109 protein-coding genes and 1 other annotated feature (2 of these 110 running past the window's edge) are annotated in these 114,403 nt (G+C 58.4%); of the genes, 59 read left to right on the top strand and 50 right to left on the bottom strand.

What is annotated here, in order from left to right; all coding sequences use genetic code 11:
• Positions 1–91: the 3' portion of an outer membrane protein assembly factor BamE gene (locus HWX89_RS00890; RefSeq protein ID WP_138795637.1), read on the top strand. The gene continues 440 nt to the left of window position 1, outside the view; only the last 91 of its 531 coding nucleotides appear in the window; the start codon falls outside the window, past its left edge; it ends in the stop codon at positions 89–91.
• A gap of 77 nt (positions 92–168) precedes the next feature.
• On the opposite strand, the gene HWX89_RS00885 is transcribed toward HWX89_RS00890, so the two are convergent.
• The 12 genes from HWX89_RS00885 to HWX89_RS00830 all read right to left on the bottom strand — a co-directional run bounded on the left by HWX89_RS00885 (position 169) and on the right by HWX89_RS00830 (position 12,033).
• Complete coding sequence (locus tag HWX89_RS00885; protein ID WP_138795638.1) at positions 169–2,307, bottom strand: sodium-translocating pyrophosphatase; 2,139 nt, start codon at positions 2,305–2,307, stop codon at positions 169–171.
• 194 nt (positions 2,308–2,501) lie between these two features.
• The gene (locus HWX89_RS00880) at positions 2,502–3,725 is read right to left on the bottom strand and encodes an MFS transporter (RefSeq protein ID WP_138795639.1); all 1,224 of its coding nucleotides are present in this window, start codon (positions 3,723–3,725) and stop codon (positions 2,502–2,504) included.
• A gap of 21 nt (positions 3,726–3,746) precedes the next feature.
• Positions 3,747–4,244, bottom strand: a complete 498-nt coding sequence (nusB, locus tag HWX89_RS00875; RefSeq protein ID WP_138795640.1) for a transcription antitermination factor NusB — start codon at positions 4,242–4,244, stop codon at positions 3,747–3,749.
• 4 nt (positions 4,245–4,248) lie between these two features.
• Positions 4,249–4,695 carry a 6,7-dimethyl-8-ribityllumazine synthase gene (ribH, locus tag HWX89_RS00870; RefSeq protein ID WP_246705070.1) on the bottom strand — a complete coding sequence of 149 codons (447 nt, stop codon included), beginning with the start codon at positions 4,693–4,695 and terminating at the stop codon, positions 4,249–4,251.
• Between the two features lie 151 nt (positions 4,696–4,846).
• Positions 4,847–5,479, bottom strand: a complete 633-nt coding sequence (locus tag HWX89_RS00865) for a LysE family translocator (protein WP_138795641.1) — start codon at positions 5,477–5,479, stop codon at positions 4,847–4,849.
• 59 nt (positions 5,480–5,538) lie between these two features.
• Entirely contained in the window at positions 5,539–6,150 is a 612-nt protein-coding gene (locus tag HWX89_RS00860) for a riboflavin synthase (RefSeq protein WP_138795642.1), read from the bottom strand.
• Positions 6,150–7,223 carry a bifunctional diaminohydroxyphosphoribosylaminopyrimidine deaminase/5-amino-6-(5-phosphoribosylamino)uracil reductase RibD gene (gene ribD, locus HWX89_RS00855; RefSeq protein WP_138795643.1) on the bottom strand — a complete coding sequence of 358 codons (1,074 nt, stop codon included), beginning with the start codon at positions 7,221–7,223 and terminating at the stop codon, positions 6,150–6,152. Before ribD ends, HWX89_RS00860 begins: the two co-directional genes overlap by 1 nt.
• 2 nt (positions 7,224–7,225) lie before the next feature.
• Positions 7,226–7,705 carry a transcriptional regulator NrdR gene (nrdR, locus tag HWX89_RS00850; RefSeq protein ID WP_138795644.1) on the bottom strand — a complete coding sequence of 160 codons (480 nt, stop codon included), beginning with the start codon at positions 7,703–7,705 and terminating at the stop codon, positions 7,226–7,228.
• 12 nt (positions 7,706–7,717) lie between these two features.
• Positions 7,718–9,007 carry a serine hydroxymethyltransferase gene (gene glyA, locus HWX89_RS00845; RefSeq protein WP_138795645.1) on the bottom strand — a complete coding sequence of 430 codons (1,290 nt, stop codon included), beginning with the start codon at positions 9,005–9,007 and terminating at the stop codon, positions 7,718–7,720.
• Between the two features lie 195 nt (positions 9,008–9,202).
• On the bottom strand, positions 9,203–10,534 hold the full coding sequence (locus HWX89_RS00840) for a L,D-transpeptidase family protein (protein WP_138795647.1): 1,332 nt from the start codon (positions 10,532–10,534) through the stop codon (positions 9,203–9,205).
• Between the two features lie 318 nt (positions 10,535–10,852).
• A complete protein-coding gene (gene ldtR, locus HWX89_RS00835) occupies positions 10,853–11,362 on the bottom strand; it encodes a transcriptional regulator LdtR (protein ID WP_400964400.1) in 510 nt (169 codons plus the stop codon).
• A 233-nt stretch (positions 11,363–11,595) separates the two neighbouring features.
• Positions 11,596–12,033, bottom strand: coding sequence for a DUF6163 family protein (locus HWX89_RS00830; protein WP_178340573.1), 438 nt, complete (start codon positions 12,031–12,033; stop codon positions 11,596–11,598).
• A 158-nt stretch (positions 12,034–12,191) separates the two neighbouring features.
• Between HWX89_RS00830 and hemB the strand changes: the two genes are divergently transcribed.
• From hemB to HWX89_RS00805, 5 genes are all read left to right on the top strand, one after another.
• Positions 12,192–13,205, top strand: a complete 1,014-nt coding sequence (gene hemB / locus HWX89_RS00825; RefSeq protein WP_138795650.1) for a porphobilinogen synthase — start codon at positions 12,192–12,194, stop codon at positions 13,203–13,205.
• Positions 13,206–13,280: 75 nt separating this feature from the next.
• A complete protein-coding gene (locus HWX89_RS00820; protein WP_138795651.1) occupies positions 13,281–13,739 on the top strand; it encodes an RDD family protein in 459 nt (152 codons plus the stop codon).
• A gap of 117 nt (positions 13,740–13,856) precedes the next feature.
• On the top strand, positions 13,857–14,624 hold the full coding sequence (locus HWX89_RS00815) for an arginyltransferase (RefSeq protein ID WP_138795652.1): 768 nt from the start codon (positions 13,857–13,859) through the stop codon (positions 14,622–14,624).
• 79 nt (positions 14,625–14,703) lie between these two features.
• The gene (locus tag HWX89_RS00810; protein WP_138795653.1) at positions 14,704–14,925 is read left to right on the top strand and encodes an AbrB/MazE/SpoVT family DNA-binding domain-containing protein; all 222 of its coding nucleotides are present in this window, start codon (positions 14,704–14,706) and stop codon (positions 14,923–14,925) included.
• On the top strand, positions 14,922–15,311 hold the full coding sequence (locus tag HWX89_RS00805) for a type II toxin-antitoxin system death-on-curing family toxin (protein WP_138795654.1): 390 nt from the start codon (positions 14,922–14,924) through the stop codon (positions 15,309–15,311). Before HWX89_RS00810 ends, HWX89_RS00805 begins: the two co-directional genes overlap by 4 nt.
• Before the next feature lie 58 nt (positions 15,312–15,369).
• On the opposite strand, the gene parC is transcribed toward HWX89_RS00805, so the two are convergent.
• Positions 15,370–17,622, bottom strand: coding sequence for a DNA topoisomerase IV subunit A (gene parC, locus HWX89_RS00800; RefSeq protein WP_138795655.1), 2,253 nt, complete (start codon positions 17,620–17,622; stop codon positions 15,370–15,372).
• Positions 17,623–17,852: 230 nt separating this feature from the next.
• Between parC and HWX89_RS00795 the strand changes: the two genes are divergently transcribed.
• Positions 17,853–19,043: an aq_1923 C-terminal domain gene (locus HWX89_RS00795; RefSeq protein WP_138795656.1), complete on the top strand. Its 1,191-nt coding sequence runs from the start codon at positions 17,853–17,855 to the stop codon at positions 19,041–19,043.
• 47 nt (positions 19,044–19,090) lie between these two features.
• Here HWX89_RS00795 and HWX89_RS00790 read toward each other — a convergent pair whose 3' ends face one another.
• The 5 genes from HWX89_RS00790 to aspS form a co-directional block, all read right to left on the bottom strand.
• On the bottom strand, positions 19,091–20,572 hold the full coding sequence (locus tag HWX89_RS00790; protein ID WP_138795657.1) for a SulP family inorganic anion transporter: 1,482 nt from the start codon (positions 20,570–20,572) through the stop codon (positions 19,091–19,093).
• Positions 20,573–20,645: 73 nt separating this feature from the next.
• Positions 20,646–20,701, bottom strand: a sequence feature (sul1 is cis-regulatory element that is thought to sense ions involved in sulfur or methionine metabolism; They are found in Alphaproteobacteria).
• Between the two features lie 78 nt (positions 20,702–20,779).
• Complete coding sequence (locus HWX89_RS00785) at positions 20,780–22,885, bottom strand: methyl-accepting chemotaxis protein (protein WP_138795658.1); 2,106 nt, start codon at positions 22,883–22,885, stop codon at positions 20,780–20,782.
• Positions 22,886–23,020: 135 nt separating this feature from the next.
• Positions 23,021–23,491, bottom strand: coding sequence for an FUSC family protein (locus HWX89_RS00780; RefSeq protein WP_138795659.1), 471 nt, complete (start codon positions 23,489–23,491; stop codon positions 23,021–23,023).
• A 123-nt stretch (positions 23,492–23,614) separates the two neighbouring features.
• The gene (gene creD, locus HWX89_RS00775; RefSeq protein WP_138795660.1) at positions 23,615–25,045 is read right to left on the bottom strand and encodes a cell envelope integrity protein CreD; all 1,431 of its coding nucleotides are present in this window, start codon (positions 25,043–25,045) and stop codon (positions 23,615–23,617) included.
• Between the two features lie 271 nt (positions 25,046–25,316).
• Positions 25,317–27,104, bottom strand: a complete 1,788-nt coding sequence (aspS, locus tag HWX89_RS00770) for an aspartate--tRNA ligase (protein WP_138795661.1) — start codon at positions 27,102–27,104, stop codon at positions 25,317–25,319.
• A gap of 68 nt (positions 27,105–27,172) precedes the next feature.
• On the opposite strand from aspS, the gene HWX89_RS00765 reads away from it, so the two are divergent.
• The 4 genes from HWX89_RS00765 to HWX89_RS00750 all read left to right on the top strand — a co-directional run bounded on the left by HWX89_RS00765 (position 27,173) and on the right by HWX89_RS00750 (position 32,566).
• Positions 27,173–28,582: an MFS transporter gene (locus HWX89_RS00765; protein ID WP_246705069.1), complete on the top strand. Its 1,410-nt coding sequence runs from the start codon at positions 27,173–27,175 to the stop codon at positions 28,580–28,582.
• 83 nt (positions 28,583–28,665) lie between these two features.
• Positions 28,666–29,817 carry a ribonuclease D gene (rnd, locus tag HWX89_RS00760; RefSeq protein ID WP_138795662.1) on the top strand — a complete coding sequence of 384 codons (1,152 nt, stop codon included), beginning with the start codon at positions 28,666–28,668 and terminating at the stop codon, positions 29,815–29,817.
• 247 nt (positions 29,818–30,064) lie between these two features.
• Positions 30,065–31,111, top strand: coding sequence for an adenylate/guanylate cyclase domain-containing protein (locus HWX89_RS00755; protein WP_138795663.1), 1,047 nt, complete (start codon positions 30,065–30,067; stop codon positions 31,109–31,111).
• 96 nt (positions 31,112–31,207) lie between these two features.
• Complete coding sequence (locus tag HWX89_RS00750) at positions 31,208–32,566, top strand: esterase-like activity of phytase family protein (protein ID WP_138795664.1); 1,359 nt, start codon at positions 31,208–31,210, stop codon at positions 32,564–32,566.
• An 85-nt stretch (positions 32,567–32,651) separates the two neighbouring features.
• On the opposite strand, the gene HWX89_RS00745 is transcribed toward HWX89_RS00750, so the two are convergent.
• From HWX89_RS00745 to HWX89_RS00720, 6 genes are all read right to left on the bottom strand, one after another.
• On the bottom strand, positions 32,652–32,960 hold the full coding sequence (locus tag HWX89_RS00745) for an antitoxin YezG family protein (protein ID WP_138795665.1): 309 nt from the start codon (positions 32,958–32,960) through the stop codon (positions 32,652–32,654).
• The gene (locus tag HWX89_RS00740; RefSeq protein WP_138795666.1) at positions 32,947–33,375 is read right to left on the bottom strand and encodes a hypothetical protein; all 429 of its coding nucleotides are present in this window, start codon (positions 33,373–33,375) and stop codon (positions 32,947–32,949) included. The genes HWX89_RS00745 and HWX89_RS00740 overlap by 14 nt, the downstream gene beginning before the upstream one ends.
• Positions 33,376–33,709: 334 nt before the next feature.
• Positions 33,710–35,233, bottom strand: a complete 1,524-nt coding sequence (gene ppx, locus HWX89_RS00735) for an exopolyphosphatase (RefSeq protein ID WP_138795667.1) — start codon at positions 35,231–35,233, stop codon at positions 33,710–33,712.
• Complete coding sequence (locus HWX89_RS00730; protein WP_422646293.1) at positions 35,230–37,497, bottom strand: RNA degradosome polyphosphate kinase; 2,268 nt, start codon at positions 37,495–37,497, stop codon at positions 35,230–35,232. Before HWX89_RS00730 ends, ppx begins: the two co-directional genes overlap by 4 nt.
• 10 nt (positions 37,498–37,507) lie before the next feature.
• A complete protein-coding gene (gene hdaA / locus HWX89_RS00725; protein ID WP_138795669.1) occupies positions 37,508–38,221 on the bottom strand; it encodes a DnaA regulatory inactivator HdaA in 714 nt (237 codons plus the stop codon).
• A 3-nt stretch (positions 38,222–38,224) separates the two neighbouring features.
• Complete coding sequence (locus tag HWX89_RS00720) at positions 38,225–39,364, bottom strand: AI-2E family transporter (protein ID WP_138795670.1); 1,140 nt, start codon at positions 39,362–39,364, stop codon at positions 38,225–38,227.
• Between the two features lie 201 nt (positions 39,365–39,565).
• Between HWX89_RS00720 and HWX89_RS00715 the strand changes: the two genes are divergently transcribed.
• From HWX89_RS00715 to purN, 3 genes are all read left to right on the top strand, one after another.
• Complete coding sequence (locus HWX89_RS00715; RefSeq protein ID WP_138795671.1) at positions 39,566–40,354, top strand: class I SAM-dependent DNA methyltransferase; 789 nt, start codon at positions 39,566–39,568, stop codon at positions 40,352–40,354.
• 127 nt (positions 40,355–40,481) lie between these two features.
• Positions 40,482–41,555, top strand: coding sequence for a phosphoribosylformylglycinamidine cyclo-ligase (purM, locus tag HWX89_RS00710; protein ID WP_138795672.1), 1,074 nt, complete (start codon positions 40,482–40,484; stop codon positions 41,553–41,555).
• Entirely contained in the window at positions 41,552–42,220 is a 669-nt protein-coding gene (gene purN / locus HWX89_RS00705; protein ID WP_138795673.1) for a phosphoribosylglycinamide formyltransferase, read from the top strand. The genes purM and purN overlap by 4 nt, the downstream gene beginning before the upstream one ends.
• A 62-nt stretch (positions 42,221–42,282) precedes the next feature.
• Here purN and HWX89_RS00700 read toward each other — a convergent pair whose 3' ends face one another.
• The 3 genes from HWX89_RS00700 to HWX89_RS00690 are packed head-to-tail and all read right to left on the bottom strand — an operon-like array spanning position 42,283 to position 45,728.
• Entirely contained in the window at positions 42,283–42,903 is a 621-nt protein-coding gene (locus tag HWX89_RS00700; RefSeq protein ID WP_138795674.1) for an NUDIX domain-containing protein, read from the bottom strand.
• 26 nt (positions 42,904–42,929) lie between these two features.
• On the bottom strand, positions 42,930–43,526 hold the full coding sequence (locus tag HWX89_RS00695) for an NUDIX domain-containing protein (protein WP_138795675.1): 597 nt from the start codon (positions 43,524–43,526) through the stop codon (positions 42,930–42,932).
• On the bottom strand, positions 43,527–45,728 hold the full coding sequence (locus tag HWX89_RS00690) for a molybdopterin-containing oxidoreductase family protein (RefSeq protein WP_178340588.1): 2,202 nt from the start codon (positions 45,726–45,728) through the stop codon (positions 43,527–43,529).
• 28 nt (positions 45,729–45,756) lie between these two features.
• Between HWX89_RS00690 and HWX89_RS00685 the strand changes: the two genes are divergently transcribed.
• A complete protein-coding gene (locus HWX89_RS00685; protein WP_138795676.1) occupies positions 45,757–46,620 on the top strand; it encodes a 23S rRNA (adenine(2030)-N(6))-methyltransferase RlmJ in 864 nt (287 codons plus the stop codon).
• Between the two features lie 3 nt (positions 46,621–46,623).
• Here the strand turns inward: HWX89_RS00685 and HWX89_RS00680 are convergent, their stop codons facing one another.
• Positions 46,624–47,571, bottom strand: coding sequence for a lysylphosphatidylglycerol synthase domain-containing protein (locus HWX89_RS00680; protein ID WP_138795677.1), 948 nt, complete (start codon positions 47,569–47,571; stop codon positions 46,624–46,626).
• 201 nt (positions 47,572–47,772) lie between these two features.
• Between HWX89_RS00680 and HWX89_RS00675 the strand changes: the two genes are divergently transcribed.
• Together HWX89_RS00675 and HWX89_RS00670 are read left to right on the top strand one after the other, a co-directional pair.
• Positions 47,773–48,531 carry a ribonuclease T2 family protein gene (locus tag HWX89_RS00675; protein ID WP_138795678.1) on the top strand — a complete coding sequence of 253 codons (759 nt, stop codon included), beginning with the start codon at positions 47,773–47,775 and terminating at the stop codon, positions 48,529–48,531.
• A 19-nt stretch (positions 48,532–48,550) separates the two neighbouring features.
• On the top strand, positions 48,551–49,147 hold the full coding sequence (locus tag HWX89_RS00670) for a glutathione S-transferase (protein ID WP_138795679.1): 597 nt from the start codon (positions 48,551–48,553) through the stop codon (positions 49,145–49,147).
• A gap of 85 nt (positions 49,148–49,232) precedes the next feature.
• Here the strand turns inward: HWX89_RS00670 and HWX89_RS00665 are convergent, their stop codons facing one another.
• Positions 49,233–49,889: an outer membrane protein gene (locus tag HWX89_RS00665; protein WP_138795680.1), complete on the bottom strand. Its 657-nt coding sequence runs from the start codon at positions 49,887–49,889 to the stop codon at positions 49,233–49,235.
• A gap of 350 nt (positions 49,890–50,239) precedes the next feature.
• On the opposite strand from HWX89_RS00665, the gene HWX89_RS00660 reads away from it, so the two are divergent.
• The 5 genes from HWX89_RS00660 to HWX89_RS00640 all read left to right on the top strand — a co-directional run bounded on the left by HWX89_RS00660 (position 50,240) and on the right by HWX89_RS00640 (position 54,481).
• Positions 50,240–51,028, top strand: a complete 789-nt coding sequence (locus tag HWX89_RS00660; RefSeq protein ID WP_138795681.1) for an SDR family oxidoreductase — start codon at positions 50,240–50,242, stop codon at positions 51,026–51,028.
• Positions 51,025–53,067 (top strand): excinuclease ABC subunit UvrC, encoded by a 2,043-nt coding sequence (gene uvrC / locus HWX89_RS00655; protein ID WP_178340572.1) that lies wholly within the window; start codon positions 51,025–51,027, stop codon positions 53,065–53,067. The genes HWX89_RS00660 and uvrC overlap by 4 nt, the downstream gene beginning before the upstream one ends.
• Before the next feature lie 100 nt (positions 53,068–53,167).
• On the top strand, positions 53,168–53,755 hold the full coding sequence (gene pgsA, locus HWX89_RS00650) for a CDP-diacylglycerol--glycerol-3-phosphate 3-phosphatidyltransferase (protein ID WP_138795682.1): 588 nt from the start codon (positions 53,168–53,170) through the stop codon (positions 53,753–53,755).
• Entirely contained in the window at positions 53,755–54,009 is a 255-nt protein-coding gene (gene moaD, locus HWX89_RS00645; RefSeq protein ID WP_138795683.1) for a molybdopterin converting factor subunit 1, read from the top strand. The genes pgsA and moaD overlap by 1 nt, the downstream gene beginning before the upstream one ends.
• Before the next feature lie 4 nt (positions 54,010–54,013).
• The gene (locus tag HWX89_RS00640; RefSeq protein WP_138795684.1) at positions 54,014–54,481 is read left to right on the top strand and encodes a molybdenum cofactor biosynthesis protein MoaE; all 468 of its coding nucleotides are present in this window, start codon (positions 54,014–54,016) and stop codon (positions 54,479–54,481) included.
• Positions 54,482–54,484: 3 nt separating this feature from the next.
• Here the strand turns inward: HWX89_RS00640 and HWX89_RS00635 are convergent, their stop codons facing one another.
• The gene (locus tag HWX89_RS00635) at positions 54,485–55,381 is read right to left on the bottom strand and encodes a branched-chain amino acid ABC transporter permease (protein WP_138795685.1); all 897 of its coding nucleotides are present in this window, start codon (positions 55,379–55,381) and stop codon (positions 54,485–54,487) included.
• A 59-nt stretch (positions 55,382–55,440) separates the two neighbouring features.
• On the opposite strand from HWX89_RS00635, the gene HWX89_RS00630 reads away from it, so the two are divergent.
• Together HWX89_RS00630 and HWX89_RS00625 are read left to right on the top strand one after the other, a co-directional pair.
• Entirely contained in the window at positions 55,441–55,992 is a 552-nt protein-coding gene (locus tag HWX89_RS00630) for a CGNR zinc finger domain-containing protein (RefSeq protein ID WP_138795686.1), read from the top strand.
• Positions 55,989–56,492 carry a hypothetical protein gene (locus HWX89_RS00625; protein WP_138795687.1) on the top strand — a complete coding sequence of 168 codons (504 nt, stop codon included), beginning with the start codon at positions 55,989–55,991 and terminating at the stop codon, positions 56,490–56,492. Before HWX89_RS00630 ends, HWX89_RS00625 begins: the two co-directional genes overlap by 4 nt.
• Before the next feature lie 102 nt (positions 56,493–56,594).
• On the opposite strand, the gene ndk is transcribed toward HWX89_RS00625, so the two are convergent.
• Both ndk and HWX89_RS00615 read right to left on the bottom strand, forming a co-directional pair.
• The gene (gene ndk, locus HWX89_RS00620) at positions 56,595–57,017 is read right to left on the bottom strand and encodes a nucleoside-diphosphate kinase (RefSeq protein WP_138795688.1); all 423 of its coding nucleotides are present in this window, start codon (positions 57,015–57,017) and stop codon (positions 56,595–56,597) included.
• A gap of 103 nt (positions 57,018–57,120) precedes the next feature.
• Positions 57,121–57,816: a glutathione S-transferase family protein gene (locus HWX89_RS00615; RefSeq protein ID WP_138795689.1), complete on the bottom strand. Its 696-nt coding sequence runs from the start codon at positions 57,814–57,816 to the stop codon at positions 57,121–57,123.
• Positions 57,817–58,081: 265 nt separating this feature from the next.
• Here HWX89_RS00615 and HWX89_RS00610 point away from each other — a divergent pair, with 265 nt between their 5' ends.
• From HWX89_RS00610 to HWX89_RS00595, 4 genes are all read left to right on the top strand, one after another.
• Positions 58,082–59,110 (top strand): GGDEF domain-containing protein, encoded by a 1,029-nt coding sequence (locus HWX89_RS00610; RefSeq protein WP_178340571.1) that lies wholly within the window; start codon positions 58,082–58,084, stop codon positions 59,108–59,110.
• 59 nt (positions 59,111–59,169) lie between these two features.
• Complete coding sequence (locus HWX89_RS00605) at positions 59,170–61,053, top strand: ABC-F family ATP-binding cassette domain-containing protein (protein WP_138795690.1); 1,884 nt, start codon at positions 59,170–59,172, stop codon at positions 61,051–61,053.
• Positions 61,054–61,147: 94 nt separating this feature from the next.
• A complete protein-coding gene (locus HWX89_RS00600; RefSeq protein WP_138795691.1) occupies positions 61,148–61,993 on the top strand; it encodes a polysaccharide deacetylase family protein in 846 nt (281 codons plus the stop codon).
• Between the two features lie 111 nt (positions 61,994–62,104).
• Entirely contained in the window at positions 62,105–63,031 is a 927-nt protein-coding gene (locus HWX89_RS00595) for a Gfo/Idh/MocA family protein (RefSeq protein ID WP_138795692.1), read from the top strand.
• Positions 63,032–63,037: 6 nt separating this feature from the next.
• On the opposite strand, the gene HWX89_RS00590 is transcribed toward HWX89_RS00595, so the two are convergent.
• The 3 genes from HWX89_RS00590 to HWX89_RS00580 all read right to left on the bottom strand — a co-directional run bounded on the left by HWX89_RS00590 (position 63,038) and on the right by HWX89_RS00580 (position 66,379).
• Positions 63,038–64,066 (bottom strand): sensor domain-containing diguanylate cyclase, encoded by a 1,029-nt coding sequence (locus HWX89_RS00590; protein ID WP_138795693.1) that lies wholly within the window; start codon positions 64,064–64,066, stop codon positions 63,038–63,040.
• A 316-nt stretch (positions 64,067–64,382) separates the two neighbouring features.
• Positions 64,383–64,832 carry a DNA polymerase III subunit chi gene (locus HWX89_RS00585; RefSeq protein WP_138795694.1) on the bottom strand — a complete coding sequence of 150 codons (450 nt, stop codon included), beginning with the start codon at positions 64,830–64,832 and terminating at the stop codon, positions 64,383–64,385.
• A 53-nt stretch (positions 64,833–64,885) separates the two neighbouring features.
• Positions 64,886–66,379 (bottom strand): leucyl aminopeptidase, encoded by a 1,494-nt coding sequence (locus HWX89_RS00580; RefSeq protein WP_138795695.1) that lies wholly within the window; start codon positions 66,377–66,379, stop codon positions 64,886–64,888.
• A gap of 292 nt (positions 66,380–66,671) precedes the next feature.
• Here HWX89_RS00580 and HWX89_RS00575 point away from each other — a divergent pair, with 292 nt between their 5' ends.
• The 7 genes from HWX89_RS00575 to HWX89_RS00545 all read left to right on the top strand — a co-directional run bounded on the left by HWX89_RS00575 (position 66,672) and on the right by HWX89_RS00545 (position 75,093).
• Positions 66,672–67,841, top strand: a complete 1,170-nt coding sequence (locus tag HWX89_RS00575) for an LptF/LptG family permease (protein WP_138795696.1) — start codon at positions 66,672–66,674, stop codon at positions 67,839–67,841.
• Positions 67,838–68,926, top strand: a complete 1,089-nt coding sequence (gene lptG / locus HWX89_RS00570) for an LPS export ABC transporter permease LptG (protein WP_138795697.1) — start codon at positions 67,838–67,840, stop codon at positions 68,924–68,926. The genes HWX89_RS00575 and lptG overlap by 4 nt, the downstream gene beginning before the upstream one ends.
• A complete protein-coding gene (locus tag HWX89_RS00565; protein ID WP_138795698.1) occupies positions 68,926–71,307 on the top strand; it encodes an LPS-assembly protein LptD in 2,382 nt (793 codons plus the stop codon). Before lptG ends, HWX89_RS00565 begins: the two co-directional genes overlap by 1 nt.
• A gap of 308 nt (positions 71,308–71,615) precedes the next feature.
• On the top strand, positions 71,616–72,563 hold the full coding sequence (locus HWX89_RS00560) for a SurA N-terminal domain-containing protein (protein ID WP_138795699.1): 948 nt from the start codon (positions 71,616–71,618) through the stop codon (positions 72,561–72,563).
• Positions 72,564–72,581: 18 nt separating this feature from the next.
• Positions 72,582–73,604: a 4-hydroxythreonine-4-phosphate dehydrogenase PdxA gene (pdxA, locus tag HWX89_RS00555; protein ID WP_138795700.1), complete on the top strand. Its 1,023-nt coding sequence runs from the start codon at positions 72,582–72,584 to the stop codon at positions 73,602–73,604.
• Positions 73,604–74,434: a 16S rRNA (adenine(1518)-N(6)/adenine(1519)-N(6))-dimethyltransferase RsmA gene (gene rsmA, locus HWX89_RS00550; protein WP_138795701.1), complete on the top strand. Its 831-nt coding sequence runs from the start codon at positions 73,604–73,606 to the stop codon at positions 74,432–74,434. Before pdxA ends, rsmA begins: the two co-directional genes overlap by 1 nt.
• Positions 74,435–74,478: 44 nt before the next feature.
• Positions 74,479–75,093, top strand: coding sequence for an alpha/beta hydrolase (locus tag HWX89_RS00545; RefSeq protein ID WP_138795702.1), 615 nt, complete (start codon positions 74,479–74,481; stop codon positions 75,091–75,093).
• Between the two features lie 28 nt (positions 75,094–75,121).
• On the opposite strand, the gene gmk is transcribed toward HWX89_RS00545, so the two are convergent.
• The 7 genes from gmk to fabD form a co-directional block, all read right to left on the bottom strand.
• A complete protein-coding gene (gene gmk / locus HWX89_RS00540) occupies positions 75,122–75,784 on the bottom strand; it encodes a guanylate kinase (RefSeq protein ID WP_138795703.1) in 663 nt (220 codons plus the stop codon).
• A 3-nt stretch (positions 75,785–75,787) separates the two neighbouring features.
• Positions 75,788–76,675 carry a YicC/YloC family endoribonuclease gene (locus tag HWX89_RS00535; protein WP_138795704.1) on the bottom strand — a complete coding sequence of 296 codons (888 nt, stop codon included), beginning with the start codon at positions 76,673–76,675 and terminating at the stop codon, positions 75,788–75,790.
• Between the two features lie 64 nt (positions 76,676–76,739).
• A complete protein-coding gene (mltG, locus tag HWX89_RS00530) occupies positions 76,740–77,960 on the bottom strand; it encodes an endolytic transglycosylase MltG (protein ID WP_138795705.1) in 1,221 nt (406 codons plus the stop codon).
• A 281-nt stretch (positions 77,961–78,241) separates the two neighbouring features.
• Positions 78,242–79,504, bottom strand: a complete 1,263-nt coding sequence (gene fabF / locus HWX89_RS00525; RefSeq protein ID WP_138795706.1) for a beta-ketoacyl-ACP synthase II — start codon at positions 79,502–79,504, stop codon at positions 78,242–78,244.
• Positions 79,505–79,749: 245 nt separating this feature from the next.
• Positions 79,750–79,986, bottom strand: a complete 237-nt coding sequence (locus HWX89_RS00520; RefSeq protein WP_003502080.1) for an acyl carrier protein — start codon at positions 79,984–79,986, stop codon at positions 79,750–79,752.
• Positions 79,987–80,360: 374 nt separating this feature from the next.
• A complete protein-coding gene (gene fabG, locus HWX89_RS00515; RefSeq protein ID WP_138795707.1) occupies positions 80,361–81,098 on the bottom strand; it encodes a 3-oxoacyl-[acyl-carrier-protein] reductase in 738 nt (245 codons plus the stop codon).
• A 36-nt stretch (positions 81,099–81,134) separates the two neighbouring features.
• On the bottom strand, positions 81,135–82,079 hold the full coding sequence (fabD, locus tag HWX89_RS00510; protein WP_138795708.1) for an ACP S-malonyltransferase: 945 nt from the start codon (positions 82,077–82,079) through the stop codon (positions 81,135–81,137).
• A 211-nt stretch (positions 82,080–82,290) separates the two neighbouring features.
• On the opposite strand from fabD, the gene HWX89_RS00505 reads away from it, so the two are divergent.
• The 6 genes from HWX89_RS00505 (at position 82,291) to rplI (ending at position 86,896) form a co-directional block, all read left to right on the top strand.
• Positions 82,291–83,334: an aldo/keto reductase gene (locus HWX89_RS00505; RefSeq protein WP_138795709.1), complete on the top strand. Its 1,044-nt coding sequence runs from the start codon at positions 82,291–82,293 to the stop codon at positions 83,332–83,334.
• 120 nt (positions 83,335–83,454) lie between these two features.
• Positions 83,455–84,207 carry an alpha/beta fold hydrolase gene (locus HWX89_RS00500; protein ID WP_138795710.1) on the top strand — a complete coding sequence of 251 codons (753 nt, stop codon included), beginning with the start codon at positions 83,455–83,457 and terminating at the stop codon, positions 84,205–84,207.
• Between the two features lie 281 nt (positions 84,208–84,488).
• A complete protein-coding gene (rpsF, locus tag HWX89_RS00495) occupies positions 84,489–84,917 on the top strand; it encodes a 30S ribosomal protein S6 (protein ID WP_138795711.1) in 429 nt (142 codons plus the stop codon).
• Positions 84,918–84,933: 16 nt separating this feature from the next.
• Positions 84,934–85,182 (top strand): 30S ribosomal protein S18, encoded by a 249-nt coding sequence (rpsR, locus tag HWX89_RS00490; protein WP_099057306.1) that lies wholly within the window; start codon positions 84,934–84,936, stop codon positions 85,180–85,182.
• A 143-nt stretch (positions 85,183–85,325) separates the two neighbouring features.
• Positions 85,326–86,300, top strand: coding sequence for a YybS family protein (locus tag HWX89_RS00485; RefSeq protein WP_138795712.1), 975 nt, complete (start codon positions 85,326–85,328; stop codon positions 86,298–86,300).
• 20 nt (positions 86,301–86,320) lie between these two features.
• The gene (gene rplI / locus HWX89_RS00480) at positions 86,321–86,896 is read left to right on the top strand and encodes a 50S ribosomal protein L9 (protein WP_138795713.1); all 576 of its coding nucleotides are present in this window, start codon (positions 86,321–86,323) and stop codon (positions 86,894–86,896) included.
• Positions 86,897–86,981: 85 nt separating this feature from the next.
• Here rplI and HWX89_RS00475 read toward each other — a convergent pair whose 3' ends face one another.
• From HWX89_RS00475 to HWX89_RS00465, 3 genes are read right to left on the bottom strand one after another with little or no spacing between them, the layout of a single operon-like run.
• Positions 86,982–88,049 (bottom strand): HlyD family secretion protein, encoded by a 1,068-nt coding sequence (locus tag HWX89_RS00475; protein WP_138795714.1) that lies wholly within the window; start codon positions 88,047–88,049, stop codon positions 86,982–86,984.
• A 19-nt stretch (positions 88,050–88,068) separates the two neighbouring features.
• Positions 88,069–89,766, bottom strand: coding sequence for an MFS transporter (locus HWX89_RS00470; RefSeq protein WP_178340570.1), 1,698 nt, complete (start codon positions 89,764–89,766; stop codon positions 88,069–88,071).
• Entirely contained in the window at positions 89,763–90,218 is a 456-nt protein-coding gene (locus HWX89_RS00465) for a MarR family winged helix-turn-helix transcriptional regulator (protein WP_138795715.1), read from the bottom strand. The genes HWX89_RS00470 and HWX89_RS00465 overlap by 4 nt, the downstream gene beginning before the upstream one ends.
• A 314-nt stretch (positions 90,219–90,532) precedes the next feature.
• On the opposite strand from HWX89_RS00465, the gene HWX89_RS00460 reads away from it, so the two are divergent.
• A complete protein-coding gene (locus HWX89_RS00460) occupies positions 90,533–92,029 on the top strand; it encodes a replicative DNA helicase (RefSeq protein ID WP_138795716.1) in 1,497 nt (498 codons plus the stop codon).
• A gap of 68 nt (positions 92,030–92,097) precedes the next feature.
• Here the strand turns inward: HWX89_RS00460 and HWX89_RS00455 are convergent, their stop codons facing one another.
• The 3 genes from HWX89_RS00455 to HWX89_RS00445 all read right to left on the bottom strand — a co-directional run bounded on the left by HWX89_RS00455 (position 92,098) and on the right by HWX89_RS00445 (position 94,049).
• Positions 92,098–92,400: an AzlD family protein gene (locus tag HWX89_RS00455; protein ID WP_138795717.1), complete on the bottom strand. Its 303-nt coding sequence runs from the start codon at positions 92,398–92,400 to the stop codon at positions 92,098–92,100.
• Entirely contained in the window at positions 92,397–93,101 is a 705-nt protein-coding gene (locus HWX89_RS00450; RefSeq protein ID WP_138795718.1) for an AzlC family ABC transporter permease, read from the bottom strand. Before HWX89_RS00450 ends, HWX89_RS00455 begins: the two co-directional genes overlap by 4 nt.
• Before the next feature lie 90 nt (positions 93,102–93,191).
• Positions 93,192–94,049, bottom strand: a complete 858-nt coding sequence (locus HWX89_RS00445) for an AraC family transcriptional regulator (protein ID WP_178340569.1) — start codon at positions 94,047–94,049, stop codon at positions 93,192–93,194.
• Between the two features lie 168 nt (positions 94,050–94,217).
• Between HWX89_RS00445 and alr the strand changes: the two genes are divergently transcribed.
• The 11 genes from alr (at position 94,218) to rarD (ending at position 105,257) form a co-directional block, all read left to right on the top strand.
• A complete protein-coding gene (gene alr / locus HWX89_RS00440) occupies positions 94,218–95,393 on the top strand; it encodes an alanine racemase (protein WP_138795719.1) in 1,176 nt (391 codons plus the stop codon).
• Positions 95,394–95,509: 116 nt separating this feature from the next.
• Positions 95,510–96,916: a DNA repair protein RadA gene (gene radA, locus HWX89_RS00435; RefSeq protein ID WP_138795720.1), complete on the top strand. Its 1,407-nt coding sequence runs from the start codon at positions 95,510–95,512 to the stop codon at positions 96,914–96,916.
• Between the two features lie 89 nt (positions 96,917–97,005).
• Positions 97,006–97,593 (top strand): CvpA family protein, encoded by a 588-nt coding sequence (locus HWX89_RS00430; RefSeq protein WP_138795721.1) that lies wholly within the window; start codon positions 97,006–97,008, stop codon positions 97,591–97,593.
• Positions 97,594–97,731: 138 nt separating this feature from the next.
• Positions 97,732–99,225: an amidophosphoribosyltransferase gene (gene purF / locus HWX89_RS00425; protein WP_138795722.1), complete on the top strand. Its 1,494-nt coding sequence runs from the start codon at positions 97,732–97,734 to the stop codon at positions 99,223–99,225.
• A 146-nt stretch (positions 99,226–99,371) separates the two neighbouring features.
• Positions 99,372–100,112, top strand: coding sequence for an SDR family NAD(P)-dependent oxidoreductase (locus HWX89_RS00420; protein WP_138795723.1), 741 nt, complete (start codon positions 99,372–99,374; stop codon positions 100,110–100,112).
• Positions 100,113–100,319: 207 nt separating this feature from the next.
• Positions 100,320–101,705 carry a cysteine--tRNA ligase gene (gene cysS / locus HWX89_RS00415; protein ID WP_138795724.1) on the top strand — a complete coding sequence of 462 codons (1,386 nt, stop codon included), beginning with the start codon at positions 100,320–100,322 and terminating at the stop codon, positions 101,703–101,705.
• A 75-nt stretch (positions 101,706–101,780) separates the two neighbouring features.
• A complete protein-coding gene (locus tag HWX89_RS00410; RefSeq protein ID WP_138795725.1) occupies positions 101,781–102,257 on the top strand; it encodes a GFA family protein in 477 nt (158 codons plus the stop codon).
• Entirely contained in the window at positions 102,254–102,718 is a 465-nt protein-coding gene (locus tag HWX89_RS00405; RefSeq protein ID WP_138795726.1) for a GFA family protein, read from the top strand. The genes HWX89_RS00410 and HWX89_RS00405 overlap by 4 nt, the downstream gene beginning before the upstream one ends.
• Entirely contained in the window at positions 102,715–103,200 is a 486-nt protein-coding gene (locus tag HWX89_RS00400) for a GFA family protein (protein WP_138795727.1), read from the top strand. The genes HWX89_RS00405 and HWX89_RS00400 overlap by 4 nt, the downstream gene beginning before the upstream one ends.
• Positions 103,197–104,156: a prolyl aminopeptidase gene (pip, locus tag HWX89_RS00395; protein ID WP_138795728.1), complete on the top strand. Its 960-nt coding sequence runs from the start codon at positions 103,197–103,199 to the stop codon at positions 104,154–104,156. The genes HWX89_RS00400 and pip overlap by 4 nt, the downstream gene beginning before the upstream one ends.
• A gap of 189 nt (positions 104,157–104,345) precedes the next feature.
• Positions 104,346–105,257 (top strand): EamA family transporter RarD, encoded by a 912-nt coding sequence (gene rarD / locus HWX89_RS00390; protein WP_138795729.1) that lies wholly within the window; start codon positions 104,346–104,348, stop codon positions 105,255–105,257.
• Positions 105,258–105,267: 10 nt separating this feature from the next.
• Here rarD and HWX89_RS00385 read toward each other — a convergent pair whose 3' ends face one another.
• Entirely contained in the window at positions 105,268–105,888 is a 621-nt protein-coding gene (locus HWX89_RS00385; RefSeq protein ID WP_178340568.1) for an LOG family protein, read from the bottom strand.
• 155 nt (positions 105,889–106,043) lie between these two features.
• Here HWX89_RS00385 and HWX89_RS00380 point away from each other — a divergent pair, with 155 nt between their 5' ends.
• The 6 genes from HWX89_RS00380 (at position 106,044) to HWX89_RS00360 (ending at position 113,737) form a co-directional block, all read left to right on the top strand.
• A complete protein-coding gene (locus HWX89_RS00380) occupies positions 106,044–108,017 on the top strand; it encodes a LysM peptidoglycan-binding domain-containing protein (RefSeq protein WP_138795731.1) in 1,974 nt (657 codons plus the stop codon).
• A 107-nt stretch (positions 108,018–108,124) separates the two neighbouring features.
• Positions 108,125–110,011, top strand: a complete 1,887-nt coding sequence (locus HWX89_RS00375) for an ABCB family ABC transporter ATP-binding protein/permease (protein ID WP_138795732.1) — start codon at positions 108,125–108,127, stop codon at positions 110,009–110,011.
• Positions 110,012–110,164: 153 nt separating this feature from the next.
• The gene (locus HWX89_RS00370) at positions 110,165–110,863 is read left to right on the top strand and encodes a phosphatidylserine decarboxylase (RefSeq protein ID WP_138795733.1); all 699 of its coding nucleotides are present in this window, start codon (positions 110,165–110,167) and stop codon (positions 110,861–110,863) included.
• Positions 110,864–110,885: 22 nt separating this feature from the next.
• Positions 110,886–111,749 carry a CDP-diacylglycerol--serine O-phosphatidyltransferase gene (pssA, locus tag HWX89_RS00365; RefSeq protein WP_138795734.1) on the top strand — a complete coding sequence of 288 codons (864 nt, stop codon included), beginning with the start codon at positions 110,886–110,888 and terminating at the stop codon, positions 111,747–111,749.
• A 162-nt stretch (positions 111,750–111,911) separates the two neighbouring features.
• Positions 111,912–112,043, top strand: a complete 132-nt coding sequence (locus tag HWX89_RS26405; RefSeq protein ID WP_262525137.1) for a hypothetical protein — start codon at positions 111,912–111,914, stop codon at positions 112,041–112,043.
• A 401-nt stretch (positions 112,044–112,444) separates the two neighbouring features.
• Complete coding sequence (locus HWX89_RS00360; RefSeq protein ID WP_138795735.1) at positions 112,445–113,737, top strand: GGDEF domain-containing response regulator; 1,293 nt, start codon at positions 112,445–112,447, stop codon at positions 113,735–113,737.
• Positions 113,738–113,754: 17 nt separating this feature from the next.
• Here HWX89_RS00360 and HWX89_RS00355 read toward each other — a convergent pair whose 3' ends face one another.
• On the bottom strand, positions 113,755–114,403 hold the 3' portion of the coding sequence (locus HWX89_RS00355; protein ID WP_138795736.1) for an SOS response-associated peptidase. Its footprint extends 113 nt past the window's final position; 649 of the gene's 762 nt are visible here — the last part of the coding sequence; the start codon falls outside the window, past its right edge; its stop codon occupies positions 113,755–113,757.

Genomic DNA, 114,403 nt, shown 5'->3' with positions numbered 1-114,403 from the left:
CCTCACCTTCCTGCAGCAGCTTCTTTCGGGCGGCACGTCCGGCGCCAACATCGCCAAGAGCATTCTGGGTGCGGAAAGCAATACGCCGTAAAGGGCAAAACCCATCCCAAAATAACAAGGCCCGTGGAGCGATCCACGGGCCTTTCTTGTTGCGGGACTTTCGAGGCTTCAGCCGGCGAGAATCGCCAGAAGCAGCAGGGCCACGATATTGGTGATCTTGATGGCCGGATTGACGGCGGGACCGGCGGTATCCTTGTAAGGGTCGCCCACCGTGTCGCCTGTTACGGATGCCTTGTGCGCATCCGAACCCTTGACGTGACGCACGCCATCCTTGTCAACGAAACCGTCTTCAAAGCTTTTCTTGGCGTTGTCCCAGGCACCACCGCCCGATGTCATGGAAATGGCGACGAACAGGCCGTTGATGATGACGCCCAGCAGGGAAGCGCCAAGTGCTGCGAAGGCGGACGCCTTGGAGCCGGAAATCAGCAGCACACCGAAGTAGACGACGATGGGTGCGAGAACCGGGAGTAGCGAGGGAATGACCATTTCCCGGATCGCCGCCTTGGTCAGAAGATCAACAGCCTTGCCGTAATCCGGCTTTTCCGTACCGGCCATGATGCCGGGCTTTTCGCGGAACTGGCGACGAACCTCTTCCACGATCGAGCTTGCAGCCTTGCCAACCGCCGTCATGGCAATGCCACCGAACAGATAGGGAATAAGGCCGCCAAACAGCAGGCCTGCGACGACGTAAGGGTTGGAAAGGCTGAAGGAGATTTCCCCGACATCCTTGAAGTAGGGATAGGTCTCGCCATTGGCGGCGAAGTAGGACAGGTCGTTCGAATAGGCGGCAAACAGCACCAGCGCACCAAGACCGGCAGAGCCGATCGCGTAACCCTTGGTCACCGCCTTGGTGGTGTTACCTACGGCATCCAGCGCGTCAGTCGCCTTGCGCACATCCGGATCGAGACCGGCCATTTCCGCGATACCGCCGGCGTTATCGGTGACGGGACCGAAGGCATCGAGCGCTACGATCATGCCGGCAAGACCGAGCATGGCCGTAACCGCAATACCGGTACCGAAAAGGCCACCGAGCTGATAGGTGGTGATGATGCCACCGACGATGACGATGGCTGGCAGCGCGGTCGATTCCAGCGACACGGCAAGTCCCTGAATGACGTTGGTGCCATGACCGGTGACGGAGGCTTGCGCAATGGAATTGACCGGGCGCTTGTTGGTGCCGGTGTAATATTCGGTAATCACCACGATCAAGGCCGTCACGACCAGACCGATGATGCCGCAGAAGAACAGGTTTGTGCCCGTCACCTCCATGCCGGCGACCGTGCCGATCGGACCCCAGCCGATTGTGCCGAAAGTTGCGACGGCGAGACCGGCAATCGAAAAGATGCCGGTTGCGATCAGTCCCTTGTAGAGTGCGCCCATGATGGAGTTGTTGGTGCCGAGCTTGACGAAAAAGGTTCCGGCAACCGAGGTCAGGATGCAGGCGCCGCAGATCGCCAGGGGATAGGCCATGGCGCTTTCCAGCACCGGCGTTCCCGCAAAGAATATGGCCGCAAGAACCATGGTTGCGACGACCGAAACGGCATAGGTTTCAAAAAGGTCGGCCGCCATGCCGGCGCAGTCGCCGACATTGTCACCGACGTTGTCGGCAATGGTTGCCGGGTTGCGTGGATCATCTTCGGGAATGCCCGCTTCCACCTTGCCGACGAGGTCGCCACCGACATCCGCACCCTTGGTGAAGATGCCGCCGCCGAGACGGGCGAAGATCGAGATCAGCGATGCGCCAAAACCGAGCGACACGAGCGAATCGATCACTTCACGCGAACCTGCCGGATGGCCCATCACCGATGTGAGGATGAAATAATAGATCGACACGCCCAAGAGAGCGAGGCCAGCCACGAGCATGCCGGTGATCGCACCCGACTTGAAGGCGATGTCGAGACCGGACGAAAGGCTGTGGGATGCGGCCTGCGCGGTGCGCAGGTTGGCCCGCACCGAGACGTGCATGCCGACGAAACCGGCAGCGCCTGACAGCACGGCGCCGATGATGAAGCCGATGGCCGCCATGGCCGACAGGAGATACCAGGCAAGGACTGCAACAATCAGCCCGACGATGGCAATGGTGAGATACTGACGAGTGAGATAAGCCTGCGCACCCTCGCGGATATAACCCGCTATTTCCCGCATACGCTCGTTGCCTTCATCGGCATCGAGAACGCTTTTGGTCGCCCATGCCGCGTAAACCACGGACAGGAAACCGCATAAAATTACAATGGGTATTACGGTCATGCGCACTTACCTCCCAAAAGGCCGGGTCTCACTCCCTCCCCGGCGCGGCGAAACCATGTGCTGCGGCAATTTGTTCCCCTCCCAAGGAAAAAATGCCTGCACGTCGAGATTGCGTTGCCGGAAGGCGCGGCGTCAACCCCTACATTTGATTTGGAATTTACCCAGTTCAGCGTGGCGCAAGCTGCGCGGGGCCGTCACGCGGTCTTTTTTCTGCCGCTCAGCAAAAGCGAAAGGACCAGCAGAAGGCAAAGCCCCGCGACAGGCCAGATGACGAGGTTCATGACCGACCAGCCCCAGGCCGTGAACACCTTGCCGGACGAGAAGGACGAGAGCGCCACAGTGCCAAACAGCACGATATCGTGGAAACCCTGCACCTTGTCGGCCTCATGCGGGCGATAGCAGGAGGTGATGATCGAGGTCGCGCCGATGAAACCGAAGTTCCAGCCGAGGCCAAGCAGAATGAGCGCCGCCCAGAAGTTCCAAAGCTCAATGCCCATATGCGCAACGATGGCGCAGCCCATCAGCACGATCAGACCGGTGGCGACGATCTTCTCCGCGCCAAAGCGGGAAATCAGCATGCCGGTAAAAAAGCTCGGCCCGAACATGGCAATCACATGCCACTGGATGCCAAGCGTGGCGAGTTCGGAAGGAAAACCGCAACCGATGACCATGGCAAGCGGCGCACCGGTCATCATGAAGGTCATGAGCGCATAACTGCCAATACCGCAGACCATGCCGGTAATGAAACGATGCGAGCTGACGATTTCCGAAAGCGGGCGCGCAGGTTCCGCCGCGCCGGCCGAGGCTTTCAGATCCGGCAGTTTCAGGAAGGCAAGAACGGCGATGGCGGCAAGGCCGAGCGGCACCAGCGCCAGAAAGGCTCCGGCAAAGGTCACGGGGGCCAGAATATCCTTGCCGAAAATCGCAAGCTGCGGCCCGACGATGGCGGAAACGATGCCGCCGCCCAAAATCCACGAGATGGCCTTGGGCTTGTAAAAGGATGGAGAGGCGTCGGCCGCGGCAAAGCGGATCTTCTGGGTAAAGCCACCGGAAATACCGATCAGCAGCAGGCCGAATGCGAAAAGCCAGAATTCCGAACGGAAAAGTGCCAATGCCGCTACCGCGCCGCCTGTCGAGGACATCAGCGCGCCAACGATAAAGCCCGCCTTGCGTCCCAGAAAGCGGGAGGCGAAGGCAACGCAGATGGCGCCAAGTGCCACACCGAGATTGAAGCCGGTGAGCGGCGCTGTTGCCAGCGATTTGTCCGCTCCGAGAAGCTGGTAGCCGGCAAGGCCCCCCACCGCAAAACTCAAAGGCGCAGCCGATCCCATGATCGCCTGCGCCACAGTCAGCAGAAAGACATTCCGCTTCGCCGCAACCAGTTGAGTCTCAAGTCCGGTGGCGGGTACTGCGCTCATGTCTTCCTCACATTCTCATAGTCAGCGTTTTGTCTCGCCGCGAACCTGCTTGGCAATACGGTCAAGCACCGCATTGACGAGCTTCGGCTCGTCTTCCGCAAAAAAGGCGCGGGCGATTTCAACATATTCGGTCACGACAACGGCAACCGGCACATCCTTGCGCTCAAGAATCTCGAAAGCGCCGGCGCGAAGGATGGCGCGCACCGTGGCGTCGAGACGCGACAACGGCCAGTCTTCCAGAAGGGCGGAGCGAACGATCGGATCGATCTTCGTCTGGTCGCGAACGACGCCTGATACGATCGAGCGGAACCAGGACGGGTCAGCCTTGAGGTAGGTGTCGCCATCGACTTCCTGGCCGAGACGATGCGCCTCGTATTCCGCGACGACCTCCATCACGCCGGTGCCACCGACATCCATCTGGTAGAGCGCCTGCACAGCAGCAAGACGCGCAGCGCCACGCTGGTTGACGGGCTTGACCGAAGGCTGGCGCGGTGCGCCGCCGTTTTCAACGTTCGACATGCGTTCAGCCACCCAGTTTTTTCTTGAGTTCGATCATGGTCAGCGCGGCGCGAGCGGCAAAACCACCCTTGTCCTTGTCGGAACGGCGAACGCGAGCCCAGGCCTGATCGTCGTTTTCGACGGTCATGATGCCGTTGCCGATGGCGAGAGATTCGCTGACAGCGAGGTCCATCAGGGCGCGGGACGACTCGTTCGAAACGATGTCGAAGTGGTAGGTTTCGCCACGGATGACCATGCCGAGAGCAACGAAGCCGTCATATTCCGTGCCTTCATTGTCCGCCGCGTCGAGCGCCATGGCGATTGCCGGCGGGATTTCGAGAGCACCGGGAACGGTGATGATGTCATAGGTCGCACCGGCTTCATCGAGCGCAAACTTGGCGCCATCGAGAAGAGCATCGGACATATCATCATAAAAACGTGCTTCCACGATGAGAAGATGAGGCTTGGACATGGGATTTTCCTGAAAAGGTTCGCGCCGGATCAAACCGGCTTTTGGGGCGGTCAAACCACGGCTTGCCGTTCTTGGCAAGTATTTTTAACGCATGGCTGCCCCACCCGGCAGCTTTGCGGGGACATTGCAGGCCAGGTTTTGACCGTTTCGATCAGCTTTTCTGGAAGGCCAGATGAACGCCAAGCCCCATCAGAACCGTTCCGGCCGCACGTTTGGCGAACCTTTGAACCGCACTCGAACGCTTCAACCGTCCGACCATTGCGCCAGCCAGAAGCACACCAACCAGATCGGCAGAAGAGAAGATGAAATTGACGGCGATGCCGAGGATCAGGAATTGCAGCCAGACAGGAAAAGCAGCCGAGGGATCAACGAACTGCGGCAGGAAAGCCAGGAAGAACAGCGCAGTCTTGGGGTTCAGAACATCGACGATGATGCTGTCGATGAAGGCGCGTCTCGCCGATTTCGGCTCGATGGCAAGATTGACGTTTTCACCTTCAAGCTTGCTGCGCAGCATCGAGAAACCGAGCCAGATCAGGTACAGGGCGCCACCCAACTTGACCGCCAGATAGAGCCATGGAACCGCCTGAAACAGGACGGACAGACCGGCGGATGCCGCAAAAATGTGGAAGTAGCAGCCGACATGGATGCCGAGAACCGCCATCAGCCCGGCAAAACGTCCGCGTGCCATGGTCTGCGCCGCCGCATAAAGCATGGCGGGACCTGGAATATAGGCGAACAAGGCGGTGGTGACAAAAAACGCAGTCAGCACTTCCAATGACGGCATGTCGAAATCCCCTCTCCTCGACCGTACTCACGTCGCGCCGCTGAACGGCACCATTCCCGTCAGTTCGACGGGAATTCGGCCAGACGTGCGGCGTAACGTGCCATGGTGTCGACTTCGAAATTGACGAAATCGCCCGGCTGGCGCTCGCCCCAGGTGGTGACGGCCAGCGTGTGACGGATCAAAAGAACGTCGAAATCGGCACCCTCGACCGCGTTGACGGTCAGCGAGGTGCCGTCGAGCGCGACAGAACCTTTGGGCGCCACGAACTTTGCGAGATGTTCGGGCGCACGAAGACGAATGCGAACCGCTTCACCTTCCGATTCGACCGACAGAATTTCCGCCTTGCCATCGACATGGCCGGAAACAATGTGGCCGCCAAGTTCGTCGCCGATCTTCAGCGCGCGTTCCAGGTTGACATGCGTACCCTTCTGCCAGCTTGCGATCGTCGTCAGGCGCAGGGCTTCTTCCCAGGCTTCGACTTCATACCAGCGCTCATTACTGCCGGTGTCGGGCAGTTTCGTTACCGTCAGGCAAACGCCACCATGCGAAATGGATGCGCCCATGTCGATGGTCTTGGGGTCGTAATTGGTCGCCACGCGAAGGCGCACACCTTCGGGCAGGGCCTCAAGTTCGGACACGGTTCCAACGTCGGTGACAATTCCGGTAAACATCAAAGCGGCCTTTCAAAATCGAAGCAGCGGTCGGCGCCATAGGCGGTTTCACTGACAAGCAGATAATCGTCCGGGATATCGGCACGACGAAGCGGCGTTTCAACCCCGTTTTCGCCCACCACCACCGGGCTTTCGAACAGCATGATACGGTCGACGAGACCAGCCTCGAGAAATGCGCGAGCGACAGAGGCGCCGCCTTCGACCAGCAGTTCCGACATGCCCCGTTCCGCTAAAGCGTGAAGAAGGTCATCAAGCGTCGAGGCTTGCTGGATTTCAACGCCTGCACCTCGAAGGGCGACGGATGCATTGAGGGATCCCTCGGGTGTCACCGCAATCACCGGCGCGTTCCCCGCCGTTTTCACAAGCTTTGAGGTCAACGGCAACTCAAGCCGGCGATCGAGAACGATACGAACGGGCGAGCGCTGCTCAAGGCCCTCGATACGCACGGTCAGTTCGGGATCGTCGGCCAACGCCGTGCCGATGCCGACAAGGATCGCGTCGCAACGCGCCCTCAGTTCATGCACGGCGCGGCGCGATTCCGGGCCGGTGATCGCCACCTGTCCGTCGCCCCGACGGCCGATCATGCCATCGGCAGAAACCGCAAGCTTCAGAATCACATGCGGGCGATTTTTAATCTTGCGTGTGAGGTAACCTGCAAGTGCGCGCTCGCCTTCTTCACGCAGCAGACCCGTTTCGACCACGATACCGGCGGCGCGCAGAATTTGGTAGCCGCGGCCCGATACACGCTCGTCGGGATCATCAACGGCAACGACGACACGGGCCACGCCATAGTCAACCAGCGCATTGGCGCATGGCGGTGTCTTGCCCCAGTGCGAGCAGGGTTCGAGAGTGACATAGGCCGTCGCACCCCGCGCCGCCTCGCCTGCCAGTTCAAGCGCCTGACGCTCGGCATGCGGACGGCCGCTGATTGCGGTGACGGCCTCGGCAATGATCTGGCCGTCCTTGACGAGGACACAGCCGACAGAGGGATTGGTTTCGGTCTGACCCTGATGGCGCAGCGAAACGTCGATCGCCCGCGCCATGAATCTTTCGTCATCGGCACGGGTCGTCACGTTCAGACCCCGCCTTCCGTATCACGCGCAATCTTCGCGTTGATCTCGGCAATGACGTTTTCGAAGTCTTCGGCGTGGCTGAAATCGCGATAGACCGAGGCGTACCGCACGAAGGCGACATCATCGAGGCTTTTCAGCGCTTCGAGAACCTGCAAGCCGATTTCTTCCGATGGGATTTCCGTCTCGCCGGAGCTTTCCAGACGACGGGCGATGCCGGAGACGGCACGTTCGATCCGGTCGCGATCAACCGGGCGTTTGCGCAGCGCGATCTCGAAAGATCGCACCAGCTTTTCCCGGTCGAACGGCAGCTTGCGGCCGCTTTTCTTGATGACCATCAGCTCGCGCAATTGCACACGCTCATAGGTCGTAAAGCGGCCGCCGCAATCGGGGCAGATGCGCCGCCGGCGAATGGAGGTGTTGTCCTCCGCCGGACGAGAGTCCTTGACCTGCGTGTCTTCAGAACCGCAAAAAGGGCAGCGCATCTCGTTCCTCTCTTACATGTACGGGTACATGGGGAAGCGATCGGTCAAAGCAACGACCTTCTCGCGTACGGAAGCCTCAACGGCAGAATTGCCTTCATCCGAATTGGCAACCTTGAGACCGTCGAGAACCTCAACGATCAGCTTGCCGATTTCACGGAATTCAGCTTCCTTGAAGCCGCGCGTCGTGCCGGCCGGTGCGCCAAGACGAACACCCGACGTCACGAAAGGCTTTTCAGGGTCGAACGGAATGCCGTTCTTGTTGCAGGTGATGTAGGCGCGGCCGAGGGCTGCTTCCGCACGCTTGCCGGTTGCGTTCTTCTTGCGAAGGTCGACCAGCATCAGGTGGTTGTCGGTGCCGCCGGAAACGACATCGAGACCGCCAGCGATCAGCGTTTCTGCCAGTGCCTTGGCGTTCTTGACGATCTGCGCGGCGTAGTCCTTGAATTCCGGCTGCAGCGCTTCACCGAAGGCAACAGCCTTGGCGGCGATGATGTGCATCAGCGGACCGCCCTGGAGGCCCGGGAAGACAGCCGAGTTGAACTTCTTGGCCAGATCTTCGTCATTGGTCAGGATAACGCCACCGCGCGGGCCGCGGAGCGACTTGTGCGTCGTCGTCGTGGCAACGTGGCAATGCGGGAACGGCGACGGATGCTGGCCACCGGCAACCAGACCGGCGATGTGCGCCATGTCGACCATCAGGTAAGCGCCGACTTCATCAGCGATCTCGCGGAAACGCTTCCAGTCCCAGATACGGGAGTAGGCCGTGCCGCCGGCGATGATGAGCTTCGGCTTGTGGGTACGAGCCTTTTCAGCAACGTCGTCCATGTCGAGCAGGTTGTCGCCTTCGCGCACGCCGTAAGACACGACGTTGAACCACTTGCCAGACATGTTGACCGGCGAACCGTGCGTCAGGTGACCACCCGAGTTCAGATCGAGACCCATGAAGGTATCACCCGGCTGGAGAAGCGCGAGGAACACCGCCTGGTTCATCTGCGAACCGGAGTTCGGCTGGACGTTGGCGAAATTGACGCCGAACAGCTTCTTGGCGCGTTCAATCGCCAGCTCTTCCGCGATGTCAACGAACTGACATCCGCCGTAATAACGCTTGCCCGGATAACCTTCAGCGTATTTGTTGGTCATGATCGAACCCTGCGCTTCAAGCACAGCGCGGGAGACGATATTTTCCGAGGCGATCAGTTCGATCTCGTGGCGCTGGCGACCGAGTTCCTTCTCAATCGCGCCGAAAATTTCCGGATCGACATCGGCAAGCGGACGGGAGAAGAAAGCATCTGTGTTCGACATGGTGAAGGCTCCTGAAACAGTAATGCGAAGGCGTCTTAGCGCCCTCCCCCTTCAAGAGCAATACGGACAGCGAGATTTGCCCGTCAAACTGCGACGTGACCGCAAAAAACGACATTTCCTTTCGGCGAAATCGGCCGCACAAACAAAAAACCGCGCCGGAAGGGCGCGGTCTTTTCAAACTCAGGCGAAATTCGCTTAGTTGCGCGGCAGCAGATCGTCGTCCACGGAACCGGCAGGCTGTTCCATGCCGCTCGTGGTGTTAAGCGCCAGTTCGGCATTGCCATCCTTGCCGTAGATGTCGTCGCGGAACTGAACAACGCCGTCCTTCGCCGACCAAGCGGTGATGTACACGAAATAAACCGGCACTTCCTGTGCGAGCTTGATCGGCGTGCTGACGCGCGATGCGATGACGCGTTCCATTTCCTGACGCGACCAGCCTGCCGTGTCTCGCAGCAGCCAGGAGGTCAGGTCGCGAACGTTCTGTACGCGGACGCAGCCGGACGATTCGAAACGCATCAGCTTGTTGAACAGGCCCTGCTGTGGCGTGTCGTGCATGTATTCGTTGTTGGGGTTGTGGAAGTTGATCTTCGTCGAGGACATGGCGTTGATCTTGCCCGGGTCCTGACGGAACATCAGGTTCGGAGCCTTCGGCGCGAACCAGTCGACCGTCGTCGGCGAAACTTCCTGTCCCTTGCCATCGATGAGGCGGATGTTGTTCCGCTCCAGATAGGTCGGGTCCTTCTGCATCAACGGCACGATGTCCTTTTCGACGATCGAGCGCGGCGCAGTCCAGTAAGGGTTGAGGATAACCTCGTAGATCTTGGAATTGATGACGTGCGTCGGGCGGCTGGCGCGGCCGACAACGGCCGTGTTGCGCAGAACGACGCGGCCATTTTCCACGGCTTCAATGGACGCAGCCGGAATATTGACCATCAGGTGACGCTGGCCGAGATCGCCCGACATGGAATCGATGCGCACCAGGTTGGTCTGAAGCTGCGCCAGACGGATCTGTGCGGAAACATTCAGAGCCTTCGTGGTGTATTCGCCGATCACGCCATCTGCCGGCAGACCGTGACGAGCCTGGAAACGCTTCAGCGCGCCATCCACATAGGAATCGAATGCGCTGGAGATGCCGGCTTCACGCGGCAGATCGCCGGAAACCATCAGACGCTGACGCAGGATCTGAACGGAAGGATCGCTGACGCCGATCTGGAGACGCTGCTGGCTTGTCGGAACGTCAGGCCAGCCGCCGTTCTGAACGATCTGCTGATACTGCATGATCGCCTGCTGCATGTAGATCGGCGCTTCCGAACCGAGAACCGGATTGTTGGAAACAACGCCAACCGCCGAACGCGAGGTGTTGGCGTCGAACTGGTCGTCCCAGTTGCCACGACGGGAAGAACCCATCAGGTCGTTCAGCGCATCCTGCGCCAAAGCAGGCGCAGCCAGCGCAACAGCGCCAACGGAAACGGCCGAGCGCAGAAGCGCGCGACGGGACACGGGATCGGAAACGGATTTCTTTGTCATTTTACCTACCAGCCACTCTATCAGGCAATCTGAACGATGCCTAAAGCAATATGATTAACAAACACGTACAACGCGTCTGCCGGCCGGAAATACTCGTTACGCTCTTGCCTTCGATAACGGTCAGACACGACAATCGGGCCATGCCGAGAAAACAGGAGAAACCGCCGGCTCCTTCGTCTTTGCCGGTCCCATATCAATATGGCCAATTCGTGTCACCAACCCTTTTCTCACGAAGCTGTGTGCACTGTAAAACAAGGCGAAACGCAAAGCCGGACGCAATCGCCTTGCGTCCGGCTTTGAAGAAAACTGCAATCGAAATTACAGGCGATATGCGATCGAGTCGTTCCAGAAACGGTCGAGGCGCTGCAGCAGCTTGTTCATTTCGGCGAATTCGCCGGTGCCGATGCCGCCGACCTTTTCGATCGAGCCGACGTGGCGTTCATAAAGGCGGGCAACGGTTTCGGCGATCTGCTGGCCCTTTTCGGTCAGGCTGATGCGAACCGAGCGACGGTCGACACGCGAACGCTGGTGGTTGATGAGACCGAGGTCGACCAGCTTCTTGACGTTGTAGGAAACGTTCGAGCCGAGGTAGTAACCGCGCGAACGCAGTTCACCGGCGGTCAGTTCGGAGTTGCCGATGTTGAACAGAAGGAGTGCCTGGACTGCGTTGACGTCATCGCGACCCTGACGATCGAACTCGTCCTTGATAACATCGAGCAGACGGCGGTGAAGACGCTCAACCAGGTGCAGCGACTCCATGTAGAGCGAACGGATGGTTTCTTCCTGTACGTCAGCGACGATAGCCTGCGGCTTTGCTTTGGTATTGATCATAACTGCCTCACTGTTTTGTTTGGCGGTGTGTTTGTTTGTTCCCGCCTTGAGTGAGAACCTAAGCAATGCGCATAAAATTCTACTTAAAACGTACGATTAACAAATGCTTACCTGCATTGTTCAGATCGCACCGAACTTGTGGCAATCCTGGACCGCCCTAGCTAGAACCTATAAAAATCAAATACTTAAGACAGAAAATTGCCTTAAAAACGGGCCAAATTGCTTTCTTTTTATGGTAAATCAATTCTTGCGCGTTCTTCGTTCTGACGCGCATCCAGCCAGAAAGCGACCAGAAATAGTATATAAACGGTTGCCACGAGGCCGTGCAAAACAGGAACGAGAGTGTTTGCACCGAAGATATGCGGCCACACCTTATACATGGCGATCTGAGTACCGGCGCCGATGACCCACATGGCCGCTCCCCAGGAGGCACCAAGCCAGAGCCCAAGTGCAGCGACCGGGAAAACCATGGCAAGTCCGGTGCCGGCCACGCGCCAGGGAAGGTTCAGAAGATCAAAGCGTCCGTGACCGCCGAGCGAATAGCCGGTGAGCATTGCCCAATATTGCAGGCCGAACCAAAAACACGAAACGGCGACCAGTCGCATGAAGACCAGGTAGAGTATCCCGGTAAGCGGGCGTTTCGGCTGTGGTTGAGAATCAGGTTCCATGGCCGGAAGATACGGTCTCAATAAGCGGGCGAACAGCCCATATTGTTTCTTTGCCCATGCCTTGTCAAAAACATCCGCTCAACCGGGATCGATTGTCGCATTCGCACGGCGCGTCCTTCGTGTTATGGAGCAGTCCGGATTTGGAAGGACATTCTCTCATGCAGGACAAAACCCATCTGGTCGACGAGATTACCGGCCACCGCCGCATGCGGCGCAATCGCAAGGCCGACTGGACACGCCGTATGGTTCAGGAAAACCGCCTGACGGTCGACGATCTGATCTGGCCGGTGTTTATCATTCCGGGTACGGGCATCGTGGACCCCATCCCTGCCATGCCTGGCGTCAACCGCATGAGCGTCGACAAACTTGTCGAGGCCGCCAAGGAAGCAGCCGATCTCGGCATCCCGGCCATTGCAACATTCCCCAACATTGAAATGGAACTGCGCGACGAGACCGGTTCCAACGCCCTTCTCGCCAACAACCTGATCAATCAGGCCACGGCTGCCGTCAAGAAAGCCGTGCCGAACATCGGCATGATTACAGATGTGGCGCTCGACCCCTTCACCAGCCACGGCCATGACGGCATCCTTCGCGGCGACGAGATCGTCAATGACGAAACCGTCGAACAGGTCGTCAAGGCTGCCATTCTTCAGGCCGATGCCGGATCGGACATTATCTCTCCATCCGAAATGATGGATGGCCGTGTCGGTGCGATCCGTCGCGGACTGGATGCGGCTGGCCACCAGGGCGTTGGCATCATGTCCTACGCGACCAAGTTCTCGTCGGGTTATTATGGTCCCTATCGCGAGGCGATTTCGACCGCCGGCCTGCTGAAGGGCGACAAGAACAGCTATTACATCAACCCGGCCAACGGCACGGAAGCGATGCGCGACGCGGCCCTCGACGTCGAGGAAGGCGCCGATATGCTGATGGTCAAACCCGGCCTGCCCTATCTCGATATCTGTTGGCGGCTGAAAGAGGCGTTCGGTCTTCCGACCTTCGCCTATCAGGTCTCCGGCGAATATTCGCAGATCAAAGCCGCAGCAATGAACGGCTGGATCGACGGCGACCGCGTCATGATGGAAACACTGCTTTGTTTCAAGCGCGCCGGATGCGACGGCATTTTGACCTACTTCGCCGTTGAGGCGGCACGCAAACTGGCCAGGAGCTGACGGCACGGCGGGCTTATTGTATTCGGCGGTTTCGTCCCCATATTGTTTGCTGACATTATCAGGAGACAACCGCCGATGAGCCTTGAACAGAATCCCACCTATATCGCACCGGACGACTGGCGCGCATATAGCGGCGTGCTGAGCAGGCGTGTGTTTGCGTTTCTGATCGATTACGCCATCGTGCTGCTTCTTTGCATTCCCGCGGCGGTGATCGTGTTCTTTCTTGGCGTCATCACACTCGGCCTCGGATGGTTCCTCTATCCGGCACTGTTCGTGATCGTTGCCGTGCTCTATTTCGGCATCTCGCTTGGTGGCCTGTCGCAGGCAACGCCCGGCATGCGCGCTATGGGCATTGCCATGGCGCGGCTGGACGGTCGGCGAATCGACTTCCTGCTTGCCACGGTTCACATCGTGCTTTTCTGGGTCATCAACTCGGTTCTGACGCCGCTGATCCTGCTTGCGGGCCTGTTTACCGAGCGCTCCAGACTGGTTCACGACTTCCTTTTGGGCACCGTTGTCGTCAGAACCCGTTAAAACCCGTAAAATCACGGCGTTCAAATAGGCTTGATGCCGCATCTCGTGGTTGACGTTTTGCGGCATTTTGCCATTCTGTGACACTATGTGACAGGCGAAGGAGGCGATCACGGTTCGATGAACACGCAGACGACGCCCTCTCCTCAATTTTATCTGACGGCACCGGCCACCTGCCCATATCTGCCAAATCAGATGGAGCGAAAGGTCTTCACCCATCTGGTGGGACCGCGCGCCTCGGAAATGAACGACCTGTTGACCCAAGGCGGCTTCAGGCGCTCCCAGAACATCGCCTATCGCCCGGCCTGCGAAAACTGCCGGGCATGCGTCTCGGTCCGCATTCTGACGGCAGAGTTTCAGCCGACGAAATCGATGCGGCGTGTCCTGTCCGCCAACAGCGATATTGTTGCCACGGTCCATCCCGCGGAACCGTCCACCGAACAGTTTGCCCTGTTCCGCCGTTATCTCGACAGCCGCCACCAGTCGGGTGGCATGTCAGATATGTCGGCGCTCGATTATGCGATCATGGTCGAGGATACCCACGTCAACACCCGCATCATCGAATATCGCCTGCGCGAACCGGGGTCTGGCATCGATTCCAGCAAGCGCGGAGAACTGCTGGCTGTCGCCCTCAGCGACGTGATGAGCGACGGACTGTCGATGGTCTATTCGTTCTTCAATCCTGCCCTGGAGAAGCGCTCGCTCGGCACCTTCATGATCCTCGACCACGTCGAGCGCACCCGTACACTTGGCCTGCCGCATGTCTATCTCGGCTACTGGGTCGATGGTTCGGAGAAGATGGGCTACAAAACCCGCTATCATCCGCAGGAACACCTGACCCCGCGCGGTTGGGAACGCTACACGCCGCCGACTGAGCAGGCGGAATAGAGTTCATCGAGCTTGAAGGGGGCTGATTGAGCCTCCCTGTCGGTCGTGTTATAACGGCGTTATAACCGGAGCTTTCGTCATGAACGTCACAATCCGCAAGATCGGCAATTCGGAGGGTATCATTATCCCGAAAGAGGTTCTTGAACGCATGGGCCTTAAGGCTGGCGATACTTTCGAACTGAAAGAATCTTCTGGCAGTATTGAACTCGTGCCGGAGCAAGAGGATCTTGGCGAACAACTTGAGGCAGCGCGACGTGGTATGAAGAAGTACCATGTCGCCTTGAAAGAACTGGCCAAGTGACCAAGGTCAAATGGCTGTCGCGTGCCGCCATTGAAATCATGCATAGGGAACAGATCTCCGAACATGGCGGCCTGCCGGGATTAAAGGATGCGAATGCCCTGGAAGCGGCTCTGGCTCGTCCGTTGCATAAGGCAGCCTATGGTGAGAGCGATATTGTCAAGCTGGGCGCAGCCTATCTCTACGGCCTAGCGCGCAATCATCCATTTTCTGATGGCAACAAGCGTATCGCGTTCCTGGCCGCCTACACTTTCCTTTTTATCAACGGCTACGAGATCGTGGCCGAACAAGCAGATATCGTGGCTTTTGTCCTGGATATCGCTGCTGGAAAGATTGATGAAGAAGGTGCGACGCGGTTTCTTAGGGATCATACCTTACCGGTGAAATGAAAAACGCCGCATATCCTGGATATGCGGCGCCTTTTAACGATATGATGAGGTCTGGCTCTTACCCGCCGAACTTGCCGCTGCGCGGGAAGCCCTTTGGTACAGTGCGACCGGCGGTGGCGCGATCTGCCAGCCATTCGCGCAATTCTTCGCCGACCTTGGTGAAGACGCGGCCGGCACTGTCCGACCAGCTCAGGCCATCGGCCAGCGCAAAGCACTTCACATCGACCACGCCGCCGTCCTTGTAACGCTGCAGGCGAACACCCTTGCCGCGCGACATTTCCGGAACCTGTGAAAGCGGGAACGCCAAGAGCTTGCGGTTTTCACCGACAACAGCAACATGGTCACCCGTCACAGGCACAATCAGATGCGCCTCATCCGGCATGGAGACATTCATGATTTGCTTGCCCTTGCGGGTATTGGCGATCATTTCCGTCTCCGGCACGATAAAGCCGTTACCCGCCGTCGAGACGAGCAGCAGCTTGCGCGATGGATCGTGCACGAAGGCGGTCAGGATATCCTGATCGTTCTCCATATCGACCATGATGCGGATCGGTTCGCCGTGGCCGCGACCGCCCGGCAGCTTGTCCGCGCCGAGCGTATAGGCCTTGCCACCCGTCGTCAGCAGCAGAAGCTTGTCGGTAGTCTGGGCCGGGAATGCCACCTTCAGTGCGTCGCCTTCCTTGAAGGTCAGCGAAGACGTGTCGGCAATGTGACCCTTCAGCGCCCTGATCCAGCCCTTTTCCGAAATGACGATGGTTACAGGCTCTTTTTCGATCATAGCCTGCTGGATGGCTTCGATGTCGGCATCCGGCGCATCGGCAAACTGCGTGCGGCGACGGCCGATTTCGGTTGCCTTGGCGTATTTCTTTTTAACTTCGCCGATTTCCCAGGCGATCGTCTGCCACTGCTTTTCATCCGAACCGAGCAAAGCTTCGATTTCCGCCTTCTCGTTGCTGAGTTCGTCGAACTCCTTGCGGATTTCGAACTCCTCGAGCTTGCGCAGATTGCGCAGGCGCATGTTGAGGATGGCTTCAGCCTGAAGGTCGGTGAGCGACCACTTGGCCATCATCACCTGCTTCGGCTCGTCTTCCTCGCGGATGATGCGGATCACCTCATCAAGATTGAGGTAGGCGACCAGCAGACCGCCAAGAATTTCAAGGCGGCGGTCAATCGCGGCAAGCCGGTGGCGCGAACGGCGGATCAGCACGTCCTTGCGGTGTGCCAGCCATTCCGTCAGCACCTCGTTGAGCGCCATGACCTTCGGCACCTTGCCGAGCGACAGGACGTTCATGTTAAGCGGCAGGCGGCTTTCGAGGTCCGAAAGACGGAACAGCGATTCCATCAGCAGCGTGGCATCGACTGTGCGGTTCTTCGGAACCAGCACGATACGCACATCTTCAGCGGATTCGTCGCGGATATCTTCAAGTAGCGGCAGCTTGCGGGCAATCAGCAGCTCGGCGATCTTTTCGATGAGGCGCGACTTCTGGACCTGAAATGGAATTTCGGTGATGATGATCTGATAACCGCCACGACCGAGATCTTCCGTCTCCCACTTGGCGCGCACGCGAAAACCGCCACGGCCGGTCTTGTAGGCATCGAGAATGTTCTCGCGGCTTTCGACGATGACGCCGCCTGTCGGCAGGTCAGGACCGGGAACGAACTCGACCAGCTTTTCCACCGTCGCATCGGGATGCTTGATGAGATAAAGCGCCGCATCGCACAATTCATGGGCGTTGTGCGGCGGGATCGACGTTGCCATGCCGACGGCAATGCCCGAAGCGCCGTTTGCCAGCAGGTTCGGGAATGCGCCCGGCAGCACGACCGGTTCCGAATTGGATTCGTCGTAGGTGTCGCGGAAATCGACGGCATCCTGATCGATACCCTCAAGCAGGAGTTCGGCGACTGCCGTCATCTTACTTTCGGTGTAACGCATCGCGGCGGGGCTATCGCCGTCGATGTTACCGAAGTTCCCCTGACCGTCCACCAGCGGGTAGCGCAGAGAGAAGTCCTGCGCCAGACGCGCGAGCGCATCGTAAATCGCCTGGTCGCCATGCGGGTGATAGTTACCCATCACTTCACCGACGATCTTGGCGCATTTGCGGAATGCGGACTGTGGTCTCAGACCCATTTCACTCATGGCGTAGACGATGCGGCGATGCACCGGCTTCAGGCCGTCGCGAACGTCCGGCAGCGCGCGATGCATGATCGTCGACAGCGCGTAGGCAAGGTAACGCTCTTCAAGCGCAGCCTTGAGATCAACCGGATGAATGTTATCGTCTCCGCCGGACGGAGGCACAAGATTTTTTCCCATGACGCTTGACTAGCGGAAATGGCGATTCCCGGCAAGAATTGCCGGGGTTTCCACTGTGGATGAAAGTACCGTCATTCGTCAGTTTTTTGTTAACTGCGTTCCAATCGCCGCAGTGGGCATCCCCTGTGGGAGAGATGAAATCCGGTAGACCTTTGATTAATCGCGAATATAAATGCCACTATCGATGTCGATAATACCGCGCGAGTCTGCGGTTCAAGGGAAGAAACATCATGAAACTGAAATTCACCCGGCAAGTTCTTTTCACGAGCGCGGCCGTTCTCGCGCTCTCCGCGCCAGCTTTTGCGCTTGATGGCGCCGATGTTCTGAAGAAGATCAATGCCGCCTACAGCGCACAGGGCGGCGAAATCAGCGCACAGTCCACCGTCGTCAACGGTTCTACCGTGACGCTGGGTGACGTGACCTTTGCGGCAGCGAGCGATCCTTCGCGCAAGATCCCGGTTGGCACGATCACCCTGGAAGGCGTGGAAGAAAACAACGGCGGCTACAAGATCGAAACCGCACGCTTCGGCAATGTCGACTACAATCAGGACAACGTGTCGATCAAGGCAAGTGACATCTACATGTCGGGCCTGACCATTCCGGCCGATGCGACGACCGGCACGATCGAGGCACTGATGTTCTACGACGAGGCCCACAGCGGCCCGGTTTCGGTGACCCTTGGCGGCAAGGAAGCTTTCGCGCTGAAGGAAAGCACCGCCACGATGTCTCTGAGTGATGACAAGAACACGATGAGCTTCGATTTCGACGCCACCGGCTTCAAGGCCGACCTCAGCGGCATCGAAGATCCCAGCACCAAGGATGCTGTCGAGAAGCTCAATCTCCAGTCCATCTCTGGTGCGATGACCATGAGTGGAAGCTGGGAAGTTTCTTCCGGCACGATCGATGTTGAGGAATATGCACTCGACCTCGACAACGTTGGACGCCTGAACATATCGTTCGGTTTCTCGGGCTATACGCTCCCCTTCATCAAGTCGATGCAGGAAGCGGTGAAGGCACAGACCGAGAACCCGAACAAGGAACAGGCCCAGCAGGCCGCCAGCCTTGCCATGCTCGGCCTGATGCAGCAGCTTTCCTTCATCAATGCGGAAGTCAGCTTTGAGGACGCCAGCATCACCAAGCGCGCCATCGATTATGCAGCAACCCAGCAGGGGATGACGGGCGACCAGCTTGCCCAGACGATCAAGGGCATGGCACCGCTGATGCTGGCTTCGCTCAACGTGCCGGAACTGCAGAACATGGTCTCGACGGCAATCAACACCTATGTCGACGACCCGAAGAACCTGACCATCACGGCAGAGCCGGAAAGCCCGGTTCCGTTCCCGATGCTCATGGGTGCGGCGATGGGCGCACCGAACACGCTCCCGAAGATGTTGGGTGTAACGGTCACGGCAAACGAATAAGACAGACAGAAAAGCCCCGGTTTCCCGGGGCTTTTTTATTGCGTTGTTCAATGGGGCGAAAGTGCCGCGCCGTCCGCCTTGTCGTGCACCGCGAACCGATCGATCATGTGCGCGCTTGCCGCATTAAGCCCGACAACCTCCACCGTCTTGCCGTTCTTGCGGAACTTCAACACGACCTTGTCAAGCGCACCTACCGCCGATATGTCCCAGAGGTGCGCCTCTGAGACATCGATCGTCACCGTCTTGACCTCCTCGCCAAAATCGAAGGCGGCGATGAAGCTTTCCGTCGACGCAAAGAAGATCTGGCCATCGACGCGGTAAACGCGCCCCTGCCCGTCATCGATAAGCTCGGAGCGGACGTGGAACAGCTTGGCGACCTTGCCGGCGAAGAACACGCCCGAGAGCAGCACACCCGCAAGCACGCCCTTGGCCAGATCGTGGGTGGCCAGCACCGTGCCAACCGTCACCAGCATGACGATGCTGGACGATGGCGGATTGCGGCGCAGATCAAGGATCGAACGCCAGGAGAAGGTGCCGATGGAGACCATGATCATGACCGCAACGAGCGCCGCCATCGGGATGATACGGACGAGATCGTCGAGCACCAGGATCAGGAAGAGAAGAAACGCGCCAGCCACGAAGGTGGAAAGGCGTCCACGGCCGCCGGAACTGACATTGATGACCGACTGGCCAATCATGGCGCAGCCGCCCATGCCGCCGATCAGGGCGGAGGCGATATTTCCTGCCCCCTGCCCGATGCATTCCTGGCTCTTGTTGGAGCCGGTATCGGTCATGTCGTCGACGATCTGTGCCGTCAGCAGGGATTCGAGAAGACCCACCGCAGCGAGAGCGAAGGAATAAGGGAAGATGATCTGCAGCGTTTCCCAGGTGAGCGGCACCTGTGGCAAGGCGAAGACCGGCAAGGCCGAAGGCAACTCTCCGAGATCGCCGACAGTGCGGATATCCATCCCGGAAAATACTGCAACGCATGTCAGAACGACGATGGCGACGAGCGGCGACGGAATGACCCTGGTGACCATCGGAAACAGATAGATGATCGCCAGACCGGCCGCGATCATCACATAGGTCTGGACTGGAACGCCGATCAGTTCCGGCAATTGTGCCATGAAAATCAGGATCGCCAGTGCGTTGACGAAGCCGGTCATGACCGAACGGGATACGAACCGCATGACCCTGCCAAGCTTGGCAAAACCGGCGGCGATCTGCAGTACGCCCATCAGGATCGTTGCAGCAAAGAGATATTGCAGCCCGTGTTCCTTGACCAAAGTTACCATCAGCACGGCGGTGGCTGCAGTTGCCGCTGAAATCATGCCAGGGCGGCCGCCGGTGAAGGCGGACACGCAGGCAATGGCGAAGGAGGCGAAAAGACCGACCTTCGGATCGACGCCGGCAATGACGGAAAATCCGATTGCCTCAGGAATAAGGGCTAGCGCGACGACAATACCGGAAAGAATGTCGCCACGAATGTTGTGAAACCATTCGCGTTTGTAGGCTTGAAACGTGTTCATATGATTTTTCGCAAAGAAACATGCACCGGCCGGAGCCATGTCCGGTAGATCGAAAAATGTCGTCGGTGCTTTGCGTTGTCTGGCGGATCGGCGGCCAGAAGAGCCACCCGGAATTTCACCGGGTCCGTGGTGAGTAACCAAGCTATAAACGTCAAAAAAGCGGGCGACAAGTTTTGCGCCCGCTTTTTTGTTTTTGGTCCGGCTCGATCAGGCGGCGTGCCGCATCCTGTCGTCGGACGCCTGCGCGCCGCTGAGCTGGAACAGCGATACCAGCTCCTTGAGCCGCGCCGTCTCGTTTGCCAGAACGGCACTGGCGGCATTGTTCTCCTCAACCATAGCAGCGTTCTGCTGCGTGCCCTGATCAAGATGATTGACGGCGGTGTTGATCTCACCGAGCCCCAGCGACTGCTCTTTGGTTGCGGCAGCGATTGCCTCGATGTGGTCATTGATCGACTTCACCGAGCCGCCGATACGCGACAGGGCCGCGCCGGTTTCACGCACGTAACGGGCGCCTTCCGCCACTTCGCCGGCGGAGGTCTGGATCAGCGCCTTGATTTCTCCGGCTGCGCGCGCCGAGCGCTGCGCAAGTTCGCGAACTTCCTGGGCGACGACGGCAAAGCCACGCCCAGCCTCACCGGCGCGGGCTGCCTCGACACCGGCATTCAGCGCCAGAAGATTGGTCTGGAAGGCGATTTCGTCGATCACGCCGATGATATTGCCGATCTTGCCGGAAGACTGCTCGATCTTCTCCATGGCGCCGATGGTGTCGTTGACAAGCGAGACGGTCCGGTTCGCATCCTGATCGGCCGATATCGCAATCGAACGCGCCTCCATCGCACGGTCGGCGGAAATGCGGATGTTGGCGGTCAATTCATCCAGTGCTGCGGCGGTCTGCTCGAGCGATGCTGCCTGCTGCTCCGTACGACGTGCCAGGTCTTCCGCGCTGTGGCTGATTTCCTGGCTGCCGCCGTCAATCACCATGCTTGACTGCACGACGCCCGACATGACGGCATCAAGTTGCTGCAGGGTCTGGTTGAGATCGTGGCGGAGCGCTTCGAAATCCGGTGCGAAGGGTTCGTTCAGTTCGAAGGACAGGTCACCGGCGGCAAGGCGTTGCAGCGCGGATGCGAGGCCTGTCGTTGCCTGCATCAACCGGGCCTGCGCCTCCGCTTCAGCACTTCGCTGAATGTGAAGCCGCTCCTGTTCAGCCTGTTCGCGTGCGGCCAACGCCTCGGCCTCGAGTTCAGCCTTGGCGATGGCCGACTGGCGGAACACTTCCAGCGCGCCAGCCATGGCGCCGAACTCATCCCTGCGGGCGAGTCCCGGTACGGCAAAGCCGGTTTCGCCATCGGCTAGGCGGCGCATGCCACGTGTGATCGCGTTAACCGGACGGGTGATCGACCGGCCGATAAAATAAACCCCGGCAAACAGGCTGAGGACGGTAAGAGCAATAAAACCGATCACGATCGAAACAGTCGTTTCCGCCGCGCGCCGGTTTTCGATGGCATTGGCTGTCCGCTCATCCTGATAGGCAGAGGCAATCGTCGCCACGACCGGCTGCAATGCATTGTAGGCGTTCGTCGCAGTCTCCCGCGCCTTCTGCTCATCAAGCGTGGCCTGAGCGTAAAAACGGAAGGATGCCGTGTAAATTTCCAGTGCGTCCATGATGCGCTGACGGTCGGCACCGGGACGATATTCCTGCTTGATCAGGCCCTTGAAGGTTTCCACCTCGGCGGCGTGTTTTTCTGTGTAGGAAGCATCCCGTCGCAGGATGAAATCCTTCTCGTGCCTGCGCATCATCAACATGCTGGCGCGGATTTCCGGATTGACGACACTGTCGACAAGTTTCTCGATCGTGTGCACGCTGTTGCGCATGGCGCCTTCAAGACCTTCGGAGGGCTTGAGCCCAAGCTCCTGATTCCTGGCGAACAGTGCCTTTACCAGTTCAGCATAGGACGCCGTGCCCTGCCCGAGATTGGCAAGTTGGTCCTGAAGCTGCTGCGCAGAGGTGCCTTGAAGCGTCTGCAGAGACTGCTGCACGCGCGTCATGGCGACATCGAATTCCGCTGCGGCATTCATATCCTTGGCGAGAAGAAAATTCTTCTGGTGCAGCAGGCTTTCACGCAGGTCTTCCGTCAGCGCAACCAATACGCCATCCCGCTTCGCCAGAACCTCTTGTGCAACGCGTTGATCTACTTCTGCCTGACGCTGCCACAGCAAGGTACCCGCAATGACGGCAATGCCGCACAAAGCTACAAGCGCCAGCATCATCACGCGATGCGATATTCTGAACGCGGAAAACAGAGAAGACATTCGACCCCCGGATGAAACATTTCTCGCCGAGCGATGAAATGCCAGCCAAGGCTTAAGGAGTTCTCTACCGGAGCCGCCATCTGGATGAAGGTTTTATGACAAACCCCTGCATTTTAAGGGGTATTGCCCACAGCGTCAGGATTTTTGTCTGAAGAACAGGATTGTGACGGCAACGCCGATAAATGCGCCGACGGAAACGTCAAGGAAGCGCACGAAACCAGCGCTCTGCGGACCGAGCAGCAAGACCAGCATCGCGGATGCGCCAGCCTGGATTGGCACCACTGCCGACAGGCCGAACAGGGATGCGAGCATCATGGACGCGAAGGTGGCAACGGCCATGCGGACTTCGCCATAGTCGTGCGGAACAAGGAGCGTCAGTTCGCCGATCAGAATTCCGAGCGTGACACCGATCATCAGGCCCATGGCCTGCTTCAAGTGATCGCTGATGCCGGGCGCAAGGCAAATGAGAGCGCTGACAGCGGCAAAGACAGGCTGCGGGTGCCCCAGAAATTTATGCGCGATCCAGAACGCAAAAGCGGCGGCGAGCGCCGCCGCCAAGGCACGGGTGAAAGCTGCACGAGCCCGTTCGAACAGCTTTTCCATCATGACATTCTCAACCCGTTCTCGACATCATCTCAAAGGTATAGGGCAGCCAACCAGTCACCACAACACTACCAATGCAGGCAGCCCCTATCCGCCCGGTCAGATGCCGGGCGGAGGCTGATGATGTTATGTCGTCGGGTTGGACCGCGTATTCGACGCTGACCAATCCACACGCCGTGTCGCGTACATGGTCGCGGCAATCGCCACGAAGGAGATTATCGCACCCGCCAGTAGGGCATATTCGTCTTCGTTGAGAACCAGATACATCACGCCGTAGGCGCCGGCGAGCGCTGCAAACAGCGAGATGCCATTCTTCCTGCTTGCCGTCGCACTGCCGAGATAGGACGCGATCAGCACCGCTGTTGCGAATGACGAGGCGACATAGGCGATGGTGAAGCCGGTATGTTCTGCAAGCGCCAGCAACAGGACGTAGAACACCACGAGCGCAAGCCCCGTCAGCACATATTGTATCCAGTGCACCATTCGCCCGCCCCTGAGTTCAATGATGAACACGGCGAGGAAAACCAGTGAGATGAAGCCGATCGAATATTTCAGCGTGCGCGACACGACCTGATAGAACTTGACCGGTTCGACGAGGTTGATCGCCATCAGGCTGTTGGAAAGCGGCAATTGTCTGCCTTCGATAATCCTGTCTATGCCCCTGGCGAGATAGGGTACCGTCCAGTTTGCCTCAAAGCCGGAGGCGGTGACGGTCTTCTGTTCCGGCAGGAACAGTCCTTCGAAACCGGGATGCGGCCAGTCAGCGTTGGCCGCGAAACTGGTCGTCTGGCCTGCTGGTGCGACGGCAAAACTGCGCGATCCGTTCAGAGAAAATGCAATATCGAAGGCAAATCCCGTGCTGACGAGATCCTGGCCGATTGCCCGATGAACACCGGCTTCGGATTTCAGCAGAAACTGACCATAGTCGTCACGGGCAACGGGTGCGGTGATATCCCGCATTCCCGGGTCAAACGGGAGTACTGCGCCGTCGTTGATCTTGACGCCAGCGTCCGAGCGGATGCCGGTGATGTCGTTGATGTTCATGACCAGAATGGCCTGATCGAGCCTCGGCGTACCGGAAAAGCGAGCGAGATCCTGCAATATATCAGCGCCAAAGCGGCCTTTGAGCGTGAGGTTGCTGTTATAAACCGGCAGACTGTAGATGGAGAGCTTTCGCTCCTCGACCCTGAAGCGGGCAGAGACGGCCAGCGTCTCGGGCATGACGAGGGCCCACTGCGTCTTGCGTTCGACGATCGTGCGCCCATCCACTTCGCGGCGGCTTTCGACGTCAAATGGCACGGCAAGATAGGGGCCATTCACCACCTGCTCTCCGCCCCAACCGGCCGCGATGCGGGATGATACCTCTTCTGCCCGCTTGGCACGCTCTTCTGTCAATCCCCAGACCAGCAAAAGGGGAACGAGAAGGACGACCGAGATGAACCCGATCATCAGAAATTTCGCGCCCGGCGAGCGCAGGCCGGCGGCGATATTGCCGCGTAGCTGGCCGGAGGCAGGCTGTCCCGTCTGAGGCGACGGATCTTTTTCCGCTTCAGTCATGAGTAAAACGTCCCTTTTCAATATTTTTTCTAGCAATGCAGCGACACACGAATGAAGGCAGGCCAGCCCCTTGGAACCCCTGATGTTCCTACACCTGGATTCGAATGCACCTTGGAATTGTGAAAAGGGATTTCGACTGATTGCGCACCAAATCTGGTTCAACCAGCGGTAAATTTGCGGCTTTTCTGGCATCAGCCAAAAACAACAAGGGCCGGCGTTTCCGCCAGCCCTCATCAAGATCTTTTTTACGGCGCATCGCGCGCCGTAAATTTTAGTCCTTCTTGGACGGTACGACGCGCAGCGCCAGTTCGCGAAGCTGCGTCGGCGTTGCCGGCGACGGCGCGTTCATCAGCAGATCCTGTGCCTGCTGGTTCATCGGGAACAACGTGATTTCACGCAGGTTCTTGGCGCCGACGAGCAGCATGACAACGCGGTCGATACCGAATGCGCAACCGCCGTGCGGAGGAGCACCGTACTGGAACGCGCGATAGAGACCGCCGAAACGCTCTTCAACGTCGTTCTGGCTGAGGCCGACCTTTTCAAACGCCTTGACCATCAGTTCCGGCGACTGGTTACGGATCGAGCCCGAAGCGATTTCGAAGCCGTTGCAAACCGCGTCGTACTGGAAAGCCTTGATCGAAAGCGGGTCGTCACCTTCCAGCGCTTCCAGGCCGCCCTGCGGCATGGAGAACGGGTTGTGCGCAAAGTCGATCTTCTTTTCGTCTTCGTTGTATTCGAAGAACGGGAAGTCGACGATCCAGCACATTTCAAAACGGTCGCGGTCGATCAGGTTCAGTTCGTCGGCAGCGCGGGTACGCGCCTCGCCGGCAAACTTGTAGAACTTGGCCGGATCGCCAGCCACGAAGAAGCAGGCGTCACCGGCTTCGAGACCGAGCTGCGTGCGCAGCGCTTCGGTGCGTTCTTCGCCGATGTTCTTGGCGAGCGGGCCGGAGCCGCCGATCTTGCCGTCTTCTTCCTTCCAGAAGATGTAGCCAAGACCAGGCTGACCCTGCGACTGCGCCCAGGCGTTCATGCGGTCGCAGAATGCTCTGGAGCCGCCGGTCTTTGCCGGAATAGCCCAGACCTGAACCTTCGGGTTGGACGCGATCATGTTCGCGAAAACCTTGAAGCCAGAACCGTCGAAGTGTTCGGTCACAGCTTCCATGATGATCGGGTTACGCAGGTCCGGCTTGTCGGAACCGTATTTACGGATCGCTTCGTCGTAAGGAATGCGTGGCCACTGCTTCGTCACCGGCTTGCCTTCGGCAAACTTCTCGAACACGGCCGTCATCATCGGCTCCATGGTTTCCCAGACATCTTCCTGGGTCACGAAGCTCATTTCGACGTCGAGCTGATAGAACTCGCCCGGCAGACGGTCAGCACGCGGGTCTTCATCGCGGAAGCACGGTGCGATCTGGAAGTAACGGTCGAAACCGGCAACCATCAGAAGCTGCTTGTACTGCTGCGGTGCCTGCGGCAGCGCGAAGAACTTGCCTTCGTGGATACGGCTCGGCACGAGGAAGTCGCGCGCGCCTTCCGGCGAAGAGGCGGTCAGAATCGGCGTGGTGTATTCGGCAAAACCAGCGTCGCCCATGCCGGTGCGCATGGCGGAGATGATCTGCGTGCGCTTGACGATGTTCTTGTGCAGGGTTTCGCGGCGCAGGTCGAGGAAGCGGTACTTCAGGCGTACGTCTTCCGGATATTCCGGCTCACCGAAGACCGGCAGCGGCAGTTCCTTGGCAACGCCGAGAACTTCGATTTCCTGTGCGTAGAGTTCGATCTCGCCAGTCGCCATGCCCTTGTTGACGGTGTCTTCCGAACGCGCCTTGACCAGGCCGTCGATGCGGATGACCCATTCGCCACGTACGGTTTCGGCAACCTTGAAGGCAGGGCTGTCGGGATCGGCCACGACCTGCGTGATGCCATAGTGATCGCGAAGGTCGATGAAGAGAACGCCGCCATGATCTCGGACGCGATGAACCCAGCCGGAAAGACGAACAGTCTCGCCGACATGCGACTTGCGGAGAGCGGCACAGGTGTGGCTGCGGTAACGATGCATTTTGTTATCCTGAAACATAGCGGCGATCACACGGATGGATCGCGTATCTAAATCGGGCGGAAAAGCGCATGACGCGCCTGATTTGTCAAGGCAAAGCGGAATATTGTCGCGTATCGCGCTGTCTTTCAGCGTATTACACGGTTAAGTATGGTCTATCTGCAATCTCTGCCGATCTCAAATCATATCCGCCTGCCGGTGCCCCACGCATGAACCAGATCAGACCGCTTATTCCCCTGCTGATTACCGCCGGCATTCTGATCGGAGGCAACGGGCTTCAAGGAACCTACATTGCGCTGCGCGGCCTTTCGGAAGGTTTTTCCGCCAGCACCATCGGCCTTATCAGCGCCGCCTACAGCATGGGATTCGCCCTCGGCTGCATTTCCGTGACCCGGCTTCTGCGCAAGGTCGGCCACATCAGGACCTTCGCCACGATGGCGGCGGTGGCATCGGCCGCGTCCATCGCCATGCCGCTGATCATTCATCCGCTGTTCTGGATGTTGATGCGCTTCATCATCGGCATCGCAGTCGCCTGTCTTTTTGCAGCGATCGAAAGCTGGATCAATGCGCAGGTCACCAATTCGAACCGCGCGCGCACGCTTTCCATCTACCGTTTCGTTGACCTTGGCTCTGTGACGCTCGCCCAATACGTGATCCCTCTGGCCGGTATCGAAGGGCCGATCGTGTTTTCACTGATCGCCATGGCCCTGTCCCTGTCACTGGTGCCGATCTCGCTTGCCGACAAATCCAATCCGGCACCGCCGAAGCAGATCCCCTTCAATCTCTTTGCGGTCTGGCGCATTTCACCGCTTGCCGTGGTTGGCTGCGTTGCCGTCGGTCTCAGCATGGCGGCATTCCGCAACATCGGTCCAATCTACGGTGAACAGATCGGACTTTCCGTGACCTCGATTGCAACCTTCATGAGCGCCGGGATCATCGGCGGCGTGGTGCTGCAATATCCCCTCGGCGTCTATTCCGACCGCTATGACCGGCGCATCATCATCCTTGCGACCACGGCCGGTTCGGTCGTCGTCGGCCTGTTCCTGGCGCTGTTTGCCGGCACGGACGAGTGGAGCAACATCATCGGCGTCTTCATCTTCGGCGCCTTTGCGCTGCCGCTTTATTCGCTGAGCTCCGCGCATGGCAACGACCATGCCAAGGAGGGAGAACATGCCATGGTGTCGGCCGGACTATTGTTCTTCTGGTCGGTCGGCGCGACGATGGGGCCGTTGATCGCTTCGGTGCTGATCGACGCGTTCGGGCCAAAGGCGTTGTTCGCTTATACGGCGGCGATACAGATCGTTTTCATTGCCTACACGGTCCACCGGCTGCGGGTGCGCGAAGGCGTGCCAGTGGAAGAACGCAACTGGCGCTTCCGCTCGTTGCTGCGCACCTCGGCCTATTTCCAGAAACTTGCAACCCCCGGACGACCCAGAGACGACGGTGAGAAGCCACATTCGCCGGAGAAAAACGATCCTTGAGGCCGGAAAAGCGGCCTTTGTATTGACATGCGTGCGGCAAAGGGAAAGTAAGACGAATACTTTTCCAAGATTGGCCAATAACAATGATTGAAACGACTGCCGCCCTCGCCGAAGCCTGCAAGGAACTGGCGAAATCGGAATTCATCACCATCGATACGGAATTTCTGCGCGAGACGACATTCTGGCCGGAACTGTGCCTCGTGCAGATGGCAAGCCCGACGCTGGAAGTGCTGGTCGATCCGCTCGCCAAGGGTATTGACCTTGCGCCGCTGTTCGAACTGATGGCCAATCCCAACGTCGTCAAGGTCTTCCACGCCGCGCGGCAGGACATTGAAATCATCTATCATCTGGGTGGCCTCATCCCTCACCCGATCTTCGATACGCAGGTCGCCGCCATGGTGTGCGGCTTCGGCGATTCGATCTCCTACGACCAGCTCGTGCAGAAGATCAAAAACGTCCAGATCGACAAATCCTCGCGCTTCACCGACTGGAGCCGCAGGCCACTGTCGGACAAGCAGCTCGATTATGCGCTGGCTGATGTGACCCATCTGCGCGACGTCTATCTGGCGCTGAAGGCCGAACTTGAACGCGAAGGCCGCTCGCTGTGGCTGACCGAGGAAATGAACATCCTCGAATCGCGCGACACCTATGACATGCACCCCGACGATGCCTGGCTGAGACTGAAATCGCGCCTGCGCAAGCCGACCGAACTTGCAACGCTGAAGTTCGTGGCCGCCTGGCGGGAGCGCGAAGCACGCTCGCGCAATGTGCCGCGTTCGCGGGTTCTGAAGGACGATGCCATTTTCGAAATCGCCCAGCAGCAGCCGAAGGACACCGAGGCGCTGTCGCGCCTGCGCACGATTCCCAAGGGCTGGGAGCGCTCGTCTTCCGGCACGGCCATCATCGAAACGGTCAATGCCGCCTTGGCCCTACCGCGTGAAGAAATGCCGAAAGCACCGCGTCACACGCACTCTCCGGAAGGATCGGGGGCAGCAGTCGAACTGTTGAAGGTTCTGCTGAAACTGACGGCGGACAAGCATGGTGTCGCCGCCAAGGTTCTCGCCAACAGCGATGACCTCGACAAGATCGCAGCAGAGGGTGAAAACGCCACGGTTGCGGCCCTTTCCGGCTGGCGGCGTGAACTGTTCGGCGACCTGGCGCTGAAACTCATCAATGGCGATGTGGCACTTCGCTTCGTCAACAAGAAGGTCGAAACCGTCGATATCGGCGGATAAAACACTGCCCAGCATACGCAACGGCCGGTCAGAACGGTTCGTTGCGAAACATTTCTGGCGTCTATCGGAAGCTCTGGAAGGGTCGTTGCGGCATCACGGCAACAGCCCTGCCAATCCTTTTCCCGACCTTACCGAAACGTCACTTTTTGCGGCGCTTTTTCCACATTAATGTCGCATATCATCGGGAAGAGGTGTCGCCGGACGAACCCGGCGAGTCTTTCGCTTTGTTGCAAGATCAAGAAACACAATGAGAAAACTGCTGCCAATTCTGGATTACGTGGTGCTGTTCGTTGCCGTTGCCGGCAGCGGCGTTGCATACGCGTTCCTGGAATATGGCGGTGGTGCATTCATTGGCGCGACCTACGCTCTGTTTGCCTGTGCACCGATTCTGGCGTTCGAACGCGGTTACATCATGCCGGGACTTGCCCGACGGGTCAGCGCCCTGCCAACACCGGTCTATATCGCCATCGGTTTTCTGATCTATGCGGTCCTAGTGTTCTGCGGCTTCGGGCTTGGCGGCACGATTCTCTGGGCAAGCGGCATCTTTCCGGGCACCTGGCGACGGGCCGTTCATGCCGAGCTACAGACCCTTGTTTTCACACTCGTCGTTTGCGGCATCATCGTCTTCATCATGCGTGTGCGCGAACTGCTCGGGCGTGACATCTTCACCGACCTCATTCTCGGCCGCTACCGTCGTCCGGTGAGCGAAGACCGTGTCTTCCTCTTCATCGACCTCGTCGGCTCGACCTCCTTCGCGGAAACCAACGGTGACCTGAAAGCGCAGGAGTTCCTCGGCGAGATTTTTGCCACCTATGCCGCGCCGGTCCGGAAATTCGGCGGTGTCATCGATGACTATATCGGCGACGCGGCCATCGTTACCTGGCCCTACCACCTTGCCGTTCGGCGCGCAGCCTGCATCAATTGCGTCTTCGATATTCTGGGCGCCATAGAAGACAAGCACGATCTTTGGCTGAAACGATTCGGCGAAGTGCCGCGTTTGCGCTTTGCCATTCATGGCGGCCCCGTCATCACCGCCGAAATCGGCGTCGACCACCACAAGATCACCTATTTCGGCGATACGGTGAACACGACCGCACGGCTTGAATCGCTGAGCAAGATGCTGGGGCATCCAATCCTGATTTCTGCCGATCTCGCTCACCAGATCGTGTTGCCGAAAGGCGTTCGCAGCGAGTATCTGGGCGAACACGCGGTCAAGGGACGCGGCCAGACGCTGGGTGTGTGCACCCTGAGCAAATATCCGGTCGCGGTCTCGCAGGTTGCGATCGCAAGCTAAATTCATCAAAGCTTCAAACTGAGATCACCTGACTGTCACATGCCGCCCCTATCGGATCGAACCTGTCTCAACAGGTCTCCGAGGGGGTTCTTCACCATGAAACATATTCTCGTCGCTTCTTGCGCTGTTCTCGCGCTGGTCGGCACGGCCAACGCCGCCGAAAAAGAGTTTCCGGCAAAGCTGGTTTCGCATGCCATCCTGCCGGCCAAAACGATCATTGCAGCGCCAGCCGATGCACCGGAGCATCTGAAGACGTCGGCAAAATTCACGACCTCCGACCGCAAGCGCGCCGAAGGGCTTGAGACGGTTCCCGGCCAGGACGGCGTGCGCCCAACCGGCCTCTCCATGCCTTTCAATGGTCAGCCGATGCAGGGTTTTTCCGGCATCAAGGCCATGGATGACGGCACGTTCTGGAGCCTCTCCGACAACGGCTTCGGCTCGAAGCTCAATTCGAGCGACGCGATGCTGATGCTGCATCACCTGAAGTTCGACTGGGATCAGGGTAAGGTGAATGCGCTTGAAACCGTGTTCCTGTCCGACCCGGACAAAAAAGCCCCCTTCCCGATCGTCATGGAAGGTTCGGACAAGCGCTATCTGACCGGCGCCGATTTCGACGTCGAGTCCATTCAGCCCGTTTCTGACGGCTTCTGGGTTGCCGAAGAGTTCGGCCCATACGTTCTGAAATTTACCCGCGACGGCAAACTGACCGACGTTATCGCCACCAAGGCAGGCGACATCGACGTCAAGTCTCCCGACAACCCGATCCTGACCCTGCCAGGCAACCCGACCCAGAAACTGCCGGGCTTCAACCTGAAGCGTTCGGGCGGCTTTGAAGGCATGGCCATGTCCAAGGATGGCAGCAAGCTCTACGGCCTGCTGGAAGGGCCGCTCTACAATACCGACGGCCAGGTGGAAAAGACCGAAGACGGCGCAACCGGCCTGCGGATCATCGAACTTGACGTCGCGTCGAAGAAGTGGACCGGCCGTACCTGGTTGTACCCGCTGGCGGAAGGTGGCGAAGCCATCGGTGACTTCAACATGCTGGATGCGACCACGGGTCTCGTGATCGAACGCGACAACGGCGCCGGCACCGCCGACAAGGCTTGCGCCGACCCGAAGAAGCCGGAAGTGACCTGCTTTGCCGTGCCTTCCAAGGTCAAGCGCATCTACAAGATCGAATTCAACGACGCCAATGTCGGCAAGGCAGCCCGCAAGATCGGTTACATCGATCTCCTGAAGATCGCCGATCCTGACAACAAGAAGCGCCAGGGCGGCGGCGAAGGTTTCTACGACATGCCGTTCGTGACCATCGAGAACGTCGACCGCGTCGACGCCACGCACATCATCGTCGGCAACGACAACAACCTGCCATTCTCGGCAGGCCGTGCACTCGACAAGGCTGACGACAACGAGTTCGTCCTGCTCGAAGTCAAAGAACTGCTCGAGGCAAAATAATTCTTTTACCGCAGATCTGAAACGAAGCGCCCGGCACAGAGCCGGGCGTTTTGTTTTGTGCCGGCCAACTCAGCGAAATTCGGGCTTAATCGTCATAGTCGAGCTGCAGATGATATGACCCATCCGGCTGCAGCATGAAAACGAAACGCGACCATTTTCCCCTACCCTCCTGCTGCAAACCATCGCGCAGTTCCACCAACCGGTCATGGATGATTTCGTTGTCCTCATAGGAAGGGACGAAATAGTTGCGCTCTTTGTCCGTTGTCGAACAGACGAACAGCAGATCGCTGTAGCCCTCACCCATTTCGCCTTCGATCCACGCTTTCAGCCAACCGGCCGGTATGTTCCCGAGCAGATGGCGGGCGATGATTGCGTAGGGATCAGCGTCTGTCATGTCTGCCTTCCTGCCTTCCTGCCTTGTCGTATTGCTCAAGATAGTTCTGCAGACGCGCGGCCTTTGCGGCATCCCACTTGCCAAGGGCGCGTTTCGGTTCGTCATGGCTGAAGCGAAAACGGAAGCGGTCATGAGGTTCGATGGTCAGGTCGAAACCGGTGATCTCGTCACCGGCCTCGTGTCGCTGCGCATAAAGCGCCAGCATGGCGTCCTGCCCGGCGGCGTCGATGGAAAACGGATGTTTGGCCGGCCGCCCGTCGTCAGCCCGCACAATGGCGAAACTGACTGTGCTCAGCGAATAATCGCCCTTATCCTCGGCGATTTCAGCATCGATAAAAATCTGCTCCCAGCCGTCGACACCAATGCAGGGAACGCCGGTTTCGACCACCCGTGTCTGAGCGGATATGAAGTCCATACGGCAACTCCTGTCGTTGATGCCTTGTCCAAGACTTTGGCTCGCTGCATCTTTGGGGAATGTCGTGGATACTCAACGGCAAGCGCGCTTCATCTGTACGCCGCGCTTACGTGGTCAAAACAAGGATAAGACGAGAAGCGAAAGCGGCAATCTGGCCATGCTCTCCTCCCTCTATCGCCCTCCAACGATCCTCCTAAACATAACTTCTGGTTTCTACCTGTTTTTTGTCAACCCATAGACGTACAAATCACCCTCATATACCATGAAACGAATGAGGCGCCGGTTGAAACCGACGCCTCATCGATGTGATGGGATATGGAAAAGTGCTGGCGCGTTATTCGAACACGAAAGCCAGGCGCTTGCCTGTCAGTTTTGCCAGTTGCTGAAGACGGCCATCGAGGCGCTCACCGGCAAAGTCGCAATAGTCGTGCGGTACGACAAATTCCAGATCGATATCGGGATTGTCGGATTTGCGGAATTTCAGGTGATCGACCACGCCGGGCATCGATGCCGAGAACAGGTAAACCACGCGCAACAGACCACCGAGAAGCTTTGCGAGCTCCAGAAAGCGATCGCCGGCGACGCTTGCCAGAGGCTGCGTCGTGCCATTGTCGTTCAGCCCTTCGAAGCGGTAATAGTTGGCAAGGGCGATATAGGCACGCCCCGGATGACTGATCGCGACGAAGGACGAATGGGCGATGATGTTGAGCGCCTGTAGCCCGCGATAATCCGGATGGGCGCGCCAGCTTATGTCGGCCAGAAGGCAGGCAGCCTGGCGGTAGCGGCTTTCTTCCTCTGTCTCGTCGATGCCGAAAACCGGAAAGGTCCGACCGCTCCAGTCTGCGAGTTCGCGGGCGTGTTCGGGCGAACGTGCACGCAGAATTGCCAGTTCGTCGGCTGTCACCAGCAGAGGATCGGAATCGCGGTCCGTTTCAGACAGCAGGGAGTAGAGATAACCTTCACGTACGCCCTGAGCGGAGAAGGCAACCTTGGACGGCTTCATGACCTTGAGCACTTCGCGCATGGCGATGGCGCCGAACGGCAGCAACGAGCGACGGTTCTTGGAGACCGCCTGCCATGCCGGGTCCTTGCTGTCCTTGGAGGTAACGACCTCGTCCAGAAAGCGCAGCATTTCATCGAGCGGAAGCTCGTAACCCTGCATCATGTGCAGCGGGTAACCGGTGATTTCCATGTGCAGCTTGGCAATATTTCGCCACGTGCCGCCAACAGCGTAGAAAATCCGTCCTTCGCCAGCGGCGAGAAGGTCCGCTGAAGACTTGACGTGCTTTCGGGCAATCACGGCCGCCTTTTCAAGCGAACCGTTGGACTGTTCCGACAGTCGCAAGCCACCGAGCGGCAGGGTTATGCCCTCACCGCAGCTCTTGCCCTTGATGTCGATCAGTTCCAGAGAACCGCCGCCAAGGTCACCGGCAATGCCATCGGGATTATGAAAACCGCTGATCACGCCGTATGCGGAATAAAGCGCTTCCTTTTCGCCTGACAGTACCTCGATCTCACAACCAAGGATGGCCTCGGCCTCACGAATGAAATCAGGACCGTTTTCCGCCTCGCGTGCGGCGGCCGTTGCCAGAACGTAAAGCTGCTGCGCCTGCGCCTGCTCGGAAAGCTTGTGAAAACGGCGCAGCGCCAAGAGAGCGCGGCTGACACCTTCCTCGTGCATACGCCCGGTCAGGGCCAGCCCTTTGCCAAGGCCGCACAACACCTTTTCATTGAAAAGGACCGCCGGAGCGCGCGAAAGACCTTCATAGACGACGAGGCGAACGGAGTTCGAACCGATATCTATAACGGAAACGGGGGCAAGGCCGGTCAGCCGCCCCTGTGCTTCTGATCGTGTCATTCAGCCTGTTTCTTGCGGGACGAAATCAACCCGGCTATCAGTTTAGGCGCACTGGATTTCAAGGCTTCACCACGTCCGGAAAGGCTGGGATTGGTCATGAAATAGTGCTGCGCGTTGAACGGTTCCTCGCCCTTGCGCACCTCAATGCGCCTGGACGTTCCGTCGGCAAGTATCTCGTAGCTCTGCTGATTGTCAATCAAATTGCCCAGCATAATCTGTGAAAGAACCTGCTCGTGAACGGTCGGGTTCGTCAACGGAACCAGTGTTTCAACACGTCTGTCGAGGTTGCGCGGCATCATGTCGGCAGAGCCGATATAGACCAGCGCCTTGTCGGATGGCAGGCCGTAACCGTTGCCGAAGCAGAAGATACGGCTGTGTTCGAGGAAGCGGCCAACGATCGATTTGACGCGGATATTGTCAGAGAGGCCCGGCACCTGCGGACGCAGGCAGCAGATGCCGCGTACCACCAGATCGACCTCGACGCCCGCAGCGCTGGCACGGTAGAGCGCATCGATGATCTCGGGATCGACGAGCGAGTTCATCTTCATCCAGATTGCCGCCGGCACACCGCTCTTGGCGTGCTCGATTTCCTCGTTGATGTGCTTGAGGATACGCGGACGCAGCGTGTAAGGCGAAACGGCGAGCTTCATGCCCTCTTCCGGCTCTCCATAACCCGTGATGAAGTTGAAGATGTTCGCCATGTCATGGGCGATCTTCGGATTGCAGGTGAAGAAGGACAGGTCCGTGTAGATCTTCGCCGTGATCGGGTGATAGTTGCCGGTGCCGAGGTGGCAATAGGTTCTGAGCTTGCCATCTTCACGGCGCACGACCATCGACATCTTGGCATGTGTCTTGAGTTCAATGAAGCCGAAAACAACCTGCACGCCGGCGCGCTCCAGGTCGCGCGCCCAGCGAATGTTCGCCTCTTCATCGAAACGGGCCTTCAATTCCACAAGCGCCGTCACCGACTTGCCAGCTTCCGCCGCGTCGATCAGGGCACGCACGATCGGGCTGTCGTTTGAGGTGCGATAAAGCGTCTGCTTAATGGCCAGAACTTCCGGATCGCGCGCGGCCTGAAGCAGGAACTGCACGACAACGTCGAAGCTTTCATAGGGGTGGTGGACCACCATGTCCTTTTCGCGGATCGCGGCAAGGCAATCGCCCGCATGTTCGCGCACACGCTCCGGGAAACGGGCGTTGTAAGGCGCAAACTTCAGATCGTCGCGCGGCGCCTTGACGATTTCCGAGATGGTGTTGAGGGCCAGAAGGCCCGGCAGAACGGCAACGCGGTTGTCAGGCACGCCAAGTTCATGCACGACGAACTGGCGCAGCGATTGCGGCATTTCGCTATCGGTTTCGATGCGGATCACCGAACCGCGACGGCGGCGCTTCAGCGCGCTTTCGAAGAAGCGCACCAGATCTTCGGCCTCTTCCTCGACTTCGATATCGCTGTCACGAATGATGCGGAACGTACCGAAACCACGCACCGTGTAGCCGGGATAAAGACGGTGAATGAACAGGCCGACGACATCTTCAAGCGTGATGTAACGAATGGCGTTCTTGTCATCCGGCAGGCGGATGAAGCGATCGAGCGCTGGCGGCAGGCGCAGCAGCGCGGTCATCGGCTCGCGGCCGTTGACGCTGTCGAGCTGCAGGCCCATCGAGAAGCCCAGGTTGGGAATGAACGGGAAAGGATGCGCCGGATCAATGGACAGTGGCGTCAGCACCGGGAAGATGCGCTCTTCGAACTCGTTTTCCAGCCATGTGCGATCGTCATCCGAAAGCGCTGCGGGGCGAACGATGAAGATTTCTTCCTTGGCGAGATATTGTTGCAGCACGGCGAGCGAAGCCTGCTGCTCCATCTGCAGATTATCGATTTCTTTCAGGATGTCTTCGAGCTGTTCGGCCGGGGTCTTGCCATCCGGGGTACGGATGGTGATCGACTGGCGCACCTGACCTTCGAGGCCTGCAACGCGCACCATGAAGAATTCATCGAGGTTCGCAGCCGAAATCGACAGGAAGCGCAACCGCTCCAACAGCGGATGATCGGTGTTCAGCGTCTCTTCTAGAACGCGGCGATTGAACTGGAGCCAGGAAAACTCGCGGTTGATGAACCGTGCCGGGCTATTCCAGAGATCCTCGCCCTCGTTCAGCGTCTGCACCATGTTCATGCTTTCCTGCCCTGCCGCGTCCATCCGATTCCCCAATTTCGTGATTGTGCCACTGCCCGTATAACAGTTTGACGACGGAACTGTGACAGTTATTCAACAGCCATCAGTCGGGCTCCGGTCCGCTGCCCAATGCATTGAGAACCTCGGCAACCAGCGGACGCGTGATGCGTGTTGCCCGTGACAGCGCCAGCCGGTCGATCCTGTCGACAATGGTCTGCGCCGTATCCAGCGAACGCTCCATGCGGTTGACGATATAGGCGATCAGTTTGTCGTCCATATAAAGCTGCCGGTCGGCAAAAAGCTTCATCAGCACCTGGCCCAGCAACGCCTCGTCAGGTTCCCCGATTTCCACGACGGTCGCCGCTTTCAGACGGGAGCGCAAATCCGGCAGCGTAACCTGCCACGCGGCAGGCCAAAGACGGCTTGTGACCAGAAGTGCCGTACCGTGCTGGCGCACGCTGTTGATGACGTGGAAGAGTTCGGTGTCGTCAAACCGGCGGCGGTCGGCATCTTCGAAAAGCACCGGCCCGGCCTGCGCCAGCCGCGCTACATCCGCACCCGTTTTCGGATAGATCTCCTGAGCGCCGCTGATATTTTTCCAGATATTCGCCAGATGCGACTTGCCGGAGCCTGGCGGCCCGGCCAGCACCACGACGGGCGACGGCCAGTTTGGCCATTCATCAACCAGGCTGACGGCCGCCTCCAGAGGCGCGGACACAAGAAGGTCGTCCCGTCCGAGCGCGGACTGGTGCGAGAATACGAGCGGAAGCTGCTCGGCGCTCAGCCGGGCGTTATCAGTTTTAATTGGGTCAGTCATCGATCAGCTCTGAGAATCGCTCTTTTCCTGGGGCACTTCCTGTTCCTGCCAGGGAAAGTTTGCGCCATGCCCATGGTAAAGATCACTCTGAAGATATCGCGACAAGGCGAAGCGGACAAGCACACCCACCGCCGCAGCCGCCGGAACCGCCACGAGCAGGCCGACAAAGCCAAAAAGCGCACCGAAAGCAAACAGCGCAAACATCAGCCAGACGGGATGCAGACCAACGCTGCTACCAACCAGTTTCGGCTGCAGAATATTGCCCTCGATGAACTGCCCGGAGAAAAACACCACCAGTGTCAGAACGACATAGATATAATCCGGCCAGAACTGCACGACGGCCACGCCGACCGCAAGAATGAGACCGACCATCGAACCGACATAGGGGATGAAACTGATAAGGCCGGAAAACAGGCCGATCAACAGGCCGAAATTGAGGCCGACCAGCGACAGGCCGACGGCGTAATAGACACCCAGGATAAGGCAGAGCGAGCCCTGCCCGCGCACGAAACCGGCAATGGTCTTGTCCATGTCGCGGGCGATCTGACGCACCGTATGGACGCTGTCGCGCGGTATCCAGCTATCCACCTTGTCGATCATGCGGTCCCAGTCGAGCAGCAGGTAAAATGCAACCACCGGCGTGACGACCAGAAGCGAAACGACATCGACGAGCGACTTGCCGGAGTTCCAGATCTGCGTCAGCAGCGTTCCGATGAAGCCGGCACCTTCGGCCAGAAGCTTGGAGAAGTTCTCCTTCACAGCATCGATCTGGCTGCTGACCCAATCGGGCAGAAGGTTGGTGTCAGCACCTGCAATAAGCTGCTGCAAGGACGAGATATATTGTGGAATGCGGGTGATGAACTCCGATGCCTGCGCCACGACCAGCGGAATGATGATGATCAGCGACAGCGCAAACAACAGGACGAAGGAAATGAGAATGACGACCGTCGCCATCATTCTGTTCAAACCGCGGCGCTCAAGCCAGTCCGCAACCGGATCGAGAAAATAAGCAAGCGCCATGCCCGCCACGAAGGGCAAGAGAATGGAGCTGAAGATCGTCAGAAAAACGATGAAGAGAATAAGCGCGCCGAGCCAGAAGAATACCTGTCGGCGAAGATTCGTACCGCTTACATGTTGCTGCATCCGCTCATCCTCTTGCCGCTCTGCCATCATCCATCCCGATGGAGATAGGATGCAGGGGCGCGCATGGTCAAGACCGCGCGCCTCAACGAGCGCGCTCCTCCACGGTTGTCGATAAACCATCGGTTGACCGCCATTGAATATTAGATAAGTATTACGCAAGTAATTTCGTGTTCAGCGATCGTTGTTGGCCTGGGGGAAACAATGCAAAGCGTGAATGAAACCAGCATGGCGGAGCACAATGCTGGACTATTCGACCATCCTGATGTGGCCGCCTGGTATGACAACCAGCAGCTTTATCCGGCCGAACGCATCATCCTTGAACAATTCCGTCATGCCTGTGCCGGCAAGCGCCTTCTCGACCTCGGCGTCGGAACAGGCAGAACAACGAAACCGCTCTTGCCACTGGTCGGTGACTATGTCGGCGTGGACCGGTCGCAGCCCATGCTGGCGCTGGCTCGACGCAACTTTCCCACAGCAACCTTTCTCGACATGGACGTGCGGGCCATCGGCGAGTTCGGCGAAGCGCGGTTCGACTGCGTGCTTGGCGCCCTCGCCATCCTCAGCGCGTTCGGCCACGTGGACCGGCTGTCGATCATCCATTCTGCGCGGAAAATCCTTGCACCCGGCGGCTACTTCATCTTTTCCTTCCACAACAGAAACTGGGCGCGTGCCGGCGGCATGCCCCTGCACGCCCGTTCCTGGCGGCCGCGTGAGGTGGTGAACTCGTTTCACCCGCAAAGCTGGCTGAACTATCTGCGTCTGCAGCAACAGACGCACAAGACTGAGGAGTACGCCATTCTGGTCGATCAGGCACATCGGTGGAGTGGCCTGTTCTATTTCATCGATCTGGCCAACCAGACGCGGCAACTGGAAGCCGCGGGTTTCGAGATCGTTGCCCGTTACGGTGAAGATGGGCGGCCCATCGACGAAAATTCAGACACGTCGCGCGACGGCCTTCTCAATCTCGTTTGTCGCGTCGCCGCGAACTAATCCCGAACAGACGACCGGCGGCAGGCGCAAACCCGTTAAAAACGGGAGCTTTTGCCACTCTTACCCTTGCATATGCCCCCGTCTCATGCGAATGGCGACGCCAACGGAACCAGCGGAGACGAGAGCCATGAGCCAGTCGGGCAAGAACGGTCTTACCTATAGTGACGCAGGTGTGGATATCGACGCCGGCAACCTGATGGTCGAGAAGATCAAACCGGCGGTACGCTCGACGCGGCGCCCGGGTGCGGATGGCGAAATCGGTGGCTTCGGTGGCCTGTTCGACCTCAAGGCAGCCGGCTTTACCGATCCGGTTCTGGTTGCGGCCAATGATGGCGTCGGTACCAAGCTCAAGATCGCCATCGACGCAGACTACCACGATACGGTCGGTATCGACCTCGTCGCCATGTGCGTCAACGACCTCGTCGTTCAGGGCGCAGAACCGCTGTTCTTTCTCGACTACTTTGCCACCGGCAAGCTTGACCCGGATCAGGGTGCGGCCATTGTTTCCGGTATTGCCGCTGGCTGCCGCGAGTCCGGCTGCGCGCTGATCGGCGGCGAAACCGCCGAAATGCCCGGCATGTATTCGGATGGCGATTATGACCTTGCCGGCTTTGCTGTCGGCGCTGCCGAACGTGGCCAGCTTCTGCCTGCGGGCGACATTGCCGAAGGCGATGTCATTCTCGGCCTCTCCTCTTCCGGCGTTCACTCCAACGGCTTCTCGCTGGTTCGCAAGATCGTTTCGCTGTCCGGCCTCGGCTGGGATGCACCGGCGCCCTTCGCCGACGGAAAGAAGCTCGGCGAAGCCCTGCTGACACCAACACGCATCTACGTAAAGCCGCTATTGAAGGCGATCCGCGAGACGAGTGCCTTGAAGGCTCTGGCGCACATCACCGGCGGCGGCTTCCCGGAAAACATTCCGCGCGTTCTGCCGAAGCACCTTGCCGCTGAAATCGATCTTGCTTCGATCAAGGTTCCGGCAGTCTTCTCGTGGCTCGCCAAGACGGGCGGCGTAGAAGCAACCGAAATGCTGCGCACCTTCAACTGCGGCGTCGGCATGATCGTTGTCGTCTCGGCAGAAAATGCCGAAAAGGTCACGGACGTACTGACCGCTGAAGGCGAGACCGTCTTCCCGCTCGGCCGTATGGTTGCCCGCGCTGAGGGCGCACACGGTACGATCTACAAGGGTACGCTCGGCCTATGACAAGCCCTGCGTCCTCGTCCGCTCGCAAGCGCGTCGTCGTCTTCATTTCCGGCGGCGGATCGAACATGCTCTCGCTTGCGAAAGCCTGTCAGGACGCGGACTTTCCGGCGGAGATTGCCTGCGTGATCTCCGACAGGGCATCGGCCGGCGGACTGGCCAAAGCGCAAGCGCTTGGCATTCCAACCCTTGCCTTCGAACGGAAGAACTACACCAGCAAGTCCGAACACGAGGCCGCCATTCTGGCCGCACTCGGAGAGATCGCTCCCGATATCATCTGCCTTGCGGGCTACATGCGGCTGATCTCCGGCGACTTCATCAATCCGTACGAAGGCCGGATCATCAATATCCACCCTTCCCTGCTGCCACTGTTTCCCGGTCTGCACACGCATCAGCGTGCCATCGACAGCGGCATGAAGGTGTCCGGTTGCACCGTACATTTCGTGACTGAGGGCATGGATGAGGGTCCGGTCATCGGTCAGGCGGCCGTGCCGGTTCTGGCTGATGACACGGCCGACACGCTGGCTGCACGCGTTCTGACCGTCGAGCATCAACTGTATCCGCTGGCGCTCAAACATCTTGCGGAAGGCAAAGTGCGTATGGAAAACGGCCGCGCCATCAGCGAAGCCGGCAATACGGATGCGACGGCACTCATCGTCTCGGCGTGAAGCATCGCTTCACACCGGCCACACATTACAACTGAAAAAGAGCTCTTGAGCCCACATTGCCCTCAGCGCAACTGCTGACGGTTGAGCATCGCCCATTGCAGCAGAATGATCGTCTTGGAATCGGTGATCTCACCGGAAGCGATCATCGAGAACGCCTCGTCCAGCGTGTAGGTCAGAATTTCGAGATCCTCACCTTCTTCGTCCAGACCGCCGCCCTCGCCCGCCCTGACGTCAAGATCGATGCGGGCAACGAACAGGCTGACCTTCTCCGTCAGGGTGCCGGGGCTGGCATACATGTCGAAGAGATACTGCACTTTTTCAACCGCATAACCGGATTCTTCCATCGCCTCGCGGCGTACGGCCTCCGCCGCGTCGTCGTCGTCCAGCAGACCGGCGGGAACTTCGATCATGAACGCCGGATCGCCGTTGACGAAGACGCCGGGGCGGAACTGGCGCACCATCACCACGCTGTCCCGCGACGGATCGTAAAGCAGAATGGCTGCGGCCTTGCCGTGATCATGAACCTCACGGGTGATGCGGATAACCTTACCATCCGGCATGCGCTGATCGAAGATGAGCTTCTGCATGTGCACGAAGCCCTTCCAGACAGTTTCCTTTTCGACCAGGCGAACCCTGTCTTCATCGCTGACGACGACAGACGAGCCGATAGCTGAACCGTGCATTCGAAACTCCGTTGGCAATCAAATCTTCAGGCGCTGAGCGAGGTACGGTTAAGAGCCGCCCATTGCAGCAGCATGATCGTCTTTCCGTCGCAGATATCGCCGTTTTCTATCATTTTCATGGCATCAGTCAGCGGAATTTCCACGACCTCGATATCTTCGCCCTCATGGGCCGCACCGCCACCTTCTTCTGCCTGATCGGAACTGTCGATGACGGCGGCAAAGAAATGCACGATCTCCGTCACCGATCCTGGCGACATGAAGGATTTGAACAGGAAGCGGACATCCTTCAGCAGATATCCGGTTTCTTCCATGACTTCGCGACGGATGGCTTCGGCCGGGTTTTCGCCATCGAGAAGACCGGCTGGCGTTTCAAGAAGCCAGCCGTGATAGCCATTTACATAGGTCGGTACACGGAACTGACGTACGAGCACGACCGTATCGCGGCGTGGATCGTAAAGCAGGATCGTCGCGCCATTGCCGCGATCATAAGCCTCGCGCTTGTGGATTTTCGTCTCGCCCCTGGAATCGGTGTAGCGATAGGTGATGTTGCGCAGGTGATACCAGTTGTCCGAAAGGGTTTCGTCCTTCAGGATTTCAATCTTCACAGTCTCGAATTTCGACATTCAGCAGTCTTTCCGCAGCCAAACCTTGTTGTCGTGGAACGCCGCGCCGCCATAGGGAGCAACGGCATCGGCACCGGTCAGCACATTGATGCCCTCACCGTCCAGATGCGCCTTGTTGGGCCACAGCCCCTCGGCAATCACCACGCCCGCTCGCGCACCCTCAACGATCCTGGCGTGAAGGCGAACCTCACCCCGGCCATTGCCGATCCGCACGATATCGCCTTCGCCGATATCGAGGCGGGACGCGTCCTCGGGACAGATCATCAGTTCGGGACGACCTTCCTTCTGTACGGAGGTCTTGGTTTCCGCGAAGGTGGAATTCAGGAAGTTGCGGGCGGGCGATGTCGCCAGCCGGAAGGGATGATCCGCATCGGCGGTTTCGATGACATCGACCTGATCCGGGAACTTCGGAAACTCTCCGACAGGGCCCATGACACCGATGCTTGCCGGCGGTTTGTCCGGCGCCGGCCCATTCACCCAATCCGGGCTGAACCGGAATTTGCCGTCCGTATGGCCAAACCCTTCGAGATAATGGGCGACCTCAAAGGATGGCTGCGCATCGATCCACTTTTCTTCGGCAAGGTTGTCGAACGTGCCCCAACCGCTTGCCTGCAGGATACGGTCGACATGTTCGCGTGCCGACAGCCCAAAGCCCGGCATGTGATCGACGCCGAGACGCTTTGCCAGTTCCTCGATGACGAAGAGATTGGTACGCACGGTTTCGGGTGGGTCGACCAGTTTCGGACCCAGCAGAATGTGGTTCTGCCCACCAGCACGATAGAGATCGTCATGTTCGAGGAACATGGTGGCGGGCAGGACGATGTCGGCGACCTCGGCTGTCTCGGTCATGAATTGCTCATGCACGGCAACGAAAAGATCATCGCGCAGGAAGCCCTGCTTCACCAGCCGCTGCTCGGGCGTGACGTTGACCGGGTTGGTGTTCTGGATGAGAAGTGCCGTTACCGGACCACGATGGCGCAGCGCTTCGGCGTCGCCCGTCAGGATACGGCCGATCTGCGACTGGTCGAGCTGGCGAACATCGGGATCGGCATAGGCCGTGCCCATCAGCTCCGCCTTGTTCAGACGGAAGATCGCGCCATTGTTGTGGAACGCGCCGCCACCTTCATATTGCCAGGAGCCAAGGACCGTGGAGATGGACAGCGCCGCGTGCATGGCGATAGCGCCGTTGCGCTGGCGGGCAAAACCATAACCGAGGCGGAAAAAGGTCTTCTTGGTTGCACCGACGAGGCGTGCGAAATCCTCGATCTGGTCAACGGAAAGACCGGTGATTTCAGCAGCCCATTGCGGCGTCCGTGTTTTCAGGTGCGCTTCGAGACCGGCCGGATCGTCGGCAAACTTCGCCATATAGGCGCGGTCGGCATAGCCGTCGCGGAAGGCAATGTGCATGACGGCGCAGGCGAGTGCGGCATCCGTACCCGGCCTGACGACAAGCTTCATATCCGCCTGTTTCATGGTCGGATTGTCGTAGATATCGACCACAACGATCTTTGCACCACGTTCCTTGCGCGCCTTTACCGCATGGGTCATGACGTTGACCTGGGTGGCGACCGCATTGGTGCCCCAGATCACCACCACATCGGCCTTGGCCATTTCGCGCGGGTCCGGGCCGCGCAACGCGCCGGTGCCCATGACGTAACCGGTCCAGGCCATATTGGTGCAGATCGTGCCGAAGAAGCCGGAATATTTCTTGGCGTGACGCAGGCGCTCGATAGAATCGCGCTGCACCTGCCCCATGGTCCCGGCGTAAAAATAAGGCCAGACCGCTTCCGCACCGTGTTTCGCTTCCGCCTTGATAAAGGCATCCGCGACTTCATCCAGCGCTGCTTCCCAGGAAATCTCCTGCCAGTCGCCAGCACCCTTGGCGCCCTTGCGGCGTTTCGGGGTCATCAGACGGCCGGGATGATAGATACGCTCGGAATAGCGCGCTACCTTGGCGCAGATCACGCCTGCGGTATAGGTATTGGAATTGGCGCCGCGCACCCGGCCAATTCGGCCATCGGCATTGATGTCGACCTCCAGCGCACAGGCGCTCGGACAGTCATGGGGACAGACGGTATGGCCGACGCGTGTAGCATCTGCCTGAGTTTTGGCGGAAATCGGGGTCGCAACGTTCATATCTTTTGTATATTGCAACAACGGAGCGGCCAAAAGACCGAAGTGACGCTCATCAAGAATATTCATCCTGATCATCGGCAAGCGAGATACCTCCATGAACTACCGCCATATCTACCACGCCGGCAATTTCGCGGATGTCCTCAAGCACGCCGTGCTGGCGCGGCTGGTGCGCTACCTGCAAAACAAGGACAAGGCGTTCCGCGTGCTCGACACGCATGCGGGCATTGGCCTCTATGACCTTTCGAGCGAAGAGGCGCAGAAAACCGGCGAATGGCAGACCGGCATCGGCAAGCTGATGGAGGCTGATCTGCCGCCCGCTGTCGCGGACCTTCTGGAGCCCTACCTCACCGCCGTGAAGGAACTGAACCCGGAAGGTGGCATCCAGTATTATCCCGGCTCACCGAAGCTGGCGCGCATGCTGTTTCGCCCGCAGGACCGCCTTTCTGCGATGGAACTGCATCCTGACGATTGCCGTGCGCTCTCGCGTCTTTTCGAAGGGGACTATCAGGCACGCGTTACCGAGCTGGACGGCTGGCTGTCGCTTGGCGCGCATCTGCCGCCGAAGGAAAAGCGCGGTCTTATCCTGGTCGATCCGCCATTCGAACTCGAAAACGAATATCAGCGCCTGGCCGACGGGCTGAACAAGGCCTACCGACGTTTTTCGACCGGCACCTATTGCCTGTGGTACCCACTGAAAAAAGGCGCGCCGATCAGGGATTTCCACGAACGCCTGCAATCCTTCGACATTCCGAAAATGCTGTGCGCCGAACTGTCGGTCAGAAGCGATCGCCTCGATGGTCTGAGCGGGTCGGGCCTGATCATCGTCAACCCGCCCTACACATTGAAGGACGAGTTGCACACGCTTCTGCCGGTTCTCAAAACCATCATGGCGCAGGACCGTTACGCCTCGCACCGCGCATTCTGGCTGCGCGGTGAGGAAAAGACCGACGACAGATAAGGGCTATTTCAGCCCTTCTTCCCTCTGTGCTGCGGCAAGTTGCGATCGTTCGAAGAACAGGATGACGAACAGTCCCAGCACGAAGGGAATGATGAGGTAAAACAGGCGGAAGACCAGCAACGCCGCGATGACATCAGCCGGGTTCATATCCGGCAAGCCGGTCACGAACACCAGTTCCAGTACGCCCAGTCCGCCCGGAGCGTGGGAAATCAGCGCCGCCGAAAAGGAAATCAGGAATATCCCGAGAATGATCATGAAGCCGGGATTGCCTGCCTCCGGCAGCGCAAAATAGATGATGCCGGCCGCGCCGATCAATTCGATCGGCCCGATGACCAGTTGCTGCGCCACCAGCCGTGGTGCGGGATAAGGCAAGAAGAACGAGCCAATCTTGAGTGGCTTCAGCTTGAGCAGGCTTCCAAGCACATAAAGACCGACAACGAGGAGGAGAAGAACACCGGTCGTGGTCGACGCCTCCACCGGCAGGATGCCCGTGAAGCGTTCGGTGATATCGGGTTCATAAAGAAGCACCAGGCCGATCAGCATGATCGTACCGATGACGAAGGTGAAGGAGCAAAGCCCGACAAGCACGCCGACCTCTCCGACCGTCAGCCCCTTTGAGGTATAAGCCCGGTAGCGGACAACGGCACCGGAGAACACCGACGCACCGACATTGTGGGACAGGGCATAGGTGGTGAAGGACGTCAGCGTAATGAACAGCCAGTTCACCTTGCGTCCAAGGTGCTGGAGAGCAATACGATCATAACCGGCAAGTGCTGCGTAAGCGACCAGTGTCGAAAGACCGGAGCATATCCAGTCCTTGGCACTGATGGCCGTAAGACTATCCCACAAATCGTCCAGCGAGAGACCGCGCAATTCGTGGTACAGCAACCACGCAGAAAAACCGATCGTTGCAAGGCCCACGACAGGCCAGATGTACTTCTTCAACTTCATGCGGCCATGCCCGCCAAATTCCTCCAGTTTCCCCGATTTATTCATCGTTTTTGGGAGATTCGACAGACCTTATTCTTTATGGCCGACGGCTTTCAACCTTTTCATCAGCGATTGTCGGTTTGCCTCGTTCACAAGTTGATGTAAGACCCTAGACGTTACCAAGCCATGCGGTCGCCAGCCTTCCGGAGAACGTGCCTACCCATGAAACGTTATGCCGGTTTCATCGCTCTTGGACTGTTATCGCTTGCGGCTTTGTGGTGGACACGGCAAGACCAGCCTGTCCGCACGCCTGCGACACCCACCCCTTCTGCCGAGACGCGCGCGAGCGCACCAGCCGGCACACAAAACAGGCAGACCTCCGGCGGCACCAGGGCGTCGGTTCCTGTCGGCACCGGCTTTGATTTCTACGTTCTTTCTCTCTCCTGGTCGCCCGCATTCTGCGCCGGTGCGGACGGTTCCGGCAATCGCCAGCAATGCGGCAGCGACAAGCGCTTCGGCTTTGTCGTGCATGGCCTGTGGCCACAGAACGAAAGCGGTTATCCCGAATTCTGCAAGAGCAATGAGCCGGAGCGCGTGCCGGATGCTCTCGGGCGGACAATGTTCGACATCATGCCATCGATGGGCCTGATCGGCCATCAATGGCGTAAGCATGGCTCCTGCTCCGGCCTTTCGCAGAAAGAGTATTTCGCAATCACACGGACAGCCTTCGAAGCCGTGACGTTGCCCGCAACAATTTCTTCGGGCGCACAAGCGACAACGCTCTCGGCAGACGCCATCGAAACCGCGTTCACCGACAGCAATCCGGGCATGTCCAAACGCGGCATTTCGATCAGTTGCGATGGCAAGCGCCTTGAAGAAGTGCGCATATGCATGAACAAGGACATGAGTTTCCGCGACTGCCCGGAACTTGACCGCAAGGGCTGCCGCGCCAGCACGACCGAAATCATTCCCATACGTTAACCCTTAACAGGATCAGACCATGGAACTGCTTTATTCGCCCGCCTCGCCCTATTCCGCCAAAGCGCGGATGGCTGCGCGCCATCTCGGCCTAGATATCACGGCTGTCCGCGTCGACACCAACGCCGAGCCTGCGACGCTGATGGACAACAATCCGCTCGGCAAAATTCCGGTTCTGCTGCTCGACAACGGTGGTTCGGTCTATGACAGCATTGCCATCATGCATTATCTCGACCGTCTGTCGGGTGGAAAGCTTTACCCCAAGAAACATCAGAAACGCACGGATGCGGAAGTTCTCGAAGCACTGTGCGACGGCATCATGGATTGTCTGCTTGCCATCGTTTACGAGCGCCGCTTCCGGCCGGAGGAAAAGGTCCACCAGCCGTGGATCGACAAGCAGTGGAAAAAAGTCGTCCGCGGACTAGACTATCTCAATGCCAACCTGCCGAAGACAGGCAAGAAGCTGCACGGCGGCCATTTCGCCCTTGCCGCGATGATAAGCTATCTCGACCTGCGTTTTGCTGGCGAATGGGCCGAAGGCCGCAAGAAACTGGCAGCATGGCCGGAAAAATTTGCCAAACGTTTTGAAGCCTATGACGAGATCAAGGCTGCCGCCTGATACGTCCTGGTCTTGATGCGACATTCGGAAAACAGAAAAGCCGGGGCGTAAACCCCGGCTTTTCCAATTGATGATCCGATAAGGATCAGAACTTGACGCCGATACCGGCCTTGACCGAGTGGTCGTCATAACCGCGCGAGAAGGCGCCGGAGTCGAGGCTGTAGTCCTTCTTCTGGTAATCGCTGTAGCGGTATTCCAGACGAGCGGTGATGTTGTCGGTCACCATGGCTTCTACACCTGCACCAACAGTGTAACCGAGAGCGGTTGCGCTGTCCTTGGAGGTCGCGTCACGGACCTTGTTGTCAGATGCAGCGAGACCAGCCGTACCGTAAACCAGGAACGGGTTCATGTCGTAACCAACGCGGGCACGGACCGAACCGTTTACGCCCTGCTTGCCTTCAACAGCGTTGCCTGCAACCGTACCGGCAGAGCCACGCTCGTCGCCGAGGTTAACGTCAGCTTCCGCACCGTAAACGATCTGGCCGTTCTGCCAGTTGTAACCACCGTACAGACCGCCGCCAGCGCCCTTGGCGTCACGACCGTCGTTGCTGGAGCTGAAACGGCCCCAATCGTAGTTGACCGTACCACCGAGGTAAGCGCCGGACCAATCCTTGACCGGTGCTGGCTGGTCGTAAGCGACCGGTGCCTGCGGCACTTCATTTACGGCGTCCGCAGCATGAGCGGCAGAAAAGGCCGCTGCGGCCATGGTCGAAGCCATCAGGGTTGCTACGAAAATACGCATGCTATTCTCCTTTCAAGACCGCGCTGCACTCAAAACATACGTTTTTCAGACACGGCATAAATCGTCGGGTTAATCGCCCCTCTGGAAACTGAATTTGATAGGAGAATGAGGAAATCAAAGAGCCAAAATGTGAATTGTTTGGGGCAGTGGCGTGACTAGAATTTGACGTTGCCTAACTGCAACAAAGGTTTTATTAAGGATAACAGAAATTTAATTTAGAGTATATCCAATTTAATCTTGATTATATTTCGATTAAACTTTGAATATATCAAAACTTAAATTCGGCCTTTTTCTTTAACGCCTGAAGAAAATCTTGCGATTTGCATTTATATCCATCACATAGGGCGGGTATGAGCAAATGCAGGTCGAATGTGAGCGAGAATATACCAAAGACTGTCTTGATAACCGGGGCCGCACGCCGGCTGGGACGTGCAATTGCCACGGACCTTGCGGCGCAGGGTTTTGCGGTCGCCATCCATGCCAACACCTCAATCGCCGAAGCAGAGGAATTCGCTAACGAAATAAGGCAGAACGGTGGCAAGGCTGTCGCACTTCAAGCTGATCTGACACAATCGTCACAAACGGCCGAGCTGGTTATGAAGGCCCAAGCGGCACTCGGACCTATTGGTGTTCTCGTCAACAACGCCTCGGTTTTCCGGCATGATTCCGCTGCCGAACCGGATGCTGCGGCTTTCGACGCGCATTTCGCCGTTCACGTTCGCGCTCCCTCCATTCTGGCTTCCGAGCTGGTCAGGCACTTGCCTGCCGAAAATTCCGGCCTGATCGTCAATATCGTCGATCAGCGCGTTCTCTCGCCAAATCCCCGCTTTTACTCCTACACATTATCCAAGGCGGCGCTGTGGATGGCGACGCAGACCATGGCACAAAGCTTTGCACCGCGCGTGCGGGTCAATGCAATTGGCCCCGGCCCTTCCTTCAAAAGCGAAAGACAGCGGCTGGAGGACTTTCAGGCACAAATCGACGGCCTTATATTAAAGAGAGGTCCAGCACCGGAGGAATTCGGGCGGACGATTCGCTTTCTTTTTGACACGCCGTCGATCACCGGACAAATGATCGCGCTCGACGGCGGCCAGCATCTGAGCTGGGAAACCCCTGACGTGGCGGAGATACCTGAATGAACGGAAAGAAGCTGCCGGATGGCGGTGTTCTCTTCGATGAAACCGACGATGAAGACGATGACACCAGTCTTGCCGCACCGGAAGCGGCCGAGGCGGGTGCCTCGCAAGGCATCGACTGGACTGCGGGCTGGAAGAACGAATCCGGCCTAACCGGCATGGACCTGATCGGCGAATTCGTCAAACACCTGCCAAATGCGCCGGGTGTCTACCGCATGTTCAATGAAGCGGGTGATGTACTTTATGTTGGCAAGGCGCGCTCGCTGAAGAAGCGTGTCGGCAACTATGCGCAGGGCCGTGTTCATTCCAACCGCATCGGCCAGATGGTGCGGCTGACGGTGCACATGGAATTCGTCACGACGCGGACGGAAACCGAAGCGCTGCTCCTGGAAGCCAATCTCATCAAGCGCCTGCGGCCACGTTTCAACGTGCTGCTGCGCGACGACAAGTCGTTTCCTTATATCCTCATCACCGCCGACAGCCGTGCGCCTGCGATTTTCAAGCACCGTGGCGCACGTGCCCGAAAGGGTGACTATTTTGGTCCCTTCGCCTCTGCCGGTGCCGTTGGTCGCACGATCAACTCGCTGCAACGCGCCTTCCTGATCCGTACCTGCACCGACAGCGTTTTCGAAACACGAACACGCCCCTGTCTTCTGTATCAGATCAAGCGCTGTTCCGGCCCCTGCACGCATGAAATCAGCGATGCGGGGTATGACGAACTGGTACAGGAGGCCAAGGACTTCCTCTCCGGCAAGAGCCAGAGCGTGAAGACCGCAATTGCCCGGCAGATGAACGAAGCTGCGGAAGATCTCGATTTCGAACGTGCCGCCGTTTACCGCGATCGTCTGGCAGCGCTCAGTCATGTCCAGAGCCATCAGGGCATCAACCCGGCCGGTATCGAAGAGGCGGATGTCTTCGCGATCCATCATGAAGGCGGCATATCCTGCATTCAGGTGTTCTTTTTCCGCACCGGCCAGAACTGGGGCAACCGCGCTTATTTCCCGAAAGCCGATCCTTCGCTGTCCAGCGCCGAAATTCTCAACGCCTTCCTGGCGCAGTTTTACGACGACAAGCCGGTGCCGCGGCAAATCCTGCTGTCTGAAACGGTGGAAGAGCAGGAATTACTGGCCGCCGCGCTGGGTGAAAAGGCCGGGCACAAGGTCACGATCGCCGTGCCGCAGCGCGGGGAAAAGAAAGACATCACCGACCACGTTCTTGCCAATGCGCGCGAGGCGCATGGTCGCAAGCTTGCAGAGACCTCTTCCCAGACACGGCTGCTGAAGGGATTTGCCGAGACCTTCGGCCTCCCCTATGTCCCGCGCCGGATCGAGATTTACGATAACTCGCATATCATGGGCACCAATGCCGTCGGCGGCATGGTTGTCGCGGGGCCAGAAGGCTTCGTGAAGAACCAGTACCGCAAGTTCAACATCAAATCGACCGACATCACGCCCGGTGATGACTTCGGCATGATGCGCGAGGTGATGACGAGACGGTTTTCCAGACTGCTGAAGGAAGAAGGCAAACCCGACCGGACGCAGGCACCTACCCAGGAAGAACTGGCTGATGCCCCCTTCCCTGCCTGGCCCGATGTGATCCTGATCGATGGTGGTCAGGGCCAGATGACGGCGGTACGTGCCATTCTCGACGAGCTGGACATTCGCGACAGCGTGATCGCCATCGGCGTAGCCAAGGGCGTCGACCGCGACGCCGGGCGCGAGCGGTTTTTTGCCGACAGCCGCAGCGATTTTTCTCTGCCGCCACGTGATCCCGTGCTCTATTTCATTCAGCGCATGCGCGACGAGGCGCACCGTTTTGCCATTGGCTCACACCGGGCACGGCGCAAGAAGGAAATGATCAAGAACCCACTGGATGAAATCAGCGGCATCGGCCCCGGACGCAAGCGGGCGCTGCTTCAGCACTTCGGCACGGCAAAGGCCGTGTCCCGCGCAGGCCTCAACGATTTGATGACTGTGGCGGGCATTTCCGAGACCGTAGCGCGACAAATTTACAATCATTTTCACGAGAGCGGCAGCGAGTGACGTTACCGTGAAGACCAACTGCTAAAAAACCATAATCAGATGTTGACCCTGCTGCTTCAGGGCGGCATCTAGGGCCAGATATTCGATCGACAGGTTTCCCATGGCTTCGCGCACATACAGTATTCCCAACCTCCTCACCTATGGCCGTATTCTCGCGGTTCCGGTCATTGTTTTGTGCTTCTTTATCGAGGGGAAGCTGGAGAGTTCGGACTTCGCGCGCTGGACCGCGCTGTGGCTCTTCATCATTGCCTCGCTGACGGACTTTCTTGACGGTTATCTGGCGCGTATCTGGAACCAGACCTCGAATATCGGTCGCATGCTGGACCCGATCGCCGACAAGCTGCTAGTCGCCTCCGTTCTGCTGCTGATGGCTGCCGACGGCACCATTGCCGGTTGGTCTCTGTGGGCCGCAATCACCATTCTCTGCCGCGAAATTCTGGTTTCCGGCCTGCGTGAATATCTGGCGGCACTCAAGGTCAGCGTTCCCGTTACCCGCATCGCCAAATGGAAGACCACCATCCAGATGGTTGCCATTGCCTTCCTGCTGGCAGGGCCGGCTGGCGATCAGGTTCTGCCCTACACCACCGAGATGGGAATTACGCTGCTGTGGATTGCTGCGGCACTGACCATCTACACCGGCTACGACTACTTCAAGGCCGGCCTCAAGCATATCGTGGATGCAGACTGATGACCCGGATCGTTTATTTCGCCTGGGTTCGAGAGAAAATCGGCACAGCCGAGGAAGAAATAGACATTCCGGTTTCTGTCACGACGGCAGGCGAACTGATCGCCTACCTCACGACCCTTGGCGAAAACTATGAAGCCGCCTTCGAGTTTCCCGATGTGATCCGCGTTGCCGTCAACCAAGAACATGTCGAGCACGATGAAAGCATTGTCGGAGCGCGCGAGATCGGCATCTTTCCGCCCATGACGGGAGGCTGAACTTTTGGTACAGGCCGTCACTCCGACCATTCGCGTGCAGGCTGATGATTTCGATGCCGCCGAAGAAACGCGTAAGCTGACGGCCGCTGACAAAAGCATCGGCGCGGTGGTGGCCTTTTCCGGACTTTGCCGGGATGACGGCGGTACGCTGGCCGCGCTGGAACTGGAACATTACCCCGGCATGGCGGAAGCGGAAATGAACCGCATTGCCACGCTTGCCATCGAACGCTTCAACCTTCTCGGCCTGACTGCGATCCACCGCCACGGCAAGATTGCCGCTGGCGACAATATCGTTCTCGTCATTGCCGCCTCCTCGCACCGCCAGGCCGCTTTCGATGGCGCCAACTTTGTCATGGACTATCTGAAAACCTCTGCCCCGTTCTGGAAAAAGGAGCATGGCAAGGACGGCAAGGCTGGCGACTGGATCGAATCCAAGACAGCCGACGACAAGGCGAAGGACAAGTGGCGCTAGGCGTCACGGCGTCTCACGGGCGCTGCGCATGATGACAAGCCAGAAAACCAGCATGACCAATACCGCAGCGTCCCGCCACATCACCGGGCCGTAGCCCGACCAGAGCGTTTCGATGACGCCGATGGCCGCCGCACCAAGCGCGCAGACAAGCGGACTGGTATAACCTCCTGCAGCCGAAATCAGCACGATCTTCAACCCGAAGACCAAACCCGCACCGAAATCCATGGTGCCGTAATAAAAGGTTGCCAGCACGCCGCCGATGGAGGCGACCAACCCCGCCGCGCAATAGGACATGAGAAACACCCGGCCTGCATCGACACCGCACAAGGAAGCGGCAAGCGGATCGTCAGATACCGCCTTCCAACGGCGCCCCAGGGATGATCGTGTCAGATATAGCGCCCCAAGCAGAACCACGAGACCGAAGATGGCGGTGTTTACCATCTGCATCGGTATGAGCGTGACGGCAAAATTCCCGTCCTGCCAGAACGCCACAGGCTGCGACAGCAGCGGCGGAAGCCACAACTGCCGCGTGTCGGCGGCCAGTCTGGCGCTTTCAGTCAAAGCAATCAGCGCACCGACCGACGCAACCGTCACGGCATTGGGCGACGCTGTTACCAACGGGCGCATGACCGTCCTTCCCATGACGGCCGCTGCCCAAAGGCCGCCAAACAGGCCCATGCCTGCCCCAAGTGCAAGGGTGGCTGGCAGGATCAGCCAAAGCTGGTTCCAACCAAAATCGGCAAACAGCAGGCATGTCTGACCGGCAAATGCGAAAATCGCGCCGTAGGTGACGTCGGCACGCTTGGTGATGGAAAAGGCAACAGCGTACCCGAAGGCCAGCATCGCATAGAGCGCGGCGACCGGCACTGCGTTCAAAAGCTGTTGCAGGAAATACGCCATGCCGCCCTCCCGCAAGAATTATAACTATCAAAATCATTTTTAACAGTTACAATTACACCATGACCTTTTGCTGGACTTCACACCGTTTTGCTGGCGGCGCGTTGGCACTGGACGTTGCCAACAGCGTCATCCTTCGTTTCGATGCCGAAAAGTCGGTTGATCGCTTTGCCGTGCCTGAACAGGTCGAGACTTTCGCGGACGCAGCGATGAAACTGTGTGCCGAGCGGGACAGGTTCCCGGCATTGACGGCGCCTGCCCCAACGAACCGGGACACACTGCTTGAACTGAGAGAGACGATCGACCGCTATTTTCGTGGATGTATCATCGACGGAAAAGGTGATGACGGCAGGCTGGCTGATCTGCTCTTTGCCTGCGGATCGGCATTGCGGGCATTTCCAATGGCCGAAAGCCTCGCCAATGCCACGGCACATTCGGCGCTGACGCTGATTGCCGGACAGGACCGGGACCGCCTGAGAATCTGCGGAAATTGCGGCTGGCTTTTCATCGACCGCAGCAAGAACCGCAGTCGCATCTGGTGCGACATGGCGGTGTGCGGCAATCGCCAGAAGGCGGCGAAGCATTATCGGCGAAAAAAGGAAACGGCATCATGAGATCGGTCGTTGCTGTCATTCTTGCCACGCTCGCTCTCACCGCCTGCCAGCGCGAAGAGCAAAGGGAAATTGCCAAGGTTTCCGGCCGCATGTTCGTGTTCAACTATCGTGTGGCTACCGCGACCTATCTGGTGACGCTTCAGCCAACCGCCCCGATCAAGGATGGCAGCATCATCGAGGCCGAGTTCGAAAATCCGCGCGGCGGCGATGCGTTTTCCATCAAGGAGCCGCTTTTTCCGAAAAATCAGAAGATCGTCCTGCAGAGCCCACCGGTGGAATGCATCCGGGAAGGACGTCCTTATGCGGTGAAGATACGGCTGAGAGCGCCGGATGGACGTGTGATGCAAACCATAGAGACAAGCATCACCTCTGACACAGACCAGTCCCTGCTGCCCGCGAAGCCCCTGGTGGTGGGACCGCTCTATACCCCCAACCCTGAGGTATTCAAGCAGGATGGCACGACCGATATGCGGCCGGTGCAGGATTGCCCGGCGACATGACCGGAAAAGAAAAACGGAGCCTTTCGGCTCCGTTTCCTTGAGTCATTTCAGTCTCTTGAACCCAATCCCTGACGGATGGATTCAAGTGCCTGATAAACTGAATCAGCCGACGATTTCGGTTTCAGCGAACCAGTAAGCGATTTCCTGAACAGCGGTTTCCGGAGCGTCGGAACCGTGAACGGAGTTTTCGCCGATGGACAGTGCGAAGGTCTTGCGGATGGTGCCTTCAGCAGCCTGTGCCGGGTTCGTCGCGCCCATGATTTCGCGGTTCTTGAGGATTGCGTTTTCGCCTTCCAGAACCTGAACGATGGTCGGGCCAGAGGTCATGCCTTCAACGAGTTCGCCGAAGAAAGGACGTTCCTTGTGAACAGCGTAGAAGCCTTCTGCTTCGCGCTTGCTCATCCAAACGCGCTTGGACGCGATGACGCGCAGGCCGTTGTCTTCAAATACCTTGGTGATCGCGCCAGTCAGGTTACGCTTGGTTGCGTCCGGCTTGATCATCGAAAATGTGCGTTCAATCGCCATGTGTCCGTTTCCTTTTCCTTCAGAGAAAGTGGGCGGTGTTTACCCGCCCAAAGGCCCGAAAACAAGGGGGATAGACCACTTTGCAATTGGGAAGCCAGACATTTCACGCCGCTGTCACACTGCGACCCTTCGCATCATAGAGATCGAGGCAGCTCTCGAACCAGCCACGAACCGGGTCGTTTTCGGTAAACAGGTCCGCTCCCGTGGTGATGCGCGCCCACTGCAACGCCCCGAAAACGATATAATCCGCAAACAGCGGTGTCATGCCACCGATGAAAGGCTGGAAGCCTAGCATGCGGCGGATCGGCGTCAACAACGTCGGAAAGGCGGCAATTTCAGCCTCGCGGTTGGCCACCGCCGCTTCCAGTGAACGGCCGAGCGCTTTGGTGCGGCTTTCACGGAAATAAAGGCGATCCGGTTCATCCAGCATATCGTGAATATCGAGAACGGCGATGCGCACGATGGCCGGATGGAGCTGGGTCTGCGACCAGCTTTCCACGAAGCGTGCCATTGCCTTGCCACCCTCACCATTGAAGAGCGACGGCCGCTCCGGATAGACCTCGTCCAGATAAAGGGCGATTTCGAAGCTGTCGCTTATGAGCTGGTCGCCGTCCCTGAGGATCGGCACGGTTTTGGAAAAACCACCCTCGGCGCTCGGAATTGCCGTGAACGGCAAGGGGCGTTCTTCGAAGTCCAGGCCCTTATGCGCCAGCGAAAGAACTGTCTTCCAGCAATGGGGCGAAAAAGGACGGGAAGCATCGCTTCCACACAGGGAATACAGCGTTCTGGACGTCGACATACAACAGCACCTTTCAATAGGACCATGCGGACAACGATATAAGAACGGCGCCGCGGCGAAATCAAATCAGGAAATGTCATGGCACCCATCAGAGATGGATGTGACGTTTCGCAACACAGACCATACCGGACAATATTTTGGTAAGCATAAAACGCATGCTTCTCAGTGCTTTATGGTATTTTAAGCAACCAACCCGATAAAACATTATCATCCCGCAACCGTGATTTCCGGTTTGCGCATCGTAACAACAGTGTTGGGGCTGCACGTGACTATTCCGAACGGCGACAGACATCGTGAGAACGCGAAGAACAGCCTGATCGTTACCAAGATCACGCAGTTCATCGCGAAGATGAACATTGCTCCCCTGCCACGCAATTACGAACTGATCTTCGAGATATTGGCAGGCCATAACCCGGCCATGGGTCGTGAGGTGCTTGCACTTGGCAACGCGCCACAGCAGCACGAGCTTGATATCGTCGGCCAGCGACATGGTCTGGCGGGTTTTTCCCGTATCGCGGCGAGCAAAGCCACCAACGACGCAGCAGAAACGCTCGAGCAGATAGCGGCGCGGCTGGATGCCGGCCTGCATCGCACCGAGGTTTTTCTGTCCTCGATGCAGACCGTAGAACCCGAACATGTGTCGCGACTGGTTCGCGATGTTCACGATGAGCAAACGAGCCTGAAAAACTTCCTTGCTCACGGCTTGCAGAAAATTCGCGCCACCGAAAAAAACAGCACACATATTCAGGCTGTCTCCTTGCGCGATACGCTGACGACGCTGCCGAACCGTGCAGCCTTTCTCGAAAAGCTGACCGCAATGTATGAGGAAGGCGATGCGCCTTCTGCAGCCTCCATGCTGCTGGTCAACATCGACCACTTCCGCGAAATCAATGCGAAGTACGGTCCGGCCGCCGGCAACAAGGCGTTGCGGCGACTGGCAGCGCTATTTCGCAAGACAATCAAGAAGGATGACTTCGTCGCGCGTATCGGCGGCAACGAATTCGCCTTCATCTTCATGGGTGTGGCGCAAAACACCGCACAAAGCATTGCGGAGCGTCTGCGCCGCAGCGTCGAGGATCTTCGCTTTGCCACCAGAGACGGCGATGGTGACCATCTGACGATTTCAGTCGGTGTTGCGGCACTGGACGGCGCGGCAACGCCGGCCGAATTCTACAGCCATGCAGAACTGGCGCTTCTTGCCGCCAGAAGCAGCGCGCGCAACTGCGTCGTCGGTTACTCCAGGGACGTCGCACAGCGCAGTCGCAACAGCTATCTTCTGCAACTCGGCGGCTGAACCGCGAACCACCTTTCGACGCTCTTGCATCGGGCGCAGAGTTCAGACAAAACGGCGGCATGATTACGATTACCGATCTTTCCGCCCGTATCGCAGGACGCCTGCTTCTCGACAACGCCAGTGTCACGCTGCCTGCCGGTGTGAAAGCGGGCCTTGTCGGCCGTAACGGCGCCGGCAAATCGACGCTGTTTCGCGTCATCACCGGTGACCTCGCGGCGGAGAACGGATCGGTCACCATTCCCAAACAGGCCCGGATCGGCCAGGTCGCCCAGGAAGCGCCGGGCACCGAGGAGTCGCTGATTTCGATCGTGCTGTCAGCCGACAAGGAGCGCGCCGCGCTGCTGGCCGAAGCCGAAACGGCAGCCGATCCGCATCGCATCGCTGAAATCCAGATGCGCCTTGTCGATATTGACGCCCATTCTGCGGAAGCGCGCGCCTCCAGCATTCTCGCCGGTCTCGGTTTCAACCAGGAAGCCCAGCTTCGCCCGGCCTCGTCGTTTTCCGGCGGCTGGCGCATGCGCGTCGCGCTCGCCTCCGTACTGTTTGCCGAGCCTGACCTTTTGCTTCTCGATGAACCGACCAACTATCTCGACCTTGAAGGGACGTTGTGGCTGGAGGATTATATCCGCCGCTATCCGCATACCGTTATCATGATCAGCCACGACCGCGATCTCCTGAACAACGCGGTCAACTCGATCGTTCACCTCGATCAGAAGAAGCTGACCTTCTATCGCGGCGGGTACGACCAGTTCGAGCGTCAGAAGGCTGAAGCTGACGAATTGCAGATGAAGGCCAAGGCCAAGAATGATGCGGCGCGCAAACATCTGCAGAGCTTCATCGATCGTTTCAAGGCCAAGGCATCCAAGGCCAAGCAGGCACAAAGCCGCGTGAAGGCACTGGAGCGCATGGGAACGGTCGCGGCGGTGATCGAAGATCACGTCCAACCGATCACCTTTCCGGAGCCTGAAAAGCAGCCGGCTTCCCCGATCGTTGCCATCAATGGCGGCGCTGTCGGCTACGAGCCGGGCAAGTCCATTCTCAAGCAGTTGAACCTGCGCATCGACAATGACGACCGCATCGCGCTGCTCGGTTCGAACGGCAACGGCAAGTCGACGTTTGCCAAGTTCATCTCCGGTCGCCTTGCGCCGCAGGCGGGCGATCTGCGTGTCGCATCCGGTCTGAAAATCGGTTTCTTTGCCCAGCATCAGCTCGACGATCTCGTTCCGAACGAAACGCCGGTCGAACATGTGCGCAAGTTGATGCCGCAGGCCGCTGAAGCGCAGGTTCGCGCCCGTGTGGCCCAGATGGGCCTGACGACGGAAAAGATGGCCACGGCCGCGAAAGACCTCTCAGGTGGCGAAAAAGCCCGCCTGCTGATGGGACTTGCGGCTTTCCATGCGCCGCATCTGCTCATTCTCGACGAACCGACCAACCACCTTGATATCGACAGCCGCCGGGCACTGATCGAAGCGCTGAACGATTATAACGGTGCCGTCATCCTGATCTCGCACGACCGTCACCTGATCGAAGCGACCGTCGACCGGCTGTGGCTGGTGGCGGATGGCACCGTGAAGACCTTTGAAGGCGACATGGAGGAATATCGCGATATCGTCGTGTCCTCCGGCAAGAAGAAGGACGACAAGCCGGACATTGCGAGCGACCAGGCCTCGAAGGCCGACCAGCGCAAGGCGAACGCCGAAAAGCGTGCGCAACTCGCTCCGCTCAAGAAAAAGATCAATGAAATCGAATCCCTGACGGCAAAGCTTGAGAAACTGATTCAGTCACTCGACAAGGAGCTGGCCGACCCTGCCCTTTACGAAAAGGCGCCTGCCAAGGCCGCCCAGAAGGTCAAGGAACGTGGCGAAGCGGCAAGCAAGCTGGCCGATGCCGAAGAACAATGGCTGATGCTCTCCGGCGAGTACGAAGAAGCCATGGCGGTGTGACGGCCGGGATCGACAACCAGCGGTAACGCCTCATTAACCATAATCGGAGAAATTCGGGAGCAGTTGATTTGCTGCTTTTGAGCCGAGTTTTTCCATGTCCATTCGCGTCGTTTCCGTTGCCGTCATCGTGGCTGCCATCCTCTCAGGCTGCGCAGGCAAACCGCAGGGAGATGGCTCTCTGAAAACGGCGTTCGCCGCCACGATGCCTGCCAACCCGGCGGGTCATGCCGATGCGAACGATCCCGTCCCGCTCTCTCCCGCTGCCTGGGTGCGGCCGAGACATCCCAGCGCTCTTGCGGGCCGTGACATCGAGGTCTCGTCGATTTCCGACATCAGCCTGGCGAACAAGGAAGTCGTTCTCAGTTTCGACGATGGCCCGGTGCCCGGCAAGACCGAGAATATTCTGGCGACGCTTGACGAATTCGGTGTGAAGGCAACCTTCCTGATGGTCGGTGAAATGGCAAAGGCCCACCCGGAGCTTGCCCGAAAGGTCGTGTTCGACGGGCACAGCATCGGCAGCCATACCTACAGCCACCCCAACCTCGCGCACCTCTCCTTCGACCGGGCACTGAACGAAATATCGAAAGGCGCCAAGGCCGTTGCCGACGCCACCGAAACAGACGTTCCTTTCTTCCGCTTCCCTTACCTTGCCGATACATCGCGGCTTCGCCATTCGCTTGCCTCGCGCGGTACAGTGGTGATGGATGTGCAGATCGACTCCAAGGACTATTTCAAGGATGCACCCGCCGTGGTGGCGTCACGCACCATTGAGGCCTTGCGTCATCGCGGCAGCGGCATCATTCTGATGCATGACATTCACAAGCGCACCGCCGCCATGCTGCCGGCATTGCTGACGCAATTGAAGGCGGAAGGCTATAAAGTCGTACATTTGCGCTACAAGGCACCGCAGAAATTGCCGCTGCTGGTCGCAGCACTCTAATAAAATCAACCCTAAAAGAAGCGATGGCCATATCTTGCCCGGCCATTGCTTTCTGCTACAACACTTCAAAAATGTTATTTTTCGAGTGAAACACAGACACGGGTACTACGCATGTCAGCCACCAAACTCGCCATCGTCGGCGTCGGCAAGATCGTTCGCGACCAGCATCTTCCCGCCATTGCAGGCAATCCCGATTTCGAACTGATCGCCACGGCCAGCCGCCACGGCACCGTCGACGGTATCGCTTCCTACAACAGTATCGAAGCCATGCTCGAGGCTGTTCCGCAGATCGACGCGGTCTCGCTCTGTATGCCGCCGCAGTACCGTTATGAAGCCGCTTACACGGCTTTGAACGCCGGCAAGCACGTCTTCCTCGAAAAGCCGCCGGGCGCGACGCTTTCGGAGGTGCAGGATCTTGTTCGCCTCGCCGACAGCAAGGGTCTCTCGCTGTTTGCAAGCTGGCATTCGCGTTACGCACCCGCCGTCGAAGCTGCCAAGGCTTTTCTGGCCTCGACGAAGATCGAGAGCGTTCACGTCATCTGGAAGGAAGATGTGCGCCACTGGCATCCGAACCAGGAATGGATCTGGCAGGCGGGCGGTCTCGGCGTCTTCGATCCCGGCATCAACGCCCTCTCCATCATCACCCACATCCTGCCACGCGCCCTGTTCATCACCAAAGCGACGCTGGAATTCCCGGAAAACCGTGATGCGCCAATCGCCGCAGACGTGCATTTTTCCGATGTGACGAAGATGCCGGTTCACGCCGAGTTCGACTGGCGTCAGACGGGCAAGCAGAGCTGGGACATCATTGCCGAGACGGCAGACGGTCAGATGGTGCTATCCGAAGGCGGTGCGAAGCTTTCGATCAATGGCGACATGAAGCTTTCCGAACCGGAACGTGAGTACCCTGCCCTTTACGAACGCTTCGCCGAAATCATCAAGGCGGGCAAATCGGACGTCGATCTGGCGCCGCTGACCCACGTGGCCGATGCCTTTCTGCTCGGTCGCCACAAGTTCGTGGATTCGTTCTACGACTGAGACTGATCAGAGGGCGCGACTGACATAACGGTCGCGCCCGGCTTTTTTAGCCTGATAAAGCGCTTCATCGACATTTGACAGAAGCGTTGCCCGGTCGGCACCGGCCTGCGGCGCAATTGCCCCGCCAATACTCAGCCGCGAAACAACCTGACGGCCATCGATATCGAAGGGCTCTCGGAAAGCGCACAACAGGCGATCCGCCAACAGGCTCATCGTCTCCGGACCATCGGGACGCGGAACGAAAATGGCGAACTCGTCGCCACCCATGCGCACGACGATATCTTCATTGCGGGTTACGGCGCGGATACGATTGGCGGCGGCCGCCAGAACGCAGTCGCCAGCCGAATGGCCAAAGGTATCGTTGATGATCTTGAAGCCATCCATATCCATATAGAGCGCACCGAACGTCTCGTTTTCGCGCAGGGCCATTCCAAGCTGCAGATCGACCAGCACGTCGAGTGCCTTGCGATTATAAAATCCTGTCAATGGATCGGTCATGGCCGCGTTGCGGAGCTCGCGTTCGGCAAGGCTCATGGTGAAATTCGCCTTCTGAAGCCGCAACACGGCTGTCGCGAGAACGGCAAAACGCTGCAGATTGTCAATCTCAGCCGTGGAGAACAGCCGTGGCACCGTGTCGACGACGCAGAACGCACCGACAATCAGCCCAGGCTCGAGCTCGATCGGTGCGCCCGCATAGGCGCGCAACTTCGGGCCTTCCTGGACATAAGGCATCGCGCAGAAGTCCGGATGGACGGTCAAATCGGGAATGACCACGACATCCTGCTTAGCCAGAACGCGATTGCAGATTGAGACATCGCGCGGGCATTCAGCTAATTGCATGCCGGCCTGCTCCACGATGTAGAGCCAGTCATCGTCCATCAGGTGAACGGAGGCGCGTGAAACGGAAAAGACGCCGCGCGCAAGCTCGGAGAGAGCCTCAAGCTCCGGCGACGGACCATTCTTGAATGACATCAATGAACGAACAGCCATCAGACGCTCCATTTCCCGATCCGGTAATGAAATCATCTGGTCCATATTTCTATCCTTCTGTCTTCTCACATCCAGCGCTCAGGCGGGATGTTGCACAGCGAAATCACGCTGCTGCCCGGACACCGGCTTCCAAGGGAATCGTGTCACTTCCATGTCTCAAGGACGCCCTATTCTTCAAAACTGAGAAAAAATCGCCCTAACCAACTGATTTAAAACATCTTTCGAATGAAACCCGATTCCGGTTTCCGGACCGATGCCATGGCCATAATGCAGAAGCTGGCGCTGCGTGCTACATATGATTTTTTGCCCGTGGTTTCCCTTAGAGAAAAACCTTTCGCTGGTGCAGCGACGGGTGCTTTGGTCAGGCCTTTTTCTGCCAGCGCCCTTCTGGCGATTGCTGCCAGTAGGTCAGGGCGTGCCCCTCTCCCTTCAGCCTTTTCCAATGATTGCGCGCCGTTTCAAGCTGGAATGCATCATAGCCATCGAACATGAACACGATGCGTTCATAAGGCTCGACCGGCGGCGGTTCGGCGCCGTCGACCAGGAAGCGGACGCTGGCGCTGTTGCCGTTTGCATCCAAGGCGGTCAGAAGAACGGGCTGGTTCTCCGGCGAGGCCGCTGCATCCGTCGCGTGCGCCAGAAAGCTGTCATCCCGATACGTCCACAAATGCGAATCGAGAAAATCGCGCCGTTCAGCATCCGTTGTCTGGACCGCGACCTTCCAGCCGCGTTCCAGCGATTTTTCAAGCAAGGGCGGCAGGGCATCCTCCAGCTTCGATTCCGTCAGGTGATAGAACAGAATTTCGGTCATCGGTCAGTCTGTCGCCTCAGTTTATGCGCAGCTCCCGAAAGAGCTGCCTGTTATCAGTCTTCGTAATGCGCGCGAACGAGTTCGTTCAGAAGGCGAACGCCGTAACCGGAACCCCAGGACTGGTTGATCTCGGTCAGCGGCGAACCCATCGCCGTCCCTGCGATATCCAGGTGCGCCCATGGGGTGTCACCCACAAAGCGCTTGAGGAACTGGGCAGCGGTCACCGAACCGGCAAGCCGGCCAGCGCTGTTCTTCATGTCCGCGAACTTGGAATCGATGATCTTGTCATAGTCCTTGCCGAGCGGCATGCGCCAGAGCTTTTCAGCTGTGTCTTCGCCCGCCTGTGTCAGACGGCCGGCGAGTTCGTCGTCATTCGAGAACAATCCCGCGTGCAGATTGCCAAGCGCCACGGTGATCGCACCGGTGAGCGTTGCCAGATTGATCATGAACTTCGGATCGAAACGATCCTTCGTGTACCAGAGCGCATCGGCCAGAACGAGACGGCCTTCCGCATCGGTGTTGATGATCTCGATGGTCTGGCCGGACATAGAGGTGACGATATCGCCCGGACGCTGGGCATTGCCATCAGGCATGTTTTCCACAAGACCAATCACGCCAACGACATTCGCCTTGGCTTTACGGGCGGCAAGCGCATGCATCAGGCCGGTCACGGCCGCCGCGCCACCCATATCGCCCTTCATGTCTTCCATGTTAAGGCCGGGCTTCAGCGAAATGCCGCCGGTATCGAACACAACGCCCTTACCGACGAAGGCGATCGGCGTGTCCTTCTTGGAACCACCGTTCCACTGCATGACCGCAAGCCGTGGCGGGCGGGCAGAGCCCTGCGCCACTCCAAGAAGCGCATTCATGCCAAGCTTCTTCAGTTCCTTTTCGCCCAGGATTTCAACCTCGACACCAAGCTTCTGCAGCTCTTCAGCCTTTTCTGCGAATTCCACTGGACCAAGCACGTTCGGCGGCAGGTTGACGAGATCGCGGGCCAGAACAACGCCGCCTGCAATCGCCTGCGACACCTCAAATGCCTTTTCCGCTTCCTCGCGGGCAGCCGTGACGATCACGACGTCCACCTTCTTTGGTGTCTTTTCGTCTTCGGACTTCTTCTTCGTCTTGTAGGCATCGAAGGTGTAAGCACGCAGCAGCAGGCCGAGGGCGAAATCCGCTGCCGCCTGCCCGGTGACCTCGACGCCCGGGGCATCAAGGAAAACGACAACCTTTTCCGCCTTCTTGAAGCCTGCGGCTGCCGTACCGCCGACACGCAGCCAATCATGGGCCGTAAGCTTTGAAGGCTTGCCGAGGCCAATGGCCAGCAGGCGGTCGGCACTGGAACCGTGAGGCGCGATGACATCAAGCGTCGTCATGGACTTGGCGGAGAAACCGGAGATCTTGGCCGCCTTTGCAACGATCGCTTCGGGGTCAGCGTCGGCTGTACCGGCGGGCTGCCAATCGCCACCCGATGCCTGCAACAAAATGGCGAGAGCGCCATCGAGCGAAACGGAACTGGCGAAAGAAATATCGAATTTGGCGGACATGTTTTCCTGCTCTTGCTGAACAAACTGATCGGGTGCACGCGATCATGGCCTTTTCAAAACCCCGTGCAACCCCGCAATCTTTAAAGCGAAAGGCATTTTTATGAAACATGGAAAGAAATTCGAAATTCGGTGATGTGGCAGCGGTGTTCCACAAAAAGACACAGAGCCGGGAAAAAACGTCGCACAAAACAGATTTGTGAGTGGTCCGGAGTCGCCAAGCGCAAATGTTGCGATTAGATAGGCGGAAATCCGCTCGCCGATCACACGAGCAAATGACGACAACAAGGGCCGCATGAAGCTTCTCGAGAACTATATCCTGCGACGGACAACGCAGATGTTTCTGGTAGCGCTGCTTCCGGTGCTGGCCATCATCTGGACCATCCAGGTTCTCCAGAGAATCAATCTGGTGACGGATACCGGTCAGTCGATGGGGTCATTCATGGCGCTTGCGACCATGATTCTTCCGACGCTCATTCCTGTCGTTCTGCCGTTTGCGCTGGTTATCGGCATCACGCAGACGTTCACGGCGATGAACAACGATTCCGAGCTTGCCATCATCGATGCGGCCGGTGCGCCGCGCATGATCATGTTTCGCCCTGTTCTCGTTCTCGCAGCCGTGCTGAGTGCACTCTCCTTCACCATCACCAACTTCATCGAACCACCTGCCCGCAATTCGGCGCGGCAGATGGTTGCCGCCGCCTATGCGGACCTCCTGTCGTCGGTGATCGAGGAAAAGACGTTCCGCACCATTCAGGACGGTCTCTACGTTCAGATCGGACAGCGGCAGGGCCGCATTCTCAAAGGTCTGTTTGTTGCCGACCGCCGCGACCCCAACTTCGACCTCATCTATTACGCCAAGGAAGGCATGATCGACGAGAGCGGCACGTCGCTGACGATGCGCGACGGCGAAGTGCAACAGAAGACGCCTGACGGCAAGGTTTCGATCGTCAAGTTCCTCTCCTACGCATTCGATCTCTCCACCATGTCGGAGAAAAAGGACACCGAGCAGTCGCTTTCCCCGAGCGACGCGAGCCTTGGCTTCCTTCTGTCTCCCGATGAGAGCAATTCGAGCTACGCCCGCGCGCCGGAGAGCTTCCGAAGCGAATTGCACAAGCGCCTGTCCGACTGGCTGTTCGCTTTCTCCTTTGCACTGATCTCGCTGGTGATCGCGGCAGATGCCCGTTCGCATCGTGAAGCGCGGCTTCATCCGATGGTCGCCGCCCTCATCACAGCTTTCATGCTGCGCTGGGCCGGTTTCTACGTGACCAACCAGGTCAAGCAGAGCGCCGCCTTCATTCCGCTGGTTTATGCCGTTCCTGGCCTCAGCGGCGCGGCGGCAGCATTCGTGCTCATGACGGGTCGCAAGCCCAGAACGCCGAAATTCATCGCCAATGCCGCCGGGCGCTTGCGCCGACTGTTCACCGACAGAATGGCGCGCAGTTCGGGGAGCGGCAACGCATGATCTTCAACACCCTCGCCCGCTATTTCCTGAGACGCTATTTGATGACGGCCGTCTGGTTCGTTCTCGGCGTTTCAGCGATCATCTATCTCGCTGACTTCAGCGAAACGGCCAGACGCATGTCCAGCCTGCCCGGATATTCCGTGCCCGCGGCACTCGGCCTGACGGCGCTGCGACTGCCGCTTATTCTTCAACAGACCGTTCCGTTCATCGCGCTCTTCGTGGGTATGACGACGCTTATTTCGCTCAACCGGCGTTATGAGTTGGTGGTGACGCGCGCAGCCGGAATTTCGGCCTGGCAGTTCATTCTGCCATTCGTGCTCGGCTCGGTGCTGATCGGCATATTGTCCGTGACCGTGCTCAACCCGATTGCTGCCTGGGGCCAAAACCAGTCGCTTTCGATGGAGGCCGGCTGGCGTAACGAGGCCAATGCCGGCCGTCAGCAGGACGTCATTCCGTGGCTTCGCCAGTCGAGTGGCGGGCAGGATACGATCATCGGCGCAAAGAGCTTCGAGGACAACGGAACGCTGCTTCTCGACGTCGTTCTGGTGCACCTCGACAAGAGCGGTAACATCGTTTCCAGACAGGATGCGAAGTCGGCTAAGTTGGAAGATGGTTACTGGCTTCTTAACGGTGTGACAGAGACGCGACCTGGCCATGTGCCAGTTCGGCAAGACAGCACCCGTATCAGTACCAATCTGAGACAGGAATTCGTTCAAGAACGGATGACTCAGGCGGAAACCGTTGCTTTCTTTGATCTTTCTCGCAAGATCGAGATCGCGAAGTCTTTCGGCCTCTCTTCGAAGGCGCTCGAAACGCAGTATCACTTTCTGCTATCGACGCCTCTTCTTTTGGTCGCGATGACCTTGATCGCCGCGACCGTTTCACTAAAGTTCAGCCGCTTCGCCCAATCGCGCTCCGTGATTCTGGGTGGAATCGTTTCCGGCTTCGTGCTTTATGTAATAACCGTGCTCGTAAGAGCGTTCGGGAGCAGTGGCGTTGTCCCTCCCTTCGTGGCGGTCTGGGTTCCAGTCACCGTTGCGTTGGCGCTAGGTGCAACGATTTTGCTTCATCAGGAGGACGGCTAGTGGCGGTATATGACCGCGGGAATATCAGACGGCTTTGGACGGCCCTTCTGACAGGTGCCGCTGTGTGCGCATATCTGGCATCCGGACAGGTCGCTATCGGCCAGGACGGCATCTTTGCGCCCGGAAGCCAAGACGATTCGAAACTCCTGCTTACAGCGAATGAACTGACCTATAACCGTGATGCAGAACGCATTATCGCGAAGGGTGTGGTTCGCATGCATTATTCGGGTTACCGCATGGTGGCCCAGCAAGTGGAATATAACCAGCAGACCGGCCGCGTGATCGCACGCGGCAACATCGAGCTGATCGAGCCGAGCGGCAACAAGATCTATGCCGATGAGCTGGATGTCACTGACGACTTTGCTCAGGGCTTCGTAAACGCCCTGCGTGTCGAGACACCTGACAACACCCGTATTGCCGGCGAGAGCGCAGAACGCCTCGACAGCGATGTGATGGTGCTGAACAACGGTGTCTACACCGCCTGTCTGCCGTGCGCGCAACGCCCGGACAAGGCACCGCTCTGGCAGGTCAAGGCCGAGCGCGTCGTTCAGGACGGAAAGACCCACACAGTGCGTCTGGAAAAAGCCCGTTTCGAGCTTTTCGGACAACCGATCGGCTATCTGCCGTTCCTGACTGTTCCGGATAACACCGTGAAGCGGAAGTCTGGCTTCCTGTTCCCGCAGATGAGCATCACCGATAATCTCGGTTTCGGCATCGGCGTGCCCTATTTCCACGTCCTGTCCGACACGGCAGACGTGACTGTTACGCCGACCTATTACACGACGCAGGGTCTGCTTCTGCAGGCTGAAATCCGTCAACGTTTTGAAACCGGCTACCATACCGTGCGGATGGCAGGCATCGACCAGCAGAGCTCCGACACCTTCACGGCCGGAACCAGCGATGCGCTGAACGACACCCGCGGCATGATTGCCAGCAAGGGCGACTTCAGCATCAATCCACGCTGGGCGTTCGGCTGGGACGCCATGGTCCAGACTGACAACAACTTTTCGCGCACCTATGAGCTGAAGGGTTACAAGAACGACGTTCAGACGAACCAGTTCTACCTGACAGGCATCGGCGAGCGGAACAAGTTCGACCTGAACGCCTATTACTTCAACGTTCAGGACACGGATGATTCCGAATCTGAAGAGCGCAAACAGGCAATCGTTCACCCGGTTCTCGACTACCGCTATTTCGTACCGGACCCGATCTATGGTGGCGAGTTGTCGCTGACAACCAATCTTACCAGCATCACGCGCCTGAAACAGGATGCCTATGCACTTGGTGGTTATTCGCGCTTCAACGGCCTGGAAGGCGATTACACGCGCTTCACGACAGAAGCCGAATGGAAGCGTACCTTCACATTCGACAGCGGCGTGCAGTTGACGCCGCTCTTCGCCGCACGTGGCGATGCCATGTGGTCGGACATGTCTCCGGCAAGCTTCACGTCAGGCGGCACCTCTTATGCCTATGAGGGCATGATGCAGGACGACGCAGCGTTGCGCGGCATGGTCACGGGTGGTCTTGAAGTGCGTTATCCGTGGTTGTTTACGGCTGCGAACAGCAACCATGTCATCGAGCCGATCGCGCAGATTTTCGTGCGTCCGGACGAATCCTATTCCGGTCGTTTCCCGAACGAGGATGCGCAGGCGTTCGTGTTCGACGCGACCAACCTGTTCGATCGTGACAAATTCTCCGGCTACGATCGCATCGAAGGCGGTACGCGCGCAAACATCGGTTTCCGCTATAACGGCACATTCGACAATGGATATGGCGTGCGGGCGATTGCCGGTCAGTCGTTCCATCTCGCGGGTGAAAATTCCTTCGCTTCCTACGATCTGGTCAATGCCGGCGCCAATTCCGGTCTTGAATCCGATCGTTCGGACTATGTCGCGATGGCAGCCTTTGACGCACCTATCGGCCTCTCCTTCTCGACGAGTGTCCGTCTTGACAAGGACGACCTCGACATCAACCGGTCTGAAACAGGTGTGGCCTATTCCGATCGCCGCGTGACCGGCAAGGTCAGCTATACGCAGGTCAAGGCGCAACCGAAATACGGCTACAACGAAGACCGTGACATCATTCAGGCATCCGGTTCCCTTCGCATGACCGATAACTGGTCGTTGTTCGGTTCAATCAACTACGACCTGAACGGCAAGTTCGCCGAAGAGCGCCGCGTCGGTATTCTCTATCAGGACGAATGCACGATCTTCACAGTCAGCTATTCGGATGAAGGCACGATCACGTCGAACAGACAGTCTGCCAACGACTGGTCGATCAATGCCCGCATTGCCTTCCGCACGCTCGGCGATATCAGTGTCGGCTCTGCCAATGAGGACTGGAGCGACATGGATATCGGCTGGAAACCGAACAACTACTAAGCTGAAAAACGGAGCGCAGGGCAAATGCGCTCCGTTTTCGTCTTCAGCGTGTCGTAGCGGCCTCGTCCGCCACGCTTTCGCCGCAAGAGATCGCCAGTGTCGATCCCGATTTTTTTGATTTTCATTTGGAAGATCGATGCATTGCCGTTTTGCGGATCGCGATGATATATACGGGTCGCATTCGCGGCGCGGATGAACAAGCCGATGTCTGACAGTGACGAACCGCGAGGCGGTATTCGCGCAGGACGGACGGAACAGACTGCCGGGCAAGCCGAAAACCTTGCCTGCCCGACGAGAGGGAGAAGGAAATGATGAGTTTCGGAAAGACGGCTTTGCGCGGCGCGGCGTTGGCCTTTGCGATCTTCGCCGTCCCGATGGCTGTTTCGCCACTTACCAGCCAGGCGTTTGCCGACAGCACGGTGAAAATCGTCGTCAACAAGACCCCCATCACCAGCGATGATATTTCGAAACGCGTTGCGTTCCTGAAACTGCAGCGTCAGAGCGGCAACCTCAACCAGAAGGCTCGCGACCAGCTGGTCGACGAAGCCCTGAAGCGTGAAGAGATCGCCCGCGTAAAGATGTCCGTCAGCACCGATGACGTTGACGCCGCGTTCGCTCGTTTCGCCGCCAACAACAAGATGAACCCGCAGCAGTTGACGCAGATCCTGTCGCAGGCCGGCGTCGGTGCCGACCACTTCAAGTCCTTCATTGCCGTGCAGATGAGCTGGCCGCGCCTCGTGAACGCCCGTTATGGCGCACGCGCCAAGATGTCGACGCAGGATCTCGTAACGCGCCTCAAGGAGCGTGGTGAAAAGCCTGTGACGACGGAATATTTCCTGCAGCAGGTGATTTTCGTCATTCCCGAATCCAAGCGCAAATCGATCACCGGCAAGCGCAAGAGCGAAGCTGAAGCATCGCGCAAGAACTATCCGGGCTGCGAACAGGCCAAGACATTCGCTGCCACCATGCGCGACGTCGCGATCAAGGATCTCGGCCGCATTCTCGCACCAGAGCTGCCCGAGGACTGGAAGGCTCTTGTTGAAAAGACCAAGGAAGGCGGCACCACCGGTACACGCGTCACCGAAAAGGGTGTTGAATATCTGGCGATCTGCAAGCAGCGTCAGGTTTCGGACGACTACGCGGCCGAACTGGTCTTCAAAGCTGAAGACCTGATGAAGGCCAAGGATGGCGAGAACCCTAACGAGGCGAAGTATATGGAAGAACTGCGCAAAAAGGCGCAGATCGTCAACACCTGACGCGAAAGCCTGCCATCCGTGACACAGATTTCCCTGCCGCTTGCCCTGACCCAGGGCGATCCCGCTGGTATTGGCCCTGATATCGCAATTACAGCATGGGCAAAACGCAGGGAAACAGGTCTGCCGCCGTTCATCTATATCGGTGACCCGGATGTGGTGGCGAGCCGTGCCGCCTTGCTCGGCATCGACATTGTGATCAAGACCTGTGAGGTTGAAGACGCGGTCGCGTGTTTCGACGATGCTTTTCCGGTTCTCTCCCTGCCCGTCGGTTTTGACGTGCAGGCTGGCCAGCCGCATGTCGGCGCTGCCCATGCGACGATCAAAGCCATCGAGACGGCAGTCGCGCTCACCGTCGAAGGCAAGACTGCCGCAGTCGTTACCAATCCCATCGCAAAATCCGTGCTCTACGAGGCAGGTTTCGGTTTTCCGGGCCACACGGAATTCCTCGCCGACCTTGCATTGCGGATGACTGGCAAGGCCGTAACGCCGGTGATGATGATTGCCGGCCCGAAAGTCCGCGTTGTGCCGGTCACGATCCACATCCCGGTCAAGGACGTTCCTTCCGCTTTGACGGAAGAAGCCATCGTCGAGACCTGCCGTATTATCGATACGGATCTGAAACAGAAATTCGGCATTGCCGCACCGCGTCTGGCCATAGCCGGTCTCAACCCGCACGCGGGCGAGGACGGTGCCATCGGCGTCGAAGATCGCGATATTATTCACCCCGCCGTCATGGGGCTTCGCAAGGAGGGCGTTGATGCTTTCGGGCCTCTGCCCGCCGACACCATGTTCCATGACGCCGCCCGCAAACGTTATGACGTGGCTGTCTGCATGTATCACGACCAGGCACTCATTCCGGCCAAGGCACTTGGTTTCGACGATTCCGTCAATGTCACGCTCGGCCTGCCTTTCATCCGCACATCGCCGGATCACGGCACCGCTTTCGGCATCGCCGGTCAGGGTATTGCGAATGAAACAAGCCTCGTGGCAGCGCTGAAGATGGCTGCAGACATTGCCGGTCGCGGCAAGGCTGGTCTTTGATGGCGGCCATTGACGGGCTCCCCCCTCTCAGGGACGTTATCCAGCGCCATGGTCTGGATGCGAAGAAATCTCTCGGGCAAAACTTCCTCTTCGACCTGAACCTCACACAGAAGATCGCGAGAACCGCTGGCCCGCTGGAAGGCGTCACGGTCATCGAGGTTGGTCCTGGCCCTGGCGGCCTGACACGCGCCATCCTCTCGCTTGGCGCGAAGAAAGTCATCGCCGTTGAGCGCGATAGCCGATGCCTGCCGGCACTGGCCGAAATTCAGGCCCATTATCCCGGACGCCTTGAGGTGATCGAGGGCGATGCGCTGAAGACCGATTTCGAGACGCTTGTTCCGGCCGGGGAGCCGGTCAGGATCATCGCCAATCTTCCCTACAATGTTGGCACGCAATTGCTGGTCAACTGGCTACTCCCCAAAGCGTGGCCTCCGTTCTGGCTGTCGATGACGCTGATGTTCCAGAAGGAAGTCGGTCAACGCATCGTGGCGGAAGAAGGCGACAACCACTACGGGCGCCTCGGTGTGCTGGCCGGGTGGCGGACAGTGGCTGAAATGGCCTTCGACGTGCCGCCGCAAGCCTTCAGCCCGCCGCCAAAGGTCACCTCTACCGTCGTGCATCTGTTGCCGAAGGACAAGCCGATGCCCTGCGACGTGGCGAAGCTTGAAAAGGTGACCGAAGCGGCCTTCGGTCAGCGCCGCAAGATGCTGCGGCAGAGCGTGAAAGCGCTGGGCGGCGAAACGCTTCTGGAAAAAGCCGGGATCGACCCGACGCGTCGAGCGGAAACGCTCTCCGTCGAGGAATTCGTGACGCTCGCGAATTCGCTCTAGACTTTATCCGATCCGCATTTCGGGCATGTAACGAGGGTTTGAAAGTGGACAATCAAACGTTTCACTACAAGCTCGATGGCGCCTCTTCCTCGACGGCATCACCTGTCGTTTTGCTGCATGGATCGGGACGTACCGAAGACGACCTCCTGCTGTACGGTCGTGAAGCTTTTCCGGGGAATAAGCTGTTTCTACCGAGAGGAAATGTCGCCTGGGAAAACGGGTTTGCGTTTTTCAGGCGACACCCGGACAGAACGCTTGATATCGAAGACCTGAGAGATCAGGCAGCCAGGCTCTGCGACTTTCTGGAGTTTGTGGCTCGCCAAACCGGACAAAGACCGTTTGTCGCAGGATACTCGAACGGCGCGATCATCGCTGCAGAGACGATATTTCAGAAGCCTGAACTGTCGCGAGGCGCCATTCTGCTGCGACCGCTGTCGCCGCGCTCTGGTGAACCCTTCCCGCCGCTCCATGGATACCCTGTCCTGCTGCTCGCAGGGATGCGGGACGACAGACGTCACCCAGAGGATGCGCCGTTCCTTGCAGATCAATTGACAATGGCGGGGGCCGCGGTGTCGCTGAAAACGCTCACGGGTGGTCACGGCTGGGCGGATGACGCAGCCGATGTGCGCCATTCGCAGGACTGGCTGTCGTGCCAGTAATCAACCCGATTCGGGAATCAGGTCAGCTTTAGAGTTTTGGCTCTTCTTCAAGCAATTCGCGCACGAAGTCGAACATGCCGTGGCGACGGTCGCGACGCACGCGCTCGGCCTTCACAATGGCCTCCACGGCGTCGAAAGCAGCCTGCAGGTCATCATTGAGAATGACATAGTCGTAATCGCGCCAGTGCTCGATTTCAGAGCGGGAATTTACCAGGCGCGTCTGAATGACCGCTTCTGTGTCTTCAGCTCGGCGATGCAGGCGCGATTGCAGCTCGGTCATTGTCGGGGGAAGGATGAAAATCGACACGACGTCACTCTTCATCTTGTCCTGAAGCTGCTCGGCGCCCTGCCAGTCGATGTCGAACAGCATGTCCATGCCTTCGGCCATCGCCGCTTCCACCGGCTCTCTGGGAGTGCCGTAGAAATTGCCGTGCACTTCGGCCCATTCTAGCAACGCATCGCCATCACGCATCAACTCGAATTCGCGCTTGGAGATGAAATGATAGTGGATGCCTTCAATCTCGCTTTGACGGCGTGGACGTGTCGTCACGCTGACGGACAGCTTGATGTTCTTGTCCTTGTCCAGAAGGTTTCTGGCAATCGTGGACTTGCCCGCGCCTGACGGCGACGAGATCACCAGCATCAGCCCTCTGCGGGCAATCTTGACGGGAGAATTGTTCACCGGGGCCATGGCCTACTCCAGATTTTGGACCTGTTCGCGGAATTGGTCGATCACCACTTTCAGCTCGATACCAGCAGCGGTTACCGCACTGGCGTTCGATTTGGAACAGATGGTATTCGACTCCCGGTTAAATTCCTGTGCAAGAAAGTCGAGCTTGCGCCCAATCGGGCCACCAGCCTTCAAAAGCTCACGCGAGGCTGCAACATGCGCGTAGAGGCGGTCGATCTCCTCGCGCAGATCCGCCTTCGTTGCAATCAACGCCGCTTCCGCATGCAAACGGTCACGGTCCAGTCCCTGGGTCCCGTCACCAATCAGGGCGATCTGCGCGGCAAGGCGCGCGGCAATCTGCTCCGGTTGCCGCGACGGGTCGCGTTCAATAACCGTCGCAAGCTGCTCGATGCGGTCGATATGCCCCGACAGAATACCGTAGAGCGATTCCCCTTCCCGCTCGCGCATTGCCTTGAGCTTAAGAACGGCTTCGGCAAAACCCGCCAGCACATCGCGATTGCGGGCAGCCTGCGCCTCGGCGTCATCTTCCGCCTCGCGGAAGTCCACCAGCCCGCGCACGGACAGCAGCGTGTCGAAACTCAACGGCTTGTCGTCAACGACATTGCCGAGCTCCTTCTTAAGCGCCAGCACAGCATCCAGCGCGTCGCGGTTGATAACCGCTTCCAGCCGGTTTTCGGCGGTTGCCAGCGATAACCCCGCCTGGATATTGCCGCGCGACAGGCTGCGGGATGCAACCTCGCGCAATTCCGCTTCCAGACCTTCCATACCCGTTGGCAGACGCAGACGTAAATCCAGGCCCTTGCCATTCACGGAGCGTAGCTCCCATGCCCAGCGATAGCGTCCGGACGCACCTTCGCTGCGTGCGAAGCCGGTCATCGATTGCAATGTCATTCCTGAAGTCCCCACAGCATCATGCAAACCGGGCCTCGTTTGATCGAGGCCCGGCAAAAACTCATCAATTGTTGGCTGGTTTTTCCGCTTCCGAACCACCCGGCTGGCCGTCTACGGCAACGTCGGGATTGCCACCGGCTGCCGCTTTTTCCGCCTCGATCTTGCGCCAACGGCGGACATTGGCGTTGTGTTCTTCCAGTGTCTTGGCAAAAGCATGACCGCCCGTCCCATCGGCGACGAAATAAAGATCGTCCGTGCGCCAGGGATTGGCAACCGCTTCCAGTGCGGCACGGCCTGGATTGGCAATCGGCGACGGCGGCAGGCCCTTGATGACATAGGTATTGAACGGCGTCTGCTTCTGCAGGTCGGACTGGTAGATCGGCCGGTCGGACGGTTTGCCGTCGCCACCAAACAGTCCGTAGATGATCGTCGGGTCAGACTGCAGGCGCATGCCCTTCTTCAGGCGGTTGTAGAATACGGAGGCCACATGGGCGCGCTCGTCGTCCTTGCCGGTTTCCTTCTCGACAATAGACGCCAGCGTTACAAACTCTTCAACTGTCTTGATCGGCAGGTCGGGATCGCGGCGCTCCCAGATCATCTCGATCAGCTTGTTCTGGGCAACGCTCATCTGATTGACGATTTCTTCGCGCTTGGTGCCACGCGTGAAACGGTAGGTATCGGGGCGAAGGCTGCCTTCCGCCGGCAGGCTGGCGGGAAGCTCTCCGTCCAGAACCTCGTCGGCTGCCAGACGAGCAAACATCTGCTTGACCGTCAGACCTTCCGGCAAAGACACGGAATAGAGAATCGACTTGCCGGACTCCAGCAACAGCAGGATGTCCTTCATCGAGGCGGCAGCCTTGATCTCATATTCGCCCGCCTTCAGCGTCTGCTCCTTCTGAAGATAGCTGCCGGTCATCAGACGGAAAACACGTGCGTTGGTGATGACGCCATTGCGCTCCAGATTGTTGGCAATCTCGATGAGGCCGGCGCCGTTGCGCACTGTGAAATGGGTATTGGCTTCCAGCGGACCGGGCTCCTGGAAGGAGTTGATCATGTAATAGAAGGCGGCAACGGCAAGCACGCAGACGGCAACCGCCAGCGTCATCAGGAAATTCAGGAAAATCACCAGTTGCCCATGAGCCTTGCGGGAACGCTTTGGCGGAGCCGGAACTTTTTCCGGCCGCAGCGCCTCCGTCGGAGACTTCGGAATGATCGGGCCGCGGCTACCTTCGCCCGCGCCGTCGCGTCCGTATTGTCCCTGGCTGTTCTGGTTCGTATCGCTCACCGGCGGTCCTTTTCAGTTCGGCATTATCAGCGCTTTTTGCGCAGGCAATGCGGCAAAAACAGGTTCGGGATGCCATCCTGCACCACATCAAAGCATCGGTGGCGGTTTTCCGCACGGTTTTACGAAAACTCGTTCCCTATACGGCAGATAACGCAAACTGACATAAGTTTTGCGAAGCGGAAAAGTTGCCTCGCCTAAGGCGTTATCCTTGGCCTCCGATGCACAACGACCGGAGGCGGTTTTCGACGATTCCGTCTTTAACGGCAAGAGCCGTCAGACAATCAGGCTTCGTAGCGACGCAGAACGAGCGACGCGTTGGTGCCGCCGAAGCCGAAGGAGTTCGACAGGGCAACGTTGACGTCGCGCTTGCGGGCCTTGTGCGGCACGAGATCAATCTTCGTCTCGACATCGGGATTGTCGAGGTTCAGCGTCGGCGGGACGATGTTGTCGCGGATCGCAAGTGTTGCGAAAATTGCTTCGATCGCACCTGCCGCGCCGAGGAGATGGCCCGTAGCCGACTTGGTCGACGACATCGAAATCTTCGACGCAGAATCGCCAACCAGACGTTCGACCGCACCGAGTTCGATGGTGTCGGCCATGGTCGATGTACCGTGGGCGTTGATGTAGTCGATATCGTCGGGCGTCAGGCCGGCGCGCTTCAGCGCCATGGACATGCAGCGATAAGCGCCCTCACCGTCTTCGGACGGCGCGGTGATGTGGTACGCATCGCCAGACAGGCCGTAACCGACAACTTCTGCGTAGATCTTCGCGCCGCGTGCCTTGGCGTGTTCGAGCTCCTCGAGAACCACGATACCGGCACCCTCGCCCATGACGAAACCGTCGCGGTCACGGTCATAGGGACGCGATGCCTTCTGCGGGTCATCGTTGTGCTGTGTGGAGAGCGCCTTGCAGGCAGCAAAACCGGCAAGCGCAATACGGCAGACCGGCGATTCGGCGCCACCGGCAACCATGACGTCAGCATCACCGAGGGCAATCAGGCGCGCGGCGTCGCCAATGGCATGCGCACCGGTCGAGCAGGCTGTTACGACGGCATGGTTCGGTCCGCGCAGCTTGTGGCGGATGGACACCTGACCAGACACCAGATTGATGAGGCGGCCGGGAATGAAGAAAGGCGAAACGCGACGCGGACCCTTGTCTCGCAGCGTGTAACCGGCTTCGACGATACCTTCGAGACCGCCGATACCGGAGCCGATCAGGACGCCGGTCATGATCTGGTCTTCGTCGGTTTCAGGGTGCCAATTGGCGTCGTTCAGCGCCATGTCGGCTGCTGCCATACCGTAGACGATGAAGGGATCGACCTTGCGCTGTTCCTTCGGCTCCATCCAGTCATCAGGATTAAAAGTGCCATCGGAACCATCGCCAAGCGGAATACGGCAGGCGATTTTTGCGGGAAGGTCTTCAACCTCGAATTCCGTGACCAGACGGGCGCCGTTCTGGCCGGCAAGCAGCCGCTCCCAGGTCACTTCCGTTCCGCATCCAAGAGGAGATACCATGCCGGTACCGGTGATAACGACACGCCTCATGCCAACGCTCCGCCCTTATCCAATCATCGGTCTTTTCTTGCTGCGTCTCTGATCGTCGATGACTTGCAGATGACACTACAACATTCTGAATATGCGCATAAACCATTTTGCCGGACCATTTCCGGCCAAAGGGACTACGCGCCGGAGACACGCGCCAGCTCTGCGTGCGCCTCTCGCTATAAAATATTGGCCCGGACAAGCCGGGCCAGAACGGGAGGTTGAATAACCTCCCCGAGTACGGTCGATCAGGCCTGTGCCTTTTCGATGAACTTTACGGCGTCGCCAACGGTCAGGATCGAGTCGGCAGCGTCGTCAGGGATTTCAACGCCGAACTCTTCTTCGAAAGCCATAACCAGTTCAACGGTGTCGAGCGAGTCAGCGCCCAGATCGTCGATGAAGCTTGCGCCTTCAACAACTTTGTCGGCGTCAACGCCAAGATGATCAATTACAATTTTCTTTACGCGTTCTGCGATATCGCTCATGTCGGTTTCCTCGACCTTTATTTTAAAAGGGAATGCCTTGCGGCACCCTGCCCTGTCAGAAGCCCTCAAGCACCGTTCAAATCCGGCACCGCGGGCAAACCCGTTAAACCCGGTCCAAGCTAGACATCGTTGCAAAAATTCGCAACGGCTTACTGTCTCTCCGGGACGACTGTTCACAGTCTTGGCCCGCTTAACATGGTTTCAATCGGTCGAAAAGCCTGAAAACGCGCTAAGCACAGCGTATCACAGGCTCTTTCGCCTGAAACCAGAGCGGGTAGACACTTGCAGGCGCCAGGAAAATGCCTGGTTCGACCCAGGCGCCAGCAAGATTTCAAAAGACGCGAGACCCTTTCCGCAACGGAAGGGGCATCACATCAGATCATCGCCATGCCGCCGTTCACATGCAGCGTCTGGCCTGTCATGTAACCCGCTTCGTTGGATGCGAGATAAAGCACGGCGGAAGCGATTTCCGCACCGGTTCCCATGCGCTTCATGGGAATGGCACCCATGATGGCTTCTTTCTGCTTGTCGTTCAGCTTGCCGGTCATGGCACTTTCGATGAAGCCCGGAGCCACGCAATTGACGGTAACGTTACGGGTTGCAATTTCCTGCGCCAGCGACTTGGAGAAGCCGATCATGCCGGCCTTCGACGCGCAGTAGTTTGCCTGGCCGGGGTTGCCGGTCACGCCAACGATTGAGGTGATATTGATGATGCGGCCGAAACGGCGGCGCATCATCGGATGCGTCAGTTCGCGCGTCAGGCGGAACATCGCCGTCAGATTGACTTCAATGACGTTGTCCCAGTCTTCGTCGCTCATACGAACGAAAAGGCCATCCTTGGTAATGCCGGCGTTGTTGACGAGGATGTCGACGCCTTCCAGCTCGGCCTCGGCCTTTTCACCCAGCGCCTTAACCTCGGCGCGGTCCGCCAGGTTTGCCGGGAAAATCTTGACGCGATCGCCAAGCTCAGCGGCGAGTGCCTCAAGCTTTTCGACGCGCGTGCCGTGCAGGCCGACGGTTGCGCCCTGCGCGTGCAGCATGCGGGCGATTTCTTCGCCGATGCCGCCGGTTGCGCCTGTGACGAGAGCCTTGCGGCCGGTCAAATCAAACATGGAATGTTCCTTCTTTAAACGGGGCGACCGCGGCCTTCAGCCTGCGAGGGTCGCCAGGAGCTGATCGATATCGGCAGCATTGTTGACGGCGACGCCATTCACCGTCTTGTCGATGCGGCGCGCAAGCCCTGTCAGGACCTTGCCGGAGCCGATCTCATAAAGTTGCGTGATGTTGTTGGCGGCAAACCACTCCACCGTCTCGCGCCAGCGAACCTGACCGGTGACCTGCTCCACCAGCAGTGCAGCGATTTCATTGGCATCGGAGACAGGCGCCGCGCGCACGTTGGCGATGACGGGCACGATCGGGTTCTTCTTTTCCACCTGTGCAAGCGCTTCACGCATCGCATCTGCCGCAGGGCTCATCAGCGCGGAATGGAAGGGCGCGGAAACCGGCAACATGATGGCGCGCTTCGCACCCTTTTCAGAGGCAATGGCGGCCGCCTTTTCAACGGCAGCCTTGCCACCGGAAATCACGAGCTGCCCGCCGCCGTTGTCATTGGCGATCTGGCAGACGCCGAGGCTTTTCGCCTCTTCGCAGATTGCGGAAACGACGTCATGCTCAAGGCCGATGATAGCCGCCATCGCACCTTCACCAACAGGCACGGCAGCCTGCATGGCGTTGCCGCGAATGCGGAGCAGGCGGGCGGTGTCGGCGATCGAGAACGTGCCGGCAGCGCAAAGTGCCGAATATTCACCAAGCGAGTGGCCGGCGACATAGGAAACGGAATCGGTCAGCTTGAAACCGCGCGCTTCCAGCACGAGCATCACAGCCATCGAAACGGCCATCAGCGCAGGCTGCGCATTGGCGGTCAGCGTCAACGTTTCTTCCGGTCCGTTCCACATGATATCGGACAGCTTCTGGCCGAGCGCTTCATCGACTTCTTCGAAGACAGCGCGTGCTTCTACGAACGTATCGGCAAGTTCCTTGCCCATGCCGACGGCCTGGCTTCCCTGACCTGGAAATGTGAATGCAGTACCCATGGGATGTGGTCCTTCTTTTCTGGCCTTCCCTTATATTATCGGGACTTCCATTCACATTCCGGCCCATGAAGTCAAGGCTTGAAGCCTGTGGATGGGCCAAGCCACGGGGTTTTGCCGTCCAATTTCACGTTTTCAATGCAGCATATTTTTTCTTGCACTGCGGCATTTCCAGACTAATTTCATGCCACCTTCCAAGCATCAGGACATTTCCATGAGACATAGAACATTGGGCCGCACGGATATCTCCGTGTCCGAAATCTGCCTTGGCACGATGACGTGGGGCACCCAGAACACGGAAGCCGAAGCCCATCAGCAGATGGATTACGCCCTGGAAAACGGCGTCAACTTCTTCGATACGGCCGAACTTTATCCCACCACACCGGTGTCAGCCGAAACGCAGGGCCGCACGGAAGACTATATCGGCACGTGGTTCGAAAAGACCGGCAAACGCAAGGACGTCATTCTTGCCACCAAGGTCGCAGGCTCCGGCCGTGATTATATTCGTGGCGGGCGTGATATCGATGCCAGTGCCATTCGCGAGGCGGTCGACACAAGCCTAACGCGACTGAAGACAGATTATATCGACCTCTACCAGATTCACTGGCCGAATCGCGGCACCTACCATTTCCGCGGCGTATGGGGTTTCGATGCCAGCGGTCAGGCTACAGAACGGACGCTCGCCGAGATCACCGAAAAGCTGGAAACTCTTGGCGAACTGGTCAAGGCCGGCAAAATCCGCGCAATCGGCCTTTCGAATGAAAGCGCCTGGGGCACGCAGAAGTACATCGATATCGCCGAGGCCGCCGGTCTGCCGCGTGTCGCAACCATTCAGAACGAGTACAATCTGCTCTACCGCAGCTTCGATCTCGACCTGTCCGAAGTGGCTCATCACGAGAATGTCGGCCTTCTCGCCTACTCGCCTCTGGCGGCTGGCCTTCTGACCGGCAAATATCAGAACGGTGCGCGCCCGGCCGGTTCGCGTGGCACGATCAATCGCGATCTCGGCGGCCGTCTGCAACCGCTGCAGGAAGCGCCGGTGAAGGCCTACATCGATCTCGCTGCCAAGCACGGCATCGATCCGGCACAGCTCGCCATCGCCTTCTGCCTGACCCGCCCGTTCATGGCTTCCGTGATCATCGGCGCAACGACAGTCGACCAACTGAAGACCGATATCGCAGCAGCAGATGTCAAACTTTCCGACGACGTTCTGAAAGGCATTGCCGAAATTCATCGGCAGTATCCAATGCCGATCTGACCCCAGACATCGGACAAAGAATTTCATGCCCCGCAGTTGCGGGGCATTTTTCATTATAGACGCTCAGACCCTTACCCCCTGTCCGACGCAATCAAGATAAAACCGAGGATTTCAAAAACGATGCCCAGTATTTCAGAACCGGTCGTCCTGGTTCACGGCCTCTTCGGCAATCTCAACGATCCGGAGATACTGGCGCCGTTTGACGGTATCGACGTACATACGCCTGACCTGATCGGTTACGGCCGATACCGCAATGAGCCCATCGAAAATTTGACCTTGCGCGATCAGGCCGACCACGTCGCCAGTCATATCCACAATATCGGCCGTCAAAAGGTTCATCTTGTCGGGCATTCAGTCGGCGGCGCGGTTTCGGCGCTGGTTTGCCGACATTATCCAGATATGATCGCCTCGTTTACAAGCGTCGAAGGCAATTTCACGCTGAAGGACGCCTTCTGGTCGGGACAGATCGCCCAAAAGCCCGATGCAGAAGTGGCAGAGATCATAAGAGAGTACGAGGCGGACCCGGCTCAATGGATCGCCAAGGCGGGCGTCCCGGTCAATGACTGGACATTGTCGCTTGCAAAGGGATGGCTGGCCAATCAGCCAGCCACGACGATCAAGGCGCAGGCAAGGGCTGTTGTTGCGGCGACGGGGCACGACGACTATCTGTCCGGCCTGCGCGCGACGATGGGAAGCGGCCTTCCGGTCTATCTGGTTGCCGGCGCCCGTTCCGCCTCCGGTTGGGATGTCGCAGACTGGGCAAACGATCTTTGCAGGATGCGCGTCAACATTCCCCGCACCGGACACCTGATGATGGCGGAAAATCCGGCATTGTTCGCGTCCACAATTCTCAACTGCCTTTCCTGCGCATGAGCGAAATGGCGAGAAAGCCAGACTTTCCCTTGCATTCCCGGCAAAAATGCGTATAAGCGCGCTGTTCACGACACCCGGTCTTATGGCTGGTGGCTGAACGGAGGGCTGGTTTCGGTAACGGAACAGCAGGAACCATAAGGTTTTTCCGGCCTCCCGTGTCTCCGCTCTCGACCGTCTCGAACAACGCTTTTCTTGCTTTCGGCATATGCCGGCCAAGAGCAGTCGTTGAGGCTTAGCGCCGTTGCCGGGTGAAGGACAAAACGCAAGAAAGGCAAGCTTAAATGGCTCTTTACGAACACATCTTCCTTGCTCGGCAGGATATTTCTGCTCAGCAGGTCGACGCACTTGTAGAACAGTACAAGGGCGTTATCGAATCGTTCGGCGGTAAAGTCGGACGCGTCGAAAACTGGGGTCTGAAGTCCCTCACCTACCGCATCAAGAAGAACCGCAAGGCTCACTACGCCCTGATGGACATCGACGCTCCGGCGGCTGCTATCCATGAAGTTGAGCGTCAGATGCGCATCAACGAAGACGTTCTTCGTTACATGACCATCGCTGTTGAAGCCCACGAAGAAGGCCCGTCCGCGATGATGCAAAAGCGCGATCGTGACGACCGTCCGCGCCGTGACGGTGACCGTCCGGACCGTGGCCCGCGCGAAGGCTTTTCCCGCGACGACCGTCCGCGCCGTCCGCGCGAAGACCGTGCATAAGAAGGAGATTTGACCAATGGCTGACGCATCCTCTTCCCCGGCACGCCGCCCGTTCCACCGCCGTCGCAAGACGTGCCCTTTCTCCGGCGCAAACGCTCCGAAGATCGACTACAAGGACGTACGTCTTCTGCAGCGCTACATTTCTGAGCGCGGCAAGATCGTTCCTTCGCGCATCACCGCCGTTTCCCAGAAGAAGCAGCGCGAACTCGCTCAGGCGATCAAGCGTGCACGCTTCCTCGGCCTGCTGCCTTACGTCGTAGCATAATGACTTTGCGAGGCTGCGTTTCGACGCGGCCTCGTTTCTCCTTCCGCGTTGGGCGCGGATCGAGACAGACATAAAACCCATGTTGGGGACAACGCTCCACCGGAACGGTCCTCTAACTGCTTAATTTCCAGCAGGACAGCGAAGTGCAAAAGTTGAACCAGACAGTGCTGACCACCGGCATCCTAGCCGGCATATGCGCCGCGTTTCTGACGCTGGGCGCAACCGCACAGTCGTCGCTTTCTTTCCTGCTCTATGCTGCTTCCGCCATGCCGATCCTGATTGCAGGCATGGGATGGGGCAACATGGCCGCCATCGTGGCCATCGTGACCACGGCCGCCATCGGCGCTGTTGTCATGTCGCCGCTGTTTGCCGTGACGATCGCGATCTTTACGCTGATCCCGGCAGGCTGGGTGTCTCACCTTGCGAACCTCGCACGCCCGGCCTCCGAAATCGGCGGCCCGCAGGATTTGCTCGCCTGGTATCCGCTTTCCGGCATCCTGCTGCATCTTTGCCTTCTCATCTCGATTGCCGTCGTCATTCTCGGCTGGACGATCGGTTATGGCCCCGACCTCGTTTCGCGCCTGGTCGATATGATGATGACGTCTGTTCAGAGCCGCGAGCCACTGTTTGAGCCTGATGCCGCAGCGCTGGCGCAGAGCAAGTCACTGCTCGTGCTGATGTTGCCGATCGTGCAGGGCGGCCTTTGGGTTCTGCTGCTGTTTACAGCCTATTATCTGGCCACCCGCGTGGTCGGTTCCTTCGGCAAGGGTCTTCGCCCTCGTGAAGACGTTCCGTCGGCACTTCGCATGCACCGCAATGCGGTTTTCATTTTCCTCGCAGGCATTGTCGCGACATTTGTGGGCGGTGTTCCCGCCATGATCGGCGCGGTTGTCTGCGGCACCTTCGGCGCAGGTTTCCTGATGTCCGGATATGCCTCGCTGCACAAGCGGGCGCGCGGCAAGGACTGGCGCATCCCCGTACTGGTACTCGCTTACCTGTCGGCAATCTTCGTCTTTCCGCTTCTCATCATTCTCGTGCTCGGTTTGAGCGACGTGCGCAGCACGATCTCCCTCACGCCGACGCGGAAAACTGACAATACGAACGAAACCAACACCTGAAACTAGAAAGGATCAAGAAGATGGACGTTATTCTTCTCGAACGCATCAACAAGCTCGGCCAGATGGGCGAAACCGTAAAGGTTCGCGACGGCTACGCACGTAACTTCCTGCTGCCGCAGGGCAAGGCACTGCGCGCCAACGCAGCCAACAAGACCCGTTTCGAGACCGAGCGTGCAACGCTCGAAGCTCGTAACCTTGAGCGCAAGTCGGAAGCCCAGAAGGTTGCCGAAGCTCTCGCAGGCAAGTCCTTCATCGTCGTCCGTTCGGCTGGCGAAACCGGCCAGCTCTACGGTTCTGTCGCTGCTCGTGACGTTGTTGAAATCCTCGCTGCAGAAGGCTTCAACGTTGGCCGCAACCAGGTTGAGCTCAACACGCCGATCAAGACCATTGGTCTGCACAACGTAACGCTGCACCTGCATGCTGAAGTCGAGCTGCAGGTCGAGCTGAACGTTGCTCGTTCGGCTGAAGAAGCTGAGCGTCAGGCAAAGGGCGAAAGCCTCACCTCCGCTGACGCCATCTACGGCGTTGACGAAGACGCTCTGCGCCCGGAAGACTTCTTTGATCCGGATGCAGAATTCGAAGGCGACGACGCATAATTTCAGAGCCCCCAACGGCTCAAAAAAGAACCCCGGATGGCAACATCCGGGGTTTTTCTTTGTCTGGCAGAGGTTTGAACGGCATTCAGTTCGCGGCGAGCCTGGCCTGGTCCGGCTCCTGGCTCTTGTCCACATGGACGACCACTGACATGCCGGGCGTCAATTCCGCAGCCAGAGGCTGATCAGGATCGATGGCGATACGAACGCCGACCCGCTGCGCGATCTTCACGAAGTTTCCGGTCGCATTGTCCGGCTTGATGACCGAGAATTCGGAGCCGGTCGCGGGCGAAAAGCGCTCGATATGGCCGGTGAGCTTTCTGCGATGCAGGGCATCGACGGCAATCGTCACAGGCTGGCCGGCCTGCATGCCGCTCAACTGGGTTTCCTTGAAGTTGGCGATGATCCAGACCTCGTGCGGGACGACGGCCATCAATTGCGTGCCGGCGGTCACATATTGCCCGACGCGGACGCCGACTTCGCCAAGCTTGCCGTCGCGCGGCGCGTGGATTTCGGTATTCTGCAGGTCGATCCTGGCCAGCTCGACCGCAGCCTCAGCATTGGCGACAGCGGCCTGCAACGAGCCACGGTTGACGATGATCGTCTGCAGATCCTGCTGCGAAACCTCAAGGGCTGCCTTGGCCTGAGAGACCGAAGCACGCGCCTTTTCCAGAGCGGCATGCGCCTCTTCCTGCGAGCTGGAGGTACCAGCCCCGCTTCTGATGAGGTTGTCCTGACGGTCGGACGCGAGCTGCGCCTGTTTCAACGATGCCTCGGCGCTTTCAACCGCTGCCTTGCTGGACGCGATATTGGCGTTGGCGGCGTTTTCCTGCTGACGGGAATTGTCGAGCGCGGCCTTGTGCGTGTCGAGTGTCGATTCGGCCTGTGCAAGCTTCTGGGAATAGATACGGTCATCTATTTTGACCAGCAGCGCACCTTGCTTGACCTCCTGATAGTCCTTGACCGGCACGTTGACGACATAACCGCTGACCTGCGGGCTCATGGTGGTGACATAACCGCGCACGAAAGCGTTGTCGGTCATTTCGACGGCAGACTGGAACGGTGGCAACCGCCATGCGTAGAGCACGAGCGCGACGCCCGCGATGCCACCAAGTAGGACAAGAATAGAAACCGGGGTAAAAATCTTCTTCAGCATTTTTGTTACTCTTGGACGTTCATGACTGTTGTGCCGGCACGGCATCAACGTTGTCCCGAACAATAAGCGGGCGGATGCGCAGCCATGCGTGGTGAATGAGAAGCGTTGCCAATGCCAGCGCCGAAACGACTGAGATCAGCAGGAAAGTATCGTTGTAAGCGAGCACGTAAGCTTCCTTGGTGACCTGCTGACTGAGAAGAGCCAGCCCTTCTGCGTTCAGCAAGACCGGGTCGGAGATAACGTGACTGTAGGCACTGGAGAGTTGCGAGACGCGTTGCGTGACCATCGGATTGGTCAGGAGGATGTTTTCGACCAGGACGTTGGAATGGAATTTTTCACGCAGGGTGACGAAACTGCCAAGCAGGCCGGTCATCAACATCGAACCGGTGATCTGCGTGAACAGGAAGATGGTGATGAAATTCACCAGATACGGCACACCCTTCGCCAATGCCCCGGCGAAACCTTTCGCCATGACCGGCGGCAGGAACATCGCCGCACCGAACGCGATCATCATCTGGCTGAGATACATCTGTTCCGGCCGCGTCAGGTTGGTGGACTGGCTGTCCATGAATGAACCTGTAGCAATGAGAGCGAGCGCAATCACATGGGCCGTTTCGACATATTTCGTCAACATCAACCACGCGCAGGCGGCACCGCCAAGCACGGTCGCCAGAAGAACAAGCGCGTAGAGCGTTGTCGTCTGATCATTGAGCAGGCCAAGCTGCTGGTAGAAACTGACTGCTGTTGAGGACTGTTCCGAAGACACGGCGCGGTAGACGAGCAGCACACCCATGACATGCATGTTGGTTTTCGAAAAGATCCAGCGCAGATCGAGAAGCGGGTTCTTGCGCGGCAGCTCGACGAAGGCCAGCACCGTCAGCAGGGCAATCGCGACGGCAAGCAGCACACCGAGCCACCATGTCTCGAACCACCAGTAAAACCGGCCGAGTGTGAGGAACACGGCAAGACAGCCCAGACCGCCCGCAAACAGCAGGTAGCTCAGGATGTCCATGCGCTCGATCACCTTGGCGCTTGGCGGTGGTGTAACCTTCAGAACATAGATCAACGCGAGCGAGATCAATGCAAGGCCGATTTCGAGCGAATAAAGTGCGTTCCAGCCATCGATCTGCAACAGCGACGGCGAGACCAGTCTTGCCAGCGGCGCAGACAGAAGCGTGCCTGTGAGCGCGATACTGAAGCCGAGCGAGAACTTCTTCGAAGGCGGAAATGCCTCGAGAATATAAAGGAAGCCGAGCGACGAAAGCGGTGCTGCCGCCATGCCGCTGACAAAGCGAACGACGATGGCCGAATGCAGGTCCGTGACAAACAGGTTAAGACAGGACACCACGACAAACAGCAGGATGCTGACCTCGGCAAATGGCCGAAGGCCATATTGCGCCCTGACCTTGAAGAGCGCGATCGAGAAGGTCGCATAGGGCGCCATATAGGCAGCCGAAAGCCAGGCCACTTCTGCCACAGTGCCGGAAAACTCTCCCTGCAACTGATAGATATTGGCCATGACGAGGTTCATGCCCATGCCCTGCGTGATGAAAAACAGCAGGCCACCGAAAATGTAGCTCAACCGCATCCAGAGCGGGCGTTCTACCGGCTGTGGCGGCTGGGCAGGCGCAGGCGCCGGTTGCTCGACAACGTCGAGAGCCTTTTCCGGCTCTGGCGTTTCGTCGGCGGCAAGGGTTTGAGGCAGGGTATTGCTCACGGCTTTGCCCTTTCCACCGCAAGGCTCTGCAGATTGGCAGAGAGCCTGCGCATCACATCGAGCGCGAGACGCAGATCGTCAGTCGAAATATCGGCGACAATTTCTGCCCGCAGCTCCTTTGCCAGACCCTGAACCGCTTCCGAGGTCTGTTTTCCATCCGGCGTCATGTGAATCCGCTTCGCCCGACGATCATTCGCGTCAGACCGCCGTTCGATGAGATTTTGTTTCTCCATGCCGTCGAGAACCCGCACGAGGGTCGGCGTTTCGATTTCCATTTCCTCGGCAAGTTCGGTCTGGGTCAATGGCCCACGCCGCGACAGTGCAAAAAGCGCACGAGCGCGCGCCAGCGTCAGACCGCTTTCGGCGACCCTCGCATCGAAAAATGCGCGCAGCTTTCGGGTAAAGGCCGAAACCTCATCGAGAAGCTGTTCCTTGTCGGTTTCACGCGACATCTAAGTTAACCTTATAATTAGTAAGCTATCTATTTTGTCCCTATTTATTTTGAAAGCTGACGATTTTCAAGAATTTTTCCTGAGGGGGCAGCTATGCGATAAAAACATGATACTCGAATCAGACGCCGCCGGGTACCGGCACGATGTCCCTGCCCTGCCTGTGGATTATTGGGGACAACTGAAGATGTGATTGCGGTTCGACAAGCAGGCACGTGACGGGCGCGCAATGTTGCAACATTGTCATTGACTGCCACGCCCTCTGACGCCAAACCCACAGTTTGAAGACGCAATGCACAGGGAGATCGCGCAAGACCATGAACGACGCTGCAAGGAAGATCACCCCCGCGCAAACCGCGGAAGCGCATTATCGCGAAGCTCCGAACAACATCGAAGCCGAACAGGCGCTGCTTGGCGCGATCCTCGTCAACAACGATGCCTATTATCGTGTCTCGGACTTCCTGAAGCCGGTCCATCTTTACGAGCCTCTGCACCGCAAGATTTTTGAAGTTGCCGGCGACATCATCCGCATGGGCAAGACCGCCAACCCGGTGACGATCAAGACCTTCCTGCCTGCGGAAGACAGGATCGGCGACATGACGGTGGCGCAATATCTCGCCCGCCTCGCCGCAGAAGCCGTGTCGATCATCAACGCCGAAGACTATGGCCGGGCGATCTACGATCTGGCACTACGCCGCGCGCTGATCCAGATCGGCGAAGACGTGGTCAATATCGCCTATGACGCGCCGCTCGACATGCCGCCGCAGGCACAGATCGAAGACACCGAACGCCGTCTGTTCGAACTTGCCGAAACCGGCCGTTACGACGGCGGCTTCCAGTCGTTCAACGACGCAGTTGCGCTGGCAATCGACATGGCCGGCGCCGCCTTCGAGCGCGATGGCAATCTATCAGGCATTTCGACCGGTATTCATTCGCTTGATGGCCGCATGGGTGGCCTGCAGCGCTCGGACTTGATCGTTCTCGCAGGTCGTCCGGGTATGGGTAAGACCTCGCTTGCGACCAACATTGCCTACAATATTGCTGCGGCATACGAGCAGGAGGTACAGCCGGACGGTTCGTTCAAGGCCAAGAATGGCGGCGTCGTCGGCTTCTACTCGCTCGAAATGTCGTCCGAACAGCTCGCCACGCGTATCATTTCCGAGCAGACGGAAGTGTCGTCTTCGAAAATCCGTCGTGGTGACATTACCGAGGCCGACTTCGAAAAGCTGGTTGCCTGCAGCCAGATGATGCAGAAGGTGCCGCTCTATATCGACCAGACCGGTGGTATTTCCATCGCCCAGCTTTCGGCCCGCGCGCGTCGTCTCAAGCGTCAGCGCGGCCTTGACGTTCTGGTGGTCGACTACGTTCAGCTTATGACCGGCTCCGGCAAGAGCGGCGAAAACCGCGTGCAGGAAATCACCCAGATCACCACGGGTCTGAAGGCGCTGGGCAAGGAACTGAACGTTCCGATCATTGCCCTGTCACAGCTCTCCCGTGCGGTGGAAAGCCGTGAAGACAAACGTCCTCAGCTTTCCGACCTTCGCGAATCCGGCTCGATCGAGCAGGACGCCGACGTGGTGCTGTTCGTGTTCCGTGAGGAATATTACGTCAAGAACATGGAGCCACGCGATCCGGCCGATCCGAAATACGCGGAATGGGAAGCCCTGTTCGACAAGGTGAAGGGCACGGCCGACGTCATCATCGCCAAGCAGCGTCACGGACCTACCGGCACCGTGAAGCTGGCGTTCCAGTCGGAATTCACCCGCTTCACCGATCTGGCCGACCCATCCTTCAGTCAGTACGAAGAACATTGATCCCAAAAACCGCCCCGCCTTTCCAGAAGTGCGGGGCGGAATCTTTTCAAGGGCTTGGTGGGTTTCGCTTACAATCCGATTCCGCGCAGTATCGCCACCGTGACCACCCCGGCACAGGCTGCTGGCAGCAATGACAGGCGCAATGCGGCGATGGCTGTTACGGCGCAGGCGATGGTTTCGGCGACACCGCTTGTCAGCGCTGTCGGTGTGACAACGGCCATCAACACGGCGGGTGGAACGGCACCCAGCGCCTTTTTCATGCGCGGCGTCAGCTCCATGTAACTGACGAGGATGAGGCCGCCAAAGCGGGTCGCAACTGTTGCCACCATCATGGCGAGGATCGTCAGGAGCGTGTTCCAGTCAAGTGTCATGCGGGTTGCTCCGCGTCCTGCGGACACGCGAAAGCCGCCGCTGCCAACCCAGCCAGAGCACCGGCTGCAATATACCATGCGCCTGGAACATATTTATGCGTCACGAAGGCCGCCGTTGCGCTGGCAAGCAAAACCAGGCCGGTCTCCCTTCCCTTCCAGAAGCCCATCAGCAACACGATGAAGACGGCCGGAAAGGCGAAATCCAGACCGATAACCGACATGTCGCCAACAACAGCGCCCAACAAGGCGCCCGCCAGGGTCGACATATTCCAGACCAGGTAGATCGACAGGGCCGCGCCGGCGAAAAAGGCGGGCGTCAAGCGGCGCGCCATGACCCGGAATTCGGCAAGCGCCCAGGATTCATCGGTCAGAACCAGCATGGCAGCGTATTTTCGCAAGCCGGTGAATTCCTCCAGTTTTCCGGCAATCGAAGCGCTCATCAGCACATGCCGCAGATTGACGAGCAAGGCGGCAAAACCAAGTGCCGTCCAGTTGGCGGGATGCGTCCACAGATCCATCGCCACGAATTGCGAACCACCGGCGAAAACCAGCAGCGACATTAGCGACGCTTCCAGCGGAGACAAACCTTTCGAAACGGCAACCGCACCGAACACCGCGCCAATCGGCACCATGGCAACCAGCAAGGGAGCAGCAGCTTTCAGCCCGTCGCCAAATTCTCCGGTTTTCTTTTTGTCAGACATGGCGTCCTCCCTTTCAGGAGATTGCCTCTATTCCTCCAAACCGGCCGCGTATTGAACGAAAGTGACATGGGTGGCCGCTGGGACCAACCTTCAGGCAGCGCGGAACTGCCCAGGTGTCACACCAGTGCGCGCCTTGAAATGGCGGGTAAAATGCGCCTGGTCGGCAAACCCGCAAAGCGCAGCGACATCTGCGAGGCTCTCCCTGCCCCGCAGCAGCTTCCTCGCCTTTCGAACACGAATATCCGTGAGAAAGGCATGAGGCGTGATGTAAAACTGCTTGCGGAATGCCCGAATGAGATGCGCTCGGCTGAGACCGGCGACCGCTGCCAGTTCCTCAAGGCCAATATCGGTTTCATAATTGTCGGCAAGATAGTCCCGCGCTCGGTAAACCGCCGTCCGTTCACGTGTTTCCACGGGCAGGATCATGGCACCGCCATGTCTGCGAAAGAGCTCAGCCAGCACCGAGAACATGCCCTCATCCGCCTCCAGCGCGCCGGAGCGTCTTTCCAGGCGGCGATGCGCAACCTGAAAAGCCGCCGCCATCTGCGGGTCATAAGGCAGGAAGCTGGGGAAATAGGGCGTCCCGTGAAAAGCTCTGCCGGTGACGTCTTCCAGTACAGCCCGCAACAGCCCCATATCCGGATAGATCATTCGATAGCGATAACCTCCACCACCGGGAGCGCCATCGTGGATTTCACCGGGGTTGATCAGGTAAAGGTGCCCCGGCCCCGTCTGCTCGGTCGTGCCTTGAATGGTGGAAATCTGCGAGCCGCTTTCGATGGCACCGATTGAAAAGGTCTCATGTGCATGCGGCGAATATTCGTGTGTCAGAAATGTCGCGCTCAGGCATTCCATATCGTCGAATCGACCATCGCGCCAAAAGCGCGTGGTTTCCGCCGCAGCGAGCGGCATGACATCGATGGCCTGTTCCTGCGAGACATTGTCCATGTACGGGTTTTACTCCAATCGCCCGCCACCGTCTTGAACAAAAGTGCTGGGGCTCCAGCGGGCTCCCTATCCCATTGAATCCATGTAACGCGCCCTTCGAAAATCGATTCCGATTTCCGGGCTGATGCTGTAGGGTCGCGCCGGTTCCAACCAACCCGGACGCATGGCATGACAGACGAGCTCGACACGACCTTTACCGACACGGATACCGACGCATTCGACTATGCGCCGCTGAGGCTGACCATCGATCTCGGCGCGCTGGCGGATAACTGGCGCGACATGAAAAGGCGGTCCGGCAAGGCGCGCACGGCAGCCGTCGTCAAGGCTGACGCTTACGGCCTCGGCATCGAGGATTGCGGTTCAACGCTATACCACGCCGGTGCACGCGACTTCTTCGTGGCAACGGTCGCCGAAGGCGCAACGCTGCGCTCATACACGCCGGAGGCCCGCATCTTCGTGCTGTCAGGTATCTGGCCGGGCCAGGAACGCCAGGTTTTCGACAATGATCTCGTGCCCGTCATCGCGTCTGAAGAGCAGCTTTCCTTCTGGATGGGAACTGTTGCGGAACGCGGCGAACACCCTTGCGCCCTGCATATCGATACCGGTTTCAACCGGCTTGGCCTGCCGCTTGACGATGCGCTGTCTCTCGCCAGCGATGTGACACGTCCGGCCAGTTTCGATCCGGTTCTGGTGCTGTCCCACCTCGCCTGTGGCGATACCCCTTCCGCGCCGATGAACAAGGTGCAGCTCGAATCATTCCGGCAGGTTAGCGCCGCTTTCGAAGGTATCGAATCAAGCCTCTCCGCATCGGCCGGTATCTTTCTCGGGCCGGACTATCACTTCGATCTCACCCGCCCCGGCATTGCCGTCTACGGTGGCGAAGCCGTCAACGGCGTCAAAAATCCAATGCGCCCGGTCGCGAAAGCCGAAGCGCGCATCATCCAGATCCGCGAAGCGGGCGAAGGCCAGACAGTCAGCTATGGCGGCACTTTCCTGCTGAAGCGCGCCAGCCGTCTTGCGATTGCCTCGGTCGGCTATGCGGACGGTTATCAGCGTTCGCTTTCCGGCTCAGGGATTCCGCTGCGTAAAATGGGCCATGGTGGCGCCTATGGCGTCATCAATGGCCACAAGGCGCCGGTGGCCGGACGTGTGACGATGGACCTCACCATCTTCGATGTGACCGACATTCCCGAGAATGCTGTGCGCGCGGGCGACTATATCGAGCTTTTCGGCCCGAACGTGCCTGTCGACGAGGTCGCACATGCCGCCGGGACGATCGGCTACGAACTGCTGACCGGGCTCGGATTGCGTTATGAACGGCAATATCTGGTTGACGAGGACTGACGCTGTCCATGACAGCGCAGGCTTGCAAATTCTCCGGCAGGCGTTTATCGGAGAACAAAGTTCCGCATTTGTTCTAACGATACCGCTTATCACCGCGCAGGAGAATTGCCCGTAATATGGCCAAAGCCAAGACCCAATTCGTGTGCCAGAACTGCGGCACGGTTCACACCCGCTGGGCGGGTAAATGCGACGGTTGCGGTGGGTGGAACACCATTGTCGAAGAAGATCCGATGGGTGGCATCGGCTCGGGGCCCGGCAAAATGCCAAAGAAGGGCAAGCCTGTCACCCTCACCTCCCTGTCCGGCGAAATCGAGGAAGCGCCGCGCATTCCAACCGGCATCAGCGAGCTTGACCGGGCGACCGGTGGCGGGTTCGTACGCGGTTCGGCGGTGCTGATCGGCGGTGATCCCGGCATCGGCAAATCGACGCTTCTGATGCAGGCCGCCGCAGCCCTTTCGCGTCGTAACCATCGCATCATCTACGTATCGGGCGAAGAAGCCGTTGCGCAGGTTCGGTTGCGTGCGCAGCGTCTTGGTGCGGCTGAGACGGACGTGCTGCTGGCTGCGGAAACCAATGTCGAGGACATCCTGGCGACGATTTCCGAAGGCAAGCGGCCCGATCTCGTGATCATCGATTCCATTCAGACACTTTGGAGCGATACCGCCGATTCTGCACCCGGCACCGTGACCCAGGTTCGCACCGGCGTTCAGGCGATGATTCGGTTCGCCAAGCAGACGGGCACCACAATGGTTCTCGTCGGCCATGTTACCAAGGAAGGCCAGATCGCCGGTCCGCGCGTGGTCGAACATATGGTCGATGCTGTTCTCTACTTTGAAGGCGATCGCGGTCATCACTACCGAATCCTTCGTACCGTGAAGAACCGCTTTGGCCCGACAGACGAGATCGGCGTGTTCGAGATGTCGGATCGCGGTCTGCGGGAAGTTTCGAACCCGTCGGAACTCTTCCTTGGCGAACGCAATGAGAAATCTCCGGGCGCTGCCGTCTTTGCCGGAATTGAAGGGACACGCCCGGTGCTGGTGGAGGTGCAGGCACTGGTCGCGCCGACTTCGCTCGGCACGCCGCGACGTGCCGTCGTCGGCTGGGATTCGTCGCGCCTTGCCATGATTCTGGCCGTTCTTGAGGCTCATTGTGGCGTCAAGCTTGGTCAGCACGATGTCTATCTCAATGTCGCGGGCGGCTACCGGATATCGGAGCCCGCCGCCGACATGGCCATCGCATCTGCACTGGTTTCATCCCTCGCCGGTCTTGCCCTGCCTGCCGATTGCGTCTATTTCGGCGAAATCAGCCTGTCTGGCGCGGTTCGACCTGTTGCACACACGGTCCAAAGATTGAAAGAAGCGGAGAAACTCGGGTTCCCCGCCGCACTTCTGCCTTCCGCTTCGGCTGAATTGGCAAAAGGCGCCAAGGGGCGCTGGACGGAAATTGAAAGCCTGCCCGACCTTGTGGCGCGCATCGCCGGTTCGGGTAACCGGTTCAAGCAGGCTGAGGACGACGAATATTGATCCTTTCGCCCGGCAGAACAGTGGTGTAAGAGGATCGCAAAATTGGCAAGGCAGCGCCTGACAAGGCGTCGCACCTCCGGAGTTGGTATATGCCCATTACAATTTTCGACGGCATCGTTATCGCCGTTGTTCTTTTCTCCGCTATTCTTGCAATGGTGCGCGGTTTTTCCCGGGAAATCCTGTCCATCGCGAGCTGGGCCGGCTCGGTTGCAGCGGCTTATTATCTCTACCCGGTCGTGTTGCCTTATGCGCGCAACTACACCGATGACGACAAGATCGCCATCGCCGGCTCTGCAGCCGTCGTCTTTCTCGTGGCGCTGATCGTTATTTCCTTCATCACCTCGCGGATTGCCGATTTCATCATCGACAGCCGCATCGGTGCACTCGACCGCACGCTGGGCTTCCTGTTCGGTGCGGCACGCGGCCTTCTTCTGCTGGTCGTCGCCGTTGCCTTCTGGAACTGGCTGGTTGACGTGAAGACACAGCCCGAATGGGTCACGCAGGCCAAGTCCAAGCCGTTCCTGGATGGGCTGGTCGGCAAGCTGGAAGCCGTTCTGCCTGAGGACATCGAGCCGCAGATCCGCGCTCGCATCCTCGGAAAGCAGCAGGAACCGGCTTCGGCACAGACGCCGGCCGAAGATGTGCCGGCAACAAATCCACCGGCTACAAATAATTGACACAGTGTCGCGCCTTGCAATGCATGCAAGGCGCGCTATTTGTGCTAAATATCTAGCACGACAACAGACAGACCGCCCCGGAGACATGCTCGCCGGACAGGTCTTTCTTTTTTTGGTAAGAGAGCAAGGGCAAGCCGAATGATTGAGCCGCTTTCGCATTCCACGTTCAACGAAGAGATCGACGGCGATACGCTGCATGAAGAATGCGGTGTGTTCGGCATTCTCGGGCATCCCGATGCCTCGACCCTGACAGCGCTTGGTCTGCACGCTTTGCAGCATCGTGGTCAGGAAGCTGCCGGTATAGTCTCCTTCGATGGCAAGCGTTTCCATCAGGAACGCCATATGGGCCTGGTCGGCGATCACTATACCGATCCCGCAACTCTTGCCCGTCTGCCCGGTTCGATGGCCATCGGCCACACCCGTTATTCCACCACCGGCGAAGTAGCGATGCGCAACGTGCAGCCGCTGTTTGCCGAACTGGAAGAAGGCGGCATCTCGATTGCCCATAACGGCAACTTCACCAACGGCCTGACGCTTCGCCGCCAGATCATCGCCACCGGCGCCATCTGTCAGTCTACTTCGGACACCGAAGTCGTTCTGCATCTGATTGCCCGTTCGCGCCACAGCTCGACAGCCGACCGCTTCATCGACGCCATCCGTCAGATGGAAGGCGGTTATTCGATGCTGGCCATGACCCGCACGAAGCTGATTGCCGCACGCGATCCAATCGGCATTCGTCCCCTCGTCATGGGTGAACTCGACGGCAAGCCGATCTTCTGCTCAGAGACCTGCGCTCTCGACATCATCGGTGCGAAATTCGTTCGTGACGTTGAAAACGGCGAAGTCATCATCTGCGAAATCCAGCCTGACGGCTCGATTACCATCGACGCCCGCAAGCCCACGAAGCCGCAGCCCGAGCGTCTTTGCCTGTTCGAATACGTCTATTTCGCCCGTCCCGACTCCGTCGTTGGTGGCCGCAACGTCTATACGACGCGCAAGAACATGGGCATCAACCTTGCCAAGGAAGCGCCGCTCGAAGCAGACGTCGTTGTTCCGGTTCCCGATGGCGGCACACCCGCAGCGCTCGGTTTTGCGCAGCAGAGCGGCATTCCGTTTGAATACGGCATCATCCGCAACCACTATGTCGGCCGCACATTCATCGAGCCGACGCAGCAGATTCGCGCCTTCGGCGTGAAGCTCAAGCACTCTGCCAACCGGGCAATGATCGAAGGCAAGCGCGTCGTTCTGGTGGACGATTCCATCGTGCGCGGCACCACTTCGGTCAAGATCGTGCAGATGATCCGCGAAGCTGGCGCAAAGGAAGTTCATATCCGCGTTGCCAGCCCGATGATCTTCCATCCGGACTTCTACGGCATCGATACGCCGGACGCCGACAAGCTTCTGGCCAACCAGTATGCCGACGTTGACGCCATGGCGAAATTCATCGGCGTCGATTCGTTGGCTTTCCTGTCGATCGACGGCCTCTACCGTGCTGTTGGTGGCGAAGATCGTAATCCGGCCCGCCCGCAGTTCACCGACCATTACTTCACCGGTGACTATCCGACGCGCCTTCTCGACAAGAACGGCGAGTCGCTCGGCAGCAAGATTTCCGTGCTGGCCAGCAACGGCTGATATTCCAGACCAATCAGCGGCCACCGTACTCGGTGGCCGCTTTTTTGTTGCCTGCGATGAGGATGATCGCATGCGACGTTTTGATCGCTTGCGGCAGCAGGCCGCCGCTTCGTAAAAGACGTGCAATTCAATCGGGGGGAGACATCATGACCATGGACCTTAACGGCAAGATCGCGCTTGTGACCGGTGCATCACGCGGCATCGGCTATTTCACCGCGCTGGAGCTTGCCAAGGCCGGCGCCCATGTCATCGCCTGCGCCCGCACGGTCGGTGGGCTTGAAGAACTCGATGATGCTATCAAGGCCGTAGGCGGCACAGCCACACTTGTGCCCTTCGATCTTGCCGACATGAACGCCATCGATGCACTCGGTGCCAATATCTACGAACGCTGGGGCAAACTCGATATTCTGGTTGCCAATGCCGGTGTTCTCGGGGTCATCTCGCCGGTCGGACATATCGAGGCCAAGGTCTTTGAAAAGGTCATGACAATCAATGTCACCGCAACCTGGCGCCTGATCCGTTCGGTCGAACCGCTGCTGCTCAAATCCGATGCTGGCCGTGCGCTGATCCTGTCATCCGGGGCCGCGCATTCCTGTCGCCCCTTCTGGGGTGTTTATTCCACCTCAAAAGCTGCCGTCGAAGCACTTACCCGCACTTGGGCGGCCGAAACGCAGAACACGCCGCTTCGCGTCAACAGCATCAATCCAGGTGCGACCCGCACGGCCATGCGCGCGCAGGCCATGCCTGGCGAAGATCCTGCTACAGTGCCGCACCCTTCCGAGGTGGCTGCCGCCATTCTGCCACTGGCGTCTCCTGAACTGAAGGAAACCGGCAAGCTGTTCGTCGTCAGAGACGGAAAATTCGCGGACTATCGGCAGCCGGAATAAAATATTCCGGCGGTCAGCCAAGCTGGTGACGATACCCTTGACCGAAGATTGCCGCCGCGCCATAACGCAAGTCATGAAAACGACGATCTGCACCTGCTGCTGAAACATTTTTGCTGGCTTGATGGCCGGCCAGATCGTTTTCGTCTCAAAAACGCTGAAGACAAACGCTCCGGCCCGGCAAGTGATACCGGTTACGAGGAGACATGCATGTCCGCGCGCCTGAAGCTTTATAATACGCTGACCCGCGAAAAGGCGGAGTTTACGCCGATCGACGCAAACAATGTGCGCATGTATGTCTGCGGACCAACCGTCTACGATTTCGCCCATATCGGCAACGCGCGACCCGTCATCGTCTTCGACGTTCTCTACCGGGCGCTGCGGCATGTTTATGGCGAGAGCCAGGTTACCTATGCCCGCAACATCACCGACGTCGACGACAAGATCAACGCACGGGCGCTGCGCGACTACCCTCACCTGCCGCTGAACGACGCGATCCATGCTGTCACCGAAAAGACTGCGAAGCAGTTCCATGACGATGTCGCCTCGCTCGGCTGCCTTGAGCCCAGTGTCGAACCACGCGCCACTGACAACATTCCGCAGATGGTCGATATCATCGAAAAGCTGATCGAACGTGGTCACGCCTATGTGGCAAGCGGGGAAGTTCTTTTCGATACGAAGTCGATGGCCGACTATGGCCAGCTTTCCAAGCGCCCCCTGGATGAGCAGCAGGCAGGTGCGCGCATTGCCGTCGATGTTCACAAGAAGAACCCCGGCGATTTCGTACTCTGGAAGCTTTCCAGCGATAACGAACCCGGCTGGGAAAGCCCGTGGGGTCGCGGCCGTCCGGGCTGGCATATCGAGTGCTCTGCAATGTCCGGCCGCTATCTCGGCGAGGTCTTCGACATTCACGGCGGCGGGCTCGACCTGATCTTCCCGCACCATGAAAACGAAATCGCCCAGTCGCGTTGCGCCCACGGCACGCATGTCATGGCAAATGTCTGGATGCACAATGGTTTCGTGCAGGTGGAAGGCCGCAAGATGTCGAAGTCCGAAGGCAACTTCGTGACGATCTACGAATTGCTGCACACCGACAAGTTCGGCGGCCGCCAATGGCCGGGCGACGTGCTGCGCCTTGCGATGCTGATGACCCATTACCGCGAACCCATCGATTTTTCCGTCAAACGACTGGAAGAAGCTGAACGTCTGCTGGCAAAATGGCCGGCTGCAGAAGCCAGCGATGCGGCGCCAGACAGCACTGTTCTCGACGCGCTTGCCGACGACCTCAACACGGTTGCTGCCGTGCAGGCACTGCATGCGCTGGCACAGTCTGCCCATAACGACCCCGCCAGGCTTGCCGTTTTTGCCGCCAGTGCCGCGTTGCTCGGCGTTCTACCGAAGAAGGCAGAGGTGGACGAGGCCATTGCGGCTGCGGTCGATTCTCTCGTCGAGATGCGTCTTGAAATGCTGAAGGCAAAGAATTTCGCCGAAGCGGACCGTATTCGCGACGAACTTTCTGCCAAGGGCATCCAGCTCAAGGACGGCAAGGACAAGGAGACGGGCGAGCGCACGACGAGCTGGGAGATGAAGCGGTAACGCGCTTGCGAAGCTTCCTCCCGCCAACTAGGCTGGCCGAACAGGCCGGGGGTAGTGGCGAGAGGAGGACCGACCATGACTGTCTATACCGGCGGGTGCCAGTGCGGGGCCGTGCGTTTTCGCGCTGACGGCGATCTCAGCGACAGTTCCATCTGCCATTGCCGTATGTGCCAGAAGGCTTTCGGCGCTTATTACGCGCCTCTCGTTTCCGTTCGCAAGGCCGATTTCCGCTGGACGCGGGGAGAACCGAAACGTTTTCAGTCCTCCAGCGTGGTCAAACGCGGTTTCTGCGCCGATTGTGGCACACCCTTGACCTATGAAGCACCGGATGGTGTCGCCGTGGCGGCTGGCGCCTTCGATGATCCGGCGCTGTTCCCGCCCACGCTGCAATATGGCACGGAAGCAAAAATCGCTTTTGTCGATCATCTCCCGGAATTGCCTGGCCATGATACGCCTGATGATTTCGAGGCGGTTCCATTTCTCGCCGATCTCGTTTCCTATCAGCACCCCGATCACGACACTGAAAACTGGCCCCCGGAGAAAAAGTCATGAGCGACAGCGGATTTTCCGGTGGCTGCCAGTGTGGCGCCGTTCGTTTTCATGCCGGCAAGATTGGCCGACCTTCGATCTGCCATTGCCGCATGTGCCAGAAACATTTCGGCAACTTCTTCGGCGCGCTGGTGACCGCCGATCAGGCACATCTGACCTGGACACGCGGTCAGCCTTCACTGTTCCGGTCTTCCAAGAAAATCCATCGCGGCTTCTGCAACAAATGCGGCACGCCTCTGACCTATCACTATCCCGGCGGGGTGGAGATCGCCATCGGCGCTTTCGATCATCCGGAGCAGGTTGAACCACAGGTCCAGGTGAATGTGCACATGCGCATGCCGTGGATCGACCATCTGTTTCACAAACCAGCCATTGAACAGAGTGTCGACGAGTCGGAGATCATGTCCTATCAACATCCCGACCACGACACCGCCGAATGGCCGCCAAAAGGTGATGGAGAATGACGTCCGAGACGCATTTTTCCGGTGGATGCCAGTGCGGCGCGGTGCGTTACCGGGCAACGGGCGGCCTCGCCTACCCCCATGTCTGCCATTGCCGCATGTGTCAGAAAGCGGCCGGCAACTATTTCATGCCGCTGGCGGCAAGCCTGAGAAAGAACTTCACCCTGACAAGAGGCGAAGCCAGCTGGTTTCAGTCTTCCGATCAGGTGCGGCGTGGCTTTTGCAGCCAATGCGGCACACCGTTGTTCTACCATATGCCGGAAGCCGACTTCATCAACATCACGCTTGGCTCACTCGATGAGCCGGATCGGGTGAGGCCCGAAGCGCAGTCGAATACCAGCCATAAAATGCGCTGGTTCCGTGACCTTGATGGGCTGCCGCTCGAGCCGCAACCGGCTGACGGACAAGAATTGCCGCGAACGAACAAACGACAGCATCCCGACCACGACACATCTGTCTGGCCACCAGAGGACATTAGAGAATGACGACGGAATTGCGCAGCTTCTACCCGCAGATCGAGCCCTACGAAACCGGAATGCTCGATGTTGGCGACGGTCACGCGATCTATTGGGAGCGCGTTGGAACACCGGGCGCAAAACCGGCCGTCTTTCTTCACGGCGGCCCAGGCGGCGGCGTCAACCCTACGCATCGGCGCGTCTTCGACCCCGCTCTTTATGACGTCCTCCTGTTTGACCAGCGCGGTTGCGGCCGCTCGACACCTCATGCCGAACTGAATGCAAACACCACATGGCATCTGGTAGCGGATATGGAGAAACTGCGCATCCAGTGCGGTTTCGAACAATGGCTCGTCTTCGGTGGCTCGTGGGGTTCAACGCTGGCGCTTGCTTATGCAGAGACCCATCCGCAGCATGTCAGTGAACTTGTCCTGCGCGGCATCTACACCGTCACCCGCCCGGAACTCGACTGGTATTATCAGTTCGGCGTCTCGGAAATGTATCCGGATCGCTGGGAACAGTTCATCGCACCCATTCCTGAGGCGGAACGTGCAGACATGATGGCAGCCTATAATCGCTATCTGACCGGAACTGACGAAGCCAAGAAACTGGAATGCGCCAAGGCGTGGAGCCAGTGGGAAGGTGCGACCATCGCACTCGTCACAGATCCCGAGCGCGTTGATGACTTTGGCGAAGACAAATATGCCATCGCCTTCGCACGCATCGAAAACCATTTCTTCGTCAACGGCGGCTGGCTGGAAGATGGTCAGTTGTTGCGAAATGCCGGCAAGCTCAAAGACATTCCCGGTGTGATCATTCATGGCCGTTACGACATGCCCTGCCCGCTAAAATACGCCTGGCAGCTTTCCAAAGCATGGCCGAAGGCGGATTTTCACATCATTGAGGCCGCTGGTCACGCCTTGAGCGAACCCGGCATTCTCGATCAACTGATCCGCGCAACGGACCGTTTTGCCGGAAAAGCCTGAGTCCTTTCCGCACCTTGGTACGGTTCGATGAGAAACAGATTCATCGTTCCGCACCACAGGTTTGGCCAATTTAACGGCAAGGCGCCACTTCTTCGTGCAGTTTTTCTCATGAACGCTTCACGGAAATGAATTGGCACTTGCCGTGCTCCTCCGTTATTAAGGAGCATCCGAACAGTTGGCGGTACTCCCATGGCACTCGATAAATCCCTTCCGACCGAACAGGGCGGCGACAGCGCACGTGGTTTTGCGTTTGCACTCTCCGCTTATCTGTTGTGGGGCTTCCTTCCCCTCTACATGAAAGCCGTGGCGCATATTCCGCCGGTGGAAGTAATCGTCCATCGCGTTATCTGGTCGGTGCCGATTGCCGCTGCAGTTCTTATTGCAATCGGACGTACCGCCGAAATCCGAACGGCGCTGAAAAACCCGAAAATGCTGGCCATGGCGAGCCTGACCGCGGCGCTGATCAGCGTCAACTGGGGCATCTATATCTGGGCCATCGGCGCAGGACGCGCGCTCGATGCGGCGCTTGGTTATTTCATCAATCCGCTCTTCAGCATCTTCCTCGGCGCAGTGCTGCTGAAAGAACGTCTCTATCGCGGCCAGATTGCCGCCATCGTGCTGGCCGTTCTGGGCGTCGCGTTGCTGACCTGGCATGCGGGTAGCCTGCCTTGGGTTTCGATCGCGCTCACCGTTTCATGGGGCTTCTACGCCTTTTTTCGCAAGACGTTGCCGATCGGACCGACGCAGGGCTTTCTTCTGGAAGTCATGCTGCTGTCCGTGCCCTGCGTGGTCCTGATGGCCTATTTTGCCTTTACTGGCCAGGCGCACTTCATGGCCGGTAACGCCATGGATACCTGGCTTTTGATCGCCAGCGGCCTCATCACCGCCGTTCCGCTCATTCTCTACGGTAACGGTGCCAAGCTGCTGCGGCTCTCCACCATCGGCATCATGCAGTATATCGCACCGACGATCATTTTCCTGATCGCCATCCTGATATTCAAGGAACCGTTCGATATGGTGCGAATGGGAGCATTCTCGCTGATCTGGTCGGCGCTGGTGATCTACACCGCCTCCAGCCTTATGCGCCTGAAGAAGTCGTAACCCGCCTCGTTCAGAGGCGGGATATCACCGAAGGATCGCCTTCCGGGTTCTGCTGTGCCAGCGCCCGGTCGAGGATCGCGGGCACGATGCCACTCACCTCGTCAACGACGAGCGGGTTGAGCAGATGCGCGCGGTGGATGAAGCCCTGATCGCGCATGTGGCGAACCAGTTCCAGCATCGGGTCCCAGAAACCATTGATGTTGGCAAAGACCATCGGCTTGGCGTGACGGCCAAGCTGAGCCCAGGTCATGATCTCAACGATCTCTTCGAGCGTACCTATGCCGCCCGGCAGAGTGACGAAGGCGTCAGACCGCTCGAACATCATGTGCTTGCGCTCATGCATGTCCTTGGTGATCACAAGCTCGTTCAATTGTCCGAGAGAATGGCGTGTTGCCTCCATGTCGACGAGAAATTCCGGTATGATGCCGGTTACCTCGCCGCCGTTCGAGAGAACGCCAGCAGCGACCGCTCCCATGATGCCCTTGGTGCCACCGCCATAGACGAGGCGAATGCCGTTTTCGGCAATCGATTTCCCAAGGGCACGGCCCGCTTCCATGTAAGCCGGGTCACGACCAGGCTGGGAGCCGCAATAAACGCAGATGGATCGAATCGTATTTTGTTTGTCCGTCATGCAACGAGGGAACAATGCCGAATGCGACACGTCAAGAAAATTTGGGAAATCCTTTGTGAATATAGCCTTTTGGCATTGTGACGCTTGTATGGCGCAAAGTAAGACGCTAGCACTCTCAAAGCATCTATAAAGGCTGAATACCCGGAGATTCCAGGATGAAGAAATACAAGGCCGGTTTGCTGGCGCTGATCGTGTTGGCCGTTGCGAGCCTGCTCATGATCTTTTTCGTCCTTCCGCGTATCGGCAACGATGGAAATTCCATTGGCGATGCCATCAACGAAGCCGGTAACGCGGTGAAAAACAGCGTTGAAATGGGCAGCGACAAGGCTGGCGATATCCTCTCCGACGCCGCAACGGAAACCGCAAATGTGGCCGAGAAGGTTGGGCGTTTGGCGGCCTCCGCCACGCAGTCGATCAAGGACCTGACCGCGCAATTCGCCGACGGCAAGGTTCCGTCCGACGCCGACTTCGCCGCTGCGCGAAAGAAGGTCGAAGCGTCGCTCAAGGAACTGAGCGAAATCGACATTCCCGAAACACTGGACGAAAATACATCCAGGCTCATCACCACGGCTCGTGCTGCTGCTGAGCGCACCACCGCGTTCCTGCGCGATCTGCCGGAAAGCGCCTCTGCTGCCGCTGCCCACATCCGTCGTCTGGCCGGTGTGTTCGCCGGAACGGACAATGGTGCGGCGGAGCCGGCAAAACCTGCCGAACCTGCAGCGGATGCCGCACAGCTTCCCACTTTTGATGTGCTGCGCGTCGAGCCGGATGGATCGGCCGTTGTTGCAGGCAAGGCTCAGCCCGGCGCGAAGCTCGAAATTCTGAACGGTGAAAAGGTCATTGCCCAGACCACCATCGACGCGACCGGCGACTTCGCCGCCGTCTTCGACAATCCGCTGCCGCCTGGCGACCACCAGTTGACGTTGCGCACAACCGACGCCGCCGGAAAGGTTACACAGTCTGAGGAAGTCGCGACCATTTCCGTTCCAGATGGCTCCAAGGGCGAATTGCTTGCCATGGTGACGAAGCCTGGCGAACCGAGCCGTGTTCTGGCCATGCCGGAAGCAGCGCCCAACGCCGCACCGCAGACCCCGCCCGCAGCCGACAGCGCCACCCCCGCCGCAGTGACCACGCCCCAAAACCCTGTGGCTCCAGCAACACCGGCTGCACCAGCCGTCGCTGCAAGCGTGCAGGTCTCCGCTGTCGAGTTTGAGGGTTCCAAGATTTTCGTCGCCGGTTCGGCGCCTGCAGGTGCGACTGTTCGTGCGCTCGTCGACGATAAACAGATCGGCCAGAGCACCACCGAACAGTCTGGACATTTCGTGATCGAGGGCGATGTCGAACTTTCTGTTGGAAGCCACACCATTACTGTCGAAGAACTCGACGCAACCGGAGCTGTCAAGGTTCGCGTCCGCGTTCCATTTGAACGTCCAGGTGCCGATCAGGCAACGGTGGCAATGCAGACGCCCGCTGCCTCTTCCGTTCCGGCGGCAGGTGCGGTGCCAGCCGAAAACCAGAGCACTGCGAGCGACCGAGTGGCGTTCGAAAATCTTCGCACCGGCGTTTCCAAGGCATTCGGCATTCTGAGCAACCTTTATCAGAACGGCAACAAGCCGGCGCTCGATGAAGCTGTCGCGGCACGCTCTGCTGTCGTCATTGCGCTGCGATCGCTGTCCGAATTCCGGACTGCGGCGACAACCGATGCTGGCTTTACAGCCTTCGTGAACGATGTCGTTGCAAAGGCCCGCACTTTGCTTGCATCCGTCGAAGCACTGCCGAGAGACGTCGACGCGATCGGCAAGGGCATTGCATCGCTCGGAAGCCATCTGGCTGAACTGCACATTTCCGCACCGGCAGCGCCCGCAGCACCGGCCGGCCCGCAGACCTTCGAACAGGCACCTCTCGCCCAGAGCGAAAACAGCGTCATCATCAGACGCGGCGATACGCTGTGGCAGATTTCTCGCCGGCTCTACGGTCAGGGTGTGCGTTACACTACGATCTATCTTGCTAACCAGGACCAGATCAAAAACCCTGACCTGATCGAGCCCGGCCAGATTTTCGGTGTGCCGGAAACGGCCCTGCCCAATTCCGAGGAACTGCACCGGAAGCGGCTCAAGGGCGGCTCCTGACGCGCAAACATTGCGAACAACAGGGAATATTCCTATCTGACAAACGGCGGCTTCCCCAAAAAGCCGCCGTCCTGCTGTCGGCATTCCGGCAGAGTGCGGAGTGAAACATGACAGTGCAGAAAAAGACCATATCAGCGGATTCCAGCAATCCGACACAGACCCTCGTCAATCTATGGCCCTATATGTGGCCTGAAGGTCGTATGGACCTGAAGATGCGGGTGGTCTGGGCGACCGTGTTTCTGGTCGTCGCCAAGCTGGTTCTGATCTCGGTCCCCTACTTTTTCAAATGGGCAACCGATGCGCTGAATGGCAAGCTGGATATGGCCGGCCTTCTGCCAGCGCTGCTGCTTGGCGCCGTCGCGCTTGTCATTGCTTACAATCTGACGCGGATCATCCAGGTCGGTCTGAACCAGCTTAGAGATTCACTCTTCGCCAGCGTCGGCCAGCACGCCGTACGCCAGCTTGCCTACAAGACCTTCGTGCACATGCACCAGCTCTCCTTGCGCTTCCATCTCGAGCGCAAGACCGGTGGTCTCTCGCGCATCATTGAACGCGGAACGAAGGGGATCGAAACGATCGTTCGTTTCACCATTCTCAACTCCGCACCGACCTTCATCGAATTCCTGCTGACGGCCATCATCTTCTGGGTAACCTACGGCTTCACCTATGTTCTGGTGACCGTTGTTACCGTCTGGGCCTATATCTGGTTCACCGTGAAGGCGAGTGACTGGCGTATCTCCATCCGCCGCACGATGAACAACAGCGATACCGAGGCTAATACCAAAGCGATCGACTCGCTGCTGAATTTCGAGACCGTCAAATATTTCGGCAATGAAACCATGGAAGCGCAGCGTTTCGATGCTGCCATGGCCCGCTATGAAAAATCCGCTATCTCGATCTGGACATCGCTCGGCTGGCTGAACTTCGGCCAGGGTGTCATCTTCGGCCTTGGCTCGACGGTGATGATGGTCATGTCAGCACTTGCCGTGCAGCGCGGCGAACAGACAATCGGTGACTTCGTGTTCATCAACGCCCTGTTGCTGCAGCTCTCCGTACCGTTGAACTTCATCGGTTTCGTCTATCGCGAAATCCGTCAGGGACTGACGGATATCGAGCAGATGTTCGACCTGCTCGAAGTCGAGGCCGAGGTCGTCGACAAGCCGGACGCCGTGGATCTGAAAACCGGTCCGGGCGCGATTTCCTTCCGTGATGTCCACTTTGCCTATGATCCGGAACGGCCGATCCTGAAGGGCGTCTCCTTCGACGTGCCGGCCGGCAAGACGGTCGCTATCGTTGGCCCGTCAGGCGCAGGAAAATCGACCATTTCCCGTCTGCTCTACCGTTTCTACGATATCCAGCAGGGTGAGATCACCATCGACGGCATGGATGTGCGCGATGTGACGCAGAAGAGCCTGCGCTCCGTGATCGGCATGGTTCCGCAGGACACTGTGCTGTTCAACGACACGCTTGCTTACAATATTCGTTATGGTCGCCCCTCGGCAAATGACGAAGATCTGACGGCTGCGGCGAATGCCGCCCAGATCAGCGCTTTCATCGGCAAATTGCCTGACGGTTACGACACCATGGTCGGCGAACGCGGCCTGAAACTTTCCGGTGGCGAGAAACAGCGTGTTGCCATCGCTCGCACCATCCTGAAGGCACCACCGATCCTCATTCTCGACGAGGCAACTTCAGCGCTCGATACCCACACCGAGCAGGAAATTCAGAGCGCGCTGGATATCGTCTCGAAAAACCGCACCACACTGGTCATCGCCCACCGGCTATCGACCGTAATCGGCGCAGATGAGATCATCGTTCTGAAAGAAGGCAACATTGCCGAGCGCGGCAATCACGCCACCTTGATGGCGGCCGGTGGCCTCTATGCCTCGATGTGGAGCCGTCAGCGCGAAGCGATCCAGGCAGAGGAACGGCTGCGGCAGGTGCGCGAGACGGACGATCTTGGTGTCGTCGATCGAGGTGAACCCGCGCATTGACGGGCATAAACTACGGCCGACGACCGGAATCCATTGCCGGGCGCGATGTTTGGCTGTAACCAGCTATGCAAGATTTGTCGCATCCCGCAACAGATGAGGTCGCATTGCGGCAACCTGTACGGGCGGCAAACGAAAATTGGAGCAAGGAATCTTATGAATCTGTTCGACACCATTCGCAACACCATCGTGCCGATCCACAAAGAAGGCTACGTTTTTGTCGCTGCCTTCTTCGTCGCCTCGCTGGTGCTCGGCTGGATAGCCGAACCGCTGTTCTGGGTCGGCCTCGTGCTGACGGCCTGGTGCGCTTACTTCTTCCGTGATCCCGAGCGTGTGACGCCGCAAGATGACGACCTGATCATCAGCCCGGCCGATGGCAAGGTTTCGGCAATCCAGACCGTCGTTCCGCCGCTTGAGCTGGAACTCGGCAAGGAACCGATGGTGCGCATTTCGGTGTTCATGAACGTTTTCAATTGCCACGTGAACCGCTCGCCGGTGCGCGGCCGTATCGTCAATGTCGCTTACCGTCCAGGCCTCTTCCTGAACGCGGAAGTCGACAAGGCGTCGGAAGACAACGAGCGCAACGGCCTGGTGATTGAGACCTCGCATGGCAAGGTCGGCGTCGTGCAGATCGCCGGCATGGTTGCCCGCCGCATCGTATGCTGGGTAAAACCGAATGAACCAGTCGACGCCGGTGAGCGTTTCGGTCTTATCCGCTTCGGTTCGCGCCTCGACATTTTCCTCCCCGAAGGCTTCCAGGCGCGCGTCGCCGTCGGTCAGACGGCCATTGCAGGGGAAACCGTGCTTGCCGAATTCGGTTCTGACAAAGGCCCGACGATCAGCCGTCGCGGCTGACGTAAACAGGAAGGGCATGGTAATGGAAACGCCGGCATCGCAGCCACTGCAGAACGAAAAACATGATGCGAGAAACGACAGCGGCCGCGGTCCGCGGTTGCGGGAAATACCCCTTCGGCTCGTCGTTCCCAATCTCATCACGGTTCTGGCCATCTGCGCTGGTCTGAGCGGCGTTCGCCTTGCCTTTGAAGGCCGCTTCGAACTTGCCGTCGGCATGGTGCTGCTGGCCGCATTTCTCGATGGGATCGACGGCCGCATTGCGCGGATGATGAAGGCGACCTCGAAGTTCGGCGAGCAGATGGACTCGCTTGCCGACATCGTCAACTTCGGTGTCGCCCCTGCCCTGGTGGTTTATGCCTATCTGCTCGATCAGGCACGCTCATTCGGCTGGATCGCCGCGCTGATCTATGTGATCGCCGCCGGTCTGCGCCTTGCCCGCTTCAATGTCATGATCGAACGCGCCGTGAAGGCGCCCTGGCAGGCAGAGTTTTTCGTCGGCGTGCCCGCACCTATGGGTGCTATGCTCGTGCTACTGCCCGTCTATCTCGGCTTCCTCGGCGTAGAGCCAGACAAGACATTCGCCTATATCGCTGCAGCTTACACGGTCTTGATCGGCTATTTCCTCATCAGCCGCCTTCCTGTCTGGTCCGGCAAGGCAAGCCGCATTCGCCGCGATCTGGTGCTGCCGATGATCCTCGTCGTCGTGCTTTATGTGGCCATGCTGATGAGCTTTACCTGGGAAGTGCTGGTTCTGACGGTCGCCGCCTATCTCGTCTTCATTCCTTTCAGCGCCCGCCTGTGGCACCGCCGTTACGGCACGCTGACGATCGAGGAAGACGGCCATAGCGAAGCGGATGGCGGCGACGGTCTCGATCGCGGCATCTGACCCACAATCAACGGCTTTCCACGCGTCGTTTTCGAGGCGCAAAATGTCGCAGGTTGAAAACACCGGTTTCGATTCTTTCCGCCTCGAATCCGTCATGATTGCAATCGAAAGAGCCTCCCACGCAGATCGCCGGAAGCGATCGGGGAACATCTGGAGAGAGACATGACGAACAAGACAACCGCCGACGCGCAACAGAAAACCGACCTCAACAGCCATTACCGCCCGCTTGGACTGAAGGCTGTTGCTGCTGCAGCACTGATGCTGAAGCGCAAGCCGACCGCAAAGCCCGCCTGAAAACATTGATTTTTCACGATTGGCTGGGATATTGCCGTTGCCGAGACAAGGTGACGTTCCGCATCTTCCAGAAAAAGAACAGATGGCCCGCTGACAATCGGGCCAACAAACTCTCCCCTTTTTACTGCAGGCATTTCAATCAATGCTCGATATTTTCCAGGCGTCTTTTCGATAACGCCAAGCTTTTGTCGAGAATGGCCTTGCGTTCTCGATAAAATATACAACCCCTGCAAGCAGGCTGTACCTGCGACCGTCCTTACACTACGACTACACTCATGAGTTATTGCTCTCGTGATTCTCTGCCTTATGGCGGACCCATCCAAGCTCCAGATCTGTCTGGTGCCCTTGGGCATGGTGTGTGAATCCTGGGAACAAGCCATCAGGAGGCTTGGAGGACGGTTATGCTGGATAAAATCCTTCTGATTGAAGATTCTGTTGCGCTTTCCATGCTGCTGAAAAAGCGGCTGGCGGAGGAAACGCAGGCCGATGTCGTTCATTGCGACAGCATGAAACAGGCGAAATCTCTGCTCGTTGCCAACGAATTCACCCTCGCACTTACCGGCCTGAACCTCCCCGACGCGCCAAAGGGCGAAATTCTTGGGCTTCTGGCAGACCACAAGGTTCCGACGATCGTCTTCACCGCCACGGTCGATGAGGAAGCGCGCCGCCGCTACGCCGAGAAGAAGATCATCGATTACATCGTCAAGGATGGTCACCGCACCGTCGACGCAGTCGTAAAGACCGTGGACCGTATCCTGACCAACAGGCAATTTTCCGTTCTGATCGTGGACGATGCCAGAAGTGCGCGTTCGGGACTGGTGGAAATTCTGGAGCGGCAGAACTTCAGGGTCAGTGAAGCTCATTCCGGCAAGCAGGCACTGGAAATTCTCGCACGCGAGCCGTCGATTCAGCTTGTTCTAACTGACTACCACATGCCCGACATGGACGGCTATGAACTGACGCGCCGTATTCGCGACAGCCGTTCGTCGGAGGATCTGCGGATCATCGGTATTTCGTCGTCGTCGGATCGACTTCTTTCGGCAAGCTTTCTGAAAGCTGGGGCATCCGACTTCATCTACCGGCCTTTTGTGCCGGAAGAACTGCAATGCCGCATCGACAACAACATCGAAACGATGAAACAGCTCAAGCGGCTTCGGGAACTGGCCGAGCGCGATCATCTGACCGGGCTTCCCAACCGCCGTTCGTTTTTTGATCGCACACGGGCATTGATGGACATCATCAACAGAGACGACGAGAACGGCGCGGTCGCCATCCTCGATATCGATCATTTCAAGAAGATCAACGATACGCTTGGCCATGACGCCGGCGACAGGGCGCTGAAAAAGCTTGCCGATCTTCTCAACGACATGTGCCAGGGCGAACGTCATATCCCTGCCCGCCTCGGCGGTGAGGAATTCGCGATATTCCTGCGCGGACTCGATGCCGATTCTGCCTACCAGTTCTGTGAGAGATTGCGCGCCCATGTCGAGGCGAATGGACAAAAGCTGAGCGGCAGCGAACTGGCGCTCACGATTTCGCTTGGCGTGGTCGGTATCGAAAAGGGCGAACCTTTCGACAATCAGCTCAATGCCGCCGATCAGCTTCTCTATCTTGCCAAGGCGAATGGCCGTAACCGCGTCTATTCCGATGTCATGATCGAGGAGCGTTTGCAGAAGATGGGGCGCAGCAACTAGACTTCGGCGTCATTACTTTAGAAGAGTGACATCTGGCCGTTGTCTTTTGCCGGTTTGACCTTCGGCAGAGGTTGTTTTTCCTCAACAGCTTCAAGCAGATCCGCGCCGACATTGGCGACCTTGTTCACCTTGTCCGAGACGGGGATCATCTCAAAAAAATCGTCCTCGACGGGTTTCATCAGGTCGGCAACGGCGCGCGGCTCTTGCGTCTTGCAATCCAGCCAGCGGCTGAAATCCTCTGGCGAGATGACCACCGGCATGCGATCGTGAATGCGCCCGACCGTTGCATTGGCAGCGGTCGTGAGGATCGCCCCCGTATCAACTTCCGAACCATCAGCAGACGACCACGTCTCCATCAAACCAGCAAAGGCGACGATGCCGCCACGCTTGGGACGGATAAAATAAGGCTGCGGTTTGCCGCCCTCCTCTTTCGGAGGCCGACGCCATTCATAAAAGCCGGTTGCCGGCACCAGCACACGTCGATGACGCATCGCTGCACGGAAGGACGCCTTGCCGATTGCCGTTTCAGATCTGGCGTTAATGAGAAGCGGGAAATCCTTCGGTTCTTTCACCCAACCTGGCAAAAAACCCCAGCGGACCAGAACGGCCTGACGGTTCGGCAGGTTGCTGCCTTTTTCCTGCCGTTCCCCCTCGATTACCACAATG

The organism is Rhizobium sp. RM (genome assembly GCF_013390595.1).
Taxonomy (GTDB): Bacteria; Pseudomonadota; Alphaproteobacteria; order Rhizobiales; family Rhizobiaceae; genus Agrobacterium.
Note: the sequence above shows the minus strand (reverse complement) of the source record. Positions and strands in the feature narration are given on the sequence as shown.

Excerpts from the sequence above, each read along its gene's own strand:
- HWX89_RS00430 (WP_138795721.1), top strand. The coding sequence starts at position 97,006 with ATGCCCATTACAATTTTCGACGGCATCGTTATCGCCGTTGTTCTTTTC.
- HWX89_RS00605 (WP_138795690.1), top strand. The coding sequence starts at position 59,170 with ATGATTACGATTACCGATCTTTCCGCCCGTATCGCAGGACGCCTGCTT.
- HWX89_RS00500 (WP_138795710.1), top strand. The coding sequence starts at position 83,455 with ATGCCCAGTATTTCAGAACCGGTCGTCCTGGTTCACGGCCTCTTCGGC.
- rpsR (WP_099057306.1), top strand. The coding sequence starts at position 84,934 with ATGGCTGACGCATCCTCTTCCCCGGCACGCCGCCCGTTCCACCGCCGT.
- HWX89_RS00695 (WP_138795675.1), bottom strand. The coding sequence starts at position 43,526 with ATGTCGAAATTCGAGACTGTGAAGATTGAAATCCTGAAGGACGAAACC.
- rnd (WP_138795662.1), top strand. The coding sequence starts at position 28,666 with ATGATTGAAACGACTGCCGCCCTCGCCGAAGCCTGCAAGGAACTGGCG.
- lptG (WP_138795697.1), top strand. The coding sequence starts at position 67,838 with ATGATCTTCAACACCCTCGCCCGCTATTTCCTGAGACGCTATTTGATG.
- HWX89_RS00865 (WP_138795641.1), bottom strand. The coding sequence starts at position 5,479 with ATGCCGTCATTGGAAGTGCTGACTGCGTTTTTTGTCACCACCGCCTTG.
- HWX89_RS00420 (WP_138795723.1), top strand. The coding sequence starts at position 99,372 with ATGACCATGGACCTTAACGGCAAGATCGCGCTTGTGACCGGTGCATCA.
- HWX89_RS00445 (WP_178340569.1), bottom strand. The coding sequence starts at position 94,049 with ATGGACAATGTCTCGCAGGAACAGGCCATCGATGTCATGCCGCTCGCT.
- HWX89_RS00830 (WP_178340573.1), bottom strand. The coding sequence starts at position 12,033 with ATGGAACCTGATTCTCAACCACAGCCGAAACGCCCGCTTACCGGGATA.
- nrdR (WP_138795644.1), bottom strand. The coding sequence starts at position 7,705 with ATGCGCTGCCCTTTTTGCGGTTCTGAAGACACGCAGGTCAAGGACTCT.
- HWX89_RS00785 (WP_138795658.1), bottom strand. The coding sequence starts at position 22,885 with ATGTCTTCTCTGTTTTCCGCGTTCAGAATATCGCATCGCGTGATGATG.
- HWX89_RS00505 (WP_138795709.1), top strand. The coding sequence starts at position 82,291 with ATGAGACATAGAACATTGGGCCGCACGGATATCTCCGTGTCCGAAATC.
- HWX89_RS00675 (WP_138795678.1), top strand. The coding sequence starts at position 47,773 with ATGAAACGTTATGCCGGTTTCATCGCTCTTGGACTGTTATCGCTTGCG.
- HWX89_RS00880 (WP_138795639.1), bottom strand. The coding sequence starts at position 3,725 with ATGAGCGCAGTACCCGCCACCGGACTTGAGACTCAACTGGTTGCGGCG.
- pip (WP_138795728.1), top strand. The coding sequence starts at position 103,197 with ATGACGACGGAATTGCGCAGCTTCTACCCGCAGATCGAGCCCTACGAA.
- fabD (WP_138795708.1), bottom strand. The coding sequence starts at position 82,079 with ATGGGTACTGCATTCACATTTCCAGGTCAGGGAAGCCAGGCCGTCGGC.
- aspS (WP_138795661.1), bottom strand. The coding sequence starts at position 27,104 with ATGCATCGTTACCGCAGCCACACCTGTGCCGCTCTCCGCAAGTCGCAT.
- HWX89_RS00475 (WP_138795714.1), bottom strand. The coding sequence starts at position 88,049 with ATGCTGAAGAAGATTTTTACCCCGGTTTCTATTCTTGTCCTACTTGGT.
- HWX89_RS00595 (WP_138795692.1), top strand. The coding sequence starts at position 62,105 with ATGTCAGCCACCAAACTCGCCATCGTCGGCGTCGGCAAGATCGTTCGC.
- rarD (WP_138795729.1), top strand. The coding sequence starts at position 104,346 with ATGGCACTCGATAAATCCCTTCCGACCGAACAGGGCGGCGACAGCGCA.
- HWX89_RS00560 (WP_138795699.1), top strand. The coding sequence starts at position 71,616 with ATGATGAGTTTCGGAAAGACGGCTTTGCGCGGCGCGGCGTTGGCCTTT.
- HWX89_RS00690 (WP_178340588.1), bottom strand. The coding sequence starts at position 45,728 with ATGAATATTCTTGATGAGCGTCACTTCGGTCTTTTGGCCGCTCCGTTG.
- HWX89_RS00630 (WP_138795686.1), top strand. The coding sequence starts at position 55,441 with ATGACCTTTTGCTGGACTTCACACCGTTTTGCTGGCGGCGCGTTGGCA.
- rplI (WP_138795713.1), top strand. The coding sequence starts at position 86,321 with ATGGACGTTATTCTTCTCGAACGCATCAACAAGCTCGGCCAGATGGGC.
- alr (WP_138795719.1), top strand. The coding sequence starts at position 94,218 with ATGACAGACGAGCTCGACACGACCTTTACCGACACGGATACCGACGCA.
- HWX89_RS00600 (WP_138795691.1), top strand. The coding sequence starts at position 61,148 with ATGTCCATTCGCGTCGTTTCCGTTGCCGTCATCGTGGCTGCCATCCTC.
- HWX89_RS00680 (WP_138795677.1), bottom strand. The coding sequence starts at position 47,571 with ATGAAGTTGAAGAAGTACATCTGGCCTGTCGTGGGCCTTGCAACGATC.
- HWX89_RS00450 (WP_138795718.1), bottom strand. The coding sequence starts at position 93,101 with ATGTCTGACAAAAAGAAAACCGGAGAATTTGGCGACGGGCTGAAAGCT.
- HWX89_RS00715 (WP_138795671.1), top strand. The coding sequence starts at position 39,566 with ATGCAAAGCGTGAATGAAACCAGCATGGCGGAGCACAATGCTGGACTA.
- glyA (WP_138795645.1), bottom strand. The coding sequence starts at position 9,007 with ATGTCGAACACAGATGCTTTCTTCTCCCGTCCGCTTGCCGATGTCGAT.
- HWX89_RS00625 (WP_138795687.1), top strand. The coding sequence starts at position 55,989 with ATGAGATCGGTCGTTGCTGTCATTCTTGCCACGCTCGCTCTCACCGCC.
- uvrC (WP_178340572.1), top strand. The coding sequence starts at position 51,025 with ATGAACGGAAAGAAGCTGCCGGATGGCGGTGTTCTCTTCGATGAAACC.
- creD (WP_138795660.1), bottom strand. The coding sequence starts at position 25,045 with ATGACTGAAGCGGAAAAAGATCCGTCGCCTCAGACGGGACAGCCTGCC.
- HWX89_RS00370 (WP_138795733.1), top strand. The coding sequence starts at position 110,165 with ATGAATCTGTTCGACACCATTCGCAACACCATCGTGCCGATCCACAAA.
- HWX89_RS00795 (WP_138795656.1), top strand. The coding sequence starts at position 17,853 with ATGAAACTGAAATTCACCCGGCAAGTTCTTTTCACGAGCGCGGCCGTT.
- fabF (WP_138795706.1), bottom strand. The coding sequence starts at position 79,504 with ATGAGGCGTGTCGTTATCACCGGTACCGGCATGGTATCTCCTCTTGGA.
- HWX89_RS00360 (WP_138795735.1), top strand. The coding sequence starts at position 112,445 with ATGCTGGATAAAATCCTTCTGATTGAAGATTCTGTTGCGCTTTCCATG.
- HWX89_RS00380 (WP_138795731.1), top strand. The coding sequence starts at position 106,044 with ATGAAGAAATACAAGGCCGGTTTGCTGGCGCTGATCGTGTTGGCCGTT.
- rpsF (WP_138795711.1), top strand. The coding sequence starts at position 84,489 with ATGGCTCTTTACGAACACATCTTCCTTGCTCGGCAGGATATTTCTGCT.
- HWX89_RS00815 (WP_138795652.1), top strand. The coding sequence starts at position 13,857 with ATGAACACGCAGACGACGCCCTCTCCTCAATTTTATCTGACGGCACCG.
- hemB (WP_138795650.1), top strand. The coding sequence starts at position 12,192 with ATGCAGGACAAAACCCATCTGGTCGACGAGATTACCGGCCACCGCCGC.
- ppx (WP_138795667.1), bottom strand. The coding sequence starts at position 35,233 with ATGACACGATCAGAAGCACAGGGGCGGCTGACCGGCCTTGCCCCCGTT.
- parC (WP_138795655.1), bottom strand. The coding sequence starts at position 17,622 with ATGGGAAAAAATCTTGTGCCTCCGTCCGGCGGAGACGATAACATTCAT.
- gmk (WP_138795703.1), bottom strand. The coding sequence starts at position 75,784 with ATGGCCCCGGTGAACAATTCTCCCGTCAAGATTGCCCGCAGAGGGCTG.
- HWX89_RS00745 (WP_138795665.1), bottom strand. The coding sequence starts at position 32,960 with ATGACAGACGCTGATCCCTACGCAATCATCGCCCGCCATCTGCTCGGG.
- rsmA (WP_138795701.1), top strand. The coding sequence starts at position 73,604 with ATGGCGGCCATTGACGGGCTCCCCCCTCTCAGGGACGTTATCCAGCGC.
- purM (WP_138795672.1), top strand. The coding sequence starts at position 40,482 with ATGAGCCAGTCGGGCAAGAACGGTCTTACCTATAGTGACGCAGGTGTG.
- ndk (WP_138795688.1), bottom strand. The coding sequence starts at position 57,017 with ATGGCGATTGAACGCACATTTTCGATGATCAAGCCGGACGCAACCAAG.
- HWX89_RS00585 (WP_138795694.1), bottom strand. The coding sequence starts at position 64,832 with ATGACCGAAATTCTGTTCTATCACCTGACGGAATCGAAGCTGGAGGAT.
- HWX89_RS00520 (WP_003502080.1), bottom strand. The coding sequence starts at position 79,986 with ATGAGCGATATCGCAGAACGCGTAAAGAAAATTGTAATTGATCATCTT.
- HWX89_RS00615 (WP_138795689.1), bottom strand. The coding sequence starts at position 57,816 with ATGTCGACGTCCAGAACGCTGTATTCCCTGTGTGGAAGCGATGCTTCC.
- HWX89_RS00755 (WP_138795663.1), top strand. The coding sequence starts at position 30,065 with ATGAGAAAACTGCTGCCAATTCTGGATTACGTGGTGCTGTTCGTTGCC.
- HWX89_RS00590 (WP_138795693.1), bottom strand. The coding sequence starts at position 64,066 with ATGGACCAGATGATTTCATTACCGGATCGGGAAATGGAGCGTCTGATG.
- HWX89_RS00635 (WP_138795685.1), bottom strand. The coding sequence starts at position 55,381 with ATGGCGTATTTCCTGCAACAGCTTTTGAACGCAGTGCCGGTCGCCGCG.
- HWX89_RS00840 (WP_138795647.1), bottom strand. The coding sequence starts at position 10,534 with ATGACAAAGAAATCCGTTTCCGATCCCGTGTCCCGTCGCGCGCTTCTG.
- HWX89_RS00720 (WP_138795670.1), bottom strand. The coding sequence starts at position 39,364 with ATGCAGCAACATGTAAGCGGTACGAATCTTCGCCGACAGGTATTCTTC.
- HWX89_RS00465 (WP_138795715.1), bottom strand. The coding sequence starts at position 90,218 with ATGTCGCGTGAAACCGACAAGGAACAGCTTCTCGATGAGGTTTCGGCC.
- HWX89_RS00575 (WP_138795696.1), top strand. The coding sequence starts at position 66,672 with ATGAAGCTTCTCGAGAACTATATCCTGCGACGGACAACGCAGATGTTT.
- HWX89_RS00765 (WP_246705069.1), top strand. The coding sequence starts at position 27,173 with ATGACGCGCCTGATTTGTCAAGGCAAAGCGGAATATTGTCGCGTATCG.
- HWX89_RS00455 (WP_138795717.1), bottom strand. The coding sequence starts at position 92,400 with ATGACACTTGACTGGAACACGCTCCTGACGATCCTCGCCATGATGGTG.
- HWX89_RS00405 (WP_138795726.1), top strand. The coding sequence starts at position 102,254 with ATGAGCGACAGCGGATTTTCCGGTGGCTGCCAGTGTGGCGCCGTTCGT.
- HWX89_RS00670 (WP_138795679.1), top strand. The coding sequence starts at position 48,551 with ATGGAACTGCTTTATTCGCCCGCCTCGCCCTATTCCGCCAAAGCGCGG.
- fabG (WP_138795707.1), bottom strand. The coding sequence starts at position 81,098 with ATGTTTGATTTGACCGGCCGCAAGGCTCTCGTCACAGGCGCAACCGGC.
- HWX89_RS00885 (WP_138795638.1), bottom strand. The coding sequence starts at position 2,307 with ATGACCGTAATACCCATTGTAATTTTATGCGGTTTCCTGTCCGTGGTT.
- HWX89_RS00385 (WP_178340568.1), bottom strand. The coding sequence starts at position 105,888 with ATGACGGACAAACAAAATACGATTCGATCCATCTGCGTTTATTGCGGC.
- radA (WP_138795720.1), top strand. The coding sequence starts at position 95,510 with ATGGCCAAAGCCAAGACCCAATTCGTGTGCCAGAACTGCGGCACGGTT.
- HWX89_RS00460 (WP_138795716.1), top strand. The coding sequence starts at position 90,533 with ATGAACGACGCTGCAAGGAAGATCACCCCCGCGCAAACCGCGGAAGCG.
- purN (WP_138795673.1), top strand. The coding sequence starts at position 41,552 with ATGACAAGCCCTGCGTCCTCGTCCGCTCGCAAGCGCGTCGTCGTCTTC.
- HWX89_RS00780 (WP_138795659.1), bottom strand. The coding sequence starts at position 23,491 with ATGATGGAAAAGCTGTTCGAACGGGCTCGTGCAGCTTTCACCCGTGCC.
- HWX89_RS00580 (WP_138795695.1), bottom strand. The coding sequence starts at position 66,379 with ATGTCCGCCAAATTCGATATTTCTTTCGCCAGTTCCGTTTCGCTCGAT.
- HWX89_RS00700 (WP_138795674.1), bottom strand. The coding sequence starts at position 42,903 with ATGCACGGTTCAGCTATCGGCTCGTCTGTCGTCGTCAGCGATGAAGAC.
- HWX89_RS00660 (WP_138795681.1), top strand. The coding sequence starts at position 50,240 with ATGAGCAAATGCAGGTCGAATGTGAGCGAGAATATACCAAAGACTGTC.
- HWX89_RS00410 (WP_138795725.1), top strand. The coding sequence starts at position 101,781 with ATGACTGTCTATACCGGCGGGTGCCAGTGCGGGGCCGTGCGTTTTCGC.
- ribH (WP_246705070.1), bottom strand. The coding sequence starts at position 4,695 with ATGTCCAAGCCTCATCTTCTCATCGTGGAAGCACGTTTTTATGATGAT.
- nusB (WP_138795640.1), bottom strand. The coding sequence starts at position 4,244 with ATGTCGAACGTTGAAAACGGCGGCGCACCGCGCCAGCCTTCGGTCAAG.
- HWX89_RS00860 (WP_138795642.1), bottom strand. The coding sequence starts at position 6,150 with ATGTTTACCGGAATTGTCACCGACGTTGGAACCGTGTCCGAACTTGAG.
- HWX89_RS26405 (WP_262525137.1), top strand. The coding sequence starts at position 111,912 with ATGACGAACAAGACAACCGCCGACGCGCAACAGAAAACCGACCTCAAC.
- pgsA (WP_138795682.1), top strand. The coding sequence starts at position 53,168 with ATGGCTTCGCGCACATACAGTATTCCCAACCTCCTCACCTATGGCCGT.
- HWX89_RS00790 (WP_138795657.1), bottom strand. The coding sequence starts at position 20,572 with ATGAACACGTTTCAAGCCTACAAACGCGAATGGTTTCACAACATTCGT.
- HWX89_RS00685 (WP_138795676.1), top strand. The coding sequence starts at position 45,757 with ATGAACTACCGCCATATCTACCACGCCGGCAATTTCGCGGATGTCCTC.
- HWX89_RS00810 (WP_138795653.1), top strand. The coding sequence starts at position 14,704 with ATGAACGTCACAATCCGCAAGATCGGCAATTCGGAGGGTATCATTATC.
- pssA (WP_138795734.1), top strand. The coding sequence starts at position 110,886 with ATGGAAACGCCGGCATCGCAGCCACTGCAGAACGAAAAACATGATGCG.
- cysS (WP_138795724.1), top strand. The coding sequence starts at position 100,320 with ATGTCCGCGCGCCTGAAGCTTTATAATACGCTGACCCGCGAAAAGGCG.
- HWX89_RS00740 (WP_138795666.1), bottom strand. The coding sequence starts at position 33,375 with ATGGACTTCATATCCGCTCAGACACGGGTGGTCGAAACCGGCGTTCCC.
- HWX89_RS00535 (WP_138795704.1), bottom strand. The coding sequence starts at position 76,675 with ATGACATTGCAATCGATGACCGGCTTCGCACGCAGCGAAGGTGCGTCC.
- HWX89_RS00375 (WP_138795732.1), top strand. The coding sequence starts at position 108,125 with ATGACAGTGCAGAAAAAGACCATATCAGCGGATTCCAGCAATCCGACA.
- hdaA (WP_138795669.1), bottom strand. The coding sequence starts at position 38,221 with ATGACTGACCCAATTAAAACTGATAACGCCCGGCTGAGCGCCGAGCAG.
- HWX89_RS00665 (WP_138795680.1), bottom strand. The coding sequence starts at position 49,889 with ATGCGTATTTTCGTAGCAACCCTGATGGCTTCGACCATGGCCGCAGCG.
- purF (WP_138795722.1), top strand. The coding sequence starts at position 97,732 with ATGATTGAGCCGCTTTCGCATTCCACGTTCAACGAAGAGATCGACGGC.
- HWX89_RS00820 (WP_138795651.1), top strand. The coding sequence starts at position 13,281 with ATGAGCCTTGAACAGAATCCCACCTATATCGCACCGGACGACTGGCGC.
- moaD (WP_138795683.1), top strand. The coding sequence starts at position 53,755 with ATGACCCGGATCGTTTATTTCGCCTGGGTTCGAGAGAAAATCGGCACA.
- HWX89_RS00400 (WP_138795727.1), top strand. The coding sequence starts at position 102,715 with ATGACGTCCGAGACGCATTTTTCCGGTGGATGCCAGTGCGGCGCGGTG.
- HWX89_RS00750 (WP_138795664.1), top strand. The coding sequence starts at position 31,208 with ATGAAACATATTCTCGTCGCTTCTTGCGCTGTTCTCGCGCTGGTCGGC.